Source organism: Devosia lacusdianchii, assembly GCF_022429625.1.
Lineage (GTDB): Bacteria > Pseudomonadota > Alphaproteobacteria > Rhizobiales > Devosiaceae > Devosia > Devosia lacusdianchii.
The window spans coordinates 3,099,082-3,210,719 of sequence record NZ_CP092483.1 but is presented as its reverse complement, the minus strand read 5'-3'; the positions used below and the strand labels follow the sequence as shown (position 1 = coordinate 3,210,719).

Below are 111,638 nucleotides of genomic sequence, written 5' to 3'. Positions count from 1 at the left end.
TTCGGCAGCATCCTGTGCGCGGGGCGCGCGGTGAAGCGGATGTCGACCCGCCATGGCGGCGCAGGCGGCTCTATCGTCAATGTGACGTCGGCGGCCGCCAAGCTAGGCGCGCCCGGTGTCTATGTCGACTACGGGGCAGCCAAGGGCGCGGTGGACAGTCTTACCGTCGGGCTGGCGCTGGAAGTGGCTGGCGAGGGCATTCGCGTCAACGGCGTGAGGCCTGGCATTATCGACACGGAGATCCATGCCGGAACCGGCGAGCCGGATCGGGCGGCGCGGATGGCGGCAAGTTTGCCGATGTCGCGTCTGGGAAGGGCGCAGGAAGTGGCGCAGGCTATCGTGTGGCTGTTATCGGATGAGGCGAGCTACACGACCGGCTCGGTGATCAACGTGACGGGCGGTCGCGGCGTCGCGCCCTAGAAATCACCACATTTTCCCTGTTTTCCACGTTGCGCACGCCTCTGGCGTTCACGTTGGCGTGGCGCGGCGGATCACTTAAGGAATTTGTAGCATCTTGGGCCGCTATGAAGACGCACGTGCCGCATACTTTGTCTGGAGCGCCTGTTGAAGAGACTTTTCGTTATCGCCATGCTGTTCGCCGCGCCTGCAATAGCGCAGGAGGCCGGCGACGCCGAACTGATCGGCGAACTGATGGCGTTTCACGGGTCCAAGGCGATCGTTTCGGCGATGACGACGCATTGCTATGAAACGACCGGTCTCGACGCGGCCTATCAGACGGCAAATGACAACTGGTATCTGCGCAATGTCGGTTTTCTCGATCTGGCAAACCGGGTGGCGGCGCGGCTCGGTGGGGGAACGGCGCTGGAGATCGCCGCAGCCGAGACCTATGGCGGCACCCAGATCATGAGCGCGTACAATCAGGCCGAAGACAAAAACACATTCTGCCGGGCGTTTCTGGAGCAGGTCGATGGCGGGGCGCTCGATATCGACAAGCAATTGCCGGATGCGCTGGAAAAGGCGCAGGCCATAGCGGCGCAATAGGCTACCCCTGCCTGCGGGTTGGCCGCCACAGCGACAGCGCTATAATCGGTCCCTCGGACAGTGGGGCATCGGATGATCCGCGTTTTGACTGTAATGATGGCGGCGCTGCTGCCCGTAGCAACATCGGGCGCCGAATGCACGCTTGAGAATGCCCGCTACAATCAGCCGGACAGCGGCTGGACATTGCAGTTCAATCCGGTGCCGGTGGATAGCGCACCCAACCAGATCGCGGCGTTCGAACTGGATATGCCGGCGTCGCGACTGACGCTGGTTGGTGGCATATTCGTGCCCAATGGTTTTGGCAGCCCGCTCTATCGGGTGGACGGACCCTGCTCACAGAGCAGCGGGGAAACCTGCGGGTTCGTCGCGGACGACGCGGTTGCGGTCTATGCCAATGGCAGCGATGGCATGGCCATGCTTGATGTGGCCGAGGGGCGGGCGGGGCCGGCGCCGCAACAGATCCTGCTGCCCAAGCTTGCCGCCGGTATGTGGTATTCGATGTATCGGGAAACCGAGTTCGCGGATCAACTCAACCCGACCGACGTGTTCACGCTGGTCGGCTGCGACTGAGGGGATTGACCGTTTCGGAACGGCAGAAAGTTCGGTAAACAGAGATTCCCCGCCGGTCGGCGCGTGGCTCTGTGAGTAGCGGTGCGATGGATTTTCCCTGGCTTGAATTTGCCGGCCTGATGCTGGCCTTCGGCATCAATGCGGTTATTCCCGGCGCTGACTTCGCCATGGTGCTGCGCCAGTCCATTGCCCATGACCGGCGCGCGGCCCTGTTCACCTCGGCCGGCATTGCGACCTCCATTCTCGTCCACGGCAGCTACACTCTGCTTGGCGTCGGGGTGATCGTGGGGCAGTCGCTGCTGGTGTTCAACATCCTCAAGTGGGTCGGCGCGGCATATCTGGTGTGGCTGGCGATTTCGGCGCTGCGGAGCCCGCCACCAAAGCCACCCGAGGAGGTCGATCTGGCGGCAGCAAGGCGCGGCGATTTTGCTGCCTTCGCGCTGGGTTTCCTGACCAACCTGCTCAATCCCAAGGCAGTGCTGTTCTTCCTGGCGCTGTTCACCAGCCTGGTTTCCGCCCATACCGGCGGCGACATCAAAGTGTTCTATGTGGCGTGCATGAGCCTCATGCTTTTTGCCTGGTTCGCTTTGGTCTCGATCTTCTTTACGACACCATCCGTCCGGCAAGGGTTTTTCCGGTTCGGCCGGTGGTTTAATCGTGTCACCGGCATTACATTCATCTTGCTGGCGGTGCGTGTGGCACTCGCTCAGCAGCACTAAACAGGTTTCGGGGCTCCTATCATGGCAGACGTTTTCGACCTCACCATCATCGGCTCGGGTCCGGGCGGCTATGTCGCTGCGATCCGCGCGGCACAGCTGGGGATGAAAGTTGCAGTGGTGGAGAAGTGGGCGACCCTAGGCGGCACCTGCCTCAATATCGGCTGCATCCCGTCCAAGGCCCTGCTGCATGCGAGCGAGCTGTTCGAGGAAGCCGGGCATGGCTTCAAGGCGCTGGGCATCGACATCCCGGCGCCGGTGCTGAACCTGCCCCAGATGATGAACCACAAGACCGAGACGGTGGCCGCCAATGTCGGCGGCGTGGATTATCTGTTCAAGAAGAACAAGATCACCACCCTGCGCGGCATCGGTACGATCGTGGCGCCGGGCAAAGTGTTGATCACGCCGCAGACGGGCGCGGCATCGGAAATCGAAACCAAGAATATCGTCATCGCCACCGGATCGGTTTCGGCCGGCCTGCCGGGCATCGAGATCGACGAGAAGCGGATCGTCTCCTCCACGGGCGCGCTGAACCTGGACAAGGTGCCGGGTAAGCTCCTGGTGATCGGTGCGGGGGTGATTGGGCTCGAGCTCGGTTCGGTCTGGGCGCGGCTCGGCAGCCAGGTGACCGTGGTCGAATATCTTGATCGCATCCTGCCGGGCATGGACAGCGAAGTGGCGCGCCAGTTCCAGCGCATGATGCAAAAGCAGGGCATGGAGTTCAAGCTGTCGAGCAAGGTCGCCGGCATCGACAAGCAGGATGACGGTTCGCTCAAGGTGCGGGTAGAGCCGGCCAAGGGCGGCGATATGGAAATTCTCGACGCCGACGTGGCTTTGGTGGCCATCGGGCGCAAGCCGTTCACCGAAGGGCTGGGGCTCGACATCGTTGGCGTGGCGCTGGATGAGCGCGGCCGCGTGCGCGTCGACGGGCATTACAAGACCTCGGTCGACGGCATCTATGCCATTGGCGACGTGATCGCCGGGCCGATGCTGGCGCACAAGGCCGAGGACGAGGGCATTGCAGTGGCCGAAATCCTCAGCGGTCAGGCGGGGCATGTGAACTACGCGGCCATTCCAGCCGTGGTCTACACCAATCCGGAAATCGCCTCGGTCGGCAAGACCGAGGACGAGCTCAAGGCCGAAGGCACCGAATACAAGATCGGTAAATTCCCCTTCACCGCCAATGGCCGCGCCAAGGCGATGCTGGCAACGCAGGGGTTCGTGAAGATCCTCGCCGATGTGGAAACCGATCGCGTGCTGGGCGCCCACATCGTGGGCAAGAATGCCGGCGAGATGATCCACGAACTGGTGGTGCTGATGGAGTTCTCGGGTTCGTCCGAAGATCTGGCGCGGTCGACGCATGCGCATCCGACACTGTCGGAAGCGGTGCGCGAGGCGGCTTTGTCGCTGGGCGACGGCGCGATCCATATCTGAGGGAACTGGCTGCTTGATTGTCGTGGGCTCCGGCGCAGGCCGGGGCCCTTTTTGTTTGACGCGAAATGTTGGGCGGTGGGTGGGAGGGATATGGCCCCTTCCACGGATCGTCACCCTCGGGCTTGACCCGAGGGCTCTACAGTTACCGGGCGCTCCGCAGTGTAACACCCTCGGGTCAAGCCAGAGGGTGACGATCGGGGTGAAAGTCATCATACAACATACGGCCAATTGTATGTTGACTTGTCTTTGACGCTTCCATACCAGTTTCAACATCAAGACCGCGATACGTCCAGAGGAGGGCGGCGGCTTGGAGGCGCGGGTGGGAGTCTGCGTCGGGTCGGGTTGCCGGATCGGACTGGCCGCAGGGCGGGCGAACCGGGACCACCACAAACCGGGAGGATACCATGTTTCAACTGCCTAAACTGGCAGCGACGGCGCTTGTCGCGTCGGCCCTGATGCTCTCGACGGCCAGCGCCCAGACGGTGCTGCGCTCATCCGATACCCATCCGGATGGGTACCCGACCGTCGAGGCGGTCAAGGCGTTCGGCGAGCTGTTAAGCGAAAAGACCGATGGCCGCTACTCGGTGGAAGTGTTCCACTCGGCCCAGCTCGGCGAGGAGAAGGACACGATCGAACAGACGCAGTTCGGCGTGCTCGATCTCAATCGCATCTCGATCGGTGCGTTCGGAACGCAGGTTCCGGAAGCCACGGTGACGCAATTGCCGTACATCTTCCGGTCGGCCGACCACTTCCACAACGTGCTTGATGGTCCGATCGGGGAGGAAATCCTGGCGGCCTTCGATGCCGTGGATGTGGTGGCGCTGGCCTTCTACGATGGCGGCGCGCGGTCGTTCTACAACAGCCAGAAGCCCATCACCTCACCAGCCGACATGGCCGGCATGAAGATGCGCGTCATGCAGTCGGACATCTTCGTGGACATGGTTGCAGCCTTTGGCGGCAATGCCACGCCGATGCCCTATGGCGAAGTTTATTCGGGTATCCAGACCGGCGTCATCGACGGCGCAGAGAACAACTATCCGAGCTACGACACCGCCGGTCATGCCGAGGTCGCCAAGTACTATTCGCTCGACGAACACCTGATGGTGCCCGAGGTGCTGGTCATTTCCAAGATCGTCTGGGACGGGCTGACGCCCGAAGACCAGGAGCTGTTCCGCGAAGCCGCCAAGGAATCGGTGGTCAAGCAGCGCGAGCTGTGGGCCGCCAAGGAAGTGGAGTCCAAGGCCGCGGTGGAAGCGCTGGGCGCCGAGATCAATACGGTCGACAAGCAGCCCTTCATCGACGCGATGAAGCCGGTTTACGAGAAGTACGTGACCGATCCCAAACTGCAGGATCTGGTGGCGCGCATTCAGGCAACTGAGGGCTGATTAGCCAGAGGGCTGGCGCCTCGGCGCTGGCCCTTCGATCACCGTGAGGTTTACTTATGAAAACCTGGCTTCTGCCGATCAGCCGCGTGTTGGGAAAGCTGTCGAACGGCGTGCTCTGGCTGGCCGGGATTGGTCTGGTGGCGATGACGGCGGTCGTCGCCTATCAGGTGTTTATGCGCTTCGTGATCAACAGTTCACCGGCCTGGACCGAGGCGGGCTCAATCATGATCATGACGTGGGTCATTTTCCTCGGGGCCGCCGTGGGTGTGCGCGAGAACTTCCATATGGGGTTCGACGTGCTGCTCTATGTGTTGCCGCCATCAGCCAAGCCGTGGCTACGGGCTATCAGCGATATCTGCATCTTCGCGTTCGCCTTTGGCATGGTGTTCTACGGCGGCGAGCTGGTCATACGCTATTGGTCGACGCGCATTCCGGTGCTCGGGCTGCCGACCTCCTTCACCTATTTCCCCATCGTGATTTCGGGCGCGCTGATGGGCTTGTTCGCGGCCGAGCGCTTCCTGCTGCGCCTCGTCGGTGAACCGGTCGACGATGTCGCGAGCGACCCAACGATCACCGAGGCCTGAGTATGGAATACTGGATTCTCTTCGGCGTCTTCACGGTGCTGATGATCATTGGCACACCGATCGCCTATTGCCTGGGCATAGCCAGCTTCGCCACCATCGTCTATCTCGGGCGCCCGGCTATCGTGGTGTTCCAGCAGCTCAATTCCGGCGTTTCGGCGTTTTCGCTGCTGGCCATTCCCTTCTTCATCTTTGCCGGCGACCTGATGATGCGCGGCGGCATCGCGGCGCGGATCATCTCGTTTGCTGGCGCGATCATCGGGCATGTGCGGGGCGGGCTGGGGCAGGTCAACATCGCCGCATCGACGCTGTTTGGCGGTATTTCCGGCTCGGCGGTGGCGGAAGCTGCGGCGGTGGGCGGCATCATGATCCCGCAGATGAAGGCGCGGGGCTATGGCGCGGACTATGCGGTCAACGTGACGTCGATGGCGGCGCTGATCGCACTGCTGCTGCCGCCCAGCCACAACATGATCATCTATTCGCTCTCGGGCGGCGGCAATATCTCCATCGCCGACCTGTTCACGGCCGGCATCATTCCGGGCCTGTTGCTGGCGGCGGTGCTGAGCGTCACGGCCTATCTCGTGGCTGTGAAGCGCGGCTATCCGACCGAGCCGTTCCCGGGGCTGCGCAAGGCGGGTCATTTCTTCCTCGTGTCCATCCCTGGCCTGATGTTAATCGTCATCATCTTTGGCGGCGTGCGCTCGGGCATTTTCACGGCGACGGAAAGCTCGTGCATCGCGGTGCTCTATGCGCTGCTCGTGACGCTGCTGGTCTATCGGTCGCTCAACTGGAGCGAGTTCGTGCACTCGGTGCTGGGCGCGGTACGAACCACGGCGATGGTGCTGTTCATTATCGGGGCAGCGGCGTCGTTCGCCTGGCTGATGGCCTATCTCAAGGTGGCGACGATCCTCACGGCGGGGATGGCAACGATCTCGTCCGATCCGCTGCTGGTGCTGCTGATGATCAACGTCGTCCTGCTGCTGCTCGGCACCTTCATGGATATGGGGCCCCTGATCATCATCACCACGCCGATCTTCCTGCCGATGGTGAAGGCGTTTGGCGTGGACCCCGTGCATTTCGGGGTGATCATGATCCTCAACCTAGGCATCGGTCTCAATACGCCGCCGCTGGGGCCCGTGCAGTTTGTCGCTGCGGCGGTGGGCAAGATTTCGGTGATGGAGGCGATGAAGAGCATCTGGCCGTTCTACCTGGCCGGAATCGTCGTACTGGGACTGGTGACCTATATTCCGGCGCTGTCTCTGTGGTTGCCGGCTTTGTTCAGGGGGTAGCCATGAGCCTGGGTGATATCGATGCATCGGCCGCACGCCGGCCCAAGCTTGCCGACCTGGTGATCGGCACCTTGCGCAAGCGGATCAGTGCTGGCGAGTATGGCTCGAGCGGCAAGCTGCCGACCGAAAACCAGATGACCACGATTTTCGGGGTCAGCCGGACGGTGGTGCGCGAAGCCATCGCGGCGCTGGCCGCCGACGGGTTGGTGCAATCGCGGCAGGGGGCGGGGGTATTCGTGGTTGCGAACCCGGCGACGCCGTTCACCGCGATCGGGGCGGATAAGTCCAACAAGATATCGGTGGCGATCAATGTGCTCGAAGTGCGCATGGGCATCGAAATCGAGTCCGCCGGGCTCGCGGCTGTGCGGCGCAGTGCCAGCCAGGAGGCGGCGATCCAGGAAGCCTGGAACGAGTTCAATCGCCTGCTGAAGCTAGGCATCCCAACAGGCAAGACCGATTTCGCCTTTCACCGGGCGATCGCAGCGGCGACCAATAACCCCTTCTATATCGAAGTGCTGGACGGACTGGGCAGCCGGACCATTCCCTGCGACGTGGCCTCGCCCTGGGGCACCGAGAGCGTGCTTTCACACGCCTACCAGGCTGGGCTCCAGCAAGAGCATCTGCAAATCCTGCGCGCCATTTCGGCGCAGGATGCCGACGCGGCGCGGGAGGCCATGCGGCAACATCTGTCGCTGAGCCAGTCGCGCTATCGCGAGCGGCTGCGCAACGAGACCTCGACCACATAGGACCAATAATGAGCACCGAATTCGACATCCGCTTCGCCATCGATCCGGTCAGCGCCGGGACGATGAATACCGAAGAACTGCGCGAGCACTTCCTGATCGAGGATCTGTTCGTGCCCGGCGGCATCAACTGGACCTATACCCATTATGACCGCATGGCAGTCGGCGGCGCGGTGCCCAGCAAAGGAACACTTGCGCTCGAGCCGATCAAGCCGACGGGAACGGCGGGGTTTCTGGACCGGCGCGAACTGATCGCGGCCAATATCGGCGAGGCCGGTACGATCATTGTCGATGGCACAGAGCATGCCGTCGGCGCGCGGGACATGCTTTACGTTGGCATGGGCGCCAAGGACGTGCGGTTCGCTGGCGCGGGCGCCAAGTTCTACCTCTTGAGCGCGCCGGCCCATGTGAGCCATCCGACGACGCTGATCCGTCAGAGCGACGCCAAGCGGCTGGATCTGGGCAGCCAGGAAACGGCGAACGAGCGGAGCATCTTCCAGTTCGTCAATGCCGATAGCGTCAAGACCTGCCAGTTGGTGGTGGGGCTGACCAGCTTCGCGCCCGGCTCGGTGTGGAACACCATGCCCGCGCATGTGCATGACCGGCGTATGGAGGCCTATCTTTATTTCGACCTCAAGCCCGATGCCTTCGTGGTGCATCTGATGGGCGAGCCGGAGGAAACGCGGCACCTGATCGTGCGCAATGAAGAAGCGGTGCTGTCACCACCCTGGTCGATCCATGCGGGTGCCGGGACGGGCGCCTATACGTTCATCTGGGCGATGGCGGGCGATAATGTCGACTACACCGATGCCGAAAAGATCGCGATGGAGGACCTCAAGTGATCGATCTGTCGGCGTTCAGCCTGGCGGGCAGCACTGTGATGGTCACCGGCGCCAATACCGGCATCGGGCAGGGCATTGCGCTTAGTGTCGGGCGGGCAGGGGCCAGGGTGATCGGCGTCGGTCGTTCGGCCATGGACGAGACGGCGGCGCTGTTGCAGGGCGTCGGTGCCGAGTTCGTCGAAATGCGTGCGGACCTCGGTTCGACCGCGGCCGCGCAGACAATGTTCGAGGCGGCGTGGGTTGAACATGGGCCGATCGACGGCCTGGTCAACAATGCCGGCATCATCAAGCGGGTCGACGCGGTGGATTTTACCGAGGCGGATTGGGACGCGGTGATGGATATCAACCTCAAGACCATGTTCTTCCTGTGCCAGTCGCTGGGCAAGAGAGCGATTGCGGCGGGGCGGGGCGCCCGGATCGTCAACATATCGTCGATGCTGAGCTTTCAGGGTGGGGTGCGGGTCGCGAGCTACACGGCGTCAAAGAGCGGCGTGCTGGGAATTACCCGCTTGCTGGCCAATGAGTGGGCGGCCAAGGGCATCAATGTCAATTCGATCGCGCCGGGCTATATCGAGACCAACAATACCGAGGCGCTGCGCGCCGATCCGGACCGGTCGGCATCGATCCTGGGGCGCATTCCGGCGGGGCGCTGGGGCGTGCCATCTGACATTGGTGACGCGGCGGTGTTCCTGCTGTCGCGGGCCGCGAACTACATGCATGGCGCCGTCATCCCGGTGGATGGCGGCTGGCTGGCGAGGTGATGACATGAGTGATCAGAAGCTATTTGCGCATGCAGACGAGGGCGAAGCAACGGTGCTGGCGCCGGGCAATACGCGGCGGGTGCTAATCCACACCCCTGAGCTGATGCAGGTTGAGTTCTGTTTCGAGCAGGGTGCGGTGGGCGCGCTGCACAGCCATCCACATGTGCAGGTGAGCTATGTTGCCGAGGGGCGGTTCGAGGTGACCATCGATGGGGTGACGCAGGTGGTCGGCACGGGCGGCAGCTTCATCGTGCCATCCGGGCTGGTGCACGGCGTGGTGGCCTTGGAAAAGGGCCGGCTGGTGGATGTTTTTACGCCGATGCGGGCTGACTTTTTGTGAGGGGACACCCCCACCTAACCTCCCCCTGACAGAGGGAGGAATCCGGCCGGTGGTTGGGTGAGGTGGTGCCTCAAACTCGATAGATCCCTCACCCTTTTCAGGGGAGGTTAGGTGGGGGTATTCTTGCCTACCCAATCTCCGCCAGCATCGCCGCATAAGCCGTATCGTGTCGTCCTGCCCAGTTCGCCTTCCCCGGTTCGGTTAGGCGGCCGCGCCGGGGCGGGATGAAGCTGTAGATGCCGCGCTTCGGTTCCTCCCGCCATTGCAGGTTGAACGCGGCCAGCTTTGGAAAGAATTCCATATCCGAATAGGGCAGGTGGTCATGCACCCACCAGGCCATGGCCTCCCAGTCGCCGGTGCGCTCGTAATAGGGGACGAAGCGGTTGACGACCACGCAGGCGGTAGCACCCATTCGACCGGCGGCGTCGCGGCGGTCCCAGATGTGGCCGGCATAATTGGTCTCATTGCGACCGCAATTGAGCTTGTTGACGTTGCCGAAGTGGTTGACCTCGGGCGAGCGGTAGGCCGAGCGGATGGAGATCTTGCCGAAGCGGGCCTGGAGCGGCTCCAGCAGCGTTTCGCACAGCACCTTGCCGACGGCGATCGCCAGGTCGGGGTCATCAGGGATGTTCTGGAAGCCGTTGATGATGGCGATTTCGGAATAGAGGAAGTCGCGCAGGAAGAAGTTCTCGGAGAGCCTGACGCGGCCGAGATCTTCAAGGGCTTTGACGGATTTGGGTTGGCGCATTCTTGCCTCCACTGGACGCGGCAATCTCTTCAGATAACGTCAGCGCCACAACCCGGTTTCGACAGGACATGCCATGCTTGAGGTCATCTTCTACATCGCCCTTACGGCCGAAGCGATGACGGCAGCGTTGGCGGCGGGGCGGCGCAAGATGGACTGGTTCGGCGTGTGCCTTCTCGCCTGCGTGACCGCCCTCGGTGGCGGGACGATCCGCGATGTGTTTCTCGGGCACTACCCGCTGTTCTGGGTCAAGAACCCCTATGTGCTGCTGCTGGTGTGCGGCGCGGCGCTGTTCACCATTGCCATCGCCCGCGTGGTGGATCGCCTGCGCTGGCCATTCCTGTTGCTCGATGGGTTGGGGCTGGTGGTGTTCACGATTATCGGCTGCAACATTGCCATGGAAATCGGCGCCCATCCGCTGATCGTGCTGGTGGCGGGAATGGTGACCGGCATTTTCGGCGGCATCCTGCGCGATGTGCTGTGTAACGACGTGCCGCTGGTGTTCAGCGGGGAGCTCTATGCCACGGTCTCGATCGTCACCGGAGTGATCTACTATTTCGGGTTGATGGCGAATATCGTGCCGGAAGTGGTGATCCTGGTGGCCATCGCGGTCGGGTTTCCGCTGCGCGTCCTCGCCATCGTCAAGAAGTGGGAGATGCCGAAATTCGTCTATGATAAGGATTTGCGATGAAACCGGTGCGCATCGTGTTGTCCCGACGGGCGGGGTTTGACTTGCAGGCGATCTCGCAGGCCATCAACGGGCTGTCGGCGCAGTCGGTGGCGCGGCCGGGCCCTTGGGGTAATCCGTTCACGATCGACGATGTCGCCGAGGAACTGGGCGTCGGCAAGGATGCGGCGCAGGCTGAGGCGGTGGCCCGTTACGGCCGGTGGATCAGAGGTGAACTCGAAGGTCCCAAGCCGGCTCCCAATCGCGATAAAATACGCGCGGAGCTGGCGGGGAAGAATCTGGCCTGCTGGTGTCGGGAAGGCTCGCCCTGCCACGTTGACGCATTGCTTGGGCTGGCGAACGAATAGGGCTTTCCGACAGCCCGATGGTGTGGCAAGCACTACCATACTAGATTTGCGGAGTGCCTGATTTGCGACAGACCTGGCGGTGGTTCGGCCCCAAGGACCAATGCAGCATCGACGATATCACCCAGGTGGGTGCGGTGGGCGTGGTGACGGCCCTGCATCACGTGGCCAATGGCCTGGTCTGGACGCCCGAGGAGATCGCCAAGCGGCAGACGGAGGTCGCCACCCGCAAGGATGGCACGGCGTCGGGATTGACCTGGGACGTGGTCGAAAGCCTGCCGGTCAGCGAGGATATCAAGAAGCAGAAGAATGCCTGGCGCGAGCATGTCGCCAATTACAAGGTGTCGCTGCGCCATCTGGCGGAAGCCGGGATCGAGGTGATCTGCTACAATTTCATGCCGGTGCTGGATTGGACCCGCACCGACCTGCGCTACACGGTGGCCAATGGCGCATCATGCATGCGGTTCGACATCAACGATTTTGCCGCGTTCGACATCCATGTGCTGGAGCGGCAGGGCGCAGCGGCCGACTATACCAATGCCATTGCCGATGAGGCGGAGCGCCGGTTCACGAACCTGGACGATGCCGGCCGCAAGCAATTGGCACGCAATGTGACCATGGGCCTGCCGGGCTCCACCGAATCCATGTCGCTGGACGATGTGCGGGCCCATCTGGCCGAATATGACGGGATCAGTCGGGATCGATTGCGGGCGAACTTCGTCGATTTCCTCGACGAGGTGGTGCCGGTTGCCGAGGACCTGGGGCTGCGGCTGTGCTGCCACCCGGACGATCCGCCGTTCTCGCTTCTGGGCCTGCCGCGCGTGATGTCGACCGAAGCCGACTACACCTACATACTCGACGCCGTGGACAGCCCCGCCAATGGCATGACGCTCTGCTCGGGCTCGCTGGGTGCGCGCCCCGACAATGACCTGCCCGGTATGATGGAGCGACTGGGCGAAAAGGTGCACTTCCTGCATCTGCGCAACGTCAAGCGCGACAATGACGATGTGATCGGCTCGTTCTATGAGGCCGAGCATCTGGGTGGGGATACCGACATGGTGGCGCTGATCGCTGCCATCGTGCGCGAAGAGAACCGGCGCAAGGCGGCGGGGCGCAAGGATCATACGATCCCGATGCGGCCCGATCACGGGCAGGACATTCTCGACGACCTCGGCCGCCGGTCGCAGCCAGGCTACCCGACGATCGGCCGGATGAAGGGCCTGGCGGAGCTGCGCGGGGTCATGGCTGTCTTCGAGCACGCAAAACTGGGTCTTTGAGCGGGATATTGTTGCCTTAGGTCAAGCTGGAGCCGGGCAATTTACGACTTCTCAAAGGGTTGAGGCCAATCTCGCGTGACTGTGTAACGCGAGGCGGCGCCGTGAGCGTATTGACGGCTTTCCAAGGCCTGATGAATTGGTTCGTCCCTGAACATATGGCCAATGACCTGCACACGCGGAAGCGCGTGCAGATGTTCATTGTCAGTCATCTGTTCGGACCGATCATCGCGACGCCAATCCCGGTCTTCCTGTGGTTCGCCGACCCGGCGCCATGGCCGCATGTCGCCATTCTGGCCCTGTCGATCTATGGCTTCTGGCCGTTCCTGGCGCTGGTGAAGGCGTTTCCGCGCGCCTATACCCCGCTGGCCATGCTGAGCGTGCTCAACCTGACCTTTGCCATCCTGTGGGGCACCTACAATTACGGCGGCACCAGCTCGCCCTTCCTGCTCTGGTTCGTGCTGACGCCGCTGCTCGCCTTCATGTATCTCGGCTCGACCTGGACGGCGCGCGTCTTCGTGTTCGCCCAGATCACGCTGGGCATAGCCGCCCTTTACGGCTTCTATCTCTATGGCGATTTTCCCGAGCACATTCCTGTCAGCGAGATGGTGGTGGCCGGGGTGCTCTCGGCGCTGGGCGCCAACATCTATGTGTTCATGATGGCGGCCTATTACTCGAGCGTGGTTGATAGCCAGTCGGAACTGATCAAGGAAATCGACCGGCACCAGGGTACGCTCAAGGCGCTGACCAACGCCAAGGACGATGCGGAACGCGCCAACGGCGCCAAGTCCGAATTCCTGGCCAAGATGAGCCATGAATTGCGCACGCCGCTCAATGCGGTGCTGGGCTACTCGGAAATCCTGCTGGAAGACGCCGAACTTGACGGGCGGGGCGAGCAGATCGCCGACCTGCAGAAGATCAGCGCCGCGGGCAAGCACCTACTGGCCATGGTCAACGACATCCTCGACATCTCCAAGATCGAGGCCGGTAAGATGGCGCTGCATGTCGAGAGCGTCGATCTCGATCGGCTGGTCGACGAGGTGGAGGCCACGGCGCGGCCGCTGGCGGCCAAGAACACCAATAGCTTCGTCGTAGAGCGTGGGCCCAACCTGGGCACGATGCGTGCCGACGCGACCAAGCTGCGCCAGGCGATCTTCAACCTGCTGTCGAATGCCGCCAAGTTCACGCAGAATGGGCAGATCACGCTTTCCGCCAAGCGCAACGGGCCATGGGTGGAAATTGCCGTGGCTGATACCGGCATCGGCATTTCCCGCGAGCAGCAGCAGGCGCTATTCTCCAACTTTACCCAGGCCAATTCAAAGATCGCGGCCGTCTATGGCGGCACGGGCTTGGGGCTTTCGTTAAGCCAGAATCTCTGCCGTCTCATGGGCGGCCAGATCGAAATCGAGAGCGAGCTGGGCAAGGGGTCGCGCTTCACCATTCGGCTGCCAGCGCAGGCTGAGCGGACCGAGCGGGAGCCTGTTATTGCCCATGCGGCCGCGACCTCCGCGCGGGCGCGCAACGACGACGATCTCCTGGCCGATAGCGAGGCCGATGCGGGCGAGCGCAGGACGGGTTATGCCGGGATGAGTGGGCATTTACCCAACCACGAGAAGCGCGAACGCCTGCTCGTGGTGGATGACGATCGGGATTTCCTGGAACTGGCCGAGCGCCTGTTCCTCAAGGAGGACTACACGCCGATCTGCACGGACGCGCCGCAATCGGCGCTGCAGATCGCGCGGACGGTCAAGCCATCGGCGATCTTCCTTGATATCCTGATGCCGGGTTTCGATGGCTGGGACGTGCTGGCGGCGCTGAAGGCCGATCCCGTGACGGCCGATATCCCGGTGTTCATGATCTCGATCCTGTCGGAGCGCGCCAAGGCGCTGGCTGCCGGTGCGGACGGCATCGTGATGAAGCCGCTCGATGCCAGCAAGGTCAAGGCGGCGCTGGCCGGGCTCAGGGCAACGCGCGGGCAGGGCCGCGCCAAAGCAGCAAACGCGTAAGGAGGGCTGGACATGACTGTCGTGCTCATTGTCGAAGATAACCCCATCAATCGCGACGTGCTTGGCCGCCGACTGGAACGCCGCGGCTTTTCCATTCGCTTCGCCGAGGATGGTCCGAGTGGCATCGCGGCCGCCAAGGCGCTGATGCCGGATGTCATCCTGATGGATATCGGACTGGGCGAAATGGATGGCTGCGAAGCGACGCGCCGCATTCGTGCCGACCCGGAAACAGCGGCATTGCCGATTATTGCGTTGACCGCGAGTGCGTTCGAGTCCGATAGGGCCAATGCTTTGGCTGCCGGCTGTATCGACTTCGATACCAAGCCGGTGGACCTGCCACGCCTGCTCGGCAAGATGCAGGCCGTGTTGGGACCGAAGACGCCGGAAGCAGCGATCATCGCTGTTTAGCGACGTGTCTTCAGGTGCCGGCAACAAAAAGCCCCCGATGACCGGGGGCTTTTTGCCGTTTGAGCCGGCTCAGCTCGCCTTGGCGAGGCGGTTGGTGGTCAGCGTTTCGCGCAGGCGAGCGAAGTTTAGTGGCTTCTGGTGCACATAGGGCCGGTGCAGCCCCATGAGCTCGGCCGATTTCTGCACCAGGGACAGCGTCTGTTCGTCCTGCCCGCTGACGATGACGATTTCGCCGTCGTAGCGCTGCTCGGCGAGCATGCGGAACAGCTCCACCGCATCGACATGCGGCATGGAGATGTCGACCGCCATCACGTCGGGTCGCAGTGCCGCGACCAGGTTGATTACGCCGCGGGAGTCAGAGGTTGCGAAGGCCTCGTAGCCGCAACGCTCCGCCACCCGCACGATCAGCTCGGCGGACGGCGCGTCGTCGTCGACCGCCAGAAGCTTGAGCGGTTGGCTCATTGCTTGCTCCGTCAAGCCGCTGCGGTCGAGCGCTGGGGACGCTGACGCGTAGTATCCAGCTGGCCCTCGTGACCCAAACGGTATTCGAGGTCGGCGTCGCGCATGGCCTTGGCAAGGATCTGTACGACCTGGTCGATATCGTCCCGGCTATGGGCGGCCATGACCTGGAAGCGGAAGCGGGCACCGCCCTGCGGCACGGCCGGGTATTCGACGAGATTGGCAATGCCGCCCAGAGCCATCAGGTGGCGGGAAGCAAAACGACCTACGCCCTCGAGGCCGAGGCGCACCGGGACGATCGGCGACGGATCGCCGAGGGTTTCGAGGCCGGCTCGGGTCATTTCCGAGCGGAGATAGAGGATGTTGTCCATCAGCTTGCGGCGCAGCATGCGGCCTTCTTCAGATCGCACGATGTTGAGCGCTGTCAGCACGGTCGCTGCCTGTACTGGCGAGAGGGCGTTGGAGAAAGTGTGGGTGGCGCTGTAATATTTGAGGTATTCGGCGGCCGCTTTGGTCTTTACGGCGATGAAGCCGCCATTTGAGCCAAAGGTCTTGGAGAAGCTGCCAATGATGATGTCGGCGGCATCCATCATGTTCTGCAGACCCAGATGGCCCAGACCGTCGTCGCCGATCGAGCCCAGGTCATGGGCGCAATCCACCAGCAGCGTGGCGCCGAACTGGTCGCACAGGGCTCGCATGGCGCCCAGGTCGGGCGTGTCCGAGTGCATGGAGAAGAGGCTCTCGGTGACCACCATGATGCCGTTTTCGCGGTCGTTGGCGCGGATGCGCTCAAGCTTGCGCGCCAGAGCCTCGAGGTTGAGATGGCCGTGGTAGTGGATGTTCTGCGTAGCAGCCTTGGCCCCTTCCTGAAGGCAGGAATGCGCCAGGATGTCCATGACGACGTGATCGTTGGCGCGCACGAAACCCTGAACCGAGCCGTAGCCTGCGGCCCAACCCGTGGGATAGAGCACGACTTCGCGACCGCCTAGGAAGGACGATAGGCCCTGTTCGAGCAGCAGCGAGTTGGCGGTATTGCCGAGCAACGCTGCCGAGCCGGCGCTATGCACACCATACTCGCCGATGGCGGCAATGGCGGCCGCCTTGACGGCGGGGTGAGATGACAGGCTCAGGTAATCCTGGCTAGCGAAATTGATGCCGGAGAAGGCAGCGCCGGTGTCGCTCTTGGCTTCGCAGCGGGCCTTGGGGGCGGTGGCGGTGGAGCGAGCATAGGGCCAGAGTTCGTGTTGGCGCCGCAAATCCTGCCACTCATAGAAGCCGTCGATACGGCTCATCAGGTTCGGGCCCTCGGGTGCGCGGAAGTCGCGGAGGCTACCCGTCAGGGCCGCTTCTGGGACGGGGCTGGATTCGATGCTCATTGACGCTCTCCAATAGAGACCTTTCTGGTCCTTGGTCCGAAAATCTACGGATCCCCATTGAAAATCGACTTAAGCTCTTCGGTTTATTTTGCGTAACCGCGCGCATCGCAATTTTTGGCTTAATGAACTGTATTCAAACGACGAATACTAGCGGACGGTGTGTGTTAGCACACGTAAAATTAAGTGCTCGCGGCACATGTTGGCGCCATGAGCGTCAAATCGGGCCTTCGGCTGTTTTCACTGGTCAGCGAGTTCGTCGACCGCGCTATTGGCGCGGACGGATTGCCGCCGCCCGTCCGTCAGAAATTGCTGGGCCGGCAGCTCCGCTCCATCGGGCAGATGACGCCGGCGCTGCTGGCGGCGTCGCTGGTCGTGTCGGTCATTTTCATGGTGCTGACCTGGAACACCGCGCGCTTCTGGCCGATCGTGATCGCGACCGGCACCATCAACCTGCTGCATCTGCACGGCGCTTTCCTCGCGCGTCCCAGCGCGTGGAGCCGGGAAGATGGAAACGCGGGCCAGACAGTGACGCGCACCATCCTTTATGCCTTGGCGATAGGGACGATGTGGGGCGTGGTGCTCAACCTGCTGCCGGTGGACCAGAGCAGCACCGTGCGCGGGGCGGCGACGATCGGGGTGGGCGGCCTGCTCTGTGTGTCGATGATGGCACTGGTCAATTATCCGCAGGCGCTGGCCGCCTTCACGATTCCACTGATTATTGGTGCGCTAGGCACAATCCTTGGCCTCGATACCACGCCTGACCTCTGGGCCCAGGGCGCGCTGCTGCTGGCCTTCACCTTCATCATGGTGATGATCACCTTCAATCATGCCGCGGCCTTTGTGGCCCACCGCGCATCCGAGACGCTGATCCAGGAAAAGCGTGAAATCATCGGCTTGCTGCTGCGCGAGTTCGAGCAGAGCAATTCGGACTGGATCTGGGGATTCGATGCCGATGGCTGCATCAACCGGGTTTCAGGCGGGTTCACTGCGGCAACCGGCGTGCCGGAAGATGCCCTTATCGGCGCCGATTTCGTCTATTTCCTCAGTTGCATCACGCCGCCCGACGATCCGCTGATGGCGCATCTGGAGCGCGACATCGTCGAGCGGCAGACCTTCCAGGACATCGAGCTGCGGGTGACGGCCGATGGCAAGGAGTGCTGGTGGAGCCTGACGGGCAAGCCTGCCTATGACGAAGGCGGCGCCTATCTGGGCTATATCGGCACCGGATCCGACGTCACCGAGCGCAAGCTGGCCGAGCGGCGCATCACTATGCTGGCCCATCACGACCCCATGACGGGGCTACTCAACCGCACCAAGTTCACCGAGCAGCTCAATAGCTGCGTGGCGCGGCTGGAGCGGTACGGCACGCCGTTCTCGGTGATGTTCCTCGATCTCGACCAGTTCAAATCGGTCAACGACAGCCGCGGCCACATGGCGGGCGACAAGCTGCTGGTGCAGGTGGCACGCCGCATCGGCGAACTGGTGCGCGATACCGATATGGCGGCCCGTCTTGGTGGCGACGAGTTCGCGATCATCCTGCCCAATGATGGCGATGTGGACGGCTTGGCGCGCCTGGCCGGCCGGCTGATCGACGAAATCAAGGAACCCTATGCCATCGATGGCGACCAGTTGACCATCGGGGTCAGCATCGGCATCGCCATGGCGCCGGTCAACGGCACCCGGCCGGACCAGATCCTGCGCAATGCCGATCTGGCGCTTTACCGCGCCAAGGCGGATGGCCGGTCGCTCTATCGCTTCTTCGAGACGCAGATGGATTCGGAAGCGCGCGAAAAGCGGCTGCTCGAAGCCGAATTGCGTGATGCGCTCGATAATGACGAGCTCGTCCTCTATTACCAGCCGCTGGTTTCGTCGGTCGATGAGCAGCCGACCGGCTTCGAGGCGCTGATCCGCTGGAACCACCCGATCAGGGGACTGGTGGCGCCGGCCGAGTTCATACCCATTGCCGAGCAATCGAGCCTGATCGTCGATATCGGCGACTGGACTGTCGAGCAGGCCTGCCTGGCGGCGGCGACCTGGCCAGAGCATTTGACCGTGGCGGTCAACCTGTCGGCAAAGCATTTCAGGCGATCGGATATCTCGGTGGGCATAAAGCGGGCTTTGGCCATTTCCGGTCTTGCGCCGCACCGGCTGGAGATCGAGATCACCGAAGGTCTGCTCCTGGAGAACCTCGACGAGGTCATCCTGAAGCTTACCGAAATCCGCGAGCTGGGCGTCACCATTGCGATGGACGATTTCGGGACGGGCTATTCGAGCCTGAGCTACCTACTGAAATTCCCGTTCGACAAGATCAAGATCGACCGCTCATTCGTCGATGCGTCCAGCGGCGACGAGGTGGCGCGCGACATCCTCAAGACGATCGCCTCGCTGGGCAAGACGCTCAAGCTCAAGATCACGGCCGAGGGTGTCGAGACCAAAGAGCAAGCCGAGTTCCTTGCTGACATTGCTTGCCATCAATTGCAGGGCTTCTATTTCTCCCGGCCGCTCGACACCATCGACATGCCGCATTACCTGCTGACGCAGGTGGCGCCGCAGGCTCCGGCGGTGAAAGCCGAAGCCGAAGCCAAGCTGGCGGCTCTGGCCGGCTAATCCTCGAGCAGGTAGGCCCCGGCCCGGGCGGGTAGCACCTGTGTGCCGACGATCTTGGCGATCCCGGCGCCGGCCGTCACGTACTTACCTGCTATGCGCGACAGCACGAAGCCATCAGTGCCGGCGAGGATTGGCCGGCGGGCGATGAAGGCCTCGGGGCCATCCATGGCGATGAGGTCGGCGATGGGCTGGCCCTTGGTCACGCGGTCGCCCAGTTCGACTCGATAAGCGAGCAGGCCCGGTGCATCGACGCGGAGGACTTCGGTGGCCTCGAACGGCGTAGGGCCGGGCGAGGGTTGCGGGGCGGAGCCGGGGGCGATGTCGATCAGGCCACGGCCGGCGAAGAAGCCGAAAAGGCCCGCCGCATCGGCTTGCCCGAGTGCGTCGAAACTATCCGCACGGCCGCGATACTCGAGCGTCGCTGCTTCAGCACCCACCGGGATTGGATGATCGGGATTGGCGAGGCGCGCCTTGCGGTAGAGCGTTGGCAGCACCTCGTCGAAGGAGCCGCCGCCGCTGTCCTCGGCGGTGAGCGTGGCGGCCACGCCCATCCAGTCGGCCAAATCCTGCAGGCCGGGCATCAGCTCGGGCGAGGTGAAGATGTGCTTGAGACTGTCGTCGTCGCAGTGAAGGTCGAGGACGATGTCGGCAGCGACGGCCGAGCGCAGGATCAGCAGGCGCATCCTCTGGATCGCTGTGGCAGGACGCTGGCTGTCGATCCAGGCGATGACGGCGCTGCGGATGGCGGCGATATTGGCTTGCGGGTCGGCGCCCAGCCTGCCGGGCAGGGTGGCGGCAATGTGCGGATAGAGGTCTGGCCAACGCCGATTGTAGTTGACGCCGGTCTCGATGTCGTAGCGACCAATGTGGTGGCGTAGCGAGAAATTGCCGAGGCCAAGCGGGTTGACCGAGGGGAAGACGGTGAAGTGTGCCTTGAGCTGGCCGGCGGCATCGGCGTCGCGCAGGCGCGGTAGCAGGTGATGCAGGGCCATGGTACCGGGCTGCTCGTCGGCGTGCAGCGCGGCCTGCAGGTGGACGCGGGTTTTCGCATCGGCGGGGCCGGCCGTGTACCAATGGAGTTGGGTGGTGACGCCGGGTGTGTCGCCCGCAAGGGCGTGTTGGTGCAGCTCGAAGGTCATGGTGGGCTCAGCGAATCCATTTGGGCGCGAAGCGCATGCGCGGGGCGGCTGGCATGTGGCGCATCAGGCGCTGATAGACCAGCCCGAAGAGGAAGAAAACCACCAGCGACACGGCCAGGAAGTACAGCGCGGCAACTGAGAAGTGCAGGAAAGCGTTGAAATCGCGCTCGAACAGCTCCTTGGCGGTGACCATCAAATCCTTCTGCTGCCCGATCACCGGCAGGGCAAAGTAGACGATGCAGGTGGCGTGGAACAGGAACACCACCTCATTGGTATAGGCCGGCCATGCCAGGCGGATGAGGTTTGGCCAGATGACGTGGCGGAACTGTTGGCTGCGGCTCATGCCATAGGCGCGAGCGGCCTCGATCTCGCCGCGCGGCACGGCGCGCAGGGCGCCATAGAAGATCTCGCCGGTATAGGCGGCAGTGTTGAGCATCAGCACCAGCGGGCCGATGAAGAGCGGATGCAGCACGAACCCGGAAATGCCGAGCGGTTTCCACAGCGCAATGTTGAAGGACAGGGCCAGCGAATAGACCATGAAGAACTGGATGAAGAGCGGCGAGCCACGGAAGGCATAGATATAGCCACGGCTGAGGCGCGAGATCAGTGGATTGCGCGATGCTTTGCCCAGCGCCAGGACGACCGCGAAGACGAAGCCGAACGGGATCGAAGCCACGGTGAAGTAGATGTTGAAGACCACGGCCGGTGCGAACAGGCTGAGCTCAGTGAGGAAGCGTTCCATCAGGTGTGCACCTCGTTGAGGATGCCGCGGCCAACCCGCGCCATGAGGGCGCTGAAGACCTTCTCGGACAGCAAGGTCACGAGAATGTAGAAGACGAACAACACCAGGTAATAGCGCCAGCGCCAGTCATCATGCACGAGGCCTACCGCCGGCAGGAAATTGGGGGCGCCGAGGCGATCGGCCCAGAGCACGATGTCGGCGATCTGCAGCAGCGAGAGCAGCGAAGTCGCCTTGACCACCAGCATCCACACATTGGAGAGGCCGGGCAGGGCATAGACCCACATCTGGCGGATCTGGACACGCCAGAGTACCTGGCTGGCCGACATGCCATAGGCGCGGGCGGCTTCGAGCTGCCCCTTGGGCACCGAGCGCATGGCGCCATGGATGACATTGGTGGCGAAGGCGCCATAGACCAGCCCAAGCGAGACGGAGGCCAGGATCAGATATTCGGGCGTGCCCAGGAACCAGTTGGCGTCCTTGCAGGGCGGCCAGGCAGCCGTCTGGGCGGCCAACGTTTCGGGTGTGCAAACCTGGCTGGCCATGAACCATTCGACGGTCTGCTCGAAGGCCAGCGGAAAGAACAGGAAGAACAGCACATCCGGCACGCCGCGTACGATTGATGAATAAGCAAGGCCGATCAGCCGCAGCGGCAGGAAGCGGGAATTCTTGAGGGTCGCGCCGAGGAGGCCAAAGATCACTGCCAATGAACCGCCAGCGATGGCAGCGAAGATGGTAAACTGGAAGCTGGCATACCAGGTGAGGTGCTTGCCATTGGTGATGTAGCTCAGCCAGAAGGCGATATCTTCGCTCATGGGCGTATCTGCGCCTTGGCTTCCCTTCTCCCCTTGCGGGAGAAGGTGCCCCGAAGGGGCGGATGAGGGGGCTTTGATCTGATAGTCGGCATATGCGGAGGCAACCCCTCACCCGTCTCGCGCCATGCGCGATCCACCCTCTCCCGCAGGGGGAGAGGGTGAGAACTGTGGTTGTAAACTACTCGGCGAAGTACGGCCCACGGCCTTCGAACCACTGGGCGATCAGCTTGTCGACGGTGCCGTCGGCCTTGAGGGCGGTCAGGGCGTCGTCGAACTTGGTCTTGAGCTCGGCTTCGTCCTTGCGCACGCCAGCACCGACGCCGTCACCTATCATGACATCTTCGCCAACGAATTCGATGCCGCCGCTGGAGGCAGCGACGATGGGCTCCAGATAGGCGCCATCGGCCAGGATGGTGTCGAGATTGCCGGCGGCAAGGTCGGCCATGGCCTGATCGGCAGTCCCAAAGGAGACCACGGTATTGGTGGCGCCGAGGTTTTCTTCGGCATAGGCGGCCTGGATGGTGCCGCCCTGGACGCCGACGCGCTTGCCTTCAAGCGCCGCCGGATCAATGCCGGCGCCGGCAGCGGCGACGAACTTGGACGGATCGGGCGGGAAGTAGTTCTGGGTGAAGTCGATGGTTTCGAGGCGTTCGGCGGTGATCGACATGCCGGCCATGATCACGTCGTAGTTGCCGGCGAGCAGGTTCGGGATAATCGAGTCCCAGTCATTGGTGATGACTTCGCAGGTGAGGCCGGCCTGGGCGCAGATGGCTGCGGCCAGGTCGATTTCGAAGCCTGCGGGCTTGCCGGCGTCATCGAGGAAATTCCACGGCGCGTAGGCGCCTTCGGTGGCGATGCGCACGGTTTCCTGCGCCTGGGTGGCGGAGCCGAGAGCCAGGATGGCGGCGGCCGCCAGGATAAGCTTCTTCATGCGTTTTCTCCTTGGTTTTGGTTGTTCTTGTTTGGATGCGAGGCGTTCAACGCCGCCTATTCGTGGCTGGCGGCGTTGAGGAATTGCTTGAGGCGGGCTGACTTCGTGGCGCCGAAGACTTCGTCGGGCGAGCCCTCTTCCTCGATGCGGCCCTGATGCAGGAAGATGACGCGATCGCTGACCGAGCGCGCGAAATCCATATCGTGGGTGACCAGGATCATGGTGCGGCCTTCGTCGGCGAGAATCTTGATGACGCGCAGCACTTCCACCTCCAGCTCCGGATCGAGCGCCGACGTGGGTTCGTCAAACAGCATGACGCGCGGATTGATGCAGAGGGCGCGAGCAATGGCGGCGCGCTGCTGCTGGCCGCCGGACAGCTGGACCGGATAGTTGTTGGCCTTCTCGCGGATGCCGACCTTGGCCAGCATGGCGAGCGCCTCCTCCTCAACCTCGCCCCGATTGCGGCGCTGGACGATCAGCGGCGCTTCCATGACGTTCTCGAGGATGGTGAGATGGGCCCACAGGTTGAAGCTCTGGAACACCATGCCGAGTTCGGAGCGGATGCGGCGGATCTGATTTTCGTCGCCCACCTGGCGATGCGGCGCGGCGCCGCGCAGCTTGATCTCCTCGCCGTCGATGGCGACCGTACCGCTATCGGGCACTTCGAGCATGTTGATGCAGCGCAGCAGCGTCGACTTGCCCGAGCCGGACGAGCCAATCAGGGAGACGACTTCACCCTCGCGGGCCGAAAAGGAAATGCCCTTGAGCACTTCCAGAGCGCCAAATGATTTGTGCAGGTCGCGAATGTCCACGACCGGCCACTTTTCCGCGACAGCGGATGCAGCTAGCGCCATACTTACCTAGCCCGCGGTGCGGGCGCCTTCCTGACCGGCGATTGCCTTATTTTGAGGCTGGCAATCTTGACCGCCGTCAAGAAAAGCAAAAGCGCCGGAGATAGCAAGCGGAAATGATGGCGGCGTCGCGCTGTCCCAAGATCTCCGCCTCGTCATGATGCTTCGGCTGGCCTATGGTGCGGCCGCAATTATCGTGGTCCATCAATGCTCTTCATCCTCTCCAAAGTGTTCTGGGTTCTGGTCCAGCCGGTCAGTCTCACCTTTCTGTTGTTCCTGCTGGCCTGGCTGCTGGTGCTGCGCAATCGCCGCCGCGCCGGGTTGGTGGCGGGAGCTTTGGGGCTGACCCTGCTGGGCGTCAGCGCGTTCACGACGGCCGGGGCGCTGCTGATCATGCCGCTCGAGAACCGGTTTGTCCGACCGGCCGAGATGCCTGAGCAGGTTTCGGCGATCATCATGCTGGGCGGCGCGACCTCGGGGCGGGTCAGCACCCGCCGGCAGATACCGGAACTAACCGAAGCGGGTGACCGGTTGACCGAGACTTTGCGGCTGGCGCAGCTCTATCCGGAGGCGCGGGTCGTGGTGAGCGGCGGCTCGGGATTGATGGTGCCGGACGGGGAATCGGAAGCGACGACGGCCGAGCGCTTCTTCACCGGGCTCGGCATCGACCCGGCGCGACTGGTGCTAGAAGGGGATTCACGCAATACCGACGAAAACGCCAAGATGACCCTGGCGCTGCTGGGCGGCGAGGTGTCGGGCAATGTGCTGCTGGTGACCTCGGCATTTCACATGCCACGATCGATAGGCATTTTCCGCAAGGTCGGGCTCGATGTCATCGCCTGGCCGACCGACTACCGTAGCGGCGGCGACGAAAGCGTGGGCTTCGACATCGTCAATCCAGTGCTGAACGTCACCACGACCGGGGTGGCGATCCGCGAGTGGATCGGCCTCGTCACCTATTCGTGGATAGGGCGGACAAGCGAGATGTTCCCGGCTCAGGGCTCGAACTGATCGGCCGGAACGACCAGGCGGTAGCGGACGCTGTCGGCGGTTATTGTGTAGTCGGCTGAGCCGCCCACCGATAGCGGGACGATGCGTTCGAGGACGAGGGTGCCAAAACGCGGCTCCTGCCGGGCCCTGCCGGCATCAATGCCCGTTTCCTGCCATTCGATGACAAGACTGCCGGGATGGTCGGGGTTCTCCTCGATACGGGCATCGACCCACACATTGCCGGCCCGGCCTTCGGCCAGCGCGCCGTGTAGCACCGCATTGGCGGCCAGTTCATGGATGGCGAGGCCGATATGCAGCGAGGCATTGGGGCCGAGCAAAGGGTTGTCGCCGGTGACGCGCATATGGGCGAGGGCCCCATGGCCGATGCGACTGAGCTGCGAGGTGACCAGCGACTGTAGATATGTGCCACGCCAGTTGCTTTCGGTGACGAGGTCCTGGGCACCAGACAGGGCGTGCAGGCGCCCGCGAAATTTGCTTAGGAAATCCTGGATTCCCTCGCTGTGGCGAGCCGTCTGCATGGCGACAGACTGCACGATGGCGAGCAGGTTCTTTGAGCGGTGGCTCACCTCCCGCAAGAGGGAGGTCAGAGCGACTTCGCGGTTTCGCTCTTCGGTGACGTCAGCCAGAATGGTGGTGACCCCATCTTCGTCGGGCAGCATGCGCGCCTGGAAATCGCGGCGCTCGGTACCATTGGCCAGCTTGAACTCTATGACCTGCGCTTCGCCGGTGCGCAGACAAAGGCCAATGGCGTCGGCGAACTGCCGGGCTAGCGGTTCGGGCAGAATTTCATGGTCGCGGAGACCGAGCAAGTTGTCGGGTCGCCAATCTACCGGCGGGTTCTCTACCAGATCGAAACGTTGGTCTTTGTCCTGATGCAGCACTGACACACCACGTCCCAGCAAACTTGCCGACAAGGCCCGAAGCCTCATCTGGGTCTGCTTTTCGTGAGGTTCAATGGACATCATGGATACTCGCCTAAGCGGCTAGAAGAGAGCAAAAACGGCCCCGCCGGGAGGCGAGGCCGTTTGCATAAGCAAAGCCCGCGCGACCGACCGAAATCAAACGCGGCGGATGAGGCCGACCACGAGGGAGATGACCAGGAAGGCGAGAAACAGGAAGAACAGAATTTGCGCGATGCCAGCGGAGGCGCCGGCGATGCCACTGAACCCCAGAACGCCGGCAATAAGGGCGATCACCAGGAAGACGAGAGCATAGTAGAGCATTGAAACTCTCCGTAAAAACTACTGCACAAACAACGGGTAATTGTTCTGCAGGTTCCTGCGGAGCAAGAAAAAAGGCCGGGAAAACCCGGCCTTGGTAACGTGGCGGCACAATCACGCGGCGGCGCGCGAGCCTTCGTCGAAGAACAGCGCCTGGCTGATGAGCGCCTTCACCATATCCGGATTGAACGGCTTGGTGACGAGGAAGGTCGGCTCGGGACGCTCGCCGGTGAGGAGGCGTTCGGGGAAAGCGGTGATGAAAATCACCGGCACAGAGTGGGTGTTGAGGATGTCATTGACCGCGTCGATGCCCGAGCTGCCATCGGCAAGCTGGATGTCCGCGAGGATCATGCGCGGCTGGGTCTGGTTGAACAGGCTCACCGCTTCCTTGTGGGTACGTGCAACGCTCACCACCTTGTGTCCGAGGCCTTCGACGAGCTGTTCGATATCCATTGCGATCAGCGGTTCATCTTCGATGATCATGATTTCGGTGGCAACCTGGCGGGAAATCTCCACCGAAGCCTCATCGAGCAATGGCGCGAATTCGCTGTCGGCGACACCGAGAATTTCGGCGGCCTGAGCATGGGTGAACCCCTCGACGGCCACCAGCAGGAAAGCCTGCCGTGCGCGCGGGGTGAGATTGGCCAGATTGCTGGCAGCTCGCTGTTCCCAGACATAGCTGGAATTGGGCTGCGGAACCCGCACAGAGGATGAGGAGAACAGCGCCGAAAAGAGCTTATAGAGCGCGATGCGATCGCTGGATGCCTCGGGGAAGAGCGAGATATCGGCGATCAGAGCTTCGAGAGTAGCGGCGACATAAGCATCGCCCGAGGTTTGTGACCCGGTGACAGCGCGCGAAAACCGCCGCAGATACGGCAGATGCGGAGCGATCCGCGTGGACAAAGTCATGTAGTAAACTCCCAGTGACGCTTTAGGCTCGTGAGCACGAAATCAGGAAACGATAGCTGTGCTCAAAAGTTCCTGCCCGCCGGAACTTTTTTGAATTTGACGCATTGATCGGCGAAACGTGGGCGAAATCAAACATCTGACGGTCAGACAAGGCATGATGAAGGAAAAACTGGTGACCCAGCAACGTATGCGGACGCAGGCGGGGCGGGCAGACGATGGGCTGGGTCCGAATACGGACATCGGGGCTCGTCTGCGTGCCCTCTATGGTGCCGTTCAGGACGAAGGCGTGCCTGAACAGCTGCTGGATCTGCTCGAGAAGCTCGACAATGCCGAGCAGGCGCAGAAGACCAAAAATGCTGCTCGTGACGGAGAATAGCAGCATGACCGCTGAACCGACTTCGTTCAAGCGCGAGATGCTTGCCACGCTACCAAGCCTGCGAGCCTTTGCGGTGTCGCTGACCGGCAAGCACGACAAGGCAGACGACCTGGTGCAGGACACCGTCATGAAAGCATGGGCCAAGCAGTCCAGCTTCGAGATGGGCACCAATATCAAGGCGTGGCTGTTCACCATTCTCCGCAATGAGTTCTACAGCCAGATGCGCAAGCGCGGCCGGGAAGTGCAGGACAGCGATGGCGCGTTCACCGAACGCCTGTCGGTGCATCCGTCGCAATATGGCTCGATGGATATGCAGGACTTCAAGAAGGCCCTCGGCCAGTTGCCCGATGACCAGCGCGAAGCGGTGATCCTGATCGGGGCGTCGGGTTTCTCGTATGAAGAAGCCGCCGATATCTGCCAATGCGCGGTGGGGACGATGAAGAGCCGCGTCAGCCGGGCGCGAACCCGGTTGCAAGACATCCTCAAGATCAGCGGCGAAGCCGACTACGGTCCTGATGCTGTTTCGGCGCAGGTCACCACGCACAACCACTCTTTCTAAGGACGGGCGGCCAGCGCCAGCCCGATCGCGGCGACCAGGTCGTCCTCGGCCATTGGCTTGAGGACGACCGGAATGTCGGGCAATTGCGGCAGGCCGCGGCGCAGTGAGACGTCGGCGGTACTCAGAACGACCGCGACCTTGCTCTTGACCAAGGCATGGGTGAGCTCGAGGGAGGGCGCTGGTCCAGCGCGTACCTCGACGATGGCCAGGCCGATATCGGTGCCTTGGGCTGCAATAGCATCGGCTTCTTGAACAGTACGCGCAAACAGCGTCTGACCGGCGCCGAGCGTTTCCAGAACCCGCTGGATGTCGAGCGCAATGAGAAATTCTTCCTCGATGACGAGGACGGTCTTGCCGTTGAGCATGTAGTGGATCCGCGGTTGAGGCCCTTCTTAGGCCACCGCGACCTGAACCTGTCATTTAAGTTTGACATGTGTGGAACGGGTCGCCGCCGACCGCGTTGCACAGAAAGTTCTTCTTCAAAATCATAGCGGTGCCCATTGAGTCTTGTTCTTCCCAGTTCCGGACGCCGGGTGCCTTGCGAGCAGTGTCCGCTGCGGGCAATGCCGAGTTTCCGGGCGTTTGAGCCGGCCGAGCTACGCTTCGTTTCGTCATTCAAGACCGGTGAGCTGGTTGCCGAAACCGGCACGACGTTGATGGCTGAAGGGGCGCATAGCGCCCACCTGTATACGCTGCTCTCAGGATGGGCGTTTCGCTACAAATCGCTGCCTGACGGACGCCGGCAGATCCTCAATTACATGCTGCCAGGGGACCTGGTGGGGTTGCAGGGGTCGGTGATCGGGGAGATGCAGCATTCGGTGGAGGCGTTGTCGCCGTTGGTGCTCTGCGTGTTCCAACGCAATCGCCTCGACGAGCTTTTTCGCAATCACCCGGGATTGGGTTTCGACATTACCTGGCTGGCGGCGCAGGAAGAGCGCATGCTCGACGAGCATCTGCTCAGCCTCGGTCGGCGTACCGCCATGGAACGGGCTGCCTATCTCATCGCGTTTCTGCACCAGCGGGCGGAATCGGTGGGCCTGGCGCCGTCGCGATCGCTTTACATTCCGATCACCCAGATGCACGTGGCCGACACGCTCGGCCTCTCGATCGTGCATACCAACAAGACCCTGCGAAAACTCGCGGAACGCAAGATGATCCGCTGGCTGGATCGCGCCTGTGAGGTGCTCGATGTCGAGGGACTGATGGAACTCGCCGACTGGGATGGCCTGCCTGAGCGTACGCGGCCGTTGATATGATAGTGGCCTCAAATCTGCCACCGCTATGCGTCAGGTGGGACCGGAGCGGCATGGCCGGCCGAGGGCTGGTGTCGCGCGGATGACGCTGATGAGCATCGCGAGCGACATGACGAAACGAGCGACCGAGACCGCCCTCAGGCGGCGAATTGGCCAGCGCCTCGTCGTGCTGGCATCACTGGCCCTGGTGGTGCTGGCGGCGGCATCGTCGCTCATCATGGTGCGGGGCATCGATCGGCAGATCGGCGACGTGGTGCACACCTACGAGGTGCGCAACCAGGCGCGCGAGTTGACCATTGCGCTGGCCGAGGCCGAAAGCAGCCAGCGCGGCTATGTGCTGACGCGGGACGAAAGCTATCTGGAGCCCTACCGCCGGGCCGCGGCATCCATCGATACAAGGCTGCTGTCGCTGGTCGCCATAACCGAGGACGATCCGGCGCAGGCGGACCGGGTGCGGGCTATCGGCGGCGACATTCTGGCCAAGGCCGCCGAAATGGAGCGCACGGTCGAGCTTGTCGAAAAGCAGCGCTCGGCGGAAGCGCGGACCCTGATCCAGACCGGCATGGGCGCGCGGCTGATGGACGAGGTGCGGCGAACGCTCGAGCAGTTCATAGCCGAAGAGAACCAGAAGCTACTCGATCGCAATCGCGGCATCGATGAATCTAGGCGATGGCTGGTTGCGGCCGTAGTGGCCGCCTTGGCTGGCGCTGTGGTGCTGGGCTATTCGCTGCTGGCGCGGACCCAGCTGGAGGTCAGCGCCTTGGCACGTAGCCAGAACCGGCTGCTCAGCGAGAACGAGGTGCTTGAAGCGCATGTGCAGGAGCGTACTCGCGCGGTCGAGGAGGCGCGCGAGCACGCCGAGCGGGAACGGCAACGCGTGGAGGCGCTGCTGCAGGACACCAACCATCGCATCGGCAACTCGCTGGCGACGGTGTCGTCGCTCTTGGGCCTGCAATTGATGCGCAGCAAGTCCGACGAAGTGCGGCAGGCGCTGGAGGCGGCGCGCTCGCGCGTGCACGCGATCGCCTCGGCGCATCGCCGGCTGCGCCTGGGCGGAGATCTCGAAACCGCCAGCGCCGATGAATTTCTCGACGCCGTGCTCGAAGACATTGCGAGCACGGTCAGCGATCCCAAGGCGGTGGCCCTGGTCGGCCACATCGACCCTATCGTCATCAGCGCGCGCGACGCCACCACGGTGGGCATTCTGGTCGGTGAACTGGTGACGAATGCCCTCAAGCACGCCTTTCCCGATGGCCGGACCGGTACGATCACTGTCAGCCTCAAGCGGGACGAGGCCGGGGTACCCATCCTTGTTGTCGCCGATGATGGCGTTGGGCTGCCAGAGGATGGCGTGGGGGGCGAGAGTGGTCTTGGCTCGGTAATCGTCAAGCAATTGTCCAACCAGTTCGGGGGCGTCCCGGACTATTCCATCGCGCCTAGCGGCGGGCTGGTCGTCCGCGTGTCCCTTCCGGGACTCGACGGCGCCCAGTCGCGCGGCTGATCAGCCAACGGAGTTAGCCTTGCATATCATCGCCATTCTCAACCGCGATGGCGGCACGCTGCGCACCATGGACCTGGACGCCTTCTGCACCACGGCCAGGACGATATTCGAGAGCCATGGCCACACACTTGATTGCGAGGTCGTGGCCGGCAGCGAAGTGGAGGCGCGGCTGACCGCGGCGGCGAAGACCGAAGGCGTGGATGCCGTGTTGGCGGGCGGCGGAGACGGCACCATTTCCACGGCGGCCGGCATAGCCTTCGCCACGGGGATGCCGCTGGCCGTGTTGCCGGCGGGCACGATGAACCTGTTCGCGCGTGCGCTCAAAGTGCCGCTGGCTTTGCCCGAAGCCCTGGAGGCGTTAGCCGCCGGTGAGCTCGGCGCGGTGGATATTGCCACGGCCAATGGCCGTCCCTTTGTGCACCAGTTCGGCGTGGGTATTCACGCGCGTCTCGTCCGCATTCGCGAGGGCATGACCTATGGCAGCCGGGTCGGCAAGATGCTGGCGAGCCTGCGTGCCGTCACCGCAGCCGCAATCCGTCCCCCACAATTCGACGCCGAGCTTCACACCAAGCGCGGCGTCGAGAGCCGGCGCGTGTCGGGAATTGCAGTCTCCAACAATCCGCTGGGTGATGGGCATATTCCGCATGCCGATGCGCTCGACGCCGGCGTACTCGGCGTCTACGTGGCGGCACCGGTGTCCAGTTGGGCGCTGATCAAGCTGGCGGTCGAGGTATTCCTGGGCACCTGGCGGGCCAGCCCCATGGTTTCGGAGAAGGAAGTGGCGGAGGTGACGCTCACCTTTCCCAAGCGCAAGCGGGGCGCGCATGCGGTGGTCGATGGCGAGCTGATCAAGCTCGACCGCTCCGTGACGCTCAAGGTTCATCCGGGCGCGCTCAAGGTATTGCTGCCCAAAGTGGCCGCGCCCACCGAACCGGCCTGATAATCTGCGAAAAATTTCCTGGAACTAAAGCGAGAGAAGTTCGTTTTCTACAATCGTCGATTAGTATCGCCGGATTTTCGGGGCTTGTTTGCGTTAGCGTCAGGACGGGAAGTGACAGATGTAGGAGCTCCGCTCCCGGACCAGGTCCGGGCGGTTGTGGACGATCCGGCGCGCCTTGATGCGCTTGCCGCGCTCGACGTGCTTGACGGCGAGCCCGATAGCGATTTTGAACGGCTTGGCCGGACGGCGGCACATATCTTCAAGACAGAATTTGCGCTGGTGACGTTGGTCGGCAAGGAACGCCAGTGGTTCCGGGCCTGCTTTGGCGTGCAGGGCCTTGAGCACACCGCCACCGACGTCTCCTTTTGCGCTCATACGATAGCGCTGCCTGGTGACGAGGCCATGGTCGTGCTCGATGCGGCCAAGGATGACCGTTTCGCCGATAATCCTCTGGTGACGGGATGGCCGCATATCCGGTTCTATGCCGGGGCGCCGATCATCATTGCCGGGCAGAAGCTGGGCTCGGTCTGCGTGCTGAGCGCCAACCCGCGCGACGCCGTCGATCCGGATCTGTTGACTCAACTCGGGGATCTGGCGGGCCTGGCGGCGGCGCTGTTTGCGCTCAAGGACGAAGCCAGGGTGCGGGCGCGCACCGCCGCCGCTTTGCTGCGCGAGGAGTGGCGCCACGCGCTGACCCTTGAGGCCGGCAAGGTCGGGAGCTGGGTGTGGGATATCCGCAGTGGCGAGGTGGCCTGCAACGACACGTTCCGGCGCATGTACGAATTGCCGGAAGCCGGACCCATCCGGGTCGAGCAGGTTCTGGAAGCAACCCATCCGGCCGACCGCGCCACCGTGCAGGCCGGGATTACGGCCAGCCTCGACGATGGCGTAGATTACAGCGCCGAAGCGCGGGTGGCGACCTCAGGACGCTGGTTGACCATGCGCGGCCGCGTCTATCAGCGCGATGCCGAGGGCAAGCCACTGATCATGATGGGCGCCAGCATCGACGTCACCGAAAGCAAGCAAAGCGCCGAGCAGACGCGGCTGCTGCTGCGCGAACTCAATCACCGGGTGAAGAACACGCTGGCCATGATCCAGTCGGTAGCCCGGCAGACGATCCGGCAGAACCCGGACCCCGTTGCCTTCATCGAGGCGTTCTCGGGCCGGTTGCGCACCATTTCGGATGCGCATGTGCTGCTGGCCGACCGCGACTGGTCCGGTGTGCAGCTCTACGAAGTGCTGGCCTCGCAACTCGGGCCGAACTTCATCACCAACCCTGACCGGGCCGAGGTGCGCGGACCCGATGTGATGCTGCCGGCCGACCATGCCCTTGGCCTGGGGTTGATCCTGCACGAACTCACCACCAATGCGCATCGCTATGGTGCCTGGGCCAGCGACGAGGGCGTCGTCAATATCCAATGGGAGGTGAAAGCCTTTCCGCAGCGTGGCCTGTCGCTCCATTGGCGTGAGCATGGTGGGCCGCCGGTCGAGCGGCCGCAGGAACACGGGCTGGGGGCGCGCCTGATCGAGCGGAGCCTGGCGAAAGTACTGGACAGCGAGGTGAAGCTCGACTTCCCGCCGGAAGGCGTGGTCGCCAAGGTCTGGCTGCCATTACCGGCGGAAAGTGGCTGAGGCCAAAGGCCTCAGTCCGGGTCGTCCTTCTTGTCGGCATTGCGGACCAGCAGGAACGCGGCGATAGCCGCAGCCGGCAGGCCCAACGTCCGCACCAATGGCGACTTCAGCAGGACCGGCAATGCGGTCAAAGCGGCCGTAGTGACGAAGGCACTGGTCTCGGTTGATCGCCGTTTCGTTGCCAGTTCCCGACGATGCCTGGTTTCGCCAACCTTCATTCCCAGATAGACGGCAAGCGCCAGTGCCAGGAAGGCGGCGGCCAGGATGAGCGCGGCATAGAGCGGGCTCAGCGCATCGGCCAGGGCGATGTATCCGGCGGCGATGAGGAAACCGAGGCCGATCAGGCCAAGGGTGATCATCACCGCATTGGCGATGACCAATCCCTTGACGCGATCGGTTATGGCTTCAACCTCGATGCCGAGGAGAGCCGCGAGCGGCATCAGCAAATGCATGATGCCTAGCGCCGCGACAGCAGAGCCAGAATGAAGCCTATGCCGACTGCGCTCGCCACGGCGGTCAGGGGCTTTTCGCGGATCGTGTCCTTGAGTTGCTTTTCCAGCGCACCGGCCTGTTCCTGCACGTCCTCGATGACGTCCTGGCCCTGACGCTGGAGATGGCGCACTTCGTCCTTGGCCACGGTGCGGACCTCGTTGACCTTTTCGCTGCTGAGCTTGGCCAGCGTCGCGGCAATGGCCTTCAGGTCGGCCTGAAGCTGGGCAACCTGATCCTCAAGCTGCTCCTCGCGGGGTTTGGTGCTGCTTGCACGGCTGGCGGTGCCCGATGCCTTGCGGCGCGTGGGGGCGAGATCTGAAGTGGTAGCCATAGGGACGCTCCTTTAACTGTGTGTGGTCAACGCCCGAAAATCCCTGAAGTTCCCGGGTGTTGGAAGGAAAGACACCCCGCTACGCGGAGGCCGCGGCGGGGTGTTAGGGGCGGGGAAAGGGGGGCGGTCTTTCTTCCCGCGGGCGCAATCCACATTAGTGGGACCAGGGGGCTGGCTGCGCCTATTTTTGGTTCAACGTGCTAGATGCGTCCCATCAGCACGAGAATGAGGATCACCACCAGCACCACGCCGAGGATGCCGGATGGGAAGTAGCCGAAGCCGCGCGAATAGCCCCAGTTGGGTAGCGCGCCGATCAACAGCAAGATTAGAATGATGATGAGAATTGTACCGAGACCCATGGTAGCTCTCCTTTGTTATTGTGACGCTTTGCTGCCAGTAATCAGAGGATCGCCAGCATCAGTGCGGCGGCAACGGCCAGGATGAACGTGGCTGGCACAAGTGCTTTGAGAACATCGGCATAATGGGTTTGCCCATCGTAGCCTTCGGTCCAGACCGCTGAAGTGCGGCTGGCGCTCTCAAGTGCCTTGATATGCATGTTCGTCATGACTGCCTCCGCTCGACCGGTTCGATCCAAGTGTTGGACCTGCCGGCCATTTGCATTCATTGCGCTTTTGTTGCGCGTGGCAAAGGAACGGAGCGGGAGAGACTTTGGTTCCGTCGCGTCGATGAAACAAAGCGGGGCGTTATTCGACCCTGATGACGTCGACCGATTGCTTGGCTTCGTGCGAGCCATGGGTCTTCAATACGCCGATGATCGGAGAAATATCGGCATAGTCGCGGCCATGACCGATCGAGATGTGATCGGGCCCGGCGATCATCGCATTGGTGGGGTCGAACTCGACCCAGCCGACATGCTGGCCGCACCAGGCCCGCACCCACGCATGCATGGCATCGGCGCCTTCGAGGCGTGGCTTGCCGGGCGGGGGATTGGTGCGCAGGAAGCCGGACACATAGCCGGCCGGGATGCCGATGCCGCGCAGGCCGGCAATCATGACATGGGCAAAGTCCTGGCAGACGCCCTTGCGCAGTGCGAAGGCCTCGGCCGGCTTGGTCTCGACATCGGTTGCCTTGGGGTCGTAAGCGAAGTCGCGATGGATGCCCATGCACAGGGCGGTCGCGGCGGCCATGACCGATTGGGTGTCGGCGGTGATCGCCTCCACGTAAGCGGTAATGGCCGGTACCACTTGCACGCGCGGCGAGGCGGCGAGGAAGTGGTGGGGGCTATCGGGTTCAACCGACCAGAAGCGGGTGATTTCCGCCTGAAGGTTGCCGCGGGATGGCGATAGGTCGGCGGGTGGGTGGAGGTCCTCTACCTGCACCCGGGCGGTGAGGCGGACATCGAGCTTCTCATGCGGCGTGACGAAGGTGATAGCCGTCGCCGAATTGCCGAAGAAGTCGGTGAAGGTGCTTTCGCGCTGTGGGCGCGGCTCGAACGACAGGCTGGCGGCGACGACGCGCTGTACACCGGGCACCGTGGCCGGCACGACGCGGATCAGATGGCGCCCGCCATGCACGGGGGCGTCGTAGTCGTAGCTCAGTTCGAGGCGGACATCGTAGAGCATGACGGCTACACGAAATATGCCGCGGCCACGAGGCCGGACAGCATGCCGATATCGGCGGCGAGCTTATCGAGGCGTTCGGGTGTCATCTCCGCGGCGACGGCTATGCGCAGGTCGGTTTCGATCTGCAGCGCCGCCTTGGCGGCCGGCGACAGGATGCCGTCGTCGATGCCGCCGGGCAGCATCTCGATCTGGGCACGCAGTTCGGTGATCTGGAACTGCACCGAGCGCGGATTGAGCGGATCAAGCACCAGCAGATCGGTGGCGCTTTGCGTGCCGGCGCTTACCGAGTAACGGCGCCGATGCGACATGACGCTGTCGCCGATTTCCAGCAGCATTTCGAGCGAGCCATCGGGTGCGTCCGTGTCGGTCAGCCAGGCGGTGACGCGGGCGATCTGGATGGCACGTTCAAGACGGCGGCCAAGTTCGAGGAAGCGCCAGCCGGCGAAGCGATACATGTTTTCATGCACGAGACCGGAAAAGCCGGCGAGCTTGCGCAGCAGCACGGTCATAGCGCGGGTCGCATCATCGCCGGGACGGATGCGCGCGGCAAAGCGCTGGGCGGTCTTTTGCAGATCGTTGAGGGCTAGCCAGCCATCGGGCGAGAAGCGGTCGCGGATCTGGCTCGCGCTGTGCACGGCGCTGTCGATGGACGCGAGCAGGCCTTGCGGCATGGCGTCGGTGGCGTCGACATCGATAGTCTCGAGGAAATCGGCGCAGTGCGTAAGAATGGGCAGGTCGGACTTGCTGAGCTCGGCCAACCGCGCATTGTAGGCGCGCAGGATGCGAACCGTGGCCTCGCAGCGCTCGGCGTAGCGACCCAGCCAGATGAGATTGTCGGCGGCGCGGCTCGGCAGGCTGCCGGGCGAGTTGCGGACGAGTTTCTGGCCGTCCTGCGGCAGCAGCGATACCTGCTCGACAGGCTTGGTGGACAGCACCCAGACGTCAGCCGCCTGGCCGCCGCGCTGCATGGCGATGGCTGAGGTATCCGATGTGGAGCCGACGCGGGCGAAACCGCCTGGCATGATGGTCCAACCCTGATCGGTGCGGGCGGCATAGACCCGCAGGGTGATCGGACGCGGTTGCAACTTGCCATCGACATAAACAGGAGCGGTGGAAAGCTGGACCTGTTCCTGGCCCACATAATCGGCGCCGTTGTTCAGCATGCGTTCGAGCAGCGCGGCCTTCTGCTCGGCTGGAATGGCGGAACCCAGCATGGTGCCGCGCTGATCGTCGAAGGGCAGGGCCGTGGCGAAGGCGGGCCCGATCATAAGCTTGTCGAAATTGGCGATGACGTGCTGCTGCTCGCTGGGCTGGCCGCACCACCAGGTCGCGATCTCGGGCAGCAACAGGTCGGTACCGAGCAGTTTCTGAGCCAGGCGCGGCATGAAGGCGGCAAGCGCCCGGGTTTCGAGCAGGCCCGTACCCAGCGCGTTGATCATCGAGATGGAGCCGTGGCGCAGGGCCTCGACCATGCCGGGCGTGCCGATGCGGCTGTCGTAGCGCAGTTCGAGCGGATCGACGAAGGACGCATCCATGCGCCGCCAGAGCACGCTGACCGGTCGCAGTCCGGCGACCGTTCGCACCATGACATTGCCGTCTTCGACAACGAGGTCCTCGCCTTCGAGCAACATCAGGCCCAGGTAGCGGGCGATATAGGCGTGCTCGAAATAGGTTTCGTTGAGCTGGCCGGGTGTCAGGATGCCGACGCGTCCGCCGTCGCGTTTCGCCTGGGCAAAGAGCTGGTCGCGGAAGCCGCGGAAGAAGCCGGCCAGCCGCTGCACATTCATATCGGCATAGATGTCGCTGAGCGCGCGGGTGGTGGCGACGCGGTTCTCGAGCGCGAAGCCGGCGCCTGACGGTGCCTGTGTGCGGTCGCCCAGCACCCACCAGGCGCCATCGGGGCCGCGGCCCAGCTCGAACGCGCAGAAATGCAGGTAATGGCCGCTGGCGGGTTTGACGCCGACAAGCGGCCGCAGGAACTCGCCATTGCGGGCAATGAGTTCGGGCGGCAGCAGGCCCTGTTGCACGAGGGTATTGTCGCCATAGACGTCGTCAATGACGGTTTCGAGCAGTTCGGCGCGCTGGATGAGGCCGGCGCTGATGCGCGACCAGTCGTTCTCGTCGATCAGCAGCGGCACATGCGCCAGCGGCCAATCGCGCTCGCGGCCCTCGGCGCCATCGTATTTGCGGTAGAATACGCCGGCATCGCGCAGGTATTGGTCAGCCCGCTCGAAGCGGGCGGCAAGCTCGGTGGGGCCGAGCTTGTCGAAGGCAGACATCAGCGCGGACCAGCCGGGACGGATATTGCCGTTCCGGTCGATCATCTCGTCGGGGACGCCCGGCTGCAGCCGGTAGTCAGCAATGATGCTGGGACCGGCCGGAGGTTTTCCGCGCTTTTGATTCCGCATTTCCATGCGGCTACCAGAAGCGCGGCGGACGACGGAGGTCAAGCGTCAGCGGGAACTCGTCCGCAGGCTTTTCCTCGCGCAGGCTGAAGCCGCCGGTCGAATAGTTCTGGGGAACAAAACGGGCGAGGCGCCGGGCTTCGGCCTCGTTGCCGTTGACCGGGAAGGTCTCGTAATTGCGGCCGCCGGGATGGGCGACGTGGTAGACACAGCCGCCAACCGGGCGCTGAGTCCAACGATCGTAGATATCGAAGACCAGCGGCGTGTTGACGGGCAGCGTTGGATGCAGGCCCGACGCGGGTTGCCAAGCCTTGTAGCGTACGCCGGCGACGGCGGTGCCGGCCTGATCGGTCGTTCGCAGCGGCACCGGACGCTGATTGCAGGTCACGGCGTAGCGTTCGGGATTGATGCCTTCGAGCTTGACTTGGAGGCGTTCGACGGAGCTATCGACGAACCGCACAGTGCCGCCAATGGCGCCCTGTTCGCCCATGACGTGCCAAGGCTCGAGTGCCTGGCGCAGCTCAAGACGCACGCCGTCATATTCAACTTCGCCGCAGAACGGGAAGCGGAATTCGAGCTGGGCCGTGAACCAGGCGGGGTCGACCTTGAAGCCGTGGCGGTCGAGATCGCCGACGACGTCGAGGAAGTCCTGCCAGACATAATGCGGCAGCATGAAACGATCATGCAGCGTCGTGCCCCACCGCGCGAAGCTGCCTTCTGCGGGATCGGCCCAGTAGCGGGCAATCAGAGCGCGGATGAGAACCTGTTGCGCGAGCGACATGCGGGCATTAGGCGGCATTTCGAAGCCGCGGAACTCAACCAGACCCAAACGGCCAGTTGGACCATCGGGAGAGTAGAGCTTGTCGATGCAGATTTCGGAGCGGTGGGTATTGCCGGTGACGTCGACGAGCAGATTGCGGAACAGGCGATCGACCAGCCACGGCAGCGGCGCCGGCTGACCCGACTGCGGGTGCGGCACCTGGGCCATGGCGATTTCGAGTTCGTAGAGGCTGTCGTGGCGGGCCTCGTCGAAGCGGGGTGCTTGGCTGGTCGGCCCGATGAACAGGCCCGAAAACAGATAGCTCATCGCGGGGTGGCGCTGCCAGTGCAGCACCAGCGACTTGAGCAGGTCGGGCCGGCGCAGGAACGGACTGTCATGCGGCGTGGCGCCGCCGACCACGACGTGATTGCCACCGCCGGTGCCGGTATGGCGACCGTCGATCATGAACTTGTCGGCGCCGAGGCGCGACAGGCGGGCTTCTTCGTAGATCGCCGTGGTGGTGGCGACGCAATCGTCCCAGCTCGATGCCGGGTGAATATTGACCTCGATGACTCCAGGATCGGGCGCGACGCGAATGACGTTGAGACGCGGATCGTGCGGCGGGGCATAGCCCTCAAGATGAACCGGCTGGCCGATCTCCTTAGCGGCCGCCTCGGTGGCGGCGACGAGTTCGAGATAGTCTTCCAGCTTTTCCACCGGCGGCAGGAACACACATAGGCGGTGATCGCGGATTTCGGCGGTCACGGCGGTGCGCACCTCACCTTCAATCTCGCTGATTTCCTGCTCGGTCCGGTCCTGTTGCTCGCTGGCGGCAGTGAAGGACGAGGTGGCCTGCGCCCGCGGATCAGCCTCGAGACCGGTCTTCTGGCGGACGAGGATTTCCTCCGGATCGGGCAGAGGACCGCGCGGTGCACCGGGGTCCATCGCCACGACATGGGGGTATTCGGTCGGCTTGATGTGCTTGAGCGAACTCAGCGGCAGGCGATAGCCGGCGGGGCTGTCGCCGGGCGCGAGAAAGAGCTTACCGCGACGGGTCTTCCATTTCTCGGTGAGCCAGGGGCTCGACGCGGCGGCGTTCCAACGTTGCACCGGAAGCACGTAGCCGGTGGGATTGGTCAGGCCACGCTCGAACACCTTGGCGATGCGGGAGCGAGCTTCGGGATCGGCCAATTCGGAATTGGCGGGGTCGACGTTTTCCGGAAGATTGGCCTCCTTGAGCAGCCACTCGCCGGGGTCCTCGTAGGCCTCGGCGATCGTTTCGCCCGTCAGGCCCAGATTGCGAGAGAAGGCTGCAAGAAAATCGCGAGCATGCTGGTGGCTTGCTGCCGTCTTGACGCCTTCGCGGGCGATCAGCTTTTCGTCGGTCCAGACCGGTTTGCCGTCGAGTCGCCAGTAGAGCGAGAAGGTCCAGCGCGGCAGGGTTTCGCCGGGATACCACTTGCCTTGGCCGTAATGCAGCATCCCATTGGGCGCAAAACGCTCGCGCAGACGGCGGATCAGGTCGTCCGCCAGCACGCGCTTGGTCGGGCCGACAGCGCCGGTATTCCACTCGTCGGCTTCGAAATCATCAATGGAAACAAAGGTCGGCTCGCCACCCATGGTCAGGCGAACGTCGTTTTCGGCGAGCACCTTGTCGACCTGCTTGCCGAGCGCGTTGAGCTCGTCCCAGCTAGCATCGGAGAACGGCCTGGTGATGCGCGGATGCTCGGCAACGCGATCCACCCGCATATCGAAGGCGAAGTCGACCTCGGCGTAGGAAGCAAAGCCGGAGATCGGCGCGGCGTTGCGGAAATGCGGAGTCGCTGCCAACGGCACGTGGCTTTCGCCGGTCAGCAGGCCCGAGGTGGGATCGAGGCCGACCCAGCCGGCGCCAGGAAGATAGACTTCGCACCAGGCGTGGAGATCGGTGAAATCGTGGTCGGTGCCGGCGGGGCCGTCGAGCGAGACGAGATCGGGCTTGAGCTGAATCAGGTACCCGGAGACGAAGCGGGCGGCAAAGCCGAGATTGCGCAGGGTTTGCACCAGCAGCCAGCTGGAGTCGCGGCAGGAGCCCTTCGCGTTCCCCAGGGTTTCCTCGGGTGTCCAGACACCGGTCTCCATTCGAACGATATAGGCGATGTGCTGCTGGATGGAGGCGTTGATAGCGGTGACGAAATTCACAGTGTTGACCGGTGATCTGTCGATGCCGTCGAGGAATTTCTGCAGCAAGGGACCAACAGGTTCGGGCTGCATGTAGATGGAGAGATCGGCGCGGATATCCTCGGGATACTCGAACGGGAAGGTTTCGGCGCTTTCTTCAACGAAGAAGTCGAAGGGGTTGTAGACCGTCATGTCGGCGACGAGGTCGACCTCGATCTTGAGCTCGGTCACCGGCTCGGGGAAGACGAAGCGCGTCAGGAAATTGCCATAAGGGTCCTGCTGCACGTTGACGAAGTGCAGCGAGGGCGAAACCTTGAGCGAATAGCTCAGCACCTTGGTCTTGGAATGCGGCGCCGGTTGCAGACGGATGATCTGGGGCTGCAGATAGACCGGCCGGTCATATTTGTAGTGTGTCAGATGATAGACGGCGGCTTTGATCGACATGCGTTCAGGTCGCTCGCTTCAGGCCACGAATTTGACTTCCCGATAAAGAGCTTAGCGGGGATTGCAGGCGGCGGCTAGGCGGATGAACTCGATCGTCACCCTCGGGCTTGACCCGAGGGGTCTGTACTTACCGAGGGTGCAGCAAGTGTAGAGCCCTCGGGTCAAGACCGAGCGTGACGATCAGTGGGTGGGAAGGCCCCGGCGGCTATGCAACAACCTCCCCCGGGGGCGGAGGGGCGAGAAAGGGTCACACCATCGCGTCGATGGCTTGGCGCTGCCGCAGCATTTCCAGAAAAATCCGGTAGTCCTTGTCGAACTGGGCGCGTGCGGCGGGGTCGGGCGCGCGTTCGCGGCCGCCTTGTCGCATGGCGACGCAGGCAGCATCGAGGCTGGGGTGGAGGCCGGCAGCGGTGGCGGCGACCATAGCCATGCCGAGGAGGGTCGCGTCCTTGGCCGAGGACTCGACCACCGTGCAGCCGGTGGCATCGGCGTAGAGCCCCATCAGCACGGCATTCTTGGTGTGGCCGCCCGTGACGTGCAGTGTATCGATGGCGTAGCCGAGGGTGTTGAGGGTTTCGAGGATGTGGCGAACGCCCAGCGCGATCGAGACGCAGGTGCGCCAATAGAGGCGACAGAGGGAGTCGAAATCGCTGTCGAGCGTCAGGCCGGAGATGACGCCCAGAGCAAAAGGATCGCCGAGCGGGGAGCGATTGCCGTGAAAATCGGGCAGGACGTGGAGGCGGTCGGCCAGTGCCAGACCTTCCTGCGTCCGCAATTCCAGAATGCGGGCAGCGATGGCGCGATGCATCTCGGGTGTCGGATCGCCACCGGCGCCGTGCCAGCGAATGATGTGATCGAGCAGGGCGCCGGTGGCCGACTGGCCCCCTTCGTTGAGCCATGCGCCGGGAATGACGGCGCCGAAGTACGGGCCCCACACGCCCGATGTCGGGCGTTCCTCGGCGGAGAGTGCCATGACACAGCTCGACGTGCCGGCGATGAGGGCGAGGTGCCGGTCGATGGTGCCAACGTCGCTGGTAAAGGCGCCGAGCACCCCCAGCGCGCCGGCATGGGCATCGATCAGGCCAGCGCCGACATGGCATTGGGTGGTGAGGCCCAGTTCGTCCGCGGCCTCTTTGGTCAGGACGCCAAGGTCGGCGCCGACGGGGCTGGCCACGTTCGGCAGGGCGGCCTTGTCGATGAGGTCATCGAGCCCGACCCGCGCCAGGAAGTCGGCCTGCCAGCCGGGCATGGTATGGGCGAGGTAGGTCCATTTGCAGGTGAGCGTCGATTGCGAGCGGGCCAGCGAGCCGGTGGCTTTCCACGACAGGAAGTCCGCCAGGTCGAACATCATGCCGGCGCGACCCCAACTCCTGGGCATGCGGCGCTTGAGCCACATGAGCTTGGGCACTTCCATTTCCGGCGACATGACGCCCCCGGCATAATTGAGTACGGCGTGCCCGGTCCGGGTGCATTCGTCGGCTTCGGCAAGGGCGCGGTGATCGAGCCAGACCAGGGTATCCCAGCGGTCCTCGCCATTGGTGGAAACCGTCACCGGCTGGCCGTTGCTATCGCGCACGACCAGCGAGCAGGTGGCGTCGAAACCGAGGCCGACAACCTGCTCGGGCCGGGCGCCGGCAAAAGTCATGGCGTCGCGCACGGCGGTGCAGACGGCCTGCCAGATTTGCCCGCTATCGTGCTCGGCGTGATTGGCGTCGGTTCGGTTCATCGCGATCGGATGCTCGGCGCGACCCAGCAGCGCTCCTTGCGGCGTCAACACTCCCGCCCGGGCACTCCCCGTGCCAACATCCACTGCCACGAGGAGGCTTTGCGTCAAACCTAGAGCGCCTTCTTATCCGTTCGCGGCGACCTTACTAGATCGGGCAAGGCGTGCATATCGTCGAAAATGCAATCGGGTTCGAGCGTTTCGATGGCGGCGCGCAGGCCGCTCGCGGCGACGTGGCTGCCGCCAAGATAGCCGAAAACCGCCATGCCGGCGCGCCTTGCCGCTGTGATGCCGGCAGGGCTGTCTTCGATGACGAGACAGCGGTTGGGTGCGACCCGCATGGCCTCCGCGGCATAGAGAAACAAGTCGGGCGCCGGCTTGCCGTTCTCGACCATGCTTGCCGAATAGATTCGGTCCCCGAACCAGGGCAGGAGGCCGGTGAGTTCGAGGCTGAGGCGGATGCGCTCGGGTGCGGACGAGGACGCCACGCAGAAGGGCGTTTCGAGCTGCGCCAGTATTTCGGGCAGGCCGGGACTGGCACGCAGCTCCTTGCTGTAAAGAGCATAGAGGTCGCCGCGCATGGCCTTGAGGGCAGAGTCGCCGAGCGGCATGCCATGGCTGTCAATGAGGCTGGCCGAGACCGAGGCGAGCGAGCGGCCGAGATAGTCGCGATAGGCGGTTTCGGCGGAGACCTCGATGCCCTGGGCGGCGATGGCCGCAAGCAGGACGCGCATGGCCAGGGGCTCGCTATCGACCAGGACGCCATCGCAATCGAAGATGATGAGGTTTGGGGTCATCGCCGTTGGGCTTGGCGGGCCACTGCCCAAGCCATGGCTACAAACTATCCGCCAGATACCGTTCCAGCGTCGCCTTGGTGCCGATGGACCATAGTGTCGTCAGCGCGTGGGTGAAGGCAATGATGAAGGTCTGGTTGCGGGCGAGGTCGCCATAAATGTCGACCATGGCCAGCCAGGCCTTGGGCTCGTCCTTGGCGAGTTTTGATTGGGCGGTGAGACGGTCCCAGCTTGGATCGTTGGGCTCGATCACGGCACCGGAATCCGTCGTGCCGTAGCAATAGCGACACCAGAGCGCCGAGACGAGGGCGAGGCCGGTGACGGATTGGCCAGACGTGACCCGATCGAGCGCCGACGGGATAATGAATTTGGGCTGGCGGTTAGAGCCGTCGAGGGCAAGGCGTCTGACGGTGTCGCCGATCTTGGGATTGGCGAAGCGGCGCTGGCAGAGGGCGAAATAGTCGTCGAGATTGGTATCGGGCACGGGGGGCACGACGGGGATGATCTCGTCGTTCTCGACCTTGGTGAGGAAGGCGGCGACGAGCGGGTGCTGCATGGCCTCGTGGACGAAATGGATATCCATCAGCCCCGCCGGATAGGCGATGGTGGCGTGGCCGCCATTGAGAATGCGGATCTTCATGTGCTCGTAGGGCGCGACGTCCTTGACGAATTGCACGCCGACGTTTTCCAGCGCCGGCCGGCCGGCGGGGAAATTGTCTTCGAGCACCCATTGCTTGAAGCTCTCGCAGAAGACCGGCCAATTGTCTTCAATGCCAAAATTGTCGGCGAGCAGGGTGATCTCGCGTGGCGAGGTGGCCGGGGTGATGCGGTCGACCATGCCGTTGGGGAAGGCGACGTTGTCAGTGACCCATTGGGCCAGGGCCGGGTCAACAAGATTGGCGAGGCCGATGACGGCGTTTTGCGTCACGTGGCCGTTGCCGGGGATATTGTCGCAGCTCATGACGGTGAAGGGCAAGATGCCGGCGGCGCGGCGCGCGATGAGGCCGGCGAGGATGAGGCCGAAGGCCGTTCTGGGCGCCGCCATATGGGCGGCGTCGAAGGCGATGTCGGGGTGACCAGGATCGAATTTCTGGCTGGCGGGATCGATGTAGTAGCCGCCCTCGGTAATGGTCAGCGAGACGATGCGGATGGCGGGGTCGGACAGGCGGGCGATGACCGTGGCCGCGTCGCCGGGGCGCAGGTAGTCGATCATGGCACCGGTGACGCGGGCGCTCGACGCGTCGGCTTCCTGCTCGACCACGGTGGTTAGCCAATCCTGCGCCATCAACTTCTGGCGCATGGCTTCGTCGGCATCGCGGACGCCGGCGCCGACAAGGGCCCAGTCATGACCGGCGCCGGTGGCGAACAGATCGTCCAGGTAGACGGCCTGATGAGCGCGATGGAAGTTGCCGACGCCGAAATGGACGATCCCGGCGGTGAGGGCGCTTCGGTCGTAGGCGGGAACGGAGGCGGTGGTGATGGAGTCGAGAGCCTGGGCCGAGAGCTTGGTGGTCATGGTGTTAGTCCTTAACGCGCGCCCATGAGACCTCATGGTGAGCCTGTCGAACCACGAGTCGGGTTCGCTGAAACTTGTCTGCCACGACCTCGCCCTTCGACAGGCTCAGGGTGAGGTCTACTCCATGTATCGCGCCTAAATCGCCTTGCCTGCCGCATCGAACTTGTAGATGCGAGTCTGGTCGGGTGAGAGGTAGACGTCGTCGCCGTGATTGAAGGTCTGGTCGCCATCGGTGCGGATGGTCATCAGGCCCAGACCCTCGACATGCACGTGCAGGAAGGTGTCGGAGCCGAGCTGCTCGGCGACGCCGACCTTGCCCTTCCAGGCGCCGGCGGCGTTCTCGCGGCTGAGCTTGAAGTGCTCGGGGCGGACGCCGATCGAGTGGGCGTTGTACTTGGCTGCTTCCGGGCCATCGATGAAGTTCATCTTCGGCGAGCCGATGAAGCCGGCGACAAAGCGGTTGGCGGGTTTCTTGTAGAGGTCGAGCGGGGAGCCGAACTGCTCCACATTGCCGGCATTGAGCACCACGATGCGGTCGGCCATGGTCATGGCCTCGACCTGGTCGTGGGTGACGTAGATCATGGTGGTCTTGAGCTGCTGGTGCAGTTCGGTGATCTCGAGCCGCATGTTGACGCGCAGGGCGGCGTCGAGGTTCGACAAGGGTTCGTCGAACAGGAAGGCCTTGGGCTCGCGCACGATGGCGCGGCCGATGGCGACGCGCTGGCGCTGGCCGCCCGACAGAGCGCGCGGGCGGCGGTCGAGATAGGAGGTGAGGTTGAGCGTGCGCGCGGCATACTCGACCTTCTGGTCGATCAACTCCTTGGGCGCTTTTGCCATCTTGAGGGGGAAGGCGATGTTGTCGCGCACCGTCATGTGCGGATAGAGCGCATAGGACTGGAACACCATGGCGAGGCCGCGACGGGCGGGCGGCGCCTTGGTCATGTCTTCGCCATCGAGCAGAATGGTGCCCGATGTGGTGTCCTCGAGCCCGGCGATCAGGCGCAGCAGGGTTGACTTGCCGCAGCCAGAGGGGCCGACGAAGACAACGAACTCGCCGTCTTTGATGTCGAGCGAAATGTCCGGGATGATATGGACCTCGCCGAAGGACTTCTTGACGTTCTGGAGGGAGATGGAGCCCATTTTCTAGTCCTTCTGCTTAAGCGTGGCAGGATGGTTCGGTGCCCACCGGGCGGCACCTCCCCCTTGATGAGGGAGGGTGGGAGGGGGTGGGAGAGCCCCGATATGGGAGCCACCCCCCACCCTTGATCCCTCCCCACAAAGGGGGAGGGTCTCGACTGATATATTCGTGGCCATCATTTCACGGCCCCGAAGGTCAAACCACGCACCAACTGCTTCTGGCTGAACCAGCCCATGAGCAGGATGGGGGCGATCGCCAGCAGCGAGGCGGCGGAGAGCTTGGCGAGGAAGAGACCCTGCGGGCTCGAGAAGGATGAAATAAAGGCGGTGAGCGTGCCGGCGCGGCCCGAGGTCAGCGTGATGGTCCAGAAGGCTTCGTTCCAGGCCAGGATGACGTTGAGCAGCAGCGTCGAGGCTATGCCGGGCACGGCCATCGGCACGAGGACGTGAGTGATCTCGTTCCAGAGCTCGGCGCCATCCATGCGGGCGGCTTCGAGGATGTCGACGGGGATTTCCTTGAAGTAGGTATAGAGCATCCAGATGATGATCGGCAGGTTGATCAGCGTCATGATCAGCGTCAGGCCATGCACGGTGTCGAGCAGGCGTAGGTCGCGGAAGATCAGGTAGATCGGGATGAGCACGCCGACGGCGGGCATCATCTTGGTGGAGAGCATCCACATCAGGATGTCCTTGGTCTTTTTCGATGGCGCGAAGGCCATGGACCAGGCGGCGGGAATGGCGATGACGAGGCCGAGCAGGGTCGAGCCCACCGAGACGATGATCGAATTGATGGCGTGCTTGAAGTAGTCGGACCGGTCCTGCACCGCCGAGAAGTTCTCGAGCGTGAAATTCTGCGGGAAGAAGGTCGGCGTATTGGCGATGGCCTCGGACTCGGTCTTGAAGGCCGTGAGGAGCACCCAGAGGATGGGGGAGAAGAGGATCAACGCGACAAGCCAGGCAGCGATGGTGAAGCCGAGTTTGGTGCCAGTGGAAACGTTGCGTGCCATGGTCAGCTCCTGACGCCGGAAAGAGGCGCAGCCACACCTCTCCCTTTGGGGGAGAGGTCGGAGCGCAGCGACGGGTGAGGGGGCCTTACCCGCCCACCGAGTTCGAGAAAGGCCCCCTCACCCGACCCAAGAGGGTCGACCTCTCCCCCAAAGGGAGAGGTGAAGATGGGCAGCCCGCAGTCTTGAGAAAGGTCACGCATCCAAGTTCTTCCCCACTGCGCGCATCAGGAAGAATGCGACGATGTTGGCGATGATGACGGCGACCACGCCACCGGCCGAACCGGCGCCGATGTCGTTGGAGAGGATGCCGGTGCGGAAGACGAGGAAGGCGATGTTGGTGGAGGCATAGCCGGGGCCGCCTCCAGTGGTGACGCGGATTTCCGCGAAGATGCCGAGCAGGAAGATGGTCTGGATCAGGATGACTATGGTCACCGATCGGGCCATGTGCGGCAGGATGATGTAGTAGAAGCGGTTGACGGCATTGGCGCCATCCATCTCGGCCGCCTCACGCTGCTCCTCGGAGAGCGACTGCAGGGCGGTGAGGAAAATCAGGGTGGCAAAGGGCAGCCACTGCCAGGCGACGATGACGATGACCGAGAACAACGGATACTGGTTGAACCAGTCGACCGGCTGCAGCCCAAACGCCTTCCACAGGTGCCCGAGCATGCCGTAGCCGGGATGCATGAAGCCATTCTTCCAGATCAGCGCCGCGACCGGCGGCATGACGAAGAAGGGTGAGATGACGATGATGCGAAGGATGCCCTGGCCCCAGATGGGCTGGTCGATCAGCAGTGCCAGGAAAATGCCACCGACGACAGTGATGAGCAGAACCCCGCCGACCAGGATCAGCGTATTGATCAGGGATTGGGTGAAGCTCGGATCGCCGATGACGTAGAGGTAGTTCCCCCAGCCGGCGAAGCCGGTCATCATCGGATTGATGAGGCTGTAGTTCTGGAACGAGAACCACAGGGTCATTACCAGCGGCACGATCATCCAGACCAGCAGCACGATCACAGCAGGCGCCATCATGACGCGGGCGAGGGTGCGGGTTTGTGCAGTAGCCATCGTCGTTCTCCCCAACCATCCCGGTTGGTCCGGGCTAATTTCGTCGGTCACTCCCGCGAGGGCGGGAAACGTCCCGTTAGTTTCGAACCGCCCGGTCTCCAGAGGGGACCTTCAACCGGGCGGCTCTTCCTCGGGAGAGGAGACTACTTGATGTAGCCGGCGCGGGTCATGTCGCGCGTAGTGGCGTCCTGGGCCTGGGCCAGAGCGTCATCGGCCGACATCTGGCCGGCAAGCGCCGCCGAGAAGAGCTGGCCGACATTGGTCGCGATACCAGCAAATTCCGGGATGGCGACGAACTGCACGCCGGTATAGGGCACCGGCTTCACCGACGGCTGGGTCGGGTCAGCGGCGTAGATCGAGCCCATGGTCATTTCGGCGAAGGGCGCGGCTGCCTGGTATTCGGCATTCTCATAGAGCGAGATGCGCGTGCCAGGAGGCACATTGGCCCAGCCGTCCTGTGCGGCAACGGTTTCGAGATAGGCCTTGTTGGTTGCCCAGTTGATGAACTTGGCTGCCGCATCCTGGTTCTGCGAACTGGCGGGAATGGCGAGCGACCAGGCCCAGAGCCAGTTGCCACGCTTGCCGAGGCCGGTATCTGGCGCCAGGGCAAAACCGACCTTGTCGGCGACGGTGGAGTCCGTCGGGTTGGTCACGAAAGACGCGGCAACTGTGGCGTCGATCCACATGCCGCACTTGCCCTGCTGAAACAGGGTCAGGTTCTCGTTGAAGCCGTTGGAGGAGGCGCCGGCCGGACCGGCATCGGCCATCAGGCTGAGATAGGTGTCGAGTGTGGCCTTCCACTCGGGTTGATCGAACTGGGGCTTCCAGGTTTCGTCGAACCAGCGGGCGCCGAAGGAGTTGGACATGGCGGTGAGGAAGGCCATGTTCTCGCCCCAGCCGGCCTTGCCGCGCAGGCAGATGCCGTTGATGTCAGCGGCGCGATCGGTCATGGCGCGGGCGGCTTCGCCGATGAACTCCCAGGTGGGAGCTTCCGGCATGGTGAGGCCGGCCTTTTCCATCAGGTCCGTGCGGTACATGATGAAGGAGCTCTCGCCATAGAAGGGCGCTGCGTAGAGCTTGCCTTCGTAAGAGAGGCCATCGCGGATCGGGGGCAGTAGGTCATCGACATCGTAGGCGGCGTCGCTGGTGAGGGCGTCTAGCGGGACGAGCCAGCCCTGCTTGGCCCAGATCGGAGCCTCATAGGTGCCGATCGTCATCACGTCGTACTGGCCGCCATTGGTAGCGATGTCGGTAGTGACGTTCTGGCGCAGGGTGTTTTCTTCGAGCACGACCCAGTTGAGAGCGATGCCGGTTTCTTCGGTGAATGCGGGGGACAGGCCCTGCATGCGAACCATATCGCCATTGTTGACGGTGGCGATGGTGAGCGTCTGTGCCGAGGCGGAAGACGCCAACGCCACGGTGAATGCGCCCACGAGAATGGGTGTCAGTTTCATCAATATACCTCCCAGTATCCGGAACGGGCATTTGTCCCGGTGATGGGCAAATACTCACAACTCATGCGGCAGAGTCAAGCGTGCCATGCGCCCGCCGATTGACGTGCGCACCGCAGCGCTGTGGGTATTTCCCGGATTATTGTAGCTATTGCAGCCGTTTACGGCAGATCGAGTAGGCCTTCGGCGGTTTTTTCGTCAGTGATCAATCCGTTGACCAATCGGCGGTTCAGCGTAGCTTTGATGCCGGGCAATTTTCTCTTGCCCATAGCGATTGCTATGACGAGAGAGCGTTCGCGAGATGGAATCGGGGCTGAGGCGACACGGTCATTTGTGAGGCCTTCGACCATCTTTCCGTCGATGTCGAAGCTCCAGCCGCAAATCTCGCCAACGGCGCCCGCCTTTTGCAGTGCCTTGAGCTCGGCGTCGGTGATGAAGCCATCCAGATAGAGAGGGGCTTCGGGGCCGATATCGCCCACGCCGACAAAGGTGACGTCGGCCTGGGCAGTGAGCGCGAGGGTTTCGCGGATCATAGGCTGCGCGTGCAGCAATTCGCGCTCGCGGGCCGACGAGGCGATGACGGGCAGGGGCATGGGAAAGCTGCGCGCCTTGACCGTGTCAGCGACGTTGAAGATGACGTTGTAATAGGCCGCAGAGCCGTCTGGCGCGATATTGCCCGTGAGCGAAACCACCTTGTGATGCGGGCACTCCATGGGCATGAGCTGCTCGACCGCCGCCTTCAGCGTGCGGCCGGTACCAATGGCCATGACGATGGGGTCGGGGCGCTTGAGCCAGCGTTCGATCTCGGCTGCTGTAGCCTCGGCCACGCCGATGGTGGTCGATTCACTGGTGGGGTCGGACGGTACGACCTCGACCAGGTCGAGCGCAAAACGCGTCTTGAGACGGCTTGCCAGATCCATGCAGCGGCCGATCGGGTGATCGAGGCGTACCTTGATCAGCCCCTCGCTGACGGAAAGAGAAACCAGGCGCTGGGCCGACTGGCGCGAAATGCCAAGCTTGGTCGCGATCTCTTCCTGCGTATTGCCGGCCACGTAGTAGAGCCAGCCCGCGCGGGCTGCGTCGTCCAGCCGATTGGAGGAGCTGTCGAGTCTCTGCACCATTATCCATCCCACATTGCGGCGGGATTATTCGGCCATGCCGCGCCGGGCCGCAAGGCGTTTGTGGAGATCAGGTCCGTGAGACTGGCCGCAGGGCGAGTTGGCTGACGGCTACCCTGATGTCGCGTTCGGTATCCTTGAGGTGAACGCGCATCGCTTCGGCGGCAGCACGGCCATTGCCGTCCTTGATGCAATCGAGAATGCGCTGATGCGCCGCGATGGTGTCGTGCAGGGTATGGCCGCGCTGCTCATGACCGCGTCGGCTGATGAAGAATCCCTCGCGCAGAGGTTGCGCCATGGCCTCGAACAGAAAGCCGAGCACGCGGTTGCCGCTGGCCAGCGCCACGGCTTCATGAAAGCCCACATCGTGGGTGTGAAAGGCCAATTCCTGCTCGGGCGTCATCGCCGCGCCAGGCTCGCCGACCGTGTCGCGCATGCCCTGGAGCTTGCTCTCGATGGCGGCAATGCCGGCACGCGTGGCGCGCTTGGCGGCCAAGGTGGCCGACTGCACTTCGAGCGACAAGCGGACCTCGATGAGATCGAACAGCCCCTTGGGATCGTATCGGATGACCGAGGTGAGGAAATCGGCGAAGGCGGCGCCGTCGGGTTCGCGGACCACCGCCTTGCGGCCGCGGGCGATGACCAGCAGTCCGCGACCCTCCAGCAGCTTGACCGCCTCGCGAATGGTCAACCGGCTGACGTCGTAGCGCGCGGCAAGTTCCGCCTCGCTGGGCAGGCTCGAACCGGGTGCCAGTTCGCGCAGGACCATTTGCGCCAGATGGTCCGCCACAGTGCCGGCGGCAGTGGGTTGATCTGGCCGTGAATCGGCGTCCGAGATGCTCAAGTCCCCTCCAAGGTATCAGATACCTTTTGCATATAGTCCGACCTATTGTGTTTCGTTTGAACGAAATTCTGCTCGGACAGTGTCATGATATCGTCGAGAGACTGTGATCGCAATCGCCGTGAAACATGCCCATGATTAATATTCGACTGTCGAAAAAAATAACGACAGGGTGGGGAATCGGCTTTACAGGGGTATCTGATTATCCTAGGTTCCGCCGCATGGGCTTGGGAGGGCCCTGGCGGCAAGGCCGCCGTTTTAGGAGGACTTTCATGCAGCGCAGTACGGCCGGGCACCGCAGGGTGTTCGCTCGGCATATTCTGTCGTCCGCGTGGTGCTGTGGGTTGCTCGCAATCCAGGCTCCGGCGCAGCACCTGCATGCTCAGTCGGCCTCTCCCATGACGACCATCCAAAGCTTCTGAACTCGAAAGACAAAAGGGAGTCGAGACGTGAAGATTTTCAAGACGCTTGCCACCGTGCTGGCTGTCGGCGCCATGGCGCTGACTGCTTCCACCGCGGTCTTCGCCCAGGACAAGGGCCAGATCGGCATTGCCATGCCGACGCAGTCCTCGCTGCGCTGGATCTCTGATGGCAATGAGCTCAAGACGGCTCTCGAAGCCAAGGGCTACACCGTCGACCTGCAATACGCAGAAGACGACATCCCGAACCAGCTCGCCCAGATCGAAAACATGGTTACCAAGGGCGTCAAGGCTCTCGTGGTTGCTTCGATCGACGGCACCACGCTGTCGGCCGTGCTGCAGCAGGCTGCCGACGCCGGTATCAAGGTCATCGCTTATGACCGCCTGATCCGCGACACCGCCAATGTCGACCTCTACACCACCTTCGACAATTTCCAGGTGGGCGTGCTCCAGGCCAACTCGATCCTCAAGGGTCTTGGCTATCCGGAGAAGGCCGGCCCGTTCAATATCGAGCTGTTCGGCGGCTCGCCAGACGATAACAACGCCTTCTTCTTCTACGATGGCGCCATGAGCGTCTTCCAGCCGCTGATCGACAAGGGCGACCTGGTCGTGAAGTCCGGCCAGATGGGCATGGATACCGTCGGTACGCTGCGTTGGGACGGTGCTGTCGCACAGGCCCGCATGGACAATATCCTCTCCGCCAACTACTCGGACGGCTCGCGCGTCGACGCCGTTCTGGCTCCCTATGACGGCCTGTCGCGCGGTATCATCTCGTCGCTCCGCGGCGTTGGTTATGGCTCGGCCGACCTGCCATGGCCTGTCATCTCGGGCCAGGATGCCGAAGCACCGTCCGTCAAGGCGATCATCGCCGGCGAACAGTATTCGACCATCTACAAGGACACCCGCGAACTGGCCAAGACCACTGCCGACCTCGTCGACACGCTGGTTTCGGGCGGTACGCCTGAGGGCCTCGACACCACCACCTATGACAATGGCGTCAAGGTCGTGCCGTCGATCCTGCTGACCCCGTACGAAGTCGACGCTTCCAACTACCAGGCCCTCGTCATCGACTCCGGCTACCTGAAGCCGGAAGACATCCAGTAAGCCTCGCTCTTCAAGCAAAAGGCTCCGCGGTGACGCGGGGCCTATCTTGTTGAATAGATGACTGATTTCGCAATAATCGAAATCGAAAAACAATCGATGCACGTACCTCAAATTTCTTGCGGAAGTTCATTGTCTGTCCTATTCTCCCGGCGTTGGCTTGGGAGGGCCAAGGCGCAAAGCCGCCGACTGGAGAGTTCAAGCAGACGATCCGCTGGTGCCGTTTGGTATCGCTCGATGATTGCCGTTTCGTGTCGGCAAGGCGGGCGTTGCTTTCCTGCGTCCCTATTCAAGCCCGCATAACATTGTAAGGGAGATACGAATGAACATCCTTAAATCGCTCGCCGCGGTCGCTGTGACCAGCGGGCTCATCCTGGGTTCGGCGAGCCTGGTTTCGGCGCAGGACAAGGGCATTATCGGCATTGCCATGCCGGAACAGACCACGCTGCGCTGGAATTCGGATGGTGCCGAGCTCAAGGCCGCGCTGGAAGCCAAGGGTTACACGGTCGACCTGCAATATGCCGGCGACGATATCCCGAACCAGCTGGCGCAGATCGAGAATATGGTCACCAAGGGTTCCAAGGCCCTGGTCATCGCCGCGCTGGATGGCACGACGCTGAGCGCTGCGCTGCAGCAGGCTGCCGATGCCGGCATCAAGGTCTTTGCCTATGACCGGCTGATCCGCGACACGGCCAATGTCGATTATTACACTACCTTCGACAACTTCCAGGTCGGCGTGCTGCAGGCCAATTCGATCATCAAGGGGCTTGGCGGCCAGGACGGCGGTGGCCTGACCGGTGGTCCGTTCAATATCGAACTCTTCGGCGGCTCGCCTGACGATAACAATGCCTTCTTCTTCTACGACGGCGCCATGAGCGTGCTGCAGCCGCTGATCGACTCCGGCGTGCTGGTGGTGAAGTCCGGCCAGATGGGCATGGACAAGGTCGGTACGCTGAAGTGGGACGGCGCCACGGCGCAGGCCCGCATGGATAACCTGCTGTCGGCCAATTATTCGGACGGTGCAGTGGTCAATGCGGTGCTGTCGCCCAATGACGGTGTTGCCCGCGGTATCCTGTCGTCGCTGCGCGGCGTCGGTTACGGCTCGGGTGGCCTGGCATGGCCGATCATCTCGGGTCAGGATGCCGAAATCCCCTCGATCAAGGCGATCATTGCCGGCGAGCAGTATTCGACCGTCTACAAGGACACTCGTGAGCTTGCACGCGTCACCGCCGACCTGGTCGACACTGTGCTGGGTGGTGGTACGCCGGCCGATCTCGACACCACGACCTATGACAATGGGGTCAAAGTCGTTCCGTCGGTTCTGCTGACGCCCTACGAAGTCGACGCCACCAACTACAAAGAGCTGGTGGTGGATTCCGGCTATATCAAGGAGGCCGACTTGCAGTAATTTACTGCTACGAGCTCGGGTTTCGCAAACATGCGGAACCCACCGCGATCCGGGCCGGCCGAGTTCACTGTTGCCAAGGCAGCGAAGGTGGCCACCAAGGCGAGAAAAGCATGAGCAATACAATTCTGGAGATGCGCGGCATCACCAAGACTTTCCCCGGCGTGAAGGCGTTGTCTGACGTCAACCTCGACGTGCGCGAGGCGGAAATCCACGCCATCGTCGGCGAGAACGGGGCCGGTAAGTCCACCCTGATGAAGGTGCTGAGCGGGGTCTATCCGTCGGGCAGCTATGACGGGCAGATCATCTACAAGGGCGAAGAGCAGCACTTCAAGTCGATCCGTGACAGCGAGCACAAGGGCATCGTCATCATTCACCAAGAGCTGGCGCTGGTGCCGCTGCTGTCGATTGCCGAGAATATCTTCCTGGGCAATGAGCAGGCCAAGGGCGGCGTCATCGACTGGGATGAGACCCGTGACGGCGCGCGCAAGCTGCTCGGCATGGTGGGCCTGACCGAGGACCCCAATACGCTGGTGACCAATATCGGCGTCGGCAAGCAGCAACTGGTGGAAATCGCCAAGGCGCTCTCCAAGGAGGTGAAGCTCCTCATTCTTGACGAGCCGACCGCCTCGTTGTCGGAAAAGGACAGCGCGGCGCTGCTCGACCTGCTGATGGAGTTCCGCAAGCAGGGCATTACCTCGATCCTGATCAGCCACAAGCTGAACGAGATATCGAAAGTTGCCGATCGCATCACCGTCATCCGTGACGGGCGCAGCATCGAGACGCTGAACAAGGAAGACATCACCGAAGACCGCATCATCACGCTGATGGTGGGCCGGTCGCTGGATGACCGCTATCCGAGCCGTGTGCCTGATATTGGCGAGGTGGTGTTCGAGGTCAAGAACTGGAGCGTCTACCACCCGCAGCATCGCGAAAGACAAGTGATCAAGAATATCGGCATCACCATTCGCAAGGGTGAAGTGGTCGGCATTGCCGGGCTGATGGGCTCGGGCCGCACCGAATTCGCCATGAGCGTCTTCGGCAAATCCTATGGCCAGAAGATCACTGGCGAGGTGTATCTCCACGGCAAGCAGGTCGATACGTCTTCCGTGGAGAAGGCGGTGGCGCATGGCCTGGCCTATGCCACCGAGGACCGCAAAACCTACGGCCTCAACCTCATCGATCACATCAAGCACAATACGACGATCGCCAACCTCGCCGGCATTTCGAAGGTCGGGGTGATCGATGATCTGGCCGAGATGGACGTTGCCAATGAGTATCGCAAGAAGACCAATATCCGCTCATCGAGCGTCTATCAGGTCACCGGCAATCTCTCTGGCGGCAACCAGCAGAAGGTCGTGCTCAGCAAGTGGCTGTTCTCGAACCCTGACGTGCTGATCCTCGACGAGCCGACGCGCGGCATCGATGTCGGCGCCAAGTACGAAATCTACACCATCATCAACCAGCTGGCGGCGCAGGGCAAAGCCATCCTCGTCATCTCCTCGGAGATGCCGGAGCTGCTGGGGATTACCGACCGCGTCTATGTAATGAACGAAGGCCGCATCGTTGGCGAAATGCCGACAGCCGAGGCCAGCCAGGAAAAGATCATGCGGGCCATCGTCCGCGCTGAAGGGAAGGCATCATGACCACCGAAACCGCCCAGCCGGGCATTCCAGCGACCGGTGAACAGGTCAAGAACCAGGAACTCACCATCTGGGGCGCGCTCCAGGCCAATATGCGCGATTACGGCCTGCTGCTGGCGCTGATCCTGATCATGCTGTTCTTCCAGTATTTCACCGCCGGCGTGCTGTTCAAGCCGGTCAATCTGACCAACATCATCCTGCAGAACAGCTACATCATCGTGATGGCACTGGGCATGCTGCTGGTCATTGTTGCCGGCCATATCGATCTTTCGGTCGGTTCGGTGTCCGGCTTTGTGGGCGCGCTGGCGGCCATGCTGATGGTGGGCTGGCGCTTTCCGCCCGAATTCGCGTTCCTGGCCAATCCATTCGTAGCCGGTGCGATCTGTATCGTGGTCGGCGCGGCGATCGGGGCGGCGCAGGGCTATCTCATCGCCTATCACAAAATCCCGTCCTTCATCGTGACCCTGGCCGGCATGCTGATCTTCAAAGGCCTGTCGCTCGCGGTCCTGGCCGGTAAGTCGGTCGGCCCGTTCCCGGCCGAGTTCCAGCTGCTGTCGGCAGGCTTCATCCCCGATCTGATCGGACCGACGACGCTGGTTGCCGCCAGCGAGGGCGTACAGCCGTTGGTTCTGCACACGACAACCATGGTGCTGGCCATTATCGCCGTCGTAGCCATGGTGTTCTTCTCCATCCGCAGCCGCGCCCGCCGCAAGGCCCGCGGCTATGAGAGCGAACCCTTCGGGCTGTTCGTGGCCAAGAACCTGGTCATCGCGGCCCTGGTCCTGTTCTTTGCCTACATGCTGGCATCCTATCGCGGCCTGCCGAACGTGCTGGTGGTGATGGGCATCCTGATCGCGCTCTTCGTGTTCATCACCAAGCGCATGACCTTCGGCCGCCGCATCTATGCGCTGGGCGGCAACCTCAAGGCGGCTGCCCTGTCAGGCATCAAGACCGAGCGGCTGACCTTCTATGTCTTCGCCATCATGGGCGCGCTGGCCGCTTTGGCCGGCATGATCTATGCCGCCCGCCTCAACTCGGCGACGCCGAAAGCCGGGCAGGGCCTCGAGCTCGACGTGATTGCGGCCGTGTTTATCGGCGGCGCTTCGGCACTGGGTGGTGTCGGCGCTGTGGCTGGTGCGGTGATCGGTGCTTTCATCATGGGCGTGATGAACAACGGCATGTCGATCATGGGCGTCAACATCGACTGGCAGCAGATGATCAAGGGCGTGGTGCTGCTCGCAGCCGTGTTCTTCGATCTCTACAACAAGAACCGCTCGTCGTAAGGCGCCGGTTTCTGGAAATGACGAAGCCGCCGGGGCGACCTGGCGGCTTTTGCTCGATGTTTCGAGCCTTCGGGCGGCCGGGAACACCCCGCCGTATCTTATATGTAGAGCGCAAGGGGCTTGCTTCAAGACCCCGGTCATCCCGTAAAACGCCCGCCCCGGTTTGATTCATACGGAGCGACACATGCCTCAGTCCGAATATGCGGTAGTGATTGCCGGCGGAGGCCCGACGGGGCTGATGCTGGCGGGCGAACTGGCCCTGGCAGGCGTTGACGTCGCCATCGTCGAACGTCGCGCTAATCAGGACATTGCCGGCTCGCGCGCCGGCGGATTGCATCCGCGCACCATCGAGATTTTCGACCAGCGTGGCATCGCCGAGCAGTTCCTTGCCGAGGGGCAGAAGGCCCAGGCTATCGGCTTTGCTGGCGTCACCTTCGACATCGGCGATTTTCCCACGCGTCACCCCTACAGCCTCGGGCTGTGGCAGAACCGTATCGAACATATCCTGGCCCGCTGGGTCGAAGGTCTGGGGGTGCGGTGGTATCGCGGTTGCGAGGTGACGGGTTTCGCGCAAGATGGGTCCGGCGTCGATACCGAGCTCGGCGACGGCCGGTTATTGCGCGCCAGGTACCTCGTCGGCTGCGACGGTGGACGCAGCCTGATCCGCAAGGCGGCGGGCATCGATTTTCCCGGGCTCGAACCGACAACGAGCAACCTCATCGCCGAGGTCGAGATGGCCGACCCGCCGGCGGAGTGGGGTACGCGCCGCGACGCCATCGGCATTCACGGCCTGGGGCGAGTTGCCTACGAAATTCGGGACGGCAAGATCGCCTATGCCGATGAAGGACCAGTCCGCGTGCTCGTGACGGAGCGGACCAGCGGCGCCACGGGCGAGCCGACCTTCGATGATCTGCGCGAGGCGCTTATCGCTGTCTATGGCACGGATTTCGGCATTCATAGCCCGACATCGATTTCCCGGTTCACCGACGTGACCCGGCAGGCCGCTGACTACCGCAAGGGCAGGGTGCTGATCGCCGGGGATGCGGCGCATGTGCATCCGCCCGATGGCGGCCAGGGCCTCCAGACCGGCGTGCAGGATGCGGTCAATCTCGGCTGGAAACTGGCGCAGGTGGTCAAGGGGATTTCGCCGGAGAGCGTGCTCGACAGCTATCAGGCTGAACGCCACCCGGTGGCCGCGCGCGTGCTGCGCAATACCATGGCCTCGGTGGTGCTGCGGCGCGAGGACGAACGGACCAAGGCCTTGCGCGACGTCATGGCCGAAGTGTTCGGCATGGAAGAACCACGCAGGACGTTCGCGGCGATGATGTCAGGGCTTGGTATTCGCTACGACCTCGGCGAGGGCCATCCGCTGCTTGGGCGGCGCATGCCCGATCTTGATCTCAGCATTGCTGGGGAAGAGCGACGGGTCTTTAGCCTACTGCATGAGGCGCGGCCAGTGCTGCTCAATCTTGGCGAGCCAGGCGCCATCAATATCGCGGCGTGGCTGGACCGCGTGACCCTGGCCGAAGCCAGTTACGATGGGACGTGGGAGCTGCCGGCGCTCGGCGTGGTCGCGGCGCCTGCCGCGGTGTTGATCCGCCCCGATGGCTATGTGGCCTGGGTGGGCGAGGGCAGCCAGGCCGGGCTTGTCGAGGCGCTTACCACGTGGTTCGGACCTCCGGCCTGATAGCGAAGCCGCCGGGTCTACCTCGGCGGCCCCCTTTTGGCCGGGTGACAACCAGGTTGTCGGCGTTGATCTCGTGACTCGCAAGGGCGATCATACGGCGTTGGTCCGACTCAACCGTGTCACCGAGACCGGCAGTTCACTACCGATCGGCCCGCCATGCTTACCTTCCTCTCCGAATTCGTTGCTCCCTATTGGGGCCCCGCGCGACTTCTCACTTCTTACACCGTGTTGGCGACCGTGGGGGCGTTGCTGTCGGCGATCCTGTCGCTGCTCGTCCTGCCGCGCGTATGGCATGTGCTCACCAAGGACAAGGGCCGGGCACACGCTGTGGGCGCGGAGGAGAGCGTGGGCAAGCCGGTGGGCGTCGGCGTGTTCATCGTGCTGATCACGGTGGGCGTGCTGGTGGTCTGCCTGCCCTATGACCCCAAGATCTATTTCTGCCTCGGAGCGCTGCTGATCGCCTCCTGCGTCGGCTACATTGACGACAGCAAGCCCGGTGGACTGAGCGAGCTCACGCTGGGCCTGACGGATCTGGCGATATCGCTTTTCGTCTGCATCGTGCTGATGAATGGCAACAGCACCGAGGTCTGGTTGCCCTTCACCTCGGCCCATTTCACCCTGCCGTGGTGGGGTGGCGTGCTGCTCTACACCCCGGTCGTGTGGCTATGCATCAACGCGGTCAACTGCAATGACGGGGTCGATGGCGTGTCGGGTACACTGTCGGCGTTCACGATCTGCGTGCTGGGTTTCCTGCTCTACTTTGTCGTCGGCGACAAAACCAATGCGGGCTATCTGCTGATCCCCTACAATCCGGACGCGGTGAGCTGGGCCCTTGCCGCCGCGGTATTCTGCGGCGCTATCGTGGGCTATCTCTGGCATAATGCGCCGCCCAGCGCGGCTCTGATGGGCGATGCCGGATCAAGGCCCATCGGCCTTTTCGTCGGCATGTGCGTCGTGGTCATGGGCAATCCGGCGACGGTGTTTTTCGTGGGCGCGCTGTTACTGTTCAACGGCGCTACCGGCCTCGCTAAGGTGGCGCTGATGCGGCTCTTCGGCTGGCGCATTCTCAGCTCCATCCGTTTCCCATTCCACGACCACGTGAGGAAGAATTTGCAGTGGTCCAATGCGCAGGTATTGCTGCGCTTCCTGCTCATTCACGTCGCCAGCATCTGGCTGCTGGTCATCCTGCTGATCAAGGTTCGTTAAGTCGCACCGCTCTCGCCGCAATTGACTCAACTGTTGGAACTATCTGCTAACCGACAAATCAGTTGGCAGAAAAACTAGGTATCTCAACGGATTATGGGGCCAGTGCATTGGGCACATGATTTCCACCAGTAACGGTCGAGAGCGACCGGAAACAGGAGGTTTTCATGATTGCTCGATCCAGAATGGCGATGATGGTGGCGTGTGGGCTCGTGTTCCTTGCCGCCCCGGCCAATGCCCAAATCCTAGATGGTCTGCTTGGCGATGGCGACAGCGGTGCGCTGATCACCCTCGATAGCGGCTCGGCCGGCGACAGCGGCCTCGTCAACCTCGGTCTTGGTGGCGGCGACGGCAATATACTCGATGCCAATGTGGGCGGTGGCGGCTCCGGCTCGCTGGTGGACGCCAATGTAGCGCTCGGTGGCAGTAGCGGCCTGTTGGATGTGAACGCTGGCGTTGGTGGCGTGCTCGATGCCAACGTGAATGTCGGCGGTGGCGGTGGCCTGATCGGTATCGATATCGGCATCGGTGGTGGCAACGGCAACAATGGCACCAATGGGACCAATGGCACCAACGGGCGCAATGGCGTCAACGGCACCAACGGCAATGGTGGCGGCGGCACCGTTATCCTGCGCAGCGCCGGCGGTGGCTCGGTGGGCATCGGCTCGAATTCCAACGCCTGCGCCGGTACCAACCCCAACCAACTGGTGAGCCTGTTCCAGCAAACGCAGTTGAGTGGCTGGAACCGCGCCAGCAGTATCCAACTCGTCCCGATCCGCGTTTGCGCCGAAGTGCGGCGGCAGATCGGCAACTGGCTGGCGAGCAACAGCAACTACCAGCAGATGGTCGGCGCAGTGGCATCGGATGCGCTGATCAATGCCGCCCTCAGCCGCACCAACTATCAGCCCGGCCACGTCCTCGGCGTGCAGCGGCAGGGCTCGACCTTGATGGTCTACGTGTTCTGATCGAAACAGATAAAGCTCCGGGCCGGCTTCCCATGGAAGCCGGCCATTCTTATTCCGCCGGCTCGGCCGTGCCATTGGCGGCGTCGAGTTCGCGCTCCAGGCGGGCTTCTTCCTCGGCCTTGGGCTTGCTGAAGCGGGCCAGCAGCAGGTAGGCGACCGGCGTGAGATAGAGCGTCGAGATGGCGGCGAAGCTCAGCCCGCCGACCATGACCCAGCCCAGCGCGGAGCGCGCCTCGGCGCCAGCGCCACTGGCGAGCACGAGGGGCAGGCCGCCCAGGATGGTGGCAATCATGGTCATCATGACCGGCCGCAGCCGGATATTGGAGGCCTGCTCGATGGCTTCGGAGACCGACAGGCCCCGGTCGCGCAACTGATTGGCGAATTCGACGATCAGGATGCCGTTCTTGGCCATGATGCCGACGACCAGCACCAGCCCGATCTGACTGAAGATGTTGAGGCTGCCTCCCGTCACCAGCAGCGCATAGAGCGCCGCCGCCACGCCGAAGGGCACGGTGGTCATGACGATGATAGCACTCCACAGGCTCTCGAACTGGGCCGCCAGCACCAGGAGGATGATGACGAGCGCGAAGCCGAAGGTGATGAACAGCCCGTTGCTGGCTTCGCCGATCGTCTTGGCTTCGGCCAGCGGGATAATGGAGGTGCCCTCGGGCAGGATGGGCCGCGCCATATCCAGCATCTGATAATAGGCGTCGCCTAGCGCCAGGCCGCCGTCGAGGCTGGCCGTGACCGGCACGGCGCGGCGCTGCTCCTCGCGCCGCAGCGACGGGGGAACGGCCGATTCGGTGATGGTGGCGATAGTCGACATGGGCACATAGCGCCCGTCGCCGGTTTTGACGAACAGGCTTTCGAGATCGCGGGGATCGTTGACCGGATTGCTGGTCGAGATCATGCGCACAGTGTAGCTGGTGTCGTTGATGAAGACGGTACCGACGTCGCTGCCGTCGATCATGGCCTGCATGGTGGTGGCGAGGCCGTTGATATCGATGCCAAGGTCATCCGCCTTGGCGCGGTCGACGGTCAGGGTGAGCTGGGGCTGGGTGGTGTCGAAGTTGACGCTGACGCGGCCAAAGCGGCCGTCTTCCTCGAGCAGATCGGAAATCCGGTTGGCGGTATCGGCGAGGACGGCATAGTCCGAACCGACCACGGCGAATTGCAAGCCGGAGCCGCCGCCGCGAATGCCCAGGCTGTTGCCCTGGCCGACCGAGGCGCGCACGCCGGGCACCTGCGTCATCAGGGTGTTGATGTCGTTGGCGATCTCCTGCTGGCTGCGGGCGCGTTCGCCCCACGGCGCCAGCGTCAGGGTCAGCGAGCCGCCGCTACCCCAGCCGGAGAGCACGAAGATCGACTGCACTTCGCCGCTGTCGACGAAGGGCTGCAGCATGGATTCGACGCGGGTGAGCTGGGTGCGGATGTAGTCGAGGCTGGCGGTGGTCGGCGCCTGGATGCGCAACTGGATCTGCGAGCGATCCTCGGGCGGAGTGATCTCCTGCCGCAGGTTGCCATAGACGAAGTAGGACGAGGCGGCAAAGAGCAGCGCAATCAGCACGACGACGAAGGGGTTGCGCAGCGCGACGCGCAGGGTGACTCGATAGATCGAGGCCAGTCCCCGGCCGACGGCACCGATCATGCCGCCATGGTGGTGTGCCTCGCTCGCCCTCAGCAGGCGCGAGGCGATCATCGGGCCCATGGAGAGAGCAACGATGGATGAGAGGAGAACCGCGATGGCGAGGGTAAAGCCGAATTCGCGGAAAAGGCGGCCGGTTTGCCCGCTGAGGAAAGACAGGGGAATGAAGACCGCGGCCAGGGTGAGCGTGGTGGCGACGACGGCGAAGAACACTTCCTGGGTGCCGAGCACTGCGGCGGCGCGCGGTCCAGCGCCCATGCCCTTGCGGCGCACGATATTCTCAAGCACCACGATGGCGTCGTCGACCACGAGCCCCGTGGCCAGAACCAGCGCCAGCAGGGTGATGATGTTGAGCGAGAAGCCAGCCAGATAGATGCCCGCTACCGCGCCCAGCAAGGCGATGGGCATGGAGAGCGCCGGAACCACCGTCGCCCGCCAATCGAGCAGGAACAGGAAGATGATGGCGACCACGACGATCAGCGATACCGCCAAGGCGATTTCGACCTCGTGCAGCGCGCCGTCGATAAACACGGCCTCGTCGCTCGATACCTTGACCTCGACGCCCTCGGGCAGGGTGTCGTTGAGGACTTCGGCGGCGGCGTGAATGCCCTCGGAAATCTCGATGGTGTTGGATTGCGCCTGGCGGACGATGCCAAGGCCGATACCGGGGCGACCATCAGAGCGGAGCGACGAGGTGCTGGCGGCGGCGTCGAACACCACGGTCGCGACGTCGCCCAGCAGCGTCCGGCCATTGATGATGATGGCCTCGAAATCGGCGGGTGTGGTGACTTCCGAGATGGCGCGGACGGTGATGTTCTGGTTAGGACCGTTGATCGAACCGGCGGGCGTATCGAAGGCAATGGTCGAGAGGGCATTGCGCACGTCGGCGACGGTGAGTCCGAGGCTCGCGAGCTTGAGCGGATCGACGTCGATTTCGAAGGCGGTATTGCGCGTGCCATAGACCTGCACCTCGGCCACGCCATCGACCGCCGCGAGTCGCTCGGAAATCACGTCGTCGACTAGCGCGCTGAGTTCGCCGACCGACATGGTGTCAGAGGTCACGGCGAGCTGGATGACCGGCTGCGCGTCGCTGTCGGCCTTGAAGATGGTGGGGTCTTCGACGCCGTCGGGCAGGTTGCGCGTGCTGCGGCTCAGGGCGTCGCGCACGTCGGAGGTGGCGACGTCGAGATTGGTGCCGTCGGAGAATTCCAGCGTGACGCGGCTCTGCCCGGTCGAGGAACTGGACGAAATGGCGGTAACGCCCTGGACGCGCGCCACGGCGCCTTCCACGATCGAGGTAACCTCGCGGTCGATGGTTTCGGCGGCGGCGCCCGGGAAGCTGGTGGAGATCGAGAGTACGGGCTGTTCGACGCTGGGCAATTCGCGCACTTCGACGCCGAGCAGAGCCGCGAGGCCGGCAACGACGATCATGGCATTGACCACCACGGCCAGCACCGGCCGGCGGACGAAGAGCGCTGCCAAGGTGCCGCCCCGTTCGTTCTTTTGCGCGATCGACATGATGCGGTCTCCGGTCAGGGGGTGGCGGCTGCCTCTTGGGCGCTGCCGTCGGGGCCATCGAGCAGGGTCACGGCCGTGCCTTCGCTGAGCTGCAACAGACCCTCGGTGATGATGGCATCGCCCGGCGCCAGATCGCCGCGCACCAGCACACCGTCGCTGTTGCGCTGCACGATTTCGGCCATGACCTTGGTGGCCTTGCCGGCATCGTATTTCCACACGTAAGAGCCTTGGGCCGACCACAGGATGGCGAGCGGGTTGACCGCCGGATATTGTTCGCCGGGGAAGGAAATCGCTACCGACAGTGACATGCCGGCGCGCAGCATCTGGTCTTCGTTGGGGATTTCAGCCTGCAATTGCAGGGTGCGGCTAGCGGGGTCGATGCGGTTGTCGACGGCGCTGATTTCGCCCTCGAATTTGCGTCCCGGCAGGGCGATGGCCGCGACGGTCACCGGCATGCCCGGCGCGACCGAGGCGGCATAGCGCTCGGGTATCCAGAAATCGACTGTTATGGCGGACGTGTCGTCGACCGTAGTGACGGCCGTTTGCGCTGCCATGTAATTGCCCGGCGTGACCTTGATGAGCCCTACCGTGCCAGCGATCGGGCTGGCTATGGTGCGGCGCGATAGCGCGACCTCGGCATTGCGCAGTTCCAGATCGGCATTGGCGGCGGCAAGCTGGGCCGCGGTCAGCGCGGTTGTCGCCACGAGGCTGGAACTGGCCAGACCCTCCGTGCGGGCCAGCGTGGCATTGGCGTCGTCGGCGGCAAGCTTGGCGCGGTCAAAGGCGATATTCTCGGCGTCGGCATCGAGGCGGGCGATCACGTCGCCTCTCGCCACGGTCTGGCCGGGACGGACCAGGATTTCGGCCAACGTGCCGCCTGCGGGCGACGAAACGGTCACCGCGCCCAAGGCCGTGCCTTCACCGATGGCGACGAGGCTGTCATTGATGGTGGCGAGAGTTACGGGCGTAGTGACGACATTGGTTGTGCGGGCAGCACCGGGCCGACGACCAAGCCCCCCAGCTTGTCCGCCACCCGGCCGTTGGCTGGCCTGCTCGGGAGCCGGTGTGCCGAAGGGCAGCACGATGCCGTAGCTGGCCAGGGTGGCCGTCGAGCTCGGCACGAAGAACATCCAGGCAGCAGCCGCCGCGACCAGAACGATGAGCGATGCTACGACCTGCCGTATCAAGCACTGTACCCCGAAATCGAATGAGATCACCGGGCCGACCCAGGCCACGATTGCGCAAAGTCTAGCAGCAGCGCCGTCGGGTGCACGTTACAATGCGGTAAGAACGGAAAGTTTACTAGGCGATCTCGGCATCGGGGCGGGCGCCCCACTCGGCCCAGGACCCGTCATAGACGGCAACATTTTCCGCTCCGGCCAATTGCAGGGCCAAGGCGAGGGTGGATGCGGTGATGCCCGAGCCGCAGGAGGTGATGACCGGCCGATCGAGCTCAAGGCCGCGATCGGCAAAGAGCTGGGCCAGTTCGGCTGGGGATTTCATCTGGCCAGCCTCGGTCAGCAGCCCGACGGGGACGTTGACGCTATTGGGAATATGGCCACCACGCAGGCCGGGCCGCGGCTCAGGAACCTCGGCGTGGAAGCGCGGGGCGGGGCGGGCATCGGCGATCTGGCCAGCGCCGTCATTGCTGCGGGCACGAACATGCTCGAAATCGGCGACGCGAGCCGGATCGAAGCTGGTGTGGAAGGTCTGCGGCGGGCGAGCCACAAGGCCGGTTTCGGTCGGGCGGCGCTCGGCGCGCCATTTGGGGCCACCGCCGGCAAGGATGCGGACGTCGCGCGCGCCCATGGTCTTGAACGTCCACCAGACGCGGGGGGCAGAGAAGAGGCCGAGTTCGTCATAGACGATGATGGTCATGGTTTCGGCAATGCCCAGCGCGCCGACCATGCGGGCGAAATCGTTGGGTGACGGTAGCATGTGGGGGAGGTCGGTGCTGGTGTCGGCGACGCCATCGATGTCGAAGAAGACCGCGCCGGGGATGTGACCCGCGAGATACTCCGCTTGGGCATTACGGGCGGCATTGGGCATGTGCCAGCTACCGTCGAGCACGACCAGGTTGGGGTCGGTGAGGTGAGCGGCCAGCCATTCGGTGGTGACGAAAGGATTTTCCATGGTGCTAGTTGCTTAGCACCAACAAGTCCTTGCTGGCGAGGCTGATGGTGACCGGCTCGCCGCGATTGGGTGGCGGGGTGCGCTGGTCGTTGAAGGTGTCGAGGCTGACGACATTCTTGCCGAGGACGATGCGCAGGCGGATGACGGAGCCGAGGAAGGTTACGTCGGCTATGGTGCCGGCGAGGGTAATATCGTTGCCCTCGCGCGCGCCGATGGACAGCACTTCGGGGCGAAGCGTCAGCACACTGTTACCCCCGACGGTCGCATCGGTGGGCAAATTGGGGACGGTGATGGTCTGGCCATCGATGGAGACGGTTTTGGCCGCCAGATCGACCACGGTGACTTCGATATTGTTGAGCTGACCGACAAAGGTGGAGACGAACCGGGTCGCCGGTTTGTTGTAAATCTCGTGCGGGGCGCCGAGCTGTTCGATATTGCCTGAATTCATCACCACGATGCGATCGGAGATCGACAGGGCCTCTTCCTGATCGTGGGTGACGAAGACGGTGGTGATGCCCAGATCGAGCTGGATGGCGCGGATTTCTTCGCGCAGCGAGACGCGGATCTTGGCGTCGAGCGCTGATAGCGGTTCGTCGAGCAGCAGCATGCGGGGACGCGGGGCGATGGCGCGGGCGAGGGCAACGCGCTGTTGCTGGCCGCCGGACATTTCGTAGGGGTAGCGCTTCTCGAACCCGGGCAGGCCGATGAGCTTGAGCATTTCGTCGACGCGGGCGCGGCGCTGTTCGGCGGGCATGCCCGCGATCTTGAGGCCGAAGCCGATATTGTCGCCGACGCTGAGATTGGGGAACAGGGCATAGGCCTGGAACACCATGCCAAGCTGGCGCTGGTTGGGCTTGAGGTGGGTAATGTCCTGCCCGTCGACCAGAATCGAACCCGAGGTCGGGTTCTCGAAACCGGCGATCATGCGCAGGATGGTGGTCTTGCCGCAGCCGGACGGTCCGAGCAGGGAGATGAACTCGCCCTTGTCGAAGGCGAAGCTGACTGATTTGACCACGGTGGTAGCGCCGAAGGTCTTGGTGAGGTTCTGGACTTCAAGGAAGGCTGCCATGGTCAGTCGAGGCTCACTCTGCTTTGGCGGAGGTGCGGGGGGCGAAGCGGCCGAGCACGTTGATCATGCCCATGGCACCCCAGGTGATGATGAATGAGATGATGGCCAGCGCTGCCGGTTCATAGGCCTTGTTGGTGCCGATGCCGACGAGGTAGGGGCCGAAGGCCGGCCGGTTGAGCAGGCTGGCAATGGTGAACTCGCCGATGACGATGGCGAAGGTCAGGAAGGCCCCGGAGAGGATGGCCACGAGAATATTGGGCAAGATGATCTGGCCAATGATCTGGGCCTGATTGGCGCCCATGATCTGCGCCGCCTCGGTGAGTGTTCCGATATCGATGGTGCGCATGCCATTGTCGACGGCGCGATACATGTAGGGCAGAGCCAGCGTGACATACGCGCCGGTCAGCAGGATGTCGGTGCCGATGGCGCTGCCGGTGAAGGGGATGATCGAGGAGGAGTTGTAGAGGCGGATATAGCCGTAGACCAGCACCAGCGCCGGGATGACCAGCGGCAGCAGGGTGATGAATTCCATGAACGGGCGCAGCCAGGGCATGCGCAGGCGCACGAAATAGACCGCCGGCACGACGACCAGGACGCCGACCACGATGGTGACGAGGCCGATGATCACCGAATAGCTGAAGCTGCTGGCAAAGGCGGGGTCGGAGAAGACCGAGGCGTAGGCATCGAAACTGTATTCACCGCGCCGCATGCGCAGCGAGAATTCGAATGTGGCCAGCAGCGGCACGATGAAATAGGCGGCGCCGAGGGCGAAGACCAACCAGGCCCAGAACTTGTTGGCCTTCATTTCATCCACCTCTCGGCGCGGTTGGCGACCACCAGGTAGATGACGTTGGCCAGCGAGGTGATGACGATCATGCCCAGGGCCAGCGCGGCGCCGAGCCCCGGATTTTGCAGCGCGTCGCCGCGGATCTGGTTGTAGAGCAGCACGGTCACGATGTTGAGGTTGGAGCCGGTGAGGGCCCAGGCCGTGGCGATGGCGCCGAAGGCATTGGCGAACAGCAGGCTCAACGTGCCGAGGAAGCTGGGCCAGAGGATGGGCAGGCCGACATAGCGCCAGAACTGCCACTGGCTGGCGCCCAGCATTTGGGCCGCCTCGTTCCACTCCTTCTTGAGGCCATCGACGGCGGGCGCGATGGTCAGCATCATCAGGGGAATCTGGAAGTAGAGGTAGGTGAGGGTCAGACCCCAGAAGCTCAGCAGGTTGAAGCCGGATCGATAGAGGTCGAGCCCGAATACTGTGCGCAGGATGATGGTGACGAGGCCCAGGCGCCCCAGCGTGGCGATGAAGGCGAAGGCCAGCGGCACGCCGGCGAAATTGGAGGCCACGCCCGAAAAGGTCATGACGGCGGAGCGCAAAGGCGCAGGCAGGCGGCCGCGGATGATGGCCAGCGTTATCGCCAGACCTATCAGGGCGCCAAGAATGGCAGATGCACCGGAAATGCGGATGGAGATCCAATAGGCGGCGACGATCTGATCGCTGAACAGGCCGCCGATATTGTCGAAGGTGAAATTGCCAGCCCGGTCGGTGAAGGCCGTGCCCACCAGCGAAAGGGTGGGCAGGAACAAGAACATGACTGCGAAGATGATGAACGGGGCTACGGCGAGCGAGTCCCAGGGGATGCGGCGGCGGGGTGATGCCGGAGGTGAAGTCGTCGTGTCGGTCATTCCGCTCCGTGCCCCAAACCTGCAACAGTCGTCACCACCGGGCTTGTCCTGGTGGACCATCTATGCGCCGCATGGATTGCCCGGACGAGCCGGCAATGACGGCGTGGAAAGATCGAGCACCCGCCGGAGAACCGGCGGGTGCGGTATTCTTGAGCTTTACTGAACGGCCGCGCCGACGGTGGTGTCCCAGCCGGTCGTGATCGTGGCCTTGTTGGCGTTCTGCTCTTCGATGGAGGGGAACACCGCCTTGGCGTAGTTGTCGGCGGCGGGCAGCTTTGCCATCAGATCGTCGGGCAAGACGCCGGCTTCGGCCATGGCGTTGAAGCGGATCGGGTGGCAGTAGCCGCCGAGCCAGCCGAGCTGACCTTCGTCGGAATAGAGATATTCCATCCAGAGCTTGGCAGCGTTCGGGTGCGGGGCGTGGGCCGAAATGGCCTGGACGTACACACCGGCCACAACGCCATCGGACGGCACGACGACGTCGATCGGCGGGTTGCCGTTGAGGTTGTCACGGGCGGCCAGCAGGTTGTAGTCCCAGTTGATGGCGATCGGCGTCGTGCCCTGCGCGATAGCGGCGGCTTCGGCGTCGACCGGCACGAAATTGCCCTTGTCGTTGAGGGCCTTGAAGTAGTCGAGGCCAGCCTGGGCGCCGGTGGCGGCGTCAGCACCGGTCGAGAGACCAGCGGCATAGACCGACAGGATGGCGTTGTTGGCGGTACGCGGATCGCCGGCCAGGGCGACCGAGTTGGCATACTCGTCCTTCATCAAGTCGGCCCAGGAAGCCGGGTTGTCGCCGGTGATGATGTCCTTGTTGATGCCGAAAGCCAGCACGCCATAATAGTCGCCGTACCAGAAGCCATCGGCGTCCTTGGCGTCAGCGGGAATGTCGTCCCAGGTCGAGACCTTGTAGGCCTGCAGCAGGCCTTCTTCCTTGGCCTGCGGGCCGAAGGCCAGGCCGACGTCGATCACGTCGGGAGCCTGCGGGCCGGTATTGCCGATATTGGCGCGGATGGCTTCGAGTTCATCGGCCGAACCGGCATTGGGGTTGAGTTCGTTGACGGTGATGCCCGGATACTTGGCCTTGAAGCCTTCGATCACGGCGCCATAGCCGCACCAGTCATGGGGCAGGGCGATGGTGGTGAGCTGGCCTTCGGCCTTGGCGGCTTCGTAGAGCGCGTCGAGGTCGGTCTGGGCAAATGCGGGGGCGGTGACGGAAAGCACGGCAAGCATCGAAACCGATGCACCGAGCGCCTTTGCGAAAGTCATGTTCAGTCTCCCTGAAATAGTCGTTCGACAGCGCCTGTTGAATGGCGCGCCGGCGAACTGCGCGAGGAAGTAGAGAGGCGACATGACAGTGCGATGACGGTGAATTGAAACGGCATATGACGCCGTCCAATGGGCGCAGTCGCCCGGAATTCAACCGTTTCCGCGCAATCCCCCGTCCCGGCTGCATCCTCCCAGTTGCAATTGTGACAGTGCCCGTTTGTGACAGTTTAGTCCAGATGGTCAAAAATTTCGGGACGACGGTGAATAGCGGGGAGCTTGTACACCCTCGACGCTTCCCGCGGACTTGATCCGCGGGTCACTGCCAGCACGGCACGGGCGACGAGAGACCAGCGGATCAAGTCCGCGCGAAGCGATTGTGGTAGAGGGCGGGTCAAAGACCCTGTCACTACTTTAGACTTCTTCTAAACTATTGAAATTGAATTGATTTTGGAAGATGACAGGCGTACTCCGCTTTCAAATTCACTTTGGAGGCTGACCCATGTCTTTGCCCGGCGCGCGCACCTTGCGCAGCTTTGCCATTGCCCTCTTGCTTTCCGTCGCGCCCGTAACGGCCTTCGCCCAGGCACCGGCTGATGCCGATGTGCTGGCAACCTATGCCGATATTGCGCTGGCCGGTTACGAGGACTCGTTGAGCACAGCCAAGGCCCTGGATGCGGCAATCGACGCGCTGATTGCCGAGCCGAGCGAAGCGACATTGCAGGCGGCAAAGGATGCCTGGAAAGCGGCGCGCATTCCCTATCAGCAGACCGAGGCTTTCCGCTTCGGCAACCCGATCGTCGATGAATGGGAAGGGCGCGTGAATGCCTGGCCGCTCGACGAAGGCCTGATCGATTATGTCGATGCCAGCTATGGCAGCGAAAGCGACAGCAATGCGCTCTATGTCGCCAATGTCATCGCCAATCCCAGGATCATGATCGACGGCGTCGAACTCGACGCGACCGAGATCACCCCCACCCTGTTGCAGGACAACCTGCAGGAAGCGGCCGGCGTCGAATCCAATGTGGCGACAGGCTATCACGCCATCGAATTCCTGCTCTGGGGCCAGGACCTCAACGGCACCGGCCCGGGTGCCGGCGCGCGCGCCTTCACCGACTACTCGACCGCCGAACATGCCGATCGTCGCGCCGCCTATCTCAAGGCCGCGTCCACTCTTCTGGTGAGCGATCTCGAAGAAATGGTCGCCGACTGGACGGCCGATGGCGCGGCTCGCGCCGCGCTGCCGGAACTCGGCATTTCGGCGATCCTGACGGGCATGGGCTCGCTGTCGTTCGGTGAAGTGGCCGGCGAGCGCATGAAGCTGGGCCTGCTGCTGCATGATCCGGAAGAAGAGCATGACTGCTTTTCGGACAACACGCATGCATCCCATCTCAACGACGCCATCGGCATCCAGAATGTTTATCTGGGCAAGTATACCCGTGTGGATGGTTCGGTGGTCGAAGGTCCATCGCTGTCGCAGGTGATCGCAGGCAAGGATGCGGCGCTGGATACGGAAATCAAGGGCTTGCTGGACGACACCATCGTCAAGATGAACGTGATGGCCGATCGCGCTGAGGGTGGCGAGGCCTATGACCAGCAGATCGGCGAAGGCAATGAAGAGGGCAATGCCGTGGTGCAGGCCGCGATTGACGGATTGATCGCCCAGACCCGCGGCATAGAGCGCGCCGTGGCGCTGCTCGAGCTGGGCGATGCGGTGACGATCGAGGATAGCGACAGCCTGTCCAACCCGGATGCGGTGTTCCAGTAGGTCGGACGCACGCGCCCCACCACCGTTATCGCCGGGCTTGTCCCGGTGATCCATTCTGCCGGCTAGATGGATTGCCCGGACGAGCCGGGCAATGACGATGGAGCTGGAGTTCCAGTGGGAGGACGATGTAGGGAGGTCCTCGCGCCCGCGCCGCAGCTTTGCAGAATGACCATGAAAACCCGCCTCACCCTTGTTCTCGTCGCTCTGCTCGCCGGTGGGCTGGTCTTTGCGCAGGACAAAGCGGTGCGGGCTGACCTGACGCCGGAAGACCTGGCGCGGGTCAGGGCCGTTACGGCGCCGACGACGGATTTTTCCAAGCCCGAGAATTTCGAAGGTAAGCCCGCAGGGGCGGGGACCACGACCAAAGCGGTCAATGCCGACTCGTTCAGCCACTTCCTCGACAATCTGAGCTTCGAGCAGGAAGAGCAGTTCAAGCTGGGCAATGCGCTGTTCCGCAAGATCTGGGTCTCGTCGCCGAGCTCCACCCAGGCGTCGGATGGCTTGGGGCCGTTGTTCAACGCGCGCGGTTGCCAGAGTTGCCACATCAAGGATGGACGCGGGCATCCGCCATTCGAGGGGCAGGCGGAGAATGTGTCGATGTTCCTGCGGCTGTCGGTGCCGCCGGGCCAGAATGACACACGACTGGCCATGGATGGGGTGATTGCCGGCGAGGTGGGCGATCCGGTCTATGGCACGCAATTGCAGGATTTCGCCGTGCCGGGCCTCAAGGCCGAGGGGCAGATGGTCATCGATTACAAGGATGTGCCGGTGACGCTGGGCGATGGCACGGTTGTGACGCTACGGGAGCCGACCTATTCGGTGGCCGACCTGGCCTATGGGCCACTGGCGGATGACGTGATGCTGTCGCCGCGCCTCGCCAATCCGATGATCGGATTGGGCCTGGTGGAGCAGGTTCCGGCCGAGGATATCCTTGCTCTCGCCGATGCTGACGATCTCGACGGCGACGGAATTTCCGGGCGGCCGAACTGGACGATCGAGCCGGTGAGCCAATCAGTGATGCTGGGGCGGTTCGGCTGGAAGGCCGGCATGGCTACCATTCGCAGCCAGTCAGCGGCCGCCTTTGCCGGCGATATCGGGATTTCGACGCCGCTCAACAATCTGCCACATGGCGATTGCACCGAGAACCAGCCCGAATGCCTCGCCATGCCAACCGGCGAGCAGGCGCGGCTGGGCGCCTCAGAAGCGCCCGATCCGGTGCTCGATCTGGTGACGTTCTATTCGCAGACGCTGGGCGTGCCGGAGCGGCGCGATGTCGGCGACCCCAGCGTGTTGGCGGGCAAGCAGGCGTTTTATAGCGCGGGCTGCGCCTCGTGCCATCAGCCTAAATTCGTGACCAGCCGGGATGCGGAAAATCCGGCGCAACGGTTTCAGCTGATCTGGCCCTATTCGGACTTCCTGCTGCATGACATGGGCGAGGGACTGGCCGATCACCGGCCGGAGGGGCTGGCCGATGGCTATGAGTGGCGCACGCCGCCGCTCTGGGGCATCGGCCTCACCGAAACCGTATCGGGCCACACATTTTTCCTCCATGATGGACGGGCTCGCAACCTCGTCGAGGCCATTTTGTGGCATGGTGGGGAGGCGCAGGCCGCGCGCGACGCTTTCGCGAAGATGTCCCAATCGACCCGCGACGATCTCGTCGCCTTTCTGGAATCGCTCTGATGCGCCTCCTTATCGTGCTGCTGATGATGCTGTGTGCCGCTCCTGCCTTGGGACAGGCGACCACGCCGCCGCAGGTGTTGCGGGCCGCGGTTGAGCAGGTGATCCGGCCGGGCATGCTGGAATTCAAAAGCCGCGCGAACGGCCTGTCCATTGCGATGAACGCGCTTTGCACGGTGCCCTCGACCAGCACCTTGACGCTCGTCACCGGGCAGTTCCGCCAGGCGGCTTTGGCCTATGGGCGGGTAGAGTTTCTGCGGGTGGGGCCGCTGATGGAGGATAACCGGGTCGACCGATTGTTGTTCTGGCCGGATCGGCGGGGCATCGGGCTCAAGCAGGTGCAGGCCATTCTTGCCGAGGCGGACGAGACGGCGACGACGCTCACCAGCCTGCGCGACAAGAGCGTGGCGGCACAGGGGTTTGGCGCGCTGGAATATGTGCTGTTCGGCACTGGCGCGGAAACGCTGCTTGGCCCCGAGGGAGCATTTCGCTGCGCCTATGGACGGGCGGTGGCGGCCAATATCGCACAGATTGCCGGCGAACTGGCGGCTGGCTGGTTTGTGCCCGACGGCATAGCGGATCACCTGATGGCGCCGAACGCCGCTTATGCCGACTATCGCAGCGATATCGAGGGCATGGAGGAACTGGTCGGGCTCGTCTCGCATGGGGTCGAGGCGATGCGCGACACCCGGATCAACCCGTTCATCGCCAGCGAGGACGCTGCGGCCAAGCCGAAGCAGGCGCTGTTCTGGCGCTCGGGCCTGACCATGGAAATGCTTCGCGCCAATGTCGATGGCATGCGCAAGCTGATTGCACTGTCGGGCGTGGCGCGCGCCGTGGCGGAGAAAGACCGGGGGCTGGATAACTCGATCGATTTCGAATTCCGCAACGCCATCCGCGCACTCGACATCGTGACGCTGCCGGTGGAGCAGGCGGTGGCGGATGAGAAGCAGGCGTTTGCGCTGAGCTATCTGGTGCTGGTGACGGGGTCGCTACAGACGATGCTGGGTGAACAGCTTTCGGCGGCTCTGGGGCTGAGCGTGGGCTTTTCCTCGCTCGACGGAGACTGAGCATGTGGCAGCGGCGGGCGTTCCTTAAGGCAGCGGGAGCCGGTTTTGCCGCAAGCCTGATGCCCCGGCAGGTGCTGGCGCTGGAGCGGAGCGAGCTGGTTTTTGCCAGTGCCGTGCAGACGACCGCCGGCGGCTATGGCGCCGTGCTACTGGGTGAGCGGGGTGACCTGATCGCCGCCATCGACCTGCCGGACCGCGGGCACGATATCACCATCAGCCAAGAGGCGGGCCGGGGCGTGGTGTTCGCGCGGCAACCGGGAACTTTCGCGCTGGTGTTCGACCCATCGGGGCGTGAGGCGCCGGTGACGCTCACCAGTATCGCGGGGCGGCACTTCTTTGGGCATGGCGTGTTCTCGCCCGACGGACGGCTGCTCTATGCCACCGAGAGTGATTTCGAGGCGGCGCGGGGCGTGATCGGCATCTATGACGCGACGGACGGTTATCGCCGCATCGGCGAGTTTCCCACCTATGGTACCGGGCCGCATGAAATGCTGCTGATGCCTGATGGCGTGACGTTCGTGGTGGCCAATGGCGGCATCGAAACGCATCCGGATTTCGGACGGACCGAACTCAACCTCGAAACCATGGACCCCTCGGTGGTGTTCATCGACCGGCGCGACGGCAGGCTGGTGGGGCAATTGCGGCTCGAGGCGGGGCTGCATCAGCTTTCGATCCGCCACATGGCAATCGATATGCGCGGGCGGGTGTGGTTCGGCTGCCAGTACAAGGGCGCCCCGAGCGAAAGCCCGCAACTGGTCGGCTATGCGACGCTGGATGGTGAAATCCGTCTGATCGAATTGCCCACGGATACGCTGCGCGACCTGCGCAATTACGTGGGCTCGGTGGCCATGTCGGCTGACGGCGGCACGGTAGCGGTCTCGTCGCCCGAGGGTGACCTGCTGGTGGCGATCGATGCCGATGGCGGGCGACCGGTGCTGGTCGAAACATTGCGCAATGGCTGCGGCCTGGCCGCCGATGGTGCAGGCTTCGTGGCAACCAGCGGTCTGGGTGAGATGATCGGGATTGCCGGCGCGGATCGACAGCAGCAAAAATTCGAATTCCTGTTCGACAACCACATGCTGCGAGTGGGGTGAAGCAAGCCGATGGCCGCGAAGACCAAGGAATTTCCGCTGCTGCAGACGGAGCGTCTGCGCCTGCGCCAGCCGCGCGTCGAAGACGCCGTCGCTTTCCACCAATTGCTTTCGATCCCGGAAATCACCCGCTACTCGAACTGGCCGGATGCGCCGGCAAAGGCACGGACCGAGCGCGTAACCCGATGGATGGGCAAGGTCTTTGGAACCGGACGCGGTTGTGCCTGGATCATCGAGGACGGGGGCTCGGAAGCATTCATGGGCATCATTCGGTTCAATGAGATCGACAAGGCCTCAAAATGGGCTGTTATCGGCTACGAGCTGCACCCGGATTATTGGGGGCAGGGCTTCATGACCGAGGCGGTGAGGGCTGTGGCGCAATGCGGGTTCAGCGAATTCTCGCTGAACCGGATCGAGGCCTGGACCCTCCCGGGAAATGCGGCGTCGGATCGGGTTCTGGAGAAATCCGGTTTCCAGTATGAGGGCACGCTTCGGCAGAAGGCGTGGTTCAAGAACGCCTTCCACGATTTCCGCACGTTCGGGCGCCTGGCCGGCGATCGCATGGAATGAGGGCGCCCCTCCGAGGAGCCCCATATGCCTAGTCGCGCTGAAAGAAGAACGAGCGGTCCTGGCCGGTTTTGCTGTGCTTTTCGTCGAGCAATGGCCTGATCTCGAAATTGGCTATGCCTTCCAGCGGGCCTTCGGCTGCGATCCTGATGGCTTCCTCGATATCGTTGGCCACGATCACCATAAAGCCGGCGATGAATTCCTTGGTCTCGACATAGGGGCCGTCGGTGCGTGAAGCCACGCCGTTGCTGTAGCGCATGCTGACCGCCGTTCTCGGGTTTTGCAGCGGGCTGGCCATCACCAGCTTGCCGGCGAGGAACAGCGCGTGGTCCTGTTCGATGCAACCGTCGCCAATAGCAGTGCCCTGCTCTGGGCTGAGGGCGGGGCCGCCGTCCTGGGCGTAGATGATGCAGAGGTAGTTCATGGTGCTTTCTCCCTATCGAATGAGCCTAGTCGGTCGCGGGCGCCGGGGATCGACAGGGTTATGCGAGAAAATTCCTCAAGTCCGAAAGCGCAGGGCTTCGACCAGGGCGTTGAAAGCCGGTGAGCCCTGGCGACGGCTGGGATAGTAGAGGTGGTAGCCGACAAAGCTGGGGCAGAATTCGGCCAGCACCTCGACCAGCGCGCCATTCGCAATATGCGGAGCGGCCAGGTCGAACGGGACGCAGGCCACGCCGTGGCCAGCAAGGGCGGCCGCCAGGATGGGGCGGGTGCTGTTGAAGGCCAACTGGCCCTCGACCCGCACGTTGAGCCGTTGCCCGTCCTTATCGAATTCCCAGGCGTAGAAGCCGCCATAGCTATCGAGGCGCAGGTTGATGCAGGTGTGGTCGGAGAGGTCGTGGGGCGTTTGTGGCGGCGGATGATCGGCGAAATAACCTGATGTGGCGACGATGGACATGCGCCAATCCGGGCCGATGCGCACGGCGATCATGTCGCGGGCCACCTGTTCGCCGAGGCGAACGCCGGCATCATAGCGAGCGGCCACGATATCGGTGAGGGCATTCTCCTGGTTGATCTCCACCCGGATGTCGGGGAACTCGCGCAGGAAGCCATCGAGGCGGGGCCAGAGCACGCTGTTGACGGCATGCTCGCCGGCGCTGATGCGGATGCTGCCGGCCGGTTTCTCGCGCAGTTCTGTGAGCGCTTCGAGCTCGGCGGCGACTTCCTCGAAACGTGGCGCGACCGTCAGCAGCAGGCGTTCGCCGGCCTCGGTAGGCGCAACGCTGCGGGTGCTGCGGGAGAGCAGGCGCAGCCCGAGACGTTTTTCCAGACGTCGCATCGTGTGGCTCAGCGCCGATTGCGACACACCCAGGCGCGCCGCCGCACGGGTGAAGCTGCGCTCGCGAGCGACCGCGATGAAGGCGATGAGATCGGAGATGTTTTCGCGTTCCATTCATGAACGGATATCATTCGCGCAGCCAGGCAGCACGGATTTTTCGCGCCATTGATGAGCGCAGTTCATAGGCTCATGCTGCTGCGGGCAGCTAATCAGCCGGGTGACCTGCTCCTAAGTTCAAGGCAATCGCAGTGTGCAGGAGATGTCAGTGACCATACCGAACCTCACCTTGAACAATGGCATTGAAATGCCGGCGCTCGGCTTCGGCGTGTTTCAGACGCCGTCGGCTGCGCTGGGGCCTGCAACAGGGGCGCTCGGTGATCCCGAAATCGGTAAGGCCTGCGCGTATCGCTGAGAATTTCGATGTCTTCGACTTCACGCTGACGCCGGAGCAGCTGGTAACGATCGACGCACTCGATACAGGTGTGCGCGGCGGTCCCGAGCCCGACATGATCAGTCTGGACAATTTCAGCAGAACAATTCGGAAAGCTTGAGGAGAAAGCAGATGCAAAAGCGCAAACTCGGCAATGGTCTGGAAGTCTCGGCGCTGTCGCTTGGCGCAATGGGCTATGGCAAGGCGCGCGAGATTCCCGATCGCCCGGAAATGATTGCGCTCCTACGGACGGCGGTCGATCGCGGCATGGACTTCTTCGATACCGCCGAGGTCTATGGCCCGTTCAGCAACGAGGAAATGGTGGGCGAGGCGTTTGCGCCGGTGCGAGACCGAGTCAAGATTGCCACCAAGTTCGGGTTCGATATCGATGCCGATACCGGCGTCCATCATGGCGGGGTGAACAGCAAGCCCGACCATATCCGTGCGGCGGTCGAAGGGAGCCTTAGGCGGCTGCGGACTGATCGCATCGACCTGCTCTATCAGCACCGCGTCGACCCTGATGTGCCGATGGAAGACGTGGCCGGAGTGGTCAAGGACCTGATCGGCCAGGGCAAGGTGCTGCATTTTGGGCTTTCGGAAGCGGGAGCGCAATCGATCCGCAAAGCGCATGCAGTGCAGCCCGTGACGGCGCTGCAGAGCGAATACTCGCTATGGACGCGGGAGCCGGAGGCGGAAATCCTGCCGGTGCTCGAAGAGCTGGGGATTGGCTTCGTGCCGTTCAGCCCGCTGGGCAAGGGGTTTCTGACCGGCAAGATCGATGCGACAACGCAGTTCGACAGCAGCGACTTCCGCAACCAGATTCCGCGCTTTGCCGAGAATGCACGCGAGGCCAACCAGGCGCTGATCGATCTGCTGCGCGGCATAGGCGAGCGGCATGGCGCCAGTCCTGCGCAGGTGGCGCTGGCCTGGATACTGGCGCAGAAGCCCTGGATCGTGCCGCTGTTCGGCACCCGCAAGCTGGAGCGGTTCAAGGAGAATATCGGCGCGCTCGACGTAAGGCTGACCGCTGACGATTTCAGCGCCATCGAAACGGCCAATATCCGCATCGAAGGGGCGCGCTATCCCGAGGCGATGATGAAGCGGGTGGGCATCTAGGCTTTAGGGAGCGCGGCGGACCGCGCTCCCTGCCTTACTCAGAGGCTGTCGCCGAACCACGTCGTGGTCTGGGCGATGACGTCGGCGGCGATTTCGGGCTGCTCGCTATAGACGCCCAGCATGTGGTCAGTGGCGGGAATGACGACCGAGGTCTTGGGGCCGGCGGCGAGCCCGAGATACTGCTCGAAGTAGCCGGTGGCCGGGTCGTCGGCGCCGGCAAGGGTCAGGAAGGGGCCGTCATAGCCGGCAAAGGCGGCGGCCAGATCGTGCTTTTCCACGCTGTCGAAGAAGGGCGCATCGAGCGAAATGACGCGCCAGCCCCGGTCGACGGTGAAATTGCCGGTGGCACGGGCGGTGTCGAAGGCCGGCTGCCCGAGGAATTCGAGGAACTCACCCTTGAGATCGCCCATCTGGCCCCAGACGGCGATAGCCGGATAATTCTCCTGGTCCAACATGGCGATGGCGGCGCCGAAGCTGTAGCCCAGCACGCCGACGCGATCTGCGTCCACGCCGTCAATGTCGGCGAGATAGGTGCGGGCGATGCCGGCATCCTCCAGCATGCGGTCGATGGTGACCGAGGCTTCGGTGTCCGGGGCGCTGTCACCATAGCCGCGGAAGTCGATGCGGAGCGAGGCGATGCCGGCCTCGGCCAGCGCGGCGGCCTGGGCGGCGAAGATGCCGCCGATTTCGTCGCGGGAGCTGGCGAAGCCATGCAGCATGACGACGGCCGGGCCCGTGGCGCCGCCTTCCGGCACGGAGAGGGTGCCGACGACGCCTTGGTCGAGGGTCACGATGGTCTCGGCCGCGAGGGCGGGCTGGCTGATGGCCAGGGCCAGCAGGGAGGTGGCGACGATCTTGGTGGCGATGGTGGTCATGTCAGGTCTCCTCGGGTTGATGAGCCTGTTGTAGCAAGGGTCATTCCGGCGAGATTGAAGAAATCCGACAATCTGGAAGCCTAGGACTGGGGCGCGGGGCCGGAGCTTTCGCGCAGGACGAGTTCCACTGGCCAGAGTTCATGGATCTGGTCGACGGGTTTGCCGCCCAGAATCTGCAGGAGCAGCTCGGCGATGCGTATGCCGGCCTGCCGGATGGAGGAGCGTGTCGTCGACATGGACGGGTACATGTTGTCGGCGTTCAAATAGGGGAACACGTCGTCATGCGCGATCATGGAGACGTCGCGGCCCAGCAGCAGTCCGGCCTGGCGGATAGCGCGGAAGGTGCCGAGCGCCGTCATCATCGAGCCGGCGAGGAAGGCGGTGGGGCGGGGGCGCAGTTCCAGCATGGCCTGGGCCAGGCGGAACGCGGCTTCGTCAGTGAACACCGAATTGCTCATCAGGGCGGGATCGAAGGCCACGCCGCGGGCGGATAGGGCGGCCAGATAACCAATCTCTCGATGCTCGGCGAAGGTGCGGCCCTTGATGCCGTTGAGCAGGGCGATGCGGCGGTGGCCGAGATCGAGCAGGTGGCTGGTGGCGCGCTCGACGGCGCCGGTATTGTCGATATCCATCCACGCCACCGGACGGCCTATATTGGTTCGGCCATGCAGCACGAAAGGTATCTTGAGGTCCAGGAGCAGCTCGGCCCTGACGTCGTTGAGCGTAGGCGACTGGAGCACGATGGCATCGACCTTCTGGCTGGCCGCGAGCCGTTGGTAGGCGGCCATCTCATCCTGCAACGTGTCCACGGTGATAAGCAGAATGTCGATTTCCTCGGCGCTCATTCGCCCGCTCATGCCACCCATGAACTCGCTCATATGCGGGCCCAGCTCGTCGGCGCCGCGCAGCACGAGGCCGATAGCGCCCGCGCGCCCGGTTGCCAGGCGCAGCGCGCTGGCATTGGGTCGGTAGCCGAGGCGGGCAGCCGTTTCGGCGACGCGCAGGCGCGTTGTCTCATTGACTTCGGGGTAGCCATTGAGCGCGCGGCTGACCGTGGTTTGCGACAGGCCGAGATGCTCGGCCAGATCCTTCAGTCTCATTGCTGCTACTCGCCCTGCGGCACGGCATGACCAACGCTTCAGGGCCGCACGCCATAGTCGCGTACCCGGTCAAACTCCGCCTTAGGGCAGGCAGGCCGCCTTGAACAGCGGTTCCTGCTTTCTCCTCCGCCATTCATTCAAAGCGATTTCAAATTTTGATGCAAGAGCAGAAATTCGACGCCCATTTCTGAGGTGCGTACGTCAGCTAAAAACCCCCATTTGTTTAGAAGTGCGAAACTCGAGGTGCCGTAACTAACTGAAATAAAATAGAAAAATCTATGAGCGCGAAAAATTCGTTAAAATTGACACGACTGAGCGCTTGACAGAAATTCGGCGCTCTGGTTCCTTTTCATTCAAAGCGCTTTGGAATGTTGGCGAAACAGTCGCCAAACGAGGTGCTTTTGAGGGAGGAGCCTGCTTGAGGCCGGCGCAGATGCGCAGGCCGGATCGGCATGCCTTCCCGACTATTGGTTCATTCGGGAGGATATCTAATGAAAATCAACACGCTGCTCGTCGGCCTCTTGACGAGCGTGACGCTGGTTGTGGGCTCGGCCCAGGCCGCTGAACTGTCGATCGTGTCGGGCGATACGGGCAATGGCCTGGCATTCCTGCGCACCCAGCTCGACAAGTTCGAAGCCGAAACCGGCAATACCGTGACCGTGGTGCCGATGCCGTCTTCGACCTCCGACCAGTTCGGCCAGTACAAGCTCTGGCTCGCTGCCGGCAATGCCGATATCGACGTGTACCAGACCGACGTGATCTGGGCTCCCCAGCTCGCCGACCAGTTCCTCGACCTGACCGACGCCGCCAAGGACGTCGTGGGCAACCACTTCCCCTCGATCATCGAGTCGCAGACCGTGGACGGCAAGCTCGTTGCCCTGCCGGCCTTCACCGATGCTCCAGCCCTCTTCTATCGCAAGGACCTGCTCGAGAAGTACGGCAAGTCCGTTCCGACCACCTGGGACGAAATGGCTGCCACTGCCCAGGAAATCATGGACGCTGAGCGTGCTGCCGGTAATGCCGAAATGTATGGCTTCGTGTTCCAGGGCAATGCCTATGAAGGCCTGACCTGCGATGCCCTCGAATGGGTGAAGTCGAACGGCGGCGGCCAGATCGTGGAAGCCGATGGCACTATCTCGATCAACAACCCGCAGGCTGCTGCCGCTATCGATCGCGCCGCGACCTGGATCGGCACCATCTCTCCCGAAGGCAACCTGGCCTACCAGGAAGAAGAAAGCCGTGGCGTCTGGCAGCTGGGCAACTCGGTGTTCATGCGCAACTGGCCCTATGCTTACGCACTGGGCAATGGCGACGACTCTGCCGTGAAGGGCAAGTTCGACGTGGCTCCGCTCCCGGCCGGTGACGGCGAAGGTGCCGGCTCCGCCGCAACGCTGGGCGGTTGGAACGTTGCCGTTTCCAAGTACTCGCCCGATCCGGAAGAGGCGATCAAGCTCGCCCTGTTCCTGAGCTCGCCGGAAGTGCAGAAGGAACGCGCCATCAACCAGTCGAACCTGCCCACCATCGAAGCGCTCTATGACGACGCCGACGTGCTGGCCGCTTCGCCATTCATGGCCAACTGGAAGGAAATCTTCCAGAACGCCGTGCCGCGCCCGTCCGCGCCGACCAAGATCAAGTACAACGAGGTCTCCTCGCTGTTCTGGAGCGCCGTGCACAACACCCTGTCGGGTAACGGCACTGCGGCTGAAAACCTGGAAGGCCTCGAGGCCGACCTGACGGATCTGAAGGGCGACGCCTGGTAAGTCCTCCCAGCGCCCATGCAGGCGGACGGCTGGGCTTCCCCAGCCGCCCGCTTTGCGCAATGATGGTTAAAAAATGGGGAGGAGGCCAAAATGGCCACAGATGTGATGGCTGCGCCCGTCGCGGCAACTGGCGGCAAGATCAAATCGGAGCTGATGCGGCAGCGCGTGCGCGCCGCACGATGGTTCCTGCTGCCGATGCTTATCGCTCTTGCCGTGGTGGCCGGCTGGCCGCTCCTCCGTTCGATCTATTTCTCATTCACCGACGCCTCCCTCAACGACCTCAATGGCGCTGAGTGGATTGGCTTCGGCAATTATCTGCGCGTGCAGGTGCTCGATAGCGGCGCCGTCCGCTATCGTGGCCTCCTGGCCGATCCGGCCTGGTGGAATGCGGTTTGGAATACGCTGCGCTTCGCGGTGGTCTCGGTGAGCCTGGAAGCGGTTCTGGGCATGCTGGTGGCGCTGGTGCTGAATGCCGAGTTCAAGGGCCGCGGCATTGTTCGCGCCGCCATCCTGATCCCCTGGGCCATTCCCACTATCGTGTCGGCCAAGATGTGGAGCTGGATGCTGAATGACCAGTTCGGCATTCTCAACGATCTTGGCCTGCGCCTGGGGCTGCTGAGCCAGAAGGTCGCCTGGACGGCAACGGCAGAAACCGCCATGCAGGCCGTGCTGATCGTCGATATCTGGAAGACGACGCCGTTCATGGCGCTGCTGATCCTGGCGGGCCTGCAAATGGTGCCCAAGGATATCTATGAGGCCGCCGAGATCGATGGCGTGCATCCGGTCAAGCAGTTCTTCCGCATCACCCTGCCGCTGGTCCGCCCGGCGCTGATGGTGGCAATCATCTTCCGCCTGCTCGACGCCCTGCGCATTTTCGACCTGATCTATGTGCTGACGCCGAACAGCTCGGCCACCAAGACCATGTCGGTACTGGCGCGCGAGAACCTCTTCGACTTCGACAAGTTCGCTTACGGGTCGGCGATGTCGACCCTGCTGTTCCTGATCATCGCCATCCTCACCATCCTCTACATCTGGCTGGGCAAGGTTCGGTTCGACGGGGGAGACCGCTGATGACCGCGACATTCGATCTCTGGAAGATCATCAAGACTACGCTGTTCTATGCGGCCGTAGTGTTCATCGTGGTGGTCAGCGTCTTCCCGTTCTACTACGCGATCCTGACTAGCCTTAAGTCGGGCACCGATATCTTCCGCGTCACCTATTGGCCGGTATCGTTCAGCCTCGATAACTATCAGGCCGTGTTCAGCCAGGGCAGCTTTCCACGCAACCTGCTGAACTCGATCTTCGTGGCCTCGGTCACGGTGATCCTGGCGCTGTTCCTGGCGGTGACGGCAGCGTTCGCCCTGAGCCGCGTGCGGTTCCGTGGCCGTGGCTTCCTGCTGATGGTGATCCTGGCGGTCTCGATGTTCCCGCAGATCGCGGTGCTGTCGGGTCTGTTCGAGTTGATCCGGGCGCTGGGCATCTACAATACGCCCTGGGCGCTGATCTTCAGCTACACCATCTTTACGCTGCCCTTCACCGTCTGGGTGCTGACCACCTTCATGCGCGACCTGCCGGTCGAGATCGAGGAAGCGGCGATCGTCGATGGGGCCAGCCCATGGGTGATCATCACCAGGGTGTTCATGCCGCTGATGTGGCCGGCTTTGGTGACGACGGGCCTGCTCGCCTTCATCGGCGCGTGGAACGAGTTCCTGTTCGCCCTGACGTTCACCTCGTCCAACGATACCCGCACGGTGCCGGTGGCCATCGCGCTGCTGTCGGGCGGTTCGCAGTATGAAATTCCGTGGGGCATCATCATGGCGGCCTCGGTCATCGTGACCGTGCCGCTGGTCGTCCTGGTGCTGGTGTTCCAGCGCAAGATCGTGTCCGGCCTGACCGCCGGCGGTGTGAAGGGCTAAGGGAGAACAACAATGGCAAGCATCGAGCTTCGCAACGTCCGCAAGGCCTTCGGCGCCGTGGAAGTGATCAAGGGTGTGGACCTGGAAGTCCGCAAGGGCGAGTTCATGGTGTTCGTGGGCCCGTCGGGCTGCGGCAAATCCACCTTGCTCCGCCTCATCTCGGGTCTTGAGGACATTACCTCGGGCGAGATGCTGTTCGACGGCAAGATCGTCAATGCGCTGGCGCCATCCAAGCGGGGCATAGCCATGGTGTTCCAGAGCTACGCGCTCTATCCGCACATGACGGTCTACGACAACATGGCGTTCGGGCTGACCCTGGAAAAAGGGCACAGCAAGGACGAAATCCGCCAGCGCGTGGAAAAGGCCGCCGACATGCTGCAGATCAGGCAGTATCTCGACCGCCTGCCCAAGCAGCTTTCCGGTGGTCAGCGCCAGCGCGTCGCCATCGGCCGGGCCATCACCCGCGATCCCAAGGTGTTCCTGTTCGACGAGCCGCTGTCAAACCTCGACGCTGCCCTGCGCGTGGCAACGCGTATCGAGATCGCCAAGCTGCATGAAGAGATGAACAACGTCACGATGATCTATGTGACGCATGACCAGGTTGAGGCGATGACGCTGGCCGACCGCATCTGCGTGCTGCGTGACGGCTTGGTAGAGCAGGTGGGCACGCCGATGGAGCTCTATGAGAACCCCAATTCGGTGTTCGTGGCCGGCTTTATCGGTTCGCCGAAGATGAACTTCATCGCCGGCGACAAGGCTACGGCCTACAACGCCCATACCCTGGGCATCCGCGGCGAACATATCACCATCGTGCCCGATAATGGCACCTGGAGCGGCACGGTCATCCATACCGAAAATCTCGGCGCGGATAGCTATGTCTATCTCGAAATGGGCACCGAAGAGCCGGTCGTGGTTCGCCTCGAAGGCGCCAATAGCTACAAAAGCGGCGACACGGTCCATATCTCGCCCATGGCCGACAAGATCCACCGCTTCGACGCGGCCGGCAAGCCGATCTGAGGTCATCAAGCACACGGCGGCCTTAAGGGCCGCCGCCGATATCAACAACTGCGTCATTCCCGCGAAGGCGGGAATCCCCCTTCACCGAGACAGGGAGATTCCCGCCTTCGCGGGAATGACGCAGAAAGCAGCAGGAATGGCCGGCAACTCCCCCTGCCAGGCCGTCTTTCAATAGGAGACTACCAATGCCGATCCGTACCCTGGTCTGGGGCGAAAACGTCCACGAGCAGAAGAACAAGATCGTTGCCGACAATTATCCCACCGGCATGCACAACCAGATCGCCAAGCTGCTCTCCTCCGACAGCAATATCGTGACCAAGACCACGACGCTGCAGGAGCCCGAGCATGGCTGCACGGTCGAGGCTTTGGCCAATACCGACGTGCTGGTGTGGTGGGGCCATGCGGCTCACGGCCAGGTGGAAGACGAGATCGTCGAGCGCATTGCCAAGCGGGTGTGGGAAGGCATGGGTCTGATCGTCCTGCATTCGGGCCATTTTTCCAAGATCTTCAAACGCCTGATGGGTTCGCCCTGCGCGCTGCACTGGCGTGAAGCCGGCGAACGCGAGCGCCTGTGGGTCACTAATCCGGGCCACCCGATCGCCAAGGGCCTGCCGGCCTATTTCGAGCTCGAAATGGAAGAAATGTACGGCGAGCCCTTCAGCGTGCCGGAGCCGCTGGAAACGGTGTTCGTCTCCTGGTTCCAGGGCGGCGAAGTGTTCCGCTCGGGTCTCACTTATCGTCGGGGCGCGGGCAATATCTTCTACTTCCGTCCGGGTCACGAGACCTATCCGACCTATCACGACGACACGGTCGGCCTCGTGCTGCGCAATGCGGTCAACTGGGCCTACAATTCCAACCAGCATCCCGAACTGCTCGACGCGCCGAATACGCCGGTCGAGGAGGCGCTGGAAAAGATCGAAGAGCGCGGTCCCAAGCTGCATCACGGCCGTGAGGAAGGCTTCCGGTAGTCCTTCGCAGTTCTCTCCCATCCACGGTGTCACCCCGGCGAAGGCCGGGGTCCATCCCGAGATGGTGCGGCGAACTGGAATCTTGGATGGGCCCCCGGCTCAAGACCGGGATGACATCGAGTTTGTTGAAACATCGCGGACCATAGGGTGCCGCCTTAGGAAATACGAAAATGCGGCTGCTCATTCTGGGTACCGGTGGCATGGCCAATCAGCATGCCAAACACTTTGCAGCGATTGAGGGCGTCACCCTGGTCGGTGGTGTGGACGTCGATCCGGCGCGGGTCGATGCGTTCAACAAGACGCATAATATCGAGCGCGGCTTTGGCTCGCTCGACGCGGCTTTGGCCTGGGGCGAGTTCGACGCCATCGCCAATGTGACGCCGGATTCGATCCACCATCCGACGACGATGGCAGCGATCAAGGCCGGCAAGCATGTGTTCTGCGAAAAGCCGCTGGCGACCGATCACGCCAAGGCCATGGAAATGACCGAGGCCGCCGAGGCTGCCGGGCTGATCAATATGGTCAACCTGACCTATCGTAATGTGAGCCAGCTGCAGAAAGCGCGCGAGATCGTGCAGTCTGGGCAGGTCGGCAAGGTCAAGCACTTCGAGGCGAGCTATCTGCAGAGCTGGCTGGTTTCCAAGGCCTGGGGCGATTGGCGCACCGAGTCGCAGTGGCTGTGGCGCCTCTCCAAGAAGCATGGCTCCAATGGCGTGCTGGGCGATATCGGCGTGCATATCCTCGATTTCGCAGCCTATGGCGCCGGCAGCGATTTCTCCAATGTGTTCTGCCGCCTCGAGACTTTCGAGAAGGCCGAGAACAACAAAATTGGCGAATACGATCTCGACGCCAATGACAGCTTCGCCATGACGGCGCAGCTGGAGAATGGCGCGCTGGGCGTGATCCATGCGACGCGCTGGGCCACCGGGCATTTCAACGAATTGCGCCTGCGCATCTATGGCGAGCTGGGATCGGTCGAAATCCAGCATCGTCATGACTGGTCCAAGCTCTTCACCTGCCTTGGCGCCGATGCCGAGACGGGCACCTGGACCGAGGTTGCGGTCGATCCGGTGCCGACCAATTACATGCGGTTCGTCGAAGCTTTCCGCAGCGGCGCGAACCTCGAACCCAGCTTCCGCCACGCCACCAACATCCAGAAGGTGCTGGATATGTCTGTCGTGACCGACCGGGACCGGACCGAGCACAAGGTGTAAATAGAAAGCCCGCGGTGACGCGGGTTTTCACCGCGACGTCATTCCCGCGAAAGCGGGAATCTCCCTTGTTTGGTAAGTGGGATTCCCGCTTTCGCGGGAATGACGTCGTGGTCCAAATGAGATGGTCGAAGGCCTCGGAAATTTAGGTCTGAAGATATCGGCTGGCAGGAGAGCCGTTCTGGGTGCCGGCGAAGAGCTGAGCGCGGGCATCGTCATAGGCTTGCCAGAGTGCGGTGTCGTGCACGGATGGCAGCGTAACCTCCTCGCCACGATCGAGCCCGACCAGCGCCGCATCAACGAGTTGCTCGGCTGTCATGAACACCGACTGATCGAAAGCTGTGATTGGAACGCCGGCGGTGTCGTAGAATTCGGTCACTGTGCCGGCCGGCAGAACCGCCTGGACTTTGATACCGGCATCGCGCACTTCCTGCTGGATGGCGCGGCTATAGGTCAGCACGAAAGCCTTTGTGGCGCTGTAGAGCGATGTCATCGGCATGGCGTGGAAGGCCATGACGGAGCCGACATTGACGATGGCGCCGTGGCTGCGGGCACGCATGCCGGGCAAGACGGCGCGCGTAAGGCGCATCAGCGCGGTGACATTGAGTTTGAGCGTGGCCGCGGCGTCAGCGTCCGACAGGTCGGCGGTAGAGGCGATCGGGCCGGAGCCGGCATTGTTGACCAGCATGTCGATGGTGCCGGTGCGCAACAGGTCTTCGATCCTGGCCAGGCCAGCCTCTTCGGTCAGGTCGGCGACGAGCGTTCGCACGGTGACGGCGTGGTCCTGTGACAGCTCGGTCGCGAGGGCGTCGAGGCGGTCGGCGCGGCGGGCCACCAGCACCAGATCATAGCCGCGGGCGGCAAGGCGCCGGGCATAGACAGCGCCGATGCCGGACGAAGCGCCAGTGATCAGCGCAGTGGAAGTGGACATGACGATCTCTTTTGGTTGAGTGCTCAACTATCTGCGGAGCCGTGCCTGACTTGTCAATAGTGATGTACTCAACTATTTTAAGGGCTGGAGATTCAGCATGGCCGGAAAAGCGCGTTCGGAAGCAGACGCAGTGGAGCCCTACGATGCGCTCGCCTGCACGCATACCTCGCTGCGCCGGGCAGCACGGCAGTTGACCCAGCTCTATGACGAGGCGTTGTCACCGGTGGGCCTGACTTCGGCGCAGGCGTTGCTCATGGCGCAACTGCATGAGCTGGGCGGTGCGCCGGGCGAGGTAGGGCCGTCCTTGCAGACCCTGTCCAAGCGCCTTGCTATACAGATATCGGCGCTGACCCATGCCTTGCGTCCGCTGATGCGCGACGGGCTGATCACCGTGGCGCCAGATAGTGCCGACCGGCGCATCAAGCGGGCGGCGCTGACGGAAGAGGGGCTGCGGCAGACGCGGCGGATGTATGCCCTGTGGGGCAAGGCCAATCGGCGCATCGAGATGGCTTTGGGGGAAGGGGCCGCAGAGCAATTGCGTCTCCTGGCCAACCGGGTCGCCTCGCCGGATTTTCGCAAGACCATCGAGGGAACGGCCACCGAATAGAGCGAGCCTCGGCTCTTGCAACCATTGCGGCGCATACCGATTATTCAAGGCACAAGGTAATCGGAGCGTCACTATGAGTATCATCTGGGCCATCATTATCGGCTTCTTCGCCGGCCTCATCGCCAAGTGGATCACCCCGGGCGACAAGAAGCCGAGCGGCTTCATCCTGACGACGGTGCTGGGCATCATCGGCTCGGTGCTCGCCACCTGGCTGGGTCAGGCCGTGGGCTGGTATGGTCCGGGCGACGGGGCCAATTTCATCGGCGCCATCGTCGGCGCGGTGATCATCCTGCTCGCCTGGGGCCAGATCGCAAGGCGCGCTTAGTCCGTTCGGCCTTGCCTCGATGTCAGCGGCGTGGCATGAGCCAGCCGTGCTTCGCATGAAGCTCCGTAAGCGTTTACGTCAATCAACGCGCAATCTGCCAATCGGCAGCATGTGCGCATGAATGCGATTGGCGTCTTACGGAGACTGACATGCCCAGAGGCAAACTTCCCAAACGCTATGGCGGCATCGTTACGCCGCTTCTTCTGTCGCTGCTGATGACCTGCGTCGTGTCGGCGATCAGCCTGGTGCGGTCGCAGGGCCTCAATCCCGAGGTCCTGGCTATGTGGCCATCGGCCTGGATGTTGTCGTGGCTGGTAGCCTTTCCCGTGCTCTTGCTGGTCATGCCGGCAGTGCGGCGCATTGTGGGCCTGATCGTCGAGGCCTAGGTCGCGATAACAAAAAGGGCGCCCAGCTGGGCGCCCTTTCGTATTCCGATGGCTCGTGCCTTACTCGATGACGGTGATGCGGCCGTCCGTATAGGGCGTGTATTCGCCGCCGAGCTTGGCGATGTAGTCGGCCAGCACTTCCTCGAGCGGGGGGCCGAAGTCATAGGCATTATCGCCTTCGGCGAAGGTGCCGTAGCCGTCGCCGCCGCCACGAACATAGTTGTTGGTGACGATGGTGTAGGTGGCGGCTTCGTCGATCGGTGCCCAGGCGTCACCGCCAACCAGCACCATCACGTCGCTGATGCGCTCGCCGGCCGGATTGGCTAGCGTGTACGAGTATTTGAGGCCAGCGACCTGCGGGAAGCGGCCAGCGCCGTTCTCGATATCGCTGACGCCATTCTCCAGCGCCTCGATCACGTCGGCACCGGAAATGTCGACAGTCGCGAGAGTGTTGGAGAAGGGCAGCACGGTGACGACCTCACCCTTGGTGATCTCGCCGGCATCGATCGACGCGCGCAAGCCGCCGCCATTGGCGAAGGCGATGGTCACGCCCTGGTCCTTGACGCGGTCGAGCATGGCGTCGGCAACGAGATTGCCCATCTGGCATTCCACGACGCGGCAACTTTCGCGGGCCCCGTCGATCGGGCCGGTGGTGGTGCCGATCACCTCACCCATGGCTTCTTCGATCGGGGCGGCGAGCGCAGCCAGCTGGCCGGCAAAGTCTTCGTTGCCCTTGACGGACGCGTCGATCAGGAAGGGTTCGCCTTCGGCCTTGGTGACGACGCCATTGTCGTCCCAGGTGATGGCGATATCGCCCAGATACTTGCCATACTGGTTGGCCTGCACCACCGGCACTTCCACGCCGTCGGGGTTGGTCACCATGGTCGGATAGGGGCCGGCGGCGCCTTCGGCGGTGTTGCTCAGCAGCGTGTGGCTGTGGCCGCCGACAATGACGTCGACCAGCGGCAGCGCTGCGGCGACCTGCTGGTCCACGGTGTAGCCGATATGGCTCAGGAGGATGATCTTGTTGACGCCGGCGGCGTCCAGCGCTTCGGATGCGCCGCGGACATACTGGATGACGTCGTGGAACTCGATATCGGCAGTCGAGGCGATCTCGGGCGTGTCCTCCGTGGTGGCGCCGATAATGCCGATCTTCTCGCTGCCCACTTCGATGACGAAGGAGCCCTTGATCTTGCCGGCCAGGTTCGGATCACGGGTGACGTCGAAATTGCCGCCAATAATGGGGAATTCGGCCGCCTCGATGAACTTCATGAACTCTTCCGGGCCGTCATCGAACTCGTGGTTGCCGGTGGCGACCACATCGAAGCCCATCTGGTTGAAGAAGTCCGAAACGACCTTGGACTTGTAAGTGGTGTAGTAGAGCGAGCCCTGGAAATTGTCGCCGGCCGACAGCAGCAGCGAATTACCATCCGCATATTTGGCGCGGGTGTCGTCGATAATGGTCTTGAGGCGGGCAATGCCGCCGAAGCACTCGCCTGCCGCATCGGTTTCTGCGTCGCAGTTGGAATCAGAGCCGGTGATGGGGTCGAAGCGCGAGTGGAAATCGTTGATGTGCAGGATGTTGAGCGTGAAATCCGCATAGGCCGCGCTGGAAAAGCCCGCGCAGAGGGTAAGCGCCGTGGCGCCGAGAAGTAATCTTTTCATCCCTGTTATCCTTTGTTGCTTGACGGCAGTTCAAACCCCGCGACCACCCGGCGCTCGCAAAAGCAGCGATCCCCCAACGGGCTAGCTCGTTCCAGCCACGGCGAACCATGAGTTAACCAGTGTTTTGTGACAGTGAATAGTGGACCTTTTGGTCAAATTCATAGGCCCCATGCGCCGGCAGGGGTTCAACATGTCTCAACCATGCCGCAAGACAGTCACACGAGCTTGCAGTGAGTAACGTAAGCGAAAGGCGGCTGGGCCAAGATGGCCCATCGTCCCAGTACGCCAAGGATAACCCGCCTGCGATGAGTGCCTCCCTCGAAAGCCTGATGATGAGCGATGTGCGGCGCCCGGCGTCGCAGGCGCCGCTTCTGGGCGGGCTGCTGGCGTTCATCGTCGTCGGGGCAGGGGGCGCGGCGGCTTTCGTGCTGCTCTCCACCATCATGATTTCCCTTCAAACCGGCTTCGCGGCATGGCAGGTCAACGCGGCCTGCTATGCGGCGACCATCCTGCCGGTTTATCTGCTGCATCGCCGGTTTTCGTTCGGGTCGGATGCGTCGCACTGGCAGGCGTTGCCGCGCTATGTCGCGGTGCAGGGCATGGCGCTGGTGCTCGCCGCGTTGTTCTCCTACGTGGTGCATGGCTTCCTGAGCTTGCCGACGCTGTTCGCCTCGATGCTGGTCATCGTGCTGACCTCGGGCGTCAACTTTATGGTGCTGCGCAGCTGGGCCTTTGCGCGCGGCCAGATGAGCATTCCTGTCCCTGCCTGACGAATTGCCCGCCGATGGGCTTCCAATGACCGATCAGTCAGGTAATCTCCGCGCCGTTTGATTTGCGGGGAATTGCAGCATGAAGAGCGCATTGATCGTCTATGGTGGCTGGTCGGGACACGATCCGGAAGAGTGCGCCACCATCTATCGCCGCTGGCTGCATGAGGATGGCTATTCGGTGCGCACGGCCACCGAAACCAGCGCCTTCGCCGATCCTTCGATCCACGAATTGTCGCTGATCGTGCCGATCTTCACCATGAGCAAGATCGAAAAGGCCGAGGTAGAGAACCTGGTCAAGGCCGTGGAGGGTGGCGTTGGGCTCGCCGGCCATCATGGCGGCATGAGCGATGCTTTCCGCGAGGCCGTCGAGTATCAGTTCATGGTTGGCGGGCAGTGGGTAGCCCATCCCGGCAACATCATCGACTATACGGTCGATATCACCAAGCCGGACGATCCCATCATGGCCGGCATCAAGTCATTCCCCTACACGTCCGAGCAGTATTACATGCATGTCGACCCCTCCAACGAGGTGCTGGCGACAACGACCTTTACCGGCGAGCATGCGAGCTGGATCGAGGGCGTCACCATGCCTGTCGTGTGGAAGCGCAAGCATGGCAAGGGCCGGGTGTTTCACTCGACGCTGGGCCATCAGGCCAAGGAATTCGAGAACGTCAACATGGCGACGATCCTGCGCCGAGGCCTGAATTGGGCGGCGCGGGACGAGTAGCGAACTCGATCGTTAGGGCCCTCGGGCCAAGCCCGAGGGTGACGGGCGGTGGGTCTACCACCGCAGCAGGAACCGTCCCAGCACCGCTCCCAGACCTCCGACGATCAGCATTCCCAGCGTGTAGAACAGCGCCACGAACATCATGCCGTTTTCGCCGCAGGCGAAGGAATAGACCCAGGCGCCCGTACCCCCGGCCATGATGCCGGCGGCAAATCCCGCCAGCGTTGGGTTGGCGGGGGCGAAGCGGCGCAGCACGAGCAGCGCGGCAAACAGCACGGGTAGCGACAGCACGATGATGCGGAGCGGGCCGATGATGGCGGTGCCGCCAAAGACCATTGGCATCATGTCATCCGGTTCGGCGCGGGCGAGCTGGATCGCTGCGCCAATGAGCAGTAGCGAGATGAGGCCGACCGCCGCCAGCCAGGGCCAGCGCGTGCGGCCATCCGGGCGCGCTAGCACCAGCGTGGCGCAGCCGCCGAGAATGGCCACGGCCAGCGTGTAGCTGAACTTGCTCCAGAACATCATGGTCGTTCGCGCGGTCTCCATGTCGGGCCGCATGCCGAGCCACATGGTCATCCCGATAACGGCGACGATGCCGCTGAGCAGGACAGCGCCGAGCAGCAGGCGCTGCATGGCCATGCTGCGCACGGGCTTGAGATCGGCGGCGAGGCGAGCGATCAGGTCATCGGTCATTTCGGCCCTCCCGCAAAGCGCGTGGCGAGGGCCTTGAGCCCGCGATGGATGGAGACCTTGGCGGCGGTTTCGGTCATGCCGTGGGCGGCGGCGGCTTCGGCAACCGATGCGCCATCGACCTTGGTGCGGCGGATGAGATCACCGGTCCGTTCGGGAATGGTGTCGAGCACGGCATCGAGGTCGCGTCGGGCCAGGGCGTCGGCGCTGTCGTCGTGCGCGAAGATCGGTGCGTCGTCTTCCAGCGGCACGGTGAGCCGGATCGATTGGCGGCGTACATGATCGACGAATTTGTGGTGCGCCACCGCGTGTAGCCACGCCGTGAAGGGCCGGCTGCGGTCGTAGGTCATGCGGCGCGTATGGATGGCCAGCAGGGTCTCCTGCACGAGATCCTCCGCGTGCGAGGCAAAGGCCGGCGTCAGCCGCCGGGTGAAATAGGGTCGCAGATGGCGGCCGAGTTCGGCCAGCAACGACCGGTAGGCCGCGGCATCGCCGTCAAGCGAGGCGAGCATCAATGCGCGCAATCGCATCTCGGTCATATCAGTCTGCATTATCAGGTCATTCGTCTCCCGTGTGGTCATGGTTACATGCGGCGGCGCGAAGAGGGCAATGCGGAAATGATGGTCACGAGGTCGTGAGCCGGTAACGGATGGCGATGGGACGGCGAATGGCCCGGCATGAACCGAGCCCCGACGGCGCGGTCATCCATCGGGAGACATCCATGAACAATTTGCACAAACTTTCACTCGCCGCCCTCACCATGATCGCCTTTGCCGCCCCGGTCGTGGCGGAGGACGCCATGGGCGCTTCGAAGGCACTGACGCCGATCAGCGACGCCGATTTCGAACTGTGCTCGCAGCAGGCAGCCGCCATCACCTTCCCGGAAGCCATGTCTGCCGCGATGGCCGGTTGCCAGGGGCTGCACCAGGGCATGGACGTGATGGCGGCCATCAAATCGCTGGGTATGGAGACCGACGCCATGGCCCCGGCTGACGCGATGGCCCCGGCTGACGCGATGGCACCAGCCGATGCGATGGCACCAGCCGACGCCATGGCGCCTGCCGCGCAATAACATTTAAGTGATGCCTGGCATTGGCCCCGCGCGCTACCGTTGCTACGGACGCTGCGGGGCCAACCCGAGCGGAGGGGCCGTATGAGTGAACAAGCCGGACTTCCGGCGGTCAAGGGACCGCTGATCTATCGCCAGTCCATATGGACGCGCGTGACGCACTGGATCTGGGCGATCTGCCTGTTCTTCCTGCTGCTGACAGGGCTGCAAATCTTCAATGCGCATCCGGCGCTCTATATCGGCCAGCAATCGGGCTTCGAGTTCGAAAACGCTATTCTCGAAATCGGGGCGGTCAATACGCCCGAGGGCCCGCGCGGGCGGACCACGGTTTTCGGCCAGACTTTCGATTCCACCGCTCTTGGCCTTGGCGTAAGCGGTTCGGCCGAGCGGCCGACCTTTACCGGCTTTCCCGGCGCCGTGACCATCCCGTCCTATCGCGACCTCGGCACCGGCCGGGTGGTGCACTTCTTCTTCGGCTGGGTCTTCGTCATCACCATGTTCATCTGGTTCCTGGCCAGCTTTATCAACGGCCATATCCGCCGCGACATCGTGCCGGGACCGGCCGATATCAAAGGTGTGCCGCGCGACGTGGCCGACCATGCGCGCCTGCGCTTTCATCATGGCCGCACTTATGGACCTCTGCAGAAGCTCGCCTATTTCGGCGTGTTCTTTGTCCTGTTCCCGCTGATCGTGCTGACGGGGCTCACCATGAGCCCGGGGATCAATGCCATCGCGCCCTGGATGCTCGACATTTTCGGCGGACGGCAGACGGCACGGACGATCCACTTCATCGTCATGCTGCTGCTGGTAGGCTTTTTTATCATCCACATCGTCATGGTCGTCGCTGCAGGCCCGATCAACGAGCTGCGCTCGATGCTGTCAGGCTGGTATCGCGCCAGCCCCGGGACCCCGACCGCCGAAGGAGACAAACCATGAGCGGCATCCTCACCCGCCGCAATTTCTTGCGCGGTTCGGCCATTGCCGGGTCGGGATTGATCCTGGCCGGATGCGATCAGTTCGATTTTCTGGGCTCGAAGGAAAACCAGGTCCGCAAGGTCATGGAACAGGCCAATGTGCTGACCTACCAGGTGCAGCGCCGGCTGATCGGGGCGCAAACGCTGGCGCGGGAATATTCGGCAAGCGAAATCCGTCAGGGGCAGCGGCCGAACGGGTCGGTCGATCCGTCGACGGCGGAATATGTGGCACTCAGGGATAGCGGCTTTGCTGGCTACAAGCTCAAGATAACAGGCATGGTGGAGCAGCCGCTGGAGTTCTCGCTCGACGAGCTGCGCAATATGCCGGCCCGCAGCCAGATTACCCGCCACGACTGCGTCGAGGGTTGGAGCTGCATCGCCAAATGGACCGGCACGCCACTGGGGCCGATACTCGACATGGCGCGGGTCAAGCCCGAGGCCCGGTTCTGCGTCTACCACTGCTACGACAACATCCAGCGGACGCTATCGGGCGATATCCTCTACTATACCAGCTCGGACCTGATCGACGCCTATCACCCGCAATCGATCCTCAGCTACGGCCTCAACGACCAGGTGCTGCCGGTGAGCAATGGCGCGCCGATCCGCCTGCGCATCGAGCGGGCATTGGGCTACAAGCAGCCCAAATACCTGCACACGATCGAACTGGTGGATAGCCTCGCCGCCTTCGGCAAGGGCAAGGGCGGGTATTGGGAAGATACGGGCTATGACTGGTATGCGGGGATTTAGGGGTGCCACCGGTGCCAAACCTACTCTCCGCGCGTCACGTCGGGTCAAGCCCGAGGGTGAAGCGCGGAGGTGGGGTAAGGGTGGTGTTTAATCCACGATATCCGGGTCGCTTGCTTCAATAAGCGTGCTCAGCTTGTCCAACTGATCAGCATAGACACGATAGCTGCGGATCCAGCCCGCTGGCCAATCGCCGATCTGGCCGGCGGCGACGGCGGGCAGGCGCGCGGCCAGAGGTTGATCGATGATGGTATCGATGGCCTGCCGGCCCCAACGGTCATCGAGCAGGATGAGGTCGGCGGGGTAGAGGTTGGCGTTCTCCCAGCTCAGCGTCTGGTAGCTGCTATCGGGATCGATTGAGGGGACGACCAGATCGAGGCCCCAGGACGCGAGGTCCGAGAGTTCGGCAAACTCATCTGGGGCGGCGACCGATAGGCCGCTCGATCCAGGCGAGACGGCCATGACCGTCAGACCGGGCTTGCCGGCGACGGAGGCCTTGAAGCGGGTCAACGCTGCTTCGAAGCGTTGCTTGTCGGCAATGATATCAGGCGCGGCCAGGTCGGCGCCGAGGCTGGCGGCGAGGGCGGCGTAGTCGTCGATCATGGTCAGGATCGACCGGCCCTGCGCCGGGCCGGCGATCGGCGCTATGGCTTCGATCTGTTGCACGATGCCGGCATCCCCAACCGCGCCGCCGTAAAAGCCCTCGCGCGGCCACCACTCGGTGACAACAAGATCGGGATCGAGCGTTAGCACTGCCTCGGCATCCAGCTCATACCAGCCCCTGCCGACGATCTCGACGCCATCGAGATCGAGGCCGGTATCGGCGCGATCGACGGAGGGCGGGCCATCGAGGAAGACGCCGATGGGCCTGATGCCGAGCGGGATCAGCGCGGCGGCGGCGTTGATATGGGCGATGATGCGCTGTGGCGGCTCAGGCAGGGTAACGGTCTTGCCGGCGCCATCGGTGTAGGTCCATTCGGCGGCTTGGACGGGGAGGGCGAGGAGGGCGAGGAGGGCGAGGAGGAGGGTGAGGGCGATGAGCGTTCTGAACATGGTTCTCTCCTACCACGGGCCGGGTAGAATACCCCCTCCCAACCTCCCCCTGAAAAGGGAGGAGCCACACTTGTGCACGGAGCTCGATCCTGCCCGGGCCCGGAGCGGTCCCTCCCCCTGACAGGGGGAGGCTAGGAGGCGTATCCCCTCGCAACCCCGCCATGCATCGCGCAATCCCGAATTTCCTTGCTATTTCAGGCGCCTTCCCCCATATCACGGCTATCGTCACCGGCGCATGGACCTTCAGTGGATCCGCTGGCGCCAGAAATTTGGTGACGGACTTCTCTTCTTATCCCCTTGCGGTGAGCGGCGAAGTCAGCCCGGAAACAATCTGTCCGGGTTCGAGCCAGCACCCGCGCGATATCCCAATCTTATCGCCCGATTGCACCTGTTGATCCGCTGCTCCCTGTGGAACGGCGATTTGCGCGCTGCATTTGTCTGCGCGCGTTGCAGCGCCATATCGGCGCAGAAAGACGTGTCTTTTGAACGACTTCATTTCCCTCGGTCTGCCGAGCATTATCACCGACAGCCTGACGGCCGGCGGCTTTACCGAGCCCACCAAAATCCAGCTTCAGGCCATTCCGAAGCTGCTCGAAGGCCGCGACATGATGGGCATTGCCCAGACCGGCTCGGGCAAGACGGCGGCCTTCGGCTTGCCGATCCTGGCTGGCCTTTTGACCCTTACCGGCCGTCCGCGGCCGATGACCACCCGTGCTCTCATTCTCGCGCCGACCCGCGAGCTTGCCGTCCAGATCGACGAAGCCATTCGCAAGTTTGCTGGCAGCAAGATGAAGCTTGATACCGTGCTGCTGCTGGGCGGCGTGTCGCGCTACCATCAGGTCAAGCGCCTCGAGCGCGGCGTCGATATCACCGTCGCCACCCCGGGCCGCCTCAAGGACCTGATGGACGACAACAAGATCCGGCTCAACGAAACGCGCTGGTTCGTGCTCGATGAGGCCGATCGCATGCTCGACATGGGCTTCATCGCCCCGGTTCGCGCCGTCGCCAAGGCGATCGGCATCAAGCGCCAGACCATGATGTTCTCGGCCACCATGGCCCCCGAAGTCGCCGATCTCGCCAAGAGCCTGCTCAACGAGCCGGTGCGCGTCGATGCGTCGGTTGCCGGTTCGACGGTGGTCAAGATCGACCAACGCGTGATCCTCTCCGGCTCCAAGGCCAAGCGCGGCGTACTCAACGAGCTGCTCGCCAGCGAAGAAGAGAAGATGGAACGCGTGATCATCTTCTCGCGCACCAAGCATGGCGCTGACCGTGTTGCCAAGAACCTCGAGATCGACGGCCACAAAGCCGCTGCCATCCACGGCAACAAGAGCCAGAACGCCCGCCAGGCAGCCCTCAAGGGCTTTGCTTCAGGTGACGTGCGCATTCTCGTCGCCACAGATATCGCGGCGCGCGGCATCGACGTGCCCGGCATCACCCATGTGGTGAACTACGAGTTGCCCGACGATCCGGAGAACTATGTGCACCGTATCGGCCGCACGGGCCGCAACGGTGCCTCCGGCATTGCCATCACCCTGTGCGACGGTACCGAGCGCGACAAGCTTCGCGATGTAGAGCGCCTGATCCGCCGCACTCTGCCGGCATCGGGTAACCTGCACCTCGCCAACGAAACCGGCGTCGTCGAGGCTCCGCGTTCGGCCTACAAGAAGCCGTCCGGTGGCCGTCCTGGCCCGCGTTCGGCCAAGAATCCGCGCGCGCCGCAGGCGGATCGCCGTTCGCCGGCAGAGCGTCGTCCGTTCGCCGAGTTTGGCAATGAAGGCGGTAACCGCAGCCAGCCGCATCACCAGCCGTCCGACACGCCACGTACGCGGCCGGTCGAGGCCGGTCGTAGCCGTCCGGAAAGCGCGCCGCGTACCCGTCCCGCCGAAGGCTCTGCGCCGGTTCGTGGCGTGCGTCGCGATATGGAAACCGGCAAGCCGATGGCGGCCAAGCCTGCTGCCAACAAGCAGCGCTGGGGCAAGTCGCAAAAGGATGCCGTCCGTTCTGGCGGTCGCTCCAACGCGGATCGACAGCGCGGTCGCGCTTGAGCCCAGGCGCAATTTAGACGACAAGGGCGGCCCGAGTGGCCGCCCTTTTGTTTTGGAGCTTTGGCATGACGACGAGCATCGCGATTATCGGGCCGGGTGCAATTGGTGGGACTGTCGCGGCCTGGCTGGCGCAGAATTCCGAATTTGCCATCACGCTCTGCGCACGGACGCCGCTCGATGACTTGCGGGTCGAAACGCCTGTTGGCGTCATCACCGCAAATCCCGTTGTGCTGACCGATCCGGCGCAGGCGCAACCGGTCGACTGGGTGATGGTCGCGACCAAGACTTATGATGTGGAGTCGACGAAGCCCTGGCTCGACCGGCTGGTGGGGCCGCAGACGCGTGTGGCCATCATCCAGAACGGCGTCGAGCATGTGCGCCTGTTCGAGCATCTTGTGCCGGCCGACCGGCTCGTACCTGTGATGATCAACCTGCCGGCGGCGCGCAGTGCACCCGGACGGATCGTGCAGAGCCGCCATGGCATTATCGCTGTGCCTGCTGGACGTAATGGCGAGGATCTGGCGGCACTGTTTGCCAATACCGAGATCGAAGCGGTGGCTGACCCCGATTTCCTGTCGCAAGCCTGGGTCAAGCTCACCATTAACAGTATTGCCGTCGTGCCGTCGCTCACCCTGCGAGCAACGGGGCCGGCGTGGAATGACGAGCTTGAGGCGATCGTTCGCGGGATCGTCGAGGAATGCGCTGCCGTCGGCCGGGCAGAGGGCGCCATTATACCGCAGAGTGCAGTCGATACCGCCATCGCCAATTCGCGCAACATGCCCGAGGGCGCAAGCGGCGGTTCACTGCACGCGGATCGGCTAGCGGGAAACAGGATGGAGATCGACGCGCGCAATGGCGTCATCGTCCGGCTCGGCCGCAAGCACGGGATAGCGACTCCAATGAACGCGACACTGGTGACCCTGCTGGCCGCGTCAGGCAGCCCGTGGATGAAGTGAAGCCTCTTACCTCTCCCTCTGGGGGAGAGGTCGGCGCGCGGCGCCGGGTGAGGGGGCCTTTGCTTGACTCGGTGCGAGGGAAGGCCCCTCACCCGACCCGAAGGCGGGTCGACCTCTCCCCTGAAGGGAGAGGTAAGGACGGCTAAGCCACCGATGCCAGATAGAGGATATCCCGCGTAGTCCTGCCATCCCTTGCCGTGGCCGGGGCCAGGCGGTCGAGGAAACTGCGGGCCCAGTCGTCCACATTATGCTTGCGAGCCGCCGTCATCAGCGTTTTCCAGCGGGCGATGCGTTCGTCGAGCGGCATGTCGAGCGCCATACGCAGGGCCTCGGCGGTTTCGTCGGTGTCGAACGGATTGACCAGGATCGCGTCCTCGAAAATTTCGGCAGCGCCGGCGAAGCGCGACAGGATGAGCACGCCCGGATCGTCCGGATCCTGCGAGCCGACATATTCGTGGGCGACCAGATTCATGCCGTCGCGCAGCGGCGTTACCAAACCAACCCTGGCGAGCCGGTAGAGGCCGGCAAGACTGGGTTGCCCGTAGGCGCGCTTCACATAGGTCAGCGGCTGCCAGTCGGGTTCGGCGAAACGGCCCATCACCCGTCCGCAGATGGCATCAAGCGTATCGCTGGTTTCCTGGTATTCCTTGATCGTGTCGCGCGAGGGCGGCGCCACCTGCAGCAAATGCACCTGACGGCGGAAGCGCGCGTCATTGGCCAGCAGCTTCTCATAGGCTTCGACGCGCTGCGGCAGCCCCTTGGAATAGTCCAGGCGATCGACCCCCAGGATCAGGTGCTGGCCGTTGAGGGACCGCTCCATGCGATGGACCATCTTGGTGCCGGCGGGGCTCACCGCGAGCTTGGCAAAGGCGTCGGGGTCCGAACCGATGGGAAAGGCCGCGACGTCCGTGCGGCCGAAATCGACCGATTCAAGCGGGCTTCCGGAGAGGCTCGATGGCGACTGGTGATCGGCGAACTCGGTAAAGGCGGCGACGTCGCGATTGGCCTGCATCCCCACCAGATCGTAGCGCGACAGGTCGCGCATCAGTTCCTGATGGTGCGGAATGGCGTAGAGCGCGTCGGTGGTTGGGAAGGGAATGTGGAGATAGAACCCGATGCGGTTGCGCGCGCCGAGATTGCGCAATTCGCTGGCCAGCGGGATCAGATGATAGTCGTGCACCCAGATGATGTCGTCGGCCTTGAGCAGGGGCAGCAGGGCGCGGGCGAACTGCAGATTGACCCGGCGATATCCCTCGTACCAGTGGGCTTCGATGGTTGCGAGGTCGAGCCGCAGGTGGAAGCTGGGCCACAGGATCGAATTGGAAAAGCCCGCGTAATAGGCGTGGTGGTCGTCGCGGGTCAGGTCGATCTGGGCGACGGACAGGCCCTCGACATCTTCGAAGCGCGCCTCGGGCGCGGGTGCGTCAACCAGTTTGCCGGACCAGCCGAACCAGAAGCCCTCGCGTTCGGCGAGGGTCTTGCGCAGGGCGACCGCCAAGCCGCCGGCCGCCGGGCCCTTGCCCGGCGTGCGGTTGGAAACAACGATAATACGGCTCATGCAATGCCCCCAGGCGTCGTCAAAGTCAGTGCGTCAACTCCAGTTCGCGATCGCGGGCGGCGATATCGCCCAGCCCCTGGATCAGGGCGTGAACGGAGGCAACGTCGGCGATGCGCATGCGGGCGGCGGTGTCGCCCTGGCCGAGCTTGATGCCTACGCCACCCAGTTCCTGGGCGGCGATGAAGGCATCCTCGTCGGTCGTGTCATCGCCGATGAAGATGGGGGTGCGGCCCAGAAACGGTTCTTCCCGCATGAAGGCACGAAGGGCTGTACCCTTGGTGATGCCGCGCGGGCGGGCCTCGATGACCATCTTGCCGGGCACGATCACGAAGTCGGTCACGCTGTGGACCGCCTCCTCCATGGCGATGCGGGCCGCGGCCTCCAGCTCTGGCGCCTGCCGGTAATGCAGGGCGACGGCGCCTTCCTTGGTTTCCATGAGCAGCCCGGGGTGGGCGACCACCAGCGGCTCGACGGCATGGGCGATTTCCTCGGCGGCCAGAATGGAGGCCGGATCGACGGTTTCCACGAAACCATCGGCGCGGCGGCGCTGGGTGCCATGGGCACCGGCAACCGGCAATTGCAGCGGCGACAGATATTTGTCGATGTCGGCGATCTCGCGACCGGTCAGCACGGCGAAGGCGCTGTCGAGCTCACGGGCGGCGCGCTGGAGCTGGTGGGGCAGGGAGACGGGCACGTCGATATCGTCAGGCGTTTCGGCGAGTTCCACCAGCGTGCCGTCGAAATCGGTGAAGATGGCCAACTGCGGAACGGCATGGGGCGCAGCACTATCGATCTGTGACATCTGGGTACCTGTTTCGGACTAATTCGAAACCCAAACGCGTGGTGGCCCGATTGGTTCGCCCCGGCATGGCTGCCATGCGGTCAGCTCTATTCTGAACGGCAGATAAATGCGGCATTCGAAGGCGGTTCAAACCCGTTCAACTAACAAGGAGCCATGCTGACGGAAGGAGCGACGAGCATGCCCCCGATGATGTTCACCAGCCTTATTGGCCTGCTGTTCAACCTGCTGTTCGCGGGTGTGCTGCCGGTCCAGGACCATGGATGGACCAAGCTCGACGGCGTGGCCCGGCTCGAACGTACCGTCAACGCACCAACGCCATGACCGGATTGAACAAGATGACCCAGATACTGCTCACCGCCCTGTTTGCGGTTACCCTGAGCTTCCTCACCTTCGCTGCTTCGTTTGCCGAAGCGCCGCGCAGCGAGTTCATGCCGAGCGTGGTCACGCAGCGCTGATCAAGCCAGCGGGATGCCCTTGGCACCCTTATCCTTTTGGTAGAGAGCTGACAGGTCGGCATAGAGCGCGTTGAGGTCGTCGAACCGCGCCAACAGGGTTTCGCGATTGCCACGATCGAGCGCGGCGATCATCTGCGCCATATTGTGGCTCACCCAATACTGGTTGGTGCGGTTGTAGAGCGGGCGATCAGGTGACACCGTGCCAGTCTCGGGATCGGGAACGGCGTAGACTGCCTTCAATATCTGGATGTCATAGGGAATGGCAAAGCTGTCGCGGCTGTCTTCGTGGCTGAACAGATAATAGAAATTGTCGAACCCCGACCAGGTGATGCCCGAGAGGCAGAGCGAGCAGGGCTCGTGGGTGGCGACGAAAATGCAGTCCTTCGCATCCGGCCGCTGATCGGCCGGCAGCTCGAAGAAGCGCTTGATGGCGTGCATTTCGCCGTGCCAGAGCGGGTTCTCGATCTCGTTATTGGTTTCGGCCACCACGACCGACAGGTCGGATTTGCGCAGAATCGCTGCCCCGAACAGCTTGTTGCCCCGCGCGACGCCCTTGCGGGTAACCGGCGAGATATCGTGCTCGATGACGTCGAGCAGGCGGGAGATGAGAGCAGCGCTTTCCATAATGGCCCCGATTGAACACGTGCCAGCCTAGCCAGCAGGCATCCCGATGGGAAGGGTCGCTATGGTCCGCGGACCAGGCCCACCAGCGGAATACCGGCGGCGTCGAAAAGCTTGAGCGCGTCGCCGGACAGCTCGTAACCGGCGATAGCGTTGAGCGCGGCGAAGAACCTTGCCTCTTGGCCCATGACGTCGGGCGCGCAGGCCATTCTGGTGCCAGCAATCGGCCCGAAGGACAGGGGGCTTTCGATGAAGTCAGCTTCGGTGAAGTAGTTATTGCAGCCGCCATGGCCGCCCGAACGCAAGTCGGCAGCGATGGACAGGGTCAGTTCGGTAGCGCCGAGCACTGGGTCGCCGCCAATGCTGGTGACCCGCCAGATGGTGTCGAGCAGCGGATTGGGCGCTTCTTCGGGCGGCAGGATCGGCTCGGGCGGATCGTGTGGCGGGTCGGGCGACAGGGTGACGAGGATGCCCGTCGGCACAGGAGCGATCGGGTCCACCGGCACCGGCTGCCAGTTGCGGAACATGGTGCGGCCCTGGGAGCGGATTTCGGCGATGAGGCCGTAGTCGCGGCCATCGGCGATGACCTGGCTGCGTACATTGAGGGTGAACTGGAGCGGCACCTGGCCCCGCGGCGCCACATCGGCTGCAGCGCTCACGACTGGTCTTGCGTCGGAAATGGAGACCAGGGTGATCCAGAGTTCGGCGCCCGGCGGCAGCGCGATGCGCTCCCGGTAGCTGACTTCGCCGGTGAAGGTGATGTCCTCGGCCAGGGTGACACCGGTCACCAGCAGCAGGGTGAGCAGCGCGATTCCGGTCCGAACCAGATTTGCAAACATGGTGTCCTCCCGTTGCCGGGCCAGACTAACGCAGGGTTGTGGCGGTTTCGAGAGGCCGCCTGTCGACAAGGTTACCCGGCATGCTGGACGATGTGGGGCACGTCGAAGTGGTGCTCTTCGAGGTTATTGCCCTCGCCGCCCCGGTCGACGACGATGAAGTCGCATTCGCGCTGCAACGGGGTTAGCACGCCGTGCCAGGTGTTCATGGCGATATTGACGCCCTGGCCGGGTGCCGTGAGGAAGGCACGCGGCAGATCGGGGATGCCAGCCAGATCGGCCGCGACGATGACCAGGAATGGCAGGTCGGACAGCGGGTAGAAGGCCTGGCTGCCCAGCGGGTGGCGTTCGACCATGCGAAGTGTCAGCGGCAACGCATAAGGCTTGCCGCGAAAGATCGAGATCAGCGGGCGGGGATGGACGCCGCCGAGTTCGACGCGCGCCAGATCGTGGTAGCGTTCAGTCATGCCGCCATTGATCGGGTAGTGGTTGGCGCCTTCCAGCTCGATCACCTGTCCAAACGGCGCAAAGGCCTCGGCGGTCAGCTGCTCGATGGTGATATTGGCCATGGCTAGAAGCTCAGCTTCATGTGGCGATTGACATCCTTGTAGAGCAGGTAGCGGAAGCGGCCGGGGCCGGCGTAACAGGCCTGTGGGCAGAAGGCGCGCAGCCACATGAAATCGCCGGCCTCGACCTCGACCCAGTCGCGGTTGAGCCGGTAGACGGCCTTGCCCTCAAGCACGTAAAGCCCGTGCTCCATCACATGCGTTTCCTCGAACGGGATAACGGCGCCGGGTTCGAGCGTAACGATATTGACGTGCATGTCATGGCGCAGGTCAGTGGGCTCGACGAAGCGCGTGGTGCCCCAGCGGTCATTGGTGCCCGGCATCCAGCGGATGGGTTCGTTGCGCTCGTTGGTGACAAAGGCGGTCGGCGCGGCGATGCCGTCTACGGCCTCGTAGCGTTTGCGGATCCAATGGAAGCGGACCGGCACCGTGCCCCTGTTATGCAGGGACCATACACTGCCCGGCGGCAGGAAGGCGTAGCCGCCCGGCGCAAGCTGGTGGGCATTGCCGTCGATGACGAGGCTCGCCTCGCCGTCGACCACGAAGAGAACGCCTTCGGCTTCGGCATTGGGTTCGGGTTGGTCGCTGCCCCCGCCCGGCGCGACTTCGACGATGTATTGCGAGAATGTCTCGGAGAAGCCCGACAGCGGCCGGGCGATGACCCAGGCGCGGGTTTCGCTCCAGTGGGGGAGATAACTGGTGACGATGTCCCGCATCACTCCATGCGGAATGACGGCATAGGCCTCGGTGAACACGGCGCGGCCGGTATGCAACGTGGCCTGGCTGGGCAGACCGCCTGATGGGGTGGCATAGGGGGAGTTCGTCATAGATCAATCCAATCTTCGGCTTGATCTCTTTCTTAGCCCACCGCGTCATTCTCGCGAAAGCGGGAACCTCCGTTTCCTGCGCTGAGATCATCGACAGGGGTTCCCCGCCTTCGCGGGAATGCCTTCGTGGGATCTTCTTCGATCAAACCTCGGGCGCTTCAACCTGTTGCTTGAGCTTGGACAACATTGATGCCGCGTAGGCGGCGTAGGGCCCGATCCAGCGCTCGTGGATGTCGTGGATGGGCAGGGCGTCGAGGTGGTTCCAGCGCTCGCGGCCACGACGTTCGACGACGATCAATCCAGCCTCGTCCAGCACGTCGAGATGCTGCATGACGGTGCAGCGATCCAGTTGCGGCAGCAGCTCGCACAGCATGCCCGTGGTGCGCGACTCGATCTTTAGCAAATCCATGATCTGGCGCCGAACGCGGTGGCTCAAAGCCTTGAAAATTAGATCATTTTGGTCTTCGGTTGACATGTTATATTTTTATAACATATGGTGTGAGAAGTCAAGCGTAAGGAGGCGAAAAATGTCAGCTGTGACGAATGAAAAGGCCCGCGCCGCGCCCGCCTTTCGGGTGTCCGGACGGATCGGCAAACCGGTGCACGAGGTGTTCGAAGCCGTGGTCGATCCAAAGCAGTTGAGTGGCTACTTCACGACCGGCGGCGCGCAGGGGCGGCTGGAAACCGGTGCGACGGTCACCTGGGACTTCGCCGATTTCCCCGGCGCATTTCCGGTGCGGGTGACCGAGGTCGTGCCCGACAAGAAGATCGTGCTGCACTGGGCAGCCGCGGATGGCACCCCCGACCAGGGCGGCGCCTACGACACCACCGTCACCATGATGTTCGAAGGTCTTGAAGACGGCCGCACGCTGGTCACCATCGCCGAAACCGGCTGGCGCGACACCGCAGCCGCGCAGAAGGCGGCCTTCGGCAATTGCGAGGGTTGGACCGGCATGCTGTGCGCGCTCAAGGTCTATATCGAGCACGGCATCAATCTGCGGGATGGTTTCTACAAATAGGCGTCAGGCGCCAAAAGGACACAACAATGACCAAGACCATTCAAGGTGGCATCAACATCGCGATGAAGGTGCCGACCCATCAGTACGAAGCGACAGTCGCTTTTTATCGCGACACGGTGGGGCTTGAGCCGTTCACCGAAAAACCGGGCAATGTCGGGTTCATCCTCGGCCCCAACCGGCTGTGGATCGACGAGGCAGTGAACTATACGCAGGCCGAGGTCTGGCTTGAATTGTTCACGCCCAACTTCCCGCAGGCGGCGGATCGGCTGGCCTCAGCTGGCGTGGTGCGCAATGACGCGATCGAGGATCTCGGCGAGGGTTTCCGCGGCGGCTGGTTCCTCAATCCGGCCGGCGTTCTGCACATGGTGCGCGAGCCCGACGCCTGGTGATCCTAACGCGCTGTTAGGGTTACCAAATCTTCAACCTTTGGCGCGATCCTACGGGGATGAACCCGCAGGTCGCCCATTCCGGGATAGCGCCCCAAGTCTGGCTGCAGCATCACCTGCCGTGGCTGGGCTTGCTTGCTTTGCTGGTGGGATTGTTGCGCGACGAAAGCGATATCGGCTTCGATCCGGACGAGCGGAACGGGTAGGGGCTTTCTTACCTCGTGTCGTCCTCATCCCGGATCGTCACCCTCGGGCTTGACCCGAGGGTGTTACACTTTGCCAAACCGACAGCAAGTAAAGAACCCTCGGGTCAGGCCCGAGGGTGACGGCTGGCGGGTGGAAGGCCGTCTCGGCGCGTTTTGATTGTCTCGCCCTACCCCAACACCGCCTTCAACCTCAGCAGCGCAATCCGCTCCACCTGCGCGCAGGCCGTGGCGAACTCCGCTTCCGCGCTATTGTTGATGCGCGTCTCAAAGGCCGCCAGGATCGAGGCCTTGGTGTTGTCGCGGACGGCGATGATGAACGGGAAGCCGAATTTATCGACATAGGCGGTGTTGAGCATGGTGAAGCGCTGGCGCTCGCCATCGGTCAGTTCGTCGAGGCCGGCCGAGGCCTGCTCGGAGGTCGAGGCTTCGGTCAGGCGTTTGGCGGCCGCGAGCTTGCCGGCCAGGTCGGGGTGGGCGCGCAGCACGGCCAGGCGCTCTTCCGCCGTCGCTATCCGGAACTGGGTGCGCAGCGCAAAATGGAGGCCGATGGCCGTGTCGTTGGCCGGCGCCAGCTCACCCTCCCACGCACGCTCGGCGATCCAGGGCGAGTGCTCGAAAATCGAGCCATAGCGGCTGACGAAGTCGACCTTCTCGAGCTGGGACGGAAGAACGTCCGGGGCGACATACGGGTGTTCCGCCGCCCAATGCTCGGCGATCTGCAATCGCGTCGGCACCCAGACCTTGTCGAAGCCCTTGATATAGTCCACGAATTTCTTGAGCCCCTGAAAGCGGCCGGGCTGGCCGACGAGGCGGCAGTGCAATCCGAGCGACATCATCTTGGGCGAACCGGCCTGACCCTCGGCATAGAGGCAGTCAAAGCTGTCCTTGAGGAACTGGAAATACTCCTCGCCATTGTCGAAGCCCGGCGCGGTGACGAAGCGCATGTCATTGGCGCTGAGCGTATAGGGAATGATGAGGCTGGGCCTGCCCTGATGCACCCGCCAATAGGGCAGGTCGTCGTCGTAAGTGTCCGAGATATAGGCGAAGCCGCCTTCTTCGCTCACGAGGTCGACGGTGTTAAGCGAGGAGCGGCCGGTATACCAGCCTCTTGGCCGCTCGCCAGTGGCGATGGTGTGGAGGCGGATGGCTTCGGCGATCTGCGCGCGCTCCACATCGGGCGGCATATCCTTGTGCTGCACCCATTTGAGGCCGTGGCTGGCGATTTCCCAGCCCGCCTCCTGCATCGCCGCCAATTGCGACGGTGCGCGCATCAATGCGGTGGCAACGCCGTAGATGGTAACTGGCAGGTTGGCTTGGGTGAACAGGCGGTGCAGCCGCCAGAAACCGGCGCGAGCCCCGTATTCATACATCGACTCGACATTGGCATGGCGCTGGTCCGGCCAAGGTGCGGCGCCGAGCACGTCGACCAGAAACGCCTCGGAGGCGGCGTCGCCATGGAGGATATTGTTCTCGCCACCCTCTTCGTAATTCAGCACGAACTGTATCGCGACATGGGCGCCGCCGGGCCAGTTCGCATGTGGCGGATTGGGGCCGTAGCCATGCATGTCGCGGGGGTAGCGCATTGGTCTCATCTCGTCTGTTCAGGCAAATAGTAGCGGGACGGCATCGGAGAACAAGATGCACAAAAATGGACCAGATGGTAAAAAATGAGCATTGCGCATCGGCGGTGATGCGATAGTCTCGTGCTCGGGGATTACAACGGAGCAGCAAATGGCGGGTAGTGGACGCCTCACGACGCATGTCCTGGATACCATGCACGGCAAGCCGGCGCGTGGCATGCGGATCGAATTGCTGTTCGTCCATGGCGATCACAACCACCACATTGCCGACAGCTACACCAATGCCGATGGCCGGGTGGATCAGCCGCTGCTCGACGAGCAGCAGTTCCAGCATGGCGAGTTCGAGATCCACTTCCATGTCGGGCAGTATTTCGAGCGGCTGGGCGTCGAAATCGAGACGCCGTTCCTCGACGTGGTGCCGATCCGGTTCACCATCTCGGAAGACAAGCATTATCACGTGCCACTGCTGGTGAGCCCCTTTGCCTATTCGACCTATCGGGGGAGCTGAGGGATGACCGACGTTTCGGGCGCCATCCGCTTTATCCTCAACGACACCGAGATCAGCCTCACCGACGTGAAGCCCGATACGACGCTGCTCGACTGGCTGCGGTTGGACCGGCGCCTGCGCGGCTCCAAGGAAGGCTGCGCCGAGGGCGATTGCGGCGCCTGCACGGTGCTGGTCGGCCGGTTGCTGGATGA

At 63.1% G+C, this 111,638-nt stretch carries 113 protein-coding genes (2 of these 113 only partly in view); 61 read left to right on the top strand and 52 right to left on the bottom strand.

The annotated features are described in order from the left end of the window. The 12 genes from MF606_RS15875 to MF606_RS15820 form a co-directional block, all read left to right on the top strand. A protein-coding gene (locus MF606_RS15875; protein WP_240230319.1) for an SDR family oxidoreductase crosses the window boundary here: on the top strand, positions 1-420 show its 3' portion. Its footprint begins 339 nt before the window's first position; the window shows 420 of its 759 coding nt (coding positions 340-759); its start codon lies beyond the left edge, outside the window; it ends in the stop codon at positions 418-420. A gap of 144 nt (positions 421-564) precedes the next feature. Then, complete coding sequence (locus MF606_RS15870; RefSeq protein ID WP_240230318.1) at positions 565-1,002, top strand: hypothetical protein; 438 nt, start codon at positions 565-567, stop codon at positions 1,000-1,002. A 72-nt stretch (positions 1,003-1,074) separates the two neighbouring features. Continuing rightward, positions 1,075-1,572, top strand: a complete 498-nt coding sequence (locus MF606_RS15865) for a hypothetical protein (RefSeq protein ID WP_240230317.1) — start codon at positions 1,075-1,077, stop codon at positions 1,570-1,572. An 86-nt stretch (positions 1,573-1,658) separates the two neighbouring features. Next, the gene (locus MF606_RS15860; RefSeq protein ID WP_240230316.1) at positions 1,659-2,291 is read left to right on the top strand and encodes a LysE family translocator; all 633 of its coding nucleotides are present in this window, start codon (positions 1,659-1,661) and stop codon (positions 2,289-2,291) included. Positions 2,292-2,312: 21 nt separating this feature from the next. After that, the gene (gene lpdA, locus MF606_RS15855) at positions 2,313-3,722 is read left to right on the top strand and encodes a dihydrolipoyl dehydrogenase (RefSeq protein ID WP_240230315.1); all 1,410 of its coding nucleotides are present in this window, start codon (positions 2,313-2,315) and stop codon (positions 3,720-3,722) included. 404 nt (positions 3,723-4,126) lie between these two features. Further along, positions 4,127-5,107, top strand: a complete 981-nt coding sequence (locus MF606_RS15850; RefSeq protein WP_240230314.1) for a TRAP transporter substrate-binding protein — start codon at positions 4,127-4,129, stop codon at positions 5,105-5,107. Positions 5,108-5,163: 56 nt separating this feature from the next. Further along, positions 5,164-5,691: a TRAP transporter small permease gene (locus tag MF606_RS15845; protein WP_240230313.1), complete on the top strand. Its 528-nt coding sequence runs from the start codon at positions 5,164-5,166 to the stop codon at positions 5,689-5,691. A gap of 2 nt (positions 5,692-5,693) precedes the next feature. Further along, complete coding sequence (locus MF606_RS15840) at positions 5,694-6,977, top strand: TRAP transporter large permease (RefSeq protein WP_240230312.1); 1,284 nt, start codon at positions 5,694-5,696, stop codon at positions 6,975-6,977. Between the two features lie 2 nt (positions 6,978-6,979). Continuing rightward, the gene (locus tag MF606_RS15835) at positions 6,980-7,723 is read left to right on the top strand and encodes a FadR/GntR family transcriptional regulator (protein ID WP_240230311.1); all 744 of its coding nucleotides are present in this window, start codon (positions 6,980-6,982) and stop codon (positions 7,721-7,723) included. A gap of 8 nt (positions 7,724-7,731) precedes the next feature. Next, entirely contained in the window at positions 7,732-8,562 is an 831-nt protein-coding gene (gene kduI / locus MF606_RS15830; RefSeq protein ID WP_240230310.1) for a 5-dehydro-4-deoxy-D-glucuronate isomerase, read from the top strand. A 38-nt stretch (positions 8,563-8,600) separates the two neighbouring features. After that, positions 8,601-9,323, top strand: coding sequence for a 2-dehydro-3-deoxy-D-gluconate 5-dehydrogenase KduD (kduD, locus tag MF606_RS15825; protein ID WP_240233867.1), 723 nt, complete (start codon positions 8,601-8,603; stop codon positions 9,321-9,323). A 4-nt stretch (positions 9,324-9,327) separates the two neighbouring features. Further along, a complete protein-coding gene (locus MF606_RS15820) occupies positions 9,328-9,663 on the top strand; it encodes a cupin domain-containing protein (RefSeq protein ID WP_240230309.1) in 336 nt (111 codons plus the stop codon). A 127-nt stretch (positions 9,664-9,790) separates the two neighbouring features. Here the strand turns inward: MF606_RS15820 and MF606_RS15815 are convergent, their stop codons facing one another. Continuing rightward, entirely contained in the window at positions 9,791-10,411 is a 621-nt protein-coding gene (locus MF606_RS15815; protein WP_240230308.1) for a hypothetical protein, read from the bottom strand. 73 nt (positions 10,412-10,484) lie between these two features. Here MF606_RS15815 and MF606_RS15810 point away from each other — a divergent pair, with 73 nt between their 5' ends. From MF606_RS15810 to MF606_RS15790, 5 genes are all read left to right on the top strand, one after another. Then, positions 10,485-11,099 (top strand): trimeric intracellular cation channel family protein, encoded by a 615-nt coding sequence (locus MF606_RS15810; RefSeq protein ID WP_240230307.1) that lies wholly within the window; start codon positions 10,485-10,487, stop codon positions 11,097-11,099. Further along, complete coding sequence (locus MF606_RS15805) at positions 11,096-11,443, top strand: DUF4326 domain-containing protein (protein ID WP_240230306.1); 348 nt, start codon at positions 11,096-11,098, stop codon at positions 11,441-11,443. The genes MF606_RS15810 and MF606_RS15805 overlap by 4 nt, the downstream gene beginning before the upstream one ends. A gap of 62 nt (positions 11,444-11,505) precedes the next feature. Beyond that, a complete protein-coding gene (gene uxuA / locus MF606_RS15800; RefSeq protein WP_240230305.1) occupies positions 11,506-12,717 on the top strand; it encodes a mannonate dehydratase in 1,212 nt (403 codons plus the stop codon). Positions 12,718-12,818: 101 nt separating this feature from the next. Then, complete coding sequence (locus MF606_RS15795) at positions 12,819-14,720, top strand: ATP-binding protein (RefSeq protein WP_240230304.1); 1,902 nt, start codon at positions 12,819-12,821, stop codon at positions 14,718-14,720. A 12-nt stretch (positions 14,721-14,732) separates the two neighbouring features. Then, positions 14,733-15,128 (top strand): response regulator, encoded by a 396-nt coding sequence (locus MF606_RS15790; protein ID WP_240230303.1) that lies wholly within the window; start codon positions 14,733-14,735, stop codon positions 15,126-15,128. 69 nt (positions 15,129-15,197) lie between these two features. On the opposite strand, the gene MF606_RS15785 is transcribed toward MF606_RS15790, so the two are convergent. Both MF606_RS15785 and MF606_RS15780 read right to left on the bottom strand, forming a co-directional pair. After that, a complete protein-coding gene (locus MF606_RS15785) occupies positions 15,198-15,590 on the bottom strand; it encodes a response regulator (protein ID WP_240230302.1) in 393 nt (130 codons plus the stop codon). Between the two features lie 11 nt (positions 15,591-15,601). After that, a complete protein-coding gene (locus tag MF606_RS15780; RefSeq protein WP_240230301.1) occupies positions 15,602-16,963 on the bottom strand; it encodes an aminotransferase class I/II-fold pyridoxal phosphate-dependent enzyme in 1,362 nt (453 codons plus the stop codon). 207 nt (positions 16,964-17,170) lie between these two features. Here MF606_RS15780 and MF606_RS15775 point away from each other — a divergent pair, with 207 nt between their 5' ends. Beyond that, positions 17,171-19,570: a putative bifunctional diguanylate cyclase/phosphodiesterase gene (locus MF606_RS15775; RefSeq protein ID WP_240230300.1), complete on the top strand. Its 2,400-nt coding sequence runs from the start codon at positions 17,171-17,173 to the stop codon at positions 19,568-19,570. Here the strand turns inward: MF606_RS15775 and MF606_RS15770 are convergent. From MF606_RS15770 to MF606_RS15750, 5 genes are all read right to left on the bottom strand, one after another. Then, positions 19,567-20,709, bottom strand: coding sequence for a succinylglutamate desuccinylase/aspartoacylase family protein (locus tag MF606_RS15770; protein WP_240230299.1), 1,143 nt, complete (start codon positions 20,707-20,709; stop codon positions 19,567-19,569). The genes MF606_RS15775 and MF606_RS15770 overlap by 4 nt on opposite strands. 7 nt (positions 20,710-20,716) lie before the next feature. Continuing rightward, on the bottom strand, positions 20,717-21,451 hold the full coding sequence (locus MF606_RS15765) for an ABC transporter permease (RefSeq protein WP_240230298.1): 735 nt from the start codon (positions 21,449-21,451) through the stop codon (positions 20,717-20,719). Next, a complete protein-coding gene (locus MF606_RS15760) occupies positions 21,451-22,263 on the bottom strand; it encodes an ABC transporter permease subunit (RefSeq protein WP_240230297.1) in 813 nt (270 codons plus the stop codon). Before MF606_RS15760 ends, MF606_RS15765 begins: the two co-directional genes overlap by 1 nt. A 178-nt stretch (positions 22,264-22,441) precedes the next feature. Next, positions 22,442-23,194, bottom strand: coding sequence for a transporter substrate-binding domain-containing protein (locus MF606_RS15755; protein WP_240230296.1), 753 nt, complete (start codon positions 23,192-23,194; stop codon positions 22,442-22,444). Between the two features lie 56 nt (positions 23,195-23,250). Then, complete coding sequence (locus MF606_RS15750) at positions 23,251-24,048, bottom strand: ABC transporter ATP-binding protein (protein WP_240230295.1); 798 nt, start codon at positions 24,046-24,048, stop codon at positions 23,251-23,253. A gap of 204 nt (positions 24,049-24,252) precedes the next feature. Between MF606_RS15750 and MF606_RS15745 the strand changes: the two genes are divergently transcribed. Then, positions 24,253-25,056 carry a YdcF family protein gene (locus MF606_RS15745; protein ID WP_240230294.1) on the top strand — a complete coding sequence of 268 codons (804 nt, stop codon included), beginning with the start codon at positions 24,253-24,255 and terminating at the stop codon, positions 25,054-25,056. Here MF606_RS15745 and MF606_RS15740 read toward each other — a convergent pair. The 3 genes from MF606_RS15740 to MF606_RS15730 all read right to left on the bottom strand — a co-directional run bounded on the left by MF606_RS15740 (position 25,041) and on the right by MF606_RS15730 (position 27,185). Then, positions 25,041-26,018: a sensor histidine kinase gene (locus MF606_RS15740; protein ID WP_240230293.1), complete on the bottom strand. Its 978-nt coding sequence runs from the start codon at positions 26,016-26,018 to the stop codon at positions 25,041-25,043. The two genes, MF606_RS15745 and MF606_RS15740, sit on opposite strands and share 16 nt — an antisense overlap. A gap of 96 nt (positions 26,019-26,114) precedes the next feature. Beyond that, positions 26,115-26,279: a DUF1328 domain-containing protein gene (locus MF606_RS15735; protein WP_240230292.1), complete on the bottom strand. Its 165-nt coding sequence runs from the start codon at positions 26,277-26,279 to the stop codon at positions 26,115-26,117. A 111-nt stretch (positions 26,280-26,390) separates the two neighbouring features. Further along, positions 26,391-27,185, bottom strand: coding sequence for a response regulator (locus MF606_RS15730; RefSeq protein WP_240230291.1), 795 nt, complete (start codon positions 27,183-27,185; stop codon positions 26,391-26,393). Between the two features lie 187 nt (positions 27,186-27,372). On the opposite strand from MF606_RS15730, the gene MF606_RS15725 reads away from it, so the two are divergent. After that, complete coding sequence (locus tag MF606_RS15725) at positions 27,373-27,561, top strand: NepR family anti-sigma factor (RefSeq protein WP_240233866.1); 189 nt, start codon at positions 27,373-27,375, stop codon at positions 27,559-27,561. A gap of 4 nt (positions 27,562-27,565) precedes the next feature. Further along, positions 27,566-28,120 carry an RNA polymerase sigma factor gene (locus tag MF606_RS15720; RefSeq protein ID WP_240230290.1) on the top strand — a complete coding sequence of 185 codons (555 nt, stop codon included), beginning with the start codon at positions 27,566-27,568 and terminating at the stop codon, positions 28,118-28,120. On the opposite strand, the gene MF606_RS15715 is transcribed toward MF606_RS15720, so the two are convergent. Continuing rightward, positions 28,117-28,485: a response regulator gene (locus MF606_RS15715; protein WP_240230289.1), complete on the bottom strand. Its 369-nt coding sequence runs from the start codon at positions 28,483-28,485 to the stop codon at positions 28,117-28,119. The genes MF606_RS15720 and MF606_RS15715 overlap by 4 nt on opposite strands. A gap of 135 nt (positions 28,486-28,620) precedes the next feature. On the opposite strand from MF606_RS15715, the gene MF606_RS15710 reads away from it, so the two are divergent. The 4 genes from MF606_RS15710 (at position 28,621) to MF606_RS15695 (ending at position 33,446) form a co-directional block, all read left to right on the top strand. Further along, a complete protein-coding gene (locus MF606_RS15710; protein ID WP_420842212.1) occupies positions 28,621-29,376 on the top strand; it encodes a Crp/Fnr family transcriptional regulator in 756 nt (251 codons plus the stop codon). Positions 29,377-29,464: 88 nt separating this feature from the next. Next, complete coding sequence (locus MF606_RS15705; RefSeq protein ID WP_240230287.1) at positions 29,465-30,874, top strand: sensor histidine kinase; 1,410 nt, start codon at positions 29,465-29,467, stop codon at positions 30,872-30,874. A gap of 19 nt (positions 30,875-30,893) precedes the next feature. After that, a complete protein-coding gene (locus tag MF606_RS15700; RefSeq protein ID WP_240230286.1) occupies positions 30,894-31,814 on the top strand; it encodes a diacylglycerol/lipid kinase family protein in 921 nt (306 codons plus the stop codon). A 111-nt stretch (positions 31,815-31,925) separates the two neighbouring features. After that, positions 31,926-33,446, top strand: a complete 1,521-nt coding sequence (locus MF606_RS15695; RefSeq protein ID WP_240230285.1) for a sensor histidine kinase — start codon at positions 31,926-31,928, stop codon at positions 33,444-33,446. Positions 33,447-33,457: 11 nt separating this feature from the next. Here MF606_RS15695 and MF606_RS15690 read toward each other — a convergent pair whose 3' ends face one another. From MF606_RS15690 to MF606_RS15615, 16 genes are all read right to left on the bottom strand, one after another. After that, positions 33,458-33,898 (bottom strand): hypothetical protein, encoded by a 441-nt coding sequence (locus MF606_RS15690; protein ID WP_240230284.1) that lies wholly within the window; start codon positions 33,896-33,898, stop codon positions 33,458-33,460. A gap of 5 nt (positions 33,899-33,903) precedes the next feature. Next, positions 33,904-34,269 carry an ElaB/YgaM/YqjD family protein gene (locus MF606_RS15685; protein ID WP_240230283.1) on the bottom strand — a complete coding sequence of 122 codons (366 nt, stop codon included), beginning with the start codon at positions 34,267-34,269 and terminating at the stop codon, positions 33,904-33,906. 200 nt (positions 34,270-34,469) lie between these two features. Next, positions 34,470-34,628, bottom strand: a complete 159-nt coding sequence (locus MF606_RS15680; RefSeq protein ID WP_082531061.1) for a DUF3309 family protein — start codon at positions 34,626-34,628, stop codon at positions 34,470-34,472. 41 nt (positions 34,629-34,669) lie between these two features. Then, on the bottom strand, positions 34,670-34,834 hold the full coding sequence (locus tag MF606_RS15675; protein WP_240230282.1) for a hypothetical protein: 165 nt from the start codon (positions 34,832-34,834) through the stop codon (positions 34,670-34,672). 139 nt (positions 34,835-34,973) lie between these two features. Beyond that, positions 34,974-35,852: a transglutaminase family protein gene (locus MF606_RS15670; RefSeq protein ID WP_240230281.1), complete on the bottom strand. Its 879-nt coding sequence runs from the start codon at positions 35,850-35,852 to the stop codon at positions 34,974-34,976. 5 nt (positions 35,853-35,857) lie between these two features. Further along, positions 35,858-38,266 (bottom strand): circularly permuted type 2 ATP-grasp protein, encoded by a 2,409-nt coding sequence (locus MF606_RS15665; protein WP_240230280.1) that lies wholly within the window; start codon positions 38,264-38,266, stop codon positions 35,858-35,860. Positions 38,267-38,270: 4 nt separating this feature from the next. After that, positions 38,271-41,621 carry a transglutaminase family protein gene (locus MF606_RS15660; RefSeq protein WP_240230279.1) on the bottom strand — a complete coding sequence of 1,117 codons (3,351 nt, stop codon included), beginning with the start codon at positions 41,619-41,621 and terminating at the stop codon, positions 38,271-38,273. A gap of 247 nt (positions 41,622-41,868) precedes the next feature. Next, positions 41,869-43,455: an FGGY-family carbohydrate kinase gene (locus MF606_RS15655; RefSeq protein WP_240230278.1), complete on the bottom strand. Its 1,587-nt coding sequence runs from the start codon at positions 43,453-43,455 to the stop codon at positions 41,869-41,871. A 2-nt stretch (positions 43,456-43,457) separates the two neighbouring features. Beyond that, positions 43,458-44,141: an HAD family hydrolase gene (locus tag MF606_RS15650; RefSeq protein WP_240230277.1), complete on the bottom strand. Its 684-nt coding sequence runs from the start codon at positions 44,139-44,141 to the stop codon at positions 43,458-43,460. Positions 44,142-44,178: 37 nt separating this feature from the next. Further along, positions 44,179-45,654 (bottom strand): mannitol dehydrogenase family protein, encoded by a 1,476-nt coding sequence (locus MF606_RS15645; RefSeq protein WP_240230276.1) that lies wholly within the window; start codon positions 45,652-45,654, stop codon positions 44,179-44,181. Positions 45,655-45,789: 135 nt separating this feature from the next. Next, a complete protein-coding gene (locus MF606_RS15640; RefSeq protein ID WP_240230275.1) occupies positions 45,790-46,794 on the bottom strand; it encodes an ABC transporter ATP-binding protein in 1,005 nt (334 codons plus the stop codon). Between the two features lie 173 nt (positions 46,795-46,967). Continuing rightward, complete coding sequence (locus MF606_RS15635) at positions 46,968-47,798, bottom strand: carbohydrate ABC transporter permease (protein WP_240230274.1); 831 nt, start codon at positions 47,796-47,798, stop codon at positions 46,968-46,970. A 192-nt stretch (positions 47,799-47,990) separates the two neighbouring features. Beyond that, a complete protein-coding gene (locus MF606_RS15630; RefSeq protein ID WP_240230273.1) occupies positions 47,991-48,863 on the bottom strand; it encodes a carbohydrate ABC transporter permease in 873 nt (290 codons plus the stop codon). Between the two features lie 143 nt (positions 48,864-49,006). After that, positions 49,007-50,317, bottom strand: a complete 1,311-nt coding sequence (locus MF606_RS15625) for an ABC transporter substrate-binding protein (protein ID WP_240230272.1) — start codon at positions 50,315-50,317, stop codon at positions 49,007-49,009. Between the two features lie 158 nt (positions 50,318-50,475). Beyond that, on the bottom strand, positions 50,476-51,435 hold the full coding sequence (locus MF606_RS15620; protein WP_240230271.1) for a sugar-binding transcriptional regulator: 960 nt from the start codon (positions 51,433-51,435) through the stop codon (positions 50,476-50,478). Between the two features lie 67 nt (positions 51,436-51,502). Next, positions 51,503-52,276, bottom strand: coding sequence for a FadR/GntR family transcriptional regulator (locus tag MF606_RS15615; RefSeq protein WP_240230270.1), 774 nt, complete (start codon positions 52,274-52,276; stop codon positions 51,503-51,505). Between the two features lie 446 nt (positions 52,277-52,722). Between MF606_RS15615 and chvE (MF606_RS15610) the strand changes: the two genes are divergently transcribed. From chvE (MF606_RS15610) to MF606_RS15580, 7 genes are all read left to right on the top strand, one after another. Beyond that, complete coding sequence (gene chvE / locus MF606_RS15610) at positions 52,723-53,796, top strand: multiple monosaccharide ABC transporter substrate-binding protein (RefSeq protein WP_275693092.1); 1,074 nt, start codon at positions 52,723-52,725, stop codon at positions 53,794-53,796. A gap of 319 nt (positions 53,797-54,115) precedes the next feature. Beyond that, the gene (chvE, locus tag MF606_RS15605; RefSeq protein WP_240230269.1) at positions 54,116-55,201 is read left to right on the top strand and encodes a multiple monosaccharide ABC transporter substrate-binding protein; all 1,086 of its coding nucleotides are present in this window, start codon (positions 54,116-54,118) and stop codon (positions 55,199-55,201) included. A 110-nt stretch (positions 55,202-55,311) separates the two neighbouring features. After that, a complete protein-coding gene (gene mmsA / locus MF606_RS15600; protein ID WP_240230268.1) occupies positions 55,312-56,844 on the top strand; it encodes a multiple monosaccharide ABC transporter ATP-binding protein in 1,533 nt (510 codons plus the stop codon). Continuing rightward, positions 56,841-58,124 (top strand): multiple monosaccharide ABC transporter permease, encoded by a 1,284-nt coding sequence (gene mmsB / locus MF606_RS15595; protein WP_240230267.1) that lies wholly within the window; start codon positions 56,841-56,843, stop codon positions 58,122-58,124. The genes mmsA and mmsB overlap by 4 nt, the downstream gene beginning before the upstream one ends. Before the next feature lie 184 nt (positions 58,125-58,308). After that, the gene (locus MF606_RS15590; RefSeq protein WP_240230266.1) at positions 58,309-59,811 is read left to right on the top strand and encodes an FAD-dependent monooxygenase; all 1,503 of its coding nucleotides are present in this window, start codon (positions 58,309-58,311) and stop codon (positions 59,809-59,811) included. A gap of 156 nt (positions 59,812-59,967) precedes the next feature. Continuing rightward, positions 59,968-61,017 (top strand): MraY family glycosyltransferase, encoded by a 1,050-nt coding sequence (locus tag MF606_RS15585; protein ID WP_240230265.1) that lies wholly within the window; start codon positions 59,968-59,970, stop codon positions 61,015-61,017. 164 nt (positions 61,018-61,181) lie between these two features. Further along, positions 61,182-61,979 (top strand): hypothetical protein, encoded by a 798-nt coding sequence (locus MF606_RS15580; protein WP_240230264.1) that lies wholly within the window; start codon positions 61,182-61,184, stop codon positions 61,977-61,979. A 49-nt stretch (positions 61,980-62,028) separates the two neighbouring features. Here the strand turns inward: MF606_RS15580 and MF606_RS15575 are convergent, their stop codons facing one another. The 7 genes from MF606_RS15575 to MF606_RS15545 all read right to left on the bottom strand — a co-directional run bounded on the left by MF606_RS15575 (position 62,029) and on the right by MF606_RS15545 (position 71,296). Beyond that, positions 62,029-65,142 (bottom strand): efflux RND transporter permease subunit, encoded by a 3,114-nt coding sequence (locus MF606_RS15575; protein WP_240230263.1) that lies wholly within the window; start codon positions 65,140-65,142, stop codon positions 62,029-62,031. A gap of 14 nt (positions 65,143-65,156) precedes the next feature. Further along, a complete protein-coding gene (locus MF606_RS15570; protein WP_240230262.1) occupies positions 65,157-66,329 on the bottom strand; it encodes an efflux RND transporter periplasmic adaptor subunit in 1,173 nt (390 codons plus the stop codon). 115 nt (positions 66,330-66,444) lie between these two features. Continuing rightward, positions 66,445-67,275 carry a 3-mercaptopyruvate sulfurtransferase gene (gene sseA, locus MF606_RS15565; protein ID WP_240230261.1) on the bottom strand — a complete coding sequence of 277 codons (831 nt, stop codon included), beginning with the start codon at positions 67,273-67,275 and terminating at the stop codon, positions 66,445-66,447. 4 nt (positions 67,276-67,279) lie between these two features. After that, complete coding sequence (locus MF606_RS15560) at positions 67,280-68,344, bottom strand: ABC transporter ATP-binding protein (RefSeq protein WP_240230260.1); 1,065 nt, start codon at positions 68,342-68,344, stop codon at positions 67,280-67,282. Positions 68,345-68,357: 13 nt separating this feature from the next. After that, a complete protein-coding gene (locus MF606_RS15555; RefSeq protein ID WP_240230259.1) occupies positions 68,358-69,149 on the bottom strand; it encodes an ABC transporter permease in 792 nt (263 codons plus the stop codon). After that, positions 69,146-70,030, bottom strand: a complete 885-nt coding sequence (locus tag MF606_RS15550) for an ABC transporter permease (RefSeq protein ID WP_240230258.1) — start codon at positions 70,028-70,030, stop codon at positions 69,146-69,148. Before MF606_RS15550 ends, MF606_RS15555 begins: the two co-directional genes overlap by 4 nt. 156 nt (positions 70,031-70,186) lie before the next feature. Further along, positions 70,187-71,296, bottom strand: a complete 1,110-nt coding sequence (locus tag MF606_RS15545) for an ABC transporter substrate-binding protein (protein WP_420842211.1) — start codon at positions 71,294-71,296, stop codon at positions 70,187-70,189. Between the two features lie 499 nt (positions 71,297-71,795). Between MF606_RS15545 and MF606_RS15540 the strand changes: the two genes are divergently transcribed. The 5 genes from MF606_RS15540 (at position 71,796) to MF606_RS15520 (ending at position 77,472) form a co-directional block, all read left to right on the top strand. After that, positions 71,796-73,061 (top strand): imelysin family protein, encoded by a 1,266-nt coding sequence (locus tag MF606_RS15540; RefSeq protein WP_240230257.1) that lies wholly within the window; start codon positions 71,796-71,798, stop codon positions 73,059-73,061. A 171-nt stretch (positions 73,062-73,232) separates the two neighbouring features. Then, a complete protein-coding gene (locus MF606_RS15535) occupies positions 73,233-74,744 on the top strand; it encodes a di-heme oxidoreductase family protein (RefSeq protein WP_338084377.1) in 1,512 nt (503 codons plus the stop codon). Then, the gene (locus MF606_RS15530) at positions 74,744-75,811 is read left to right on the top strand and encodes an imelysin family protein (RefSeq protein WP_240230255.1); all 1,068 of its coding nucleotides are present in this window, start codon (positions 74,744-74,746) and stop codon (positions 75,809-75,811) included. Before MF606_RS15535 ends, MF606_RS15530 begins: the two co-directional genes overlap by 1 nt. 2 nt (positions 75,812-75,813) lie before the next feature. Further along, positions 75,814-76,905, top strand: coding sequence for a DUF1513 domain-containing protein (locus MF606_RS15525; RefSeq protein ID WP_240230254.1), 1,092 nt, complete (start codon positions 75,814-75,816; stop codon positions 76,903-76,905). A gap of 9 nt (positions 76,906-76,914) precedes the next feature. Beyond that, positions 76,915-77,472, top strand: coding sequence for a GNAT family N-acetyltransferase (locus MF606_RS15520; RefSeq protein ID WP_240230253.1), 558 nt, complete (start codon positions 76,915-76,917; stop codon positions 77,470-77,472). A gap of 28 nt (positions 77,473-77,500) precedes the next feature. On the opposite strand, the gene MF606_RS15515 is transcribed toward MF606_RS15520, so the two are convergent. Together MF606_RS15515 and MF606_RS15510 are read right to left on the bottom strand one after the other, a co-directional pair. Further along, on the bottom strand, positions 77,501-77,893 hold the full coding sequence (locus MF606_RS15515; protein WP_240230252.1) for a YciI family protein: 393 nt from the start codon (positions 77,891-77,893) through the stop codon (positions 77,501-77,503). Positions 77,894-77,968: 75 nt separating this feature from the next. Then, a complete protein-coding gene (locus tag MF606_RS15510) occupies positions 77,969-78,862 on the bottom strand; it encodes a LysR family transcriptional regulator (RefSeq protein WP_240230251.1) in 894 nt (297 codons plus the stop codon). Positions 78,863-79,013: 151 nt separating this feature from the next. Here MF606_RS15510 and MF606_RS15505 point away from each other — a divergent pair, with 151 nt between their 5' ends. Continuing rightward, positions 79,014-79,160, top strand: a complete 147-nt coding sequence (locus tag MF606_RS15505; RefSeq protein ID WP_240230250.1) for a hypothetical protein — start codon at positions 79,014-79,016, stop codon at positions 79,158-79,160. A gap of 150 nt (positions 79,161-79,310) precedes the next feature. Continuing rightward, positions 79,311-80,294 (top strand): aldo/keto reductase, encoded by a 984-nt coding sequence (locus MF606_RS15500; RefSeq protein WP_240230249.1) that lies wholly within the window; start codon positions 79,311-79,313, stop codon positions 80,292-80,294. 38 nt (positions 80,295-80,332) lie between these two features. Here MF606_RS15500 and MF606_RS15495 read toward each other — a convergent pair whose 3' ends face one another. Together MF606_RS15495 and MF606_RS15490 are read right to left on the bottom strand one after the other, a co-directional pair. Continuing rightward, positions 80,333-81,169 (bottom strand): alpha/beta hydrolase family protein, encoded by an 837-nt coding sequence (locus MF606_RS15495; protein ID WP_240230248.1) that lies wholly within the window; start codon positions 81,167-81,169, stop codon positions 80,333-80,335. 80 nt (positions 81,170-81,249) lie between these two features. Then, the gene (locus MF606_RS15490) at positions 81,250-82,269 is read right to left on the bottom strand and encodes a substrate-binding domain-containing protein (RefSeq protein ID WP_240230247.1); all 1,020 of its coding nucleotides are present in this window, start codon (positions 82,267-82,269) and stop codon (positions 81,250-81,252) included. Positions 82,270-82,760: 491 nt separating this feature from the next. Here MF606_RS15490 and MF606_RS15485 point away from each other — a divergent pair, with 491 nt between their 5' ends. From MF606_RS15485 to MF606_RS15460, 6 genes are all read left to right on the top strand, one after another. Then, positions 82,761-84,029, top strand: coding sequence for an ABC transporter substrate-binding protein (locus MF606_RS15485; RefSeq protein WP_240230246.1), 1,269 nt, complete (start codon positions 82,761-82,763; stop codon positions 84,027-84,029). Between the two features lie 90 nt (positions 84,030-84,119). Then, positions 84,120-85,100 (top strand): carbohydrate ABC transporter permease, encoded by a 981-nt coding sequence (locus MF606_RS15480; protein WP_240230245.1) that lies wholly within the window; start codon positions 84,120-84,122, stop codon positions 85,098-85,100. After that, a complete protein-coding gene (locus MF606_RS15475) occupies positions 85,100-85,945 on the top strand; it encodes a carbohydrate ABC transporter permease (RefSeq protein WP_240230244.1) in 846 nt (281 codons plus the stop codon). Before MF606_RS15480 ends, MF606_RS15475 begins: the two co-directional genes overlap by 1 nt. A 12-nt stretch (positions 85,946-85,957) precedes the next feature. Further along, on the top strand, positions 85,958-86,962 hold the full coding sequence (locus tag MF606_RS15470) for an ABC transporter ATP-binding protein (protein WP_240230243.1): 1,005 nt from the start codon (positions 85,958-85,960) through the stop codon (positions 86,960-86,962). A gap of 185 nt (positions 86,963-87,147) precedes the next feature. After that, entirely contained in the window at positions 87,148-87,930 is a 783-nt protein-coding gene (locus MF606_RS15465; protein WP_240230242.1) for a ThuA domain-containing protein, read from the top strand. Between the two features lie 170 nt (positions 87,931-88,100). Continuing rightward, positions 88,101-89,144: a Gfo/Idh/MocA family protein gene (locus MF606_RS15460; RefSeq protein WP_240230241.1), complete on the top strand. Its 1,044-nt coding sequence runs from the start codon at positions 88,101-88,103 to the stop codon at positions 89,142-89,144. A 142-nt stretch (positions 89,145-89,286) separates the two neighbouring features. Here the strand turns inward: MF606_RS15460 and MF606_RS15455 are convergent, their stop codons facing one another. Continuing rightward, positions 89,287-90,072 (bottom strand): SDR family NAD(P)-dependent oxidoreductase, encoded by a 786-nt coding sequence (locus tag MF606_RS15455; protein WP_240230240.1) that lies wholly within the window; start codon positions 90,070-90,072, stop codon positions 89,287-89,289. A gap of 97 nt (positions 90,073-90,169) precedes the next feature. On the opposite strand from MF606_RS15455, the gene MF606_RS15450 reads away from it, so the two are divergent. From MF606_RS15450 to MF606_RS15440, 3 genes are all read left to right on the top strand, one after another. Continuing rightward, complete coding sequence (locus MF606_RS15450; protein ID WP_240230239.1) at positions 90,170-90,679, top strand: MarR family winged helix-turn-helix transcriptional regulator; 510 nt, start codon at positions 90,170-90,172, stop codon at positions 90,677-90,679. A 73-nt stretch (positions 90,680-90,752) separates the two neighbouring features. After that, positions 90,753-91,004, top strand: a complete 252-nt coding sequence (locus MF606_RS15445; RefSeq protein WP_240230238.1) for a GlsB/YeaQ/YmgE family stress response membrane protein — start codon at positions 90,753-90,755, stop codon at positions 91,002-91,004. Positions 91,005-91,153: 149 nt separating this feature from the next. Next, positions 91,154-91,390 carry a DUF2798 domain-containing protein gene (locus MF606_RS15440; protein ID WP_240230237.1) on the top strand — a complete coding sequence of 79 codons (237 nt, stop codon included), beginning with the start codon at positions 91,154-91,156 and terminating at the stop codon, positions 91,388-91,390. A gap of 60 nt (positions 91,391-91,450) precedes the next feature. On the opposite strand, the gene MF606_RS15435 is transcribed toward MF606_RS15440, so the two are convergent. Beyond that, entirely contained in the window at positions 91,451-93,055 is a 1,605-nt protein-coding gene (locus MF606_RS15435) for a bifunctional metallophosphatase/5'-nucleotidase (RefSeq protein WP_240230236.1), read from the bottom strand. Positions 93,056-93,360: 305 nt separating this feature from the next. Between MF606_RS15435 and MF606_RS15430 the strand changes: the two genes are divergently transcribed. Continuing rightward, on the top strand, positions 93,361-93,825 hold the full coding sequence (locus MF606_RS15430; RefSeq protein WP_240230235.1) for a GtrA family protein: 465 nt from the start codon (positions 93,361-93,363) through the stop codon (positions 93,823-93,825). Between the two features lie 79 nt (positions 93,826-93,904). Beyond that, positions 93,905-94,552 (top strand): ThuA domain-containing protein, encoded by a 648-nt coding sequence (locus MF606_RS15425; RefSeq protein ID WP_240230234.1) that lies wholly within the window; start codon positions 93,905-93,907, stop codon positions 94,550-94,552. Between the two features lie 54 nt (positions 94,553-94,606). On the opposite strand, the gene MF606_RS15420 is transcribed toward MF606_RS15425, so the two are convergent. Both MF606_RS15420 and MF606_RS15415 read right to left on the bottom strand, forming a co-directional pair. Further along, positions 94,607-95,245, bottom strand: a complete 639-nt coding sequence (locus tag MF606_RS15420; RefSeq protein ID WP_240230233.1) for a DUF1109 domain-containing protein — start codon at positions 95,243-95,245, stop codon at positions 94,607-94,609. Continuing rightward, positions 95,242-95,781: a sigma-70 family RNA polymerase sigma factor gene (locus MF606_RS15415; RefSeq protein ID WP_275693091.1), complete on the bottom strand. Its 540-nt coding sequence runs from the start codon at positions 95,779-95,781 to the stop codon at positions 95,242-95,244. Before MF606_RS15415 ends, MF606_RS15420 begins: the two co-directional genes overlap by 4 nt. Before the next feature lie 182 nt (positions 95,782-95,963). On the opposite strand from MF606_RS15415, the gene MF606_RS15410 reads away from it, so the two are divergent. From MF606_RS15410 to MF606_RS15400, 3 genes are all read left to right on the top strand, one after another. After that, the gene (locus MF606_RS15410; protein ID WP_240230232.1) at positions 95,964-96,314 is read left to right on the top strand and encodes a hypothetical protein; all 351 of its coding nucleotides are present in this window, start codon (positions 95,964-95,966) and stop codon (positions 96,312-96,314) included. 81 nt (positions 96,315-96,395) lie between these two features. Continuing rightward, positions 96,396-97,247, top strand: a complete 852-nt coding sequence (locus tag MF606_RS15405; RefSeq protein WP_240230231.1) for a cytochrome b/b6 domain-containing protein — start codon at positions 96,396-96,398, stop codon at positions 97,245-97,247. After that, entirely contained in the window at positions 97,244-98,032 is a 789-nt protein-coding gene (locus MF606_RS15400; RefSeq protein WP_240230230.1) for a molybdopterin-dependent oxidoreductase, read from the top strand. Before MF606_RS15405 ends, MF606_RS15400 begins: the two co-directional genes overlap by 4 nt. An 87-nt stretch (positions 98,033-98,119) precedes the next feature. On the opposite strand, the gene MF606_RS15395 is transcribed toward MF606_RS15400, so the two are convergent. Continuing rightward, a complete protein-coding gene (locus tag MF606_RS15395) occupies positions 98,120-99,082 on the bottom strand; it encodes an ABC transporter substrate-binding protein (protein WP_240230229.1) in 963 nt (320 codons plus the stop codon). A gap of 482 nt (positions 99,083-99,564) precedes the next feature. On the opposite strand from MF606_RS15395, the gene MF606_RS15390 reads away from it, so the two are divergent. Beyond that, positions 99,565-101,127 carry a DEAD/DEAH box helicase gene (locus tag MF606_RS15390; protein ID WP_240230228.1) on the top strand — a complete coding sequence of 521 codons (1,563 nt, stop codon included), beginning with the start codon at positions 99,565-99,567 and terminating at the stop codon, positions 101,125-101,127. Positions 101,128-101,192: 65 nt separating this feature from the next. Then, positions 101,193-102,083, top strand: a complete 891-nt coding sequence (locus MF606_RS15385; protein WP_240230227.1) for a 2-dehydropantoate 2-reductase — start codon at positions 101,193-101,195, stop codon at positions 102,081-102,083. A 142-nt stretch (positions 102,084-102,225) separates the two neighbouring features. Here MF606_RS15385 and MF606_RS15380 read toward each other — a convergent pair whose 3' ends face one another. After that, the gene (locus MF606_RS15380) at positions 102,226-103,641 is read right to left on the bottom strand and encodes an alpha,alpha-trehalose-phosphate synthase (UDP-forming) (RefSeq protein WP_240230226.1); all 1,416 of its coding nucleotides are present in this window, start codon (positions 103,639-103,641) and stop codon (positions 102,226-102,228) included. Positions 103,642-103,666: 25 nt separating this feature from the next. Next, entirely contained in the window at positions 103,667-104,443 is a 777-nt protein-coding gene (gene otsB, locus MF606_RS15375; RefSeq protein ID WP_240230225.1) for a trehalose-phosphatase, read from the bottom strand. Positions 104,444-104,620: 177 nt separating this feature from the next. On the opposite strand from otsB, the gene MF606_RS15370 reads away from it, so the two are divergent. Further along, positions 104,621-104,764, top strand: coding sequence for a hypothetical protein (locus tag MF606_RS15370; protein WP_240230224.1), 144 nt, complete (start codon positions 104,621-104,623; stop codon positions 104,762-104,764). A gap of 134 nt (positions 104,765-104,898) precedes the next feature. On the opposite strand, the gene MF606_RS15365 is transcribed toward MF606_RS15370, so the two are convergent. The 5 genes from MF606_RS15365 to MF606_RS15345 all read right to left on the bottom strand — a co-directional run bounded on the left by MF606_RS15365 (position 104,899) and on the right by MF606_RS15345 (position 108,223). After that, positions 104,899-105,522, bottom strand: a complete 624-nt coding sequence (locus MF606_RS15365) for a nucleoside deaminase (RefSeq protein WP_240230223.1) — start codon at positions 105,520-105,522, stop codon at positions 104,899-104,901. A gap of 59 nt (positions 105,523-105,581) precedes the next feature. Further along, a complete protein-coding gene (locus tag MF606_RS15360) occupies positions 105,582-106,358 on the bottom strand; it encodes an META domain-containing protein (RefSeq protein ID WP_240230222.1) in 777 nt (258 codons plus the stop codon). 71 nt (positions 106,359-106,429) lie between these two features. Beyond that, positions 106,430-106,924 (bottom strand): ureidoglycolate lyase, encoded by a 495-nt coding sequence (locus MF606_RS15355; RefSeq protein WP_240230221.1) that lies wholly within the window; start codon positions 106,922-106,924, stop codon positions 106,430-106,432. Positions 106,925-106,926: 2 nt separating this feature from the next. Further along, entirely contained in the window at positions 106,927-107,748 is an 822-nt protein-coding gene (locus MF606_RS15350; protein ID WP_240230220.1) for a bifunctional allantoicase/(S)-ureidoglycine aminohydrolase, read from the bottom strand. A gap of 142 nt (positions 107,749-107,890) precedes the next feature. After that, positions 107,891-108,223 carry an ArsR/SmtB family transcription factor gene (locus MF606_RS15345; protein ID WP_240230219.1) on the bottom strand — a complete coding sequence of 111 codons (333 nt, stop codon included), beginning with the start codon at positions 108,221-108,223 and terminating at the stop codon, positions 107,891-107,893. A 52-nt stretch (positions 108,224-108,275) separates the two neighbouring features. Between MF606_RS15345 and MF606_RS15340 the strand changes: the two genes are divergently transcribed. From MF606_RS15340 to MF606_RS15330, 3 genes are read left to right on the top strand one after another with little or no spacing between them, the layout of a single operon-like run. Beyond that, positions 108,276-108,767 (top strand): SRPBCC family protein, encoded by a 492-nt coding sequence (locus MF606_RS15340; RefSeq protein ID WP_240230218.1) that lies wholly within the window; start codon positions 108,276-108,278, stop codon positions 108,765-108,767. A gap of 26 nt (positions 108,768-108,793) precedes the next feature. After that, a complete protein-coding gene (locus MF606_RS15335) occupies positions 108,794-109,156 on the top strand; it encodes a VOC family protein (protein ID WP_240230217.1) in 363 nt (120 codons plus the stop codon). Between the two features lie 56 nt (positions 109,157-109,212). Then, positions 109,213-109,359 (top strand): hypothetical protein, encoded by a 147-nt coding sequence (locus MF606_RS15330; protein WP_240230216.1) that lies wholly within the window; start codon positions 109,213-109,215, stop codon positions 109,357-109,359. Positions 109,360-109,526: 167 nt separating this feature from the next. Here MF606_RS15330 and puuE read toward each other — a convergent pair whose 3' ends face one another. Continuing rightward, positions 109,527-110,942: an allantoinase PuuE gene (gene puuE, locus MF606_RS15325; protein ID WP_240230215.1), complete on the bottom strand. Its 1,416-nt coding sequence runs from the start codon at positions 110,940-110,942 to the stop codon at positions 109,527-109,529. A gap of 148 nt (positions 110,943-111,090) precedes the next feature. Here puuE and uraH point away from each other — a divergent pair, with 148 nt between their 5' ends. Both uraH and xdhA read left to right on the top strand, forming a co-directional pair. Next, entirely contained in the window at positions 111,091-111,447 is a 357-nt protein-coding gene (gene uraH / locus MF606_RS15320; protein WP_240230214.1) for a hydroxyisourate hydrolase, read from the top strand. A gap of 3 nt (positions 111,448-111,450) precedes the next feature. Further along, positions 111,451-111,638 carry the 5' end (the start) of a xanthine dehydrogenase small subunit gene (gene xdhA / locus MF606_RS15315; protein WP_240230213.1) on the top strand. The gene runs 1,279 nt beyond the window's last position, so the window shows 188 of its 1,467 coding nt (coding positions 1-188); the start codon lies at positions 111,451-111,453; its stop codon lies off the right edge, out of view.

What these genes read in the sequence shown, in the direction of transcription:
- MF606_RS15865 (WP_240230317.1), top strand. Translation starts at nt 1,075, where the DNA reads ATGATCCGCGTTTTGACTGTAATGATGGCGGCGCTGCTGCCCGTAGCA.
- MF606_RS15860 (WP_240230316.1), top strand. Translation starts at nt 1,659, where the DNA reads ATGGATTTTCCCTGGCTTGAATTTGCCGGCCTGATGCTGGCCTTCGGC.
- lpdA (WP_240230315.1), top strand. Translation starts at nt 2,313, where the DNA reads ATGGCAGACGTTTTCGACCTCACCATCATCGGCTCGGGTCCGGGCGGC.
- MF606_RS15850 (WP_240230314.1), top strand. Translation starts at nt 4,127, where the DNA reads ATGTTTCAACTGCCTAAACTGGCAGCGACGGCGCTTGTCGCGTCGGCC.
- MF606_RS15845 (WP_240230313.1), top strand. Translation starts at nt 5,164, where the DNA reads ATGAAAACCTGGCTTCTGCCGATCAGCCGCGTGTTGGGAAAGCTGTCG.
- MF606_RS15840 (WP_240230312.1), top strand. Translation starts at nt 5,694, where the DNA reads ATGGAATACTGGATTCTCTTCGGCGTCTTCACGGTGCTGATGATCATT.
- MF606_RS15835 (WP_240230311.1), top strand. Translation starts at nt 6,980, where the DNA reads ATGAGCCTGGGTGATATCGATGCATCGGCCGCACGCCGGCCCAAGCTT.
- kduI (WP_240230310.1), top strand. Translation starts at nt 7,732, where the DNA reads ATGAGCACCGAATTCGACATCCGCTTCGCCATCGATCCGGTCAGCGCC.
- kduD (WP_240233867.1), top strand. Translation starts at nt 8,601, where the DNA reads ATGGTCACCGGCGCCAATACCGGCATCGGGCAGGGCATTGCGCTTAGT.
- MF606_RS15820 (WP_240230309.1), top strand. Translation starts at nt 9,328, where the DNA reads ATGAGTGATCAGAAGCTATTTGCGCATGCAGACGAGGGCGAAGCAACG.
- MF606_RS15815 (WP_240230308.1), bottom strand. Translation starts at nt 10,411, where the DNA reads ATGCGCCAACCCAAATCCGTCAAAGCCCTTGAAGATCTCGGCCGCGTC.
- MF606_RS15810 (WP_240230307.1), top strand. Translation starts at nt 10,485, where the DNA reads ATGCTTGAGGTCATCTTCTACATCGCCCTTACGGCCGAAGCGATGACG.
- MF606_RS15805 (WP_240230306.1), top strand. Translation starts at nt 11,096, where the DNA reads ATGAAACCGGTGCGCATCGTGTTGTCCCGACGGGCGGGGTTTGACTTG.
- MF606_RS15790 (WP_240230303.1), top strand. Translation starts at nt 14,733, where the DNA reads ATGACTGTCGTGCTCATTGTCGAAGATAACCCCATCAATCGCGACGTG.
- MF606_RS15785 (WP_240230302.1), bottom strand. Translation starts at nt 15,590, where the DNA reads ATGAGCCAACCGCTCAAGCTTCTGGCGGTCGACGACGACGCGCCGTCC.
- MF606_RS15780 (WP_240230301.1), bottom strand. Translation starts at nt 16,963, where the DNA reads ATGAGCATCGAATCCAGCCCCGTCCCAGAAGCGGCCCTGACGGGTAGC.
- MF606_RS15775 (WP_240230300.1), top strand. Translation starts at nt 17,171, where the DNA reads ATGAGCGTCAAATCGGGCCTTCGGCTGTTTTCACTGGTCAGCGAGTTC.
- MF606_RS15770 (WP_240230299.1), bottom strand. Translation starts at nt 20,709, where the DNA reads ATGACCTTCGAGCTGCACCAACACGCCCTTGCGGGCGACACACCCGGC.
- MF606_RS15765 (WP_240230298.1), bottom strand. Translation starts at nt 21,451, where the DNA reads ATGGAACGCTTCCTCACTGAGCTCAGCCTGTTCGCACCGGCCGTGGTC.
- MF606_RS15760 (WP_240230297.1), bottom strand. Translation starts at nt 22,263, where the DNA reads ATGAGCGAAGATATCGCCTTCTGGCTGAGCTACATCACCAATGGCAAG.
- MF606_RS15755 (WP_240230296.1), bottom strand. Translation starts at nt 23,194, where the DNA reads ATGAAGAAGCTTATCCTGGCGGCCGCCGCCATCCTGGCTCTCGGCTCC.
- MF606_RS15750 (WP_240230295.1), bottom strand. Translation starts at nt 24,048, where the DNA reads ATGGCGCTAGCTGCATCCGCTGTCGCGGAAAAGTGGCCGGTCGTGGAC.
- MF606_RS15745 (WP_240230294.1), top strand. Translation starts at nt 24,253, where the DNA reads ATGCTCTTCATCCTCTCCAAAGTGTTCTGGGTTCTGGTCCAGCCGGTC.
- MF606_RS15740 (WP_240230293.1), bottom strand. Translation starts at nt 26,018, where the DNA reads ATGTCCATTGAACCTCACGAAAAGCAGACCCAGATGAGGCTTCGGGCC.
- MF606_RS15735 (WP_240230292.1), bottom strand. Translation starts at nt 26,279, where the DNA reads ATGCTCTACTATGCTCTCGTCTTCCTGGTGATCGCCCTTATTGCCGGC.
- MF606_RS15730 (WP_240230291.1), bottom strand. Translation starts at nt 27,185, where the DNA reads ATGACTTTGTCCACGCGGATCGCTCCGCATCTGCCGTATCTGCGGCGG.
- MF606_RS15725 (WP_240233866.1), top strand. Translation starts at nt 27,373, where the DNA reads ATGCGGACGCAGGCGGGGCGGGCAGACGATGGGCTGGGTCCGAATACG.
- MF606_RS15720 (WP_240230290.1), top strand. Translation starts at nt 27,566, where the DNA reads ATGACCGCTGAACCGACTTCGTTCAAGCGCGAGATGCTTGCCACGCTA.
- MF606_RS15715 (WP_240230289.1), bottom strand. Translation starts at nt 28,485, where the DNA reads ATGCTCAACGGCAAGACCGTCCTCGTCATCGAGGAAGAATTTCTCATT.
- MF606_RS15705 (WP_240230287.1), top strand. Translation starts at nt 29,465, where the DNA reads ATGAGCATCGCGAGCGACATGACGAAACGAGCGACCGAGACCGCCCTC.
- MF606_RS15690 (WP_240230284.1), bottom strand. Translation starts at nt 33,898, where the DNA reads ATGCATTTGCTGATGCCGCTCGCGGCTCTCCTCGGCATCGAGGTTGAA.
- MF606_RS15685 (WP_240230283.1), bottom strand. Translation starts at nt 34,269, where the DNA reads ATGGCTACCACTTCAGATCTCGCCCCCACGCGCCGCAAGGCATCGGGC.
- MF606_RS15680 (WP_082531061.1), bottom strand. Translation starts at nt 34,628, where the DNA reads ATGGGTCTCGGTACAATTCTCATCATCATTCTAATCTTGCTGTTGATC.
- MF606_RS15675 (WP_240230282.1), bottom strand. Translation starts at nt 34,834, where the DNA reads ATGACGAACATGCATATCAAGGCACTTGAGAGCGCCAGCCGCACTTCA.
- MF606_RS15670 (WP_240230281.1), bottom strand. Translation starts at nt 35,852, where the DNA reads ATGCTCTACGATGTCCGCCTCGAACTGAGCTACGACTACGACGCCCCC.
- MF606_RS15665 (WP_240230280.1), bottom strand. Translation starts at nt 38,266, where the DNA reads ATGGAAATGCGGAATCAAAAGCGCGGAAAACCTCCGGCCGGTCCCAGC.
- MF606_RS15660 (WP_240230279.1), bottom strand. Translation starts at nt 41,621, where the DNA reads ATGTCGATCAAAGCCGCCGTCTATCATCTGACACACTACAAATATGAC.
- MF606_RS15650 (WP_240230277.1), bottom strand. Translation starts at nt 44,141, where the DNA reads ATGACCCCAAACCTCATCATCTTCGATTGCGATGGCGTCCTGGTCGAT.
- MF606_RS15645 (WP_240230276.1), bottom strand. Translation starts at nt 45,654, where the DNA reads ATGACCACCAAGCTCTCGGCCCAGGCTCTCGACTCCATCACCACCGCC.
- MF606_RS15640 (WP_240230275.1), bottom strand. Translation starts at nt 46,794, where the DNA reads ATGGGCTCCATCTCCCTCCAGAACGTCAAGAAGTCCTTCGGCGAGGTC.
- MF606_RS15635 (WP_240230274.1), bottom strand. Translation starts at nt 47,798, where the DNA reads ATGGCACGCAACGTTTCCACTGGCACCAAACTCGGCTTCACCATCGCT.
- MF606_RS15630 (WP_240230273.1), bottom strand. Translation starts at nt 48,863, where the DNA reads ATGGCTACTGCACAAACCCGCACCCTCGCCCGCGTCATGATGGCGCCT.
- MF606_RS15625 (WP_240230272.1), bottom strand. Translation starts at nt 50,317, where the DNA reads ATGAAACTGACACCCATTCTCGTGGGCGCATTCACCGTGGCGTTGGCG.
- MF606_RS15620 (WP_240230271.1), bottom strand. Translation starts at nt 51,435, where the DNA reads ATGGTGCAGAGACTCGACAGCTCCTCCAATCGGCTGGACGACGCAGCC.
- chvE (WP_240230269.1), top strand. Translation starts at nt 54,116, where the DNA reads ATGAACATCCTTAAATCGCTCGCCGCGGTCGCTGTGACCAGCGGGCTC.
- mmsA (WP_240230268.1), top strand. Translation starts at nt 55,312, where the DNA reads ATGAGCAATACAATTCTGGAGATGCGCGGCATCACCAAGACTTTCCCC.
- mmsB (WP_240230267.1), top strand. Translation starts at nt 56,841, where the DNA reads ATGACCACCGAAACCGCCCAGCCGGGCATTCCAGCGACCGGTGAACAG.
- MF606_RS15590 (WP_240230266.1), top strand. Translation starts at nt 58,309, where the DNA reads ATGCCTCAGTCCGAATATGCGGTAGTGATTGCCGGCGGAGGCCCGACG.
- MF606_RS15585 (WP_240230265.1), top strand. Translation starts at nt 59,968, where the DNA reads ATGCTTACCTTCCTCTCCGAATTCGTTGCTCCCTATTGGGGCCCCGCG.
- MF606_RS15580 (WP_240230264.1), top strand. Translation starts at nt 61,182, where the DNA reads ATGATTGCTCGATCCAGAATGGCGATGATGGTGGCGTGTGGGCTCGTG.
- MF606_RS15575 (WP_240230263.1), bottom strand. Translation starts at nt 65,142, where the DNA reads ATGTCGATCGCGCAAAAGAACGAACGGGGCGGCACCTTGGCAGCGCTC.
- sseA (WP_240230261.1), bottom strand. Translation starts at nt 67,275, where the DNA reads ATGGAAAATCCTTTCGTCACCACCGAATGGCTGGCCGCTCACCTCACC.
- MF606_RS15560 (WP_240230260.1), bottom strand. Translation starts at nt 68,344, where the DNA reads ATGGCAGCCTTCCTTGAAGTCCAGAACCTCACCAAGACCTTCGGCGCT.
- MF606_RS15555 (WP_240230259.1), bottom strand. Translation starts at nt 69,149, where the DNA reads ATGAAGGCCAACAAGTTCTGGGCCTGGTTGGTCTTCGCCCTCGGCGCC.
- MF606_RS15550 (WP_240230258.1), bottom strand. Translation starts at nt 70,030, where the DNA reads ATGACCGACACGACGACTTCACCTCCGGCATCACCCCGCCGCCGCATC.
- MF606_RS15545 (WP_420842211.1), bottom strand. Translation starts at nt 71,296, where the DNA reads ATGACTTTCGCAAAGGCGCTCGGTGCATCGGTTTCGATGCTTGCCGTG.
- MF606_RS15540 (WP_240230257.1), top strand. Translation starts at nt 71,796, where the DNA reads ATGTCTTTGCCCGGCGCGCGCACCTTGCGCAGCTTTGCCATTGCCCTC.
- MF606_RS15535 (WP_338084377.1), top strand. Translation starts at nt 73,233, where the DNA reads ATGAAAACCCGCCTCACCCTTGTTCTCGTCGCTCTGCTCGCCGGTGGG.
- MF606_RS15530 (WP_240230255.1), top strand. Translation starts at nt 74,744, where the DNA reads ATGCGCCTCCTTATCGTGCTGCTGATGATGCTGTGTGCCGCTCCTGCC.
- MF606_RS15525 (WP_240230254.1), top strand. Translation starts at nt 75,814, where the DNA reads ATGTGGCAGCGGCGGGCGTTCCTTAAGGCAGCGGGAGCCGGTTTTGCC.
- MF606_RS15520 (WP_240230253.1), top strand. Translation starts at nt 76,915, where the DNA reads ATGGCCGCGAAGACCAAGGAATTTCCGCTGCTGCAGACGGAGCGTCTG.
- MF606_RS15515 (WP_240230252.1), bottom strand. Translation starts at nt 77,893, where the DNA reads ATGAACTACCTCTGCATCATCTACGCCCAGGACGGCGGCCCCGCCCTC.
- MF606_RS15510 (WP_240230251.1), bottom strand. Translation starts at nt 78,862, where the DNA reads ATGGAACGCGAAAACATCTCCGATCTCATCGCCTTCATCGCGGTCGCT.
- MF606_RS15500 (WP_240230249.1), top strand. Translation starts at nt 79,311, where the DNA reads ATGCAAAAGCGCAAACTCGGCAATGGTCTGGAAGTCTCGGCGCTGTCG.
- MF606_RS15495 (WP_240230248.1), bottom strand. Translation starts at nt 81,169, where the DNA reads ATGACCACCATCGCCACCAAGATCGTCGCCACCTCCCTGCTGGCCCTG.
- MF606_RS15490 (WP_240230247.1), bottom strand. Translation starts at nt 82,269, where the DNA reads ATGAGACTGAAGGATCTGGCCGAGCATCTCGGCCTGTCGCAAACCACG.
- MF606_RS15485 (WP_240230246.1), top strand. Translation starts at nt 82,761, where the DNA reads ATGAAAATCAACACGCTGCTCGTCGGCCTCTTGACGAGCGTGACGCTG.
- MF606_RS15480 (WP_240230245.1), top strand. Translation starts at nt 84,120, where the DNA reads ATGGCCACAGATGTGATGGCTGCGCCCGTCGCGGCAACTGGCGGCAAG.
- MF606_RS15475 (WP_240230244.1), top strand. Translation starts at nt 85,100, where the DNA reads ATGACCGCGACATTCGATCTCTGGAAGATCATCAAGACTACGCTGTTC.
- MF606_RS15470 (WP_240230243.1), top strand. Translation starts at nt 85,958, where the DNA reads ATGGCAAGCATCGAGCTTCGCAACGTCCGCAAGGCCTTCGGCGCCGTG.
- MF606_RS15465 (WP_240230242.1), top strand. Translation starts at nt 87,148, where the DNA reads ATGCCGATCCGTACCCTGGTCTGGGGCGAAAACGTCCACGAGCAGAAG.
- MF606_RS15460 (WP_240230241.1), top strand. Translation starts at nt 88,101, where the DNA reads ATGCGGCTGCTCATTCTGGGTACCGGTGGCATGGCCAATCAGCATGCC.
- MF606_RS15455 (WP_240230240.1), bottom strand. Translation starts at nt 90,072, where the DNA reads ATGTCCACTTCCACTGCGCTGATCACTGGCGCTTCGTCCGGCATCGGC.
- MF606_RS15450 (WP_240230239.1), top strand. Translation starts at nt 90,170, where the DNA reads ATGGCCGGAAAAGCGCGTTCGGAAGCAGACGCAGTGGAGCCCTACGAT.
- MF606_RS15445 (WP_240230238.1), top strand. Translation starts at nt 90,753, where the DNA reads ATGAGTATCATCTGGGCCATCATTATCGGCTTCTTCGCCGGCCTCATC.
- MF606_RS15440 (WP_240230237.1), top strand. Translation starts at nt 91,154, where the DNA reads ATGCCCAGAGGCAAACTTCCCAAACGCTATGGCGGCATCGTTACGCCG.
- MF606_RS15435 (WP_240230236.1), bottom strand. Translation starts at nt 93,055, where the DNA reads ATGAAAAGATTACTTCTCGGCGCCACGGCGCTTACCCTCTGCGCGGGC.
- MF606_RS15430 (WP_240230235.1), top strand. Translation starts at nt 93,361, where the DNA reads ATGAGTGCCTCCCTCGAAAGCCTGATGATGAGCGATGTGCGGCGCCCG.
- MF606_RS15425 (WP_240230234.1), top strand. Translation starts at nt 93,905, where the DNA reads ATGAAGAGCGCATTGATCGTCTATGGTGGCTGGTCGGGACACGATCCG.
- MF606_RS15420 (WP_240230233.1), bottom strand. Translation starts at nt 95,245, where the DNA reads ATGACCGATGACCTGATCGCTCGCCTCGCCGCCGATCTCAAGCCCGTG.
- MF606_RS15415 (WP_275693091.1), bottom strand. Translation starts at nt 95,781, where the DNA reads ATGACCGAGATGCGATTGCGCGCATTGATGCTCGCCTCGCTTGACGGC.
- MF606_RS15410 (WP_240230232.1), top strand. Translation starts at nt 95,964, where the DNA reads ATGAACAATTTGCACAAACTTTCACTCGCCGCCCTCACCATGATCGCC.
- MF606_RS15405 (WP_240230231.1), top strand. Translation starts at nt 96,396, where the DNA reads ATGAGTGAACAAGCCGGACTTCCGGCGGTCAAGGGACCGCTGATCTAT.
- MF606_RS15400 (WP_240230230.1), top strand. Translation starts at nt 97,244, where the DNA reads ATGAGCGGCATCCTCACCCGCCGCAATTTCTTGCGCGGTTCGGCCATT.
- MF606_RS15395 (WP_240230229.1), bottom strand. Translation starts at nt 99,082, where the DNA reads ATGTTCAGAACGCTCATCGCCCTCACCCTCCTCCTCGCCCTCCTCGCC.
- MF606_RS15385 (WP_240230227.1), top strand. Translation starts at nt 101,193, where the DNA reads ATGACGACGAGCATCGCGATTATCGGGCCGGGTGCAATTGGTGGGACT.
- MF606_RS15380 (WP_240230226.1), bottom strand. Translation starts at nt 103,641, where the DNA reads ATGAGCCGTATTATCGTTGTTTCCAACCGCACGCCGGGCAAGGGCCCG.
- otsB (WP_240230225.1), bottom strand. Translation starts at nt 104,443, where the DNA reads ATGTCACAGATCGATAGTGCTGCGCCCCATGCCGTTCCGCAGTTGGCC.
- MF606_RS15370 (WP_240230224.1), top strand. Translation starts at nt 104,621, where the DNA reads ATGCCCCCGATGATGTTCACCAGCCTTATTGGCCTGCTGTTCAACCTG.
- MF606_RS15365 (WP_240230223.1), bottom strand. Translation starts at nt 105,522, where the DNA reads ATGGAAAGCGCTGCTCTCATCTCCCGCCTGCTCGACGTCATCGAGCAC.
- MF606_RS15360 (WP_240230222.1), bottom strand. Translation starts at nt 106,358, where the DNA reads ATGTTTGCAAATCTGGTTCGGACCGGAATCGCGCTGCTCACCCTGCTG.
- MF606_RS15355 (WP_240230221.1), bottom strand. Translation starts at nt 106,924, where the DNA reads ATGGCCAATATCACCATCGAGCAGCTGACCGCCGAGGCCTTTGCGCCG.
- MF606_RS15350 (WP_240230220.1), bottom strand. Translation starts at nt 107,748, where the DNA reads ATGACGAACTCCCCCTATGCCACCCCATCAGGCGGTCTGCCCAGCCAG.
- MF606_RS15345 (WP_240230219.1), bottom strand. Translation starts at nt 108,223, where the DNA reads ATGTCAACCGAAGACCAAAATGATCTAATTTTCAAGGCTTTGAGCCAC.
- MF606_RS15340 (WP_240230218.1), top strand. Translation starts at nt 108,276, where the DNA reads ATGTCAGCTGTGACGAATGAAAAGGCCCGCGCCGCGCCCGCCTTTCGG.
- MF606_RS15335 (WP_240230217.1), top strand. Translation starts at nt 108,794, where the DNA reads ATGACCAAGACCATTCAAGGTGGCATCAACATCGCGATGAAGGTGCCG.
- MF606_RS15330 (WP_240230216.1), top strand. Translation starts at nt 109,213, where the DNA reads ATGAACCCGCAGGTCGCCCATTCCGGGATAGCGCCCCAAGTCTGGCTG.
- puuE (WP_240230215.1), bottom strand. Translation starts at nt 110,942, where the DNA reads ATGCGCTACCCCCGCGACATGCATGGCTACGGCCCCAATCCGCCACAT.
- uraH (WP_240230214.1), top strand. Translation starts at nt 111,091, where the DNA reads ATGGCGGGTAGTGGACGCCTCACGACGCATGTCCTGGATACCATGCAC.